General features: G+C 73.6%; 87 protein-coding genes and 1 tRNA gene (1 of these 88 only partly in view). 37 read left to right on the top strand and 51 right to left on the bottom strand.

Translation table 11 applies throughout. From position 1 onward, the window contains the following. Positions 1-154: 154 nt before the first annotated feature. Positions 155-811, bottom strand: coding sequence for a hypothetical protein (locus ACFVVX_RS18995; protein ID WP_387946882.1), 657 nt, complete (start codon positions 809-811; stop codon positions 155-157). A gap of 324 nt (positions 812-1,135) precedes the next feature. Here ACFVVX_RS18995 and ACFVVX_RS18990 point away from each other — a divergent pair, with 324 nt between their 5' ends. From ACFVVX_RS18990 to ACFVVX_RS18980, 3 genes are all read left to right on the top strand, one after another. Then, complete coding sequence (locus tag ACFVVX_RS18990) at positions 1,136-1,480, top strand: rodlet layer protein (protein WP_387946880.1); 345 nt, start codon at positions 1,136-1,138, stop codon at positions 1,478-1,480. Between the two features lie 86 nt (positions 1,481-1,566). Continuing rightward, positions 1,567-1,911 (top strand): rodlet layer protein, encoded by a 345-nt coding sequence (locus tag ACFVVX_RS18985; protein WP_387946878.1) that lies wholly within the window; start codon positions 1,567-1,569, stop codon positions 1,909-1,911. Between the two features lie 184 nt (positions 1,912-2,095). Further along, positions 2,096-2,353 carry a hypothetical protein gene (locus ACFVVX_RS18980; protein ID WP_387946876.1) on the top strand — a complete coding sequence of 86 codons (258 nt, stop codon included), beginning with the start codon at positions 2,096-2,098 and terminating at the stop codon, positions 2,351-2,353. A gap of 72 nt (positions 2,354-2,425) precedes the next feature. Here ACFVVX_RS18980 and hemB read toward each other — a convergent pair whose 3' ends face one another. The 7 genes from hemB to ACFVVX_RS18945 form a co-directional block, all read right to left on the bottom strand. Continuing rightward, positions 2,426-3,406 carry a porphobilinogen synthase gene (gene hemB, locus ACFVVX_RS18975; protein WP_387946874.1) on the bottom strand — a complete coding sequence of 327 codons (981 nt, stop codon included), beginning with the start codon at positions 3,404-3,406 and terminating at the stop codon, positions 2,426-2,428. Between the two features lie 84 nt (positions 3,407-3,490). After that, the gene (locus tag ACFVVX_RS18970) at positions 3,491-5,173 is read right to left on the bottom strand and encodes a uroporphyrinogen-III synthase (protein WP_387946872.1); all 1,683 of its coding nucleotides are present in this window, start codon (positions 5,171-5,173) and stop codon (positions 3,491-3,493) included. Then, on the bottom strand, positions 5,170-6,180 hold the full coding sequence (gene hemC / locus ACFVVX_RS18965) for a hydroxymethylbilane synthase (protein WP_387946870.1): 1,011 nt from the start codon (positions 6,178-6,180) through the stop codon (positions 5,170-5,172). Before hemC ends, ACFVVX_RS18970 begins: the two co-directional genes overlap by 4 nt. A 41-nt stretch (positions 6,181-6,221) precedes the next feature. Next, a complete protein-coding gene (locus ACFVVX_RS18960) occupies positions 6,222-7,574 on the bottom strand; it encodes a glutamyl-tRNA reductase (RefSeq protein WP_387946868.1) in 1,353 nt (450 codons plus the stop codon). A gap of 31 nt (positions 7,575-7,605) precedes the next feature. Then, positions 7,606-8,493 carry a redox-sensing transcriptional repressor Rex gene (locus ACFVVX_RS18955; RefSeq protein ID WP_387946866.1) on the bottom strand — a complete coding sequence of 296 codons (888 nt, stop codon included), beginning with the start codon at positions 8,491-8,493 and terminating at the stop codon, positions 7,606-7,608. 101 nt (positions 8,494-8,594) lie between these two features. Beyond that, entirely contained in the window at positions 8,595-9,338 is a 744-nt protein-coding gene (locus ACFVVX_RS18950) for an exonuclease domain-containing protein (protein ID WP_387946864.1), read from the bottom strand. Between the two features lie 364 nt (positions 9,339-9,702). Continuing rightward, entirely contained in the window at positions 9,703-9,987 is a 285-nt protein-coding gene (locus ACFVVX_RS18945; protein WP_387946862.1) for a glutaredoxin family protein, read from the bottom strand. A 130-nt stretch (positions 9,988-10,117) separates the two neighbouring features. On the opposite strand from ACFVVX_RS18945, the gene ACFVVX_RS18940 reads away from it, so the two are divergent. The 3 genes from ACFVVX_RS18940 to ACFVVX_RS18930 all read left to right on the top strand — a co-directional run bounded on the left by ACFVVX_RS18940 (position 10,118) and on the right by ACFVVX_RS18930 (position 14,134). Next, positions 10,118-11,110: an HAD-IB family hydrolase gene (locus tag ACFVVX_RS18940; protein ID WP_387946860.1), complete on the top strand. Its 993-nt coding sequence runs from the start codon at positions 10,118-10,120 to the stop codon at positions 11,108-11,110. A gap of 680 nt (positions 11,111-11,790) precedes the next feature. Then, positions 11,791-12,564, top strand: coding sequence for an ECF subfamily RNA polymerase sigma factor, BldN family (locus ACFVVX_RS18935; protein WP_387946908.1), 774 nt, complete (start codon positions 11,791-11,793; stop codon positions 12,562-12,564). Positions 12,565-12,832: 268 nt separating this feature from the next. Next, positions 12,833-14,134 carry a DUF5667 domain-containing protein gene (locus ACFVVX_RS18930; RefSeq protein WP_387946858.1) on the top strand — a complete coding sequence of 434 codons (1,302 nt, stop codon included), beginning with the start codon at positions 12,833-12,835 and terminating at the stop codon, positions 14,132-14,134. A gap of 118 nt (positions 14,135-14,252) precedes the next feature. On the opposite strand, the gene ACFVVX_RS18925 is transcribed toward ACFVVX_RS18930, so the two are convergent. The 6 genes from ACFVVX_RS18925 to ACFVVX_RS18900 all read right to left on the bottom strand — a co-directional run bounded on the left by ACFVVX_RS18925 (position 14,253) and on the right by ACFVVX_RS18900 (position 18,929). Beyond that, entirely contained in the window at positions 14,253-15,263 is a 1,011-nt protein-coding gene (locus ACFVVX_RS18925) for a lysophospholipid acyltransferase family protein (RefSeq protein WP_387946856.1), read from the bottom strand. 7 nt (positions 15,264-15,270) lie between these two features. Further along, positions 15,271-16,407, bottom strand: a complete 1,137-nt coding sequence (locus ACFVVX_RS18920) for an NAD-dependent epimerase/dehydratase family protein (protein ID WP_387946906.1) — start codon at positions 16,405-16,407, stop codon at positions 15,271-15,273. 149 nt (positions 16,408-16,556) lie between these two features. After that, entirely contained in the window at positions 16,557-16,655 is a 99-nt protein-coding gene (locus tag ACFVVX_RS18915) for a 30S ribosomal protein bS22 (protein ID WP_003948845.1), read from the bottom strand. A 190-nt stretch (positions 16,656-16,845) separates the two neighbouring features. Beyond that, positions 16,846-17,055: a helix-turn-helix domain-containing protein gene (locus ACFVVX_RS18910; RefSeq protein ID WP_148644250.1), complete on the bottom strand. Its 210-nt coding sequence runs from the start codon at positions 17,053-17,055 to the stop codon at positions 16,846-16,848. A 226-nt stretch (positions 17,056-17,281) separates the two neighbouring features. After that, positions 17,282-18,478: an acetoin utilization protein AcuC gene (locus ACFVVX_RS18905; protein ID WP_387946854.1), complete on the bottom strand. Its 1,197-nt coding sequence runs from the start codon at positions 18,476-18,478 to the stop codon at positions 17,282-17,284. Positions 18,479-18,578: 100 nt separating this feature from the next. Beyond that, entirely contained in the window at positions 18,579-18,929 is a 351-nt protein-coding gene (locus ACFVVX_RS18900; protein WP_387946852.1) for an HGxxPAAW family protein, read from the bottom strand. Between the two features lie 107 nt (positions 18,930-19,036). On the opposite strand from ACFVVX_RS18900, the gene ACFVVX_RS18895 reads away from it, so the two are divergent. After that, entirely contained in the window at positions 19,037-19,516 is a 480-nt protein-coding gene (locus ACFVVX_RS18895) for a MarR family winged helix-turn-helix transcriptional regulator (RefSeq protein ID WP_387946850.1), read from the top strand. A gap of 58 nt (positions 19,517-19,574) precedes the next feature. Here ACFVVX_RS18895 and ACFVVX_RS18890 read toward each other — a convergent pair whose 3' ends face one another. From ACFVVX_RS18890 to proC, 3 genes are all read right to left on the bottom strand, one after another. Then, positions 19,575-20,762, bottom strand: a complete 1,188-nt coding sequence (locus ACFVVX_RS18890) for an MFS transporter (protein WP_387946848.1) — start codon at positions 20,760-20,762, stop codon at positions 19,575-19,577. Between the two features lie 114 nt (positions 20,763-20,876). Then, a complete protein-coding gene (locus ACFVVX_RS18885) occupies positions 20,877-21,530 on the bottom strand; it encodes an HAD family hydrolase (RefSeq protein WP_387946846.1) in 654 nt (217 codons plus the stop codon). 18 nt (positions 21,531-21,548) lie between these two features. Beyond that, on the bottom strand, positions 21,549-22,376 hold the full coding sequence (proC, locus tag ACFVVX_RS18880; RefSeq protein WP_387946844.1) for a pyrroline-5-carboxylate reductase: 828 nt from the start codon (positions 22,374-22,376) through the stop codon (positions 21,549-21,551). 204 nt (positions 22,377-22,580) lie between these two features. Here proC and ACFVVX_RS18875 point away from each other — a divergent pair, with 204 nt between their 5' ends. Continuing rightward, positions 22,581-23,015 carry a hypothetical protein gene (locus tag ACFVVX_RS18875; RefSeq protein ID WP_387946842.1) on the top strand — a complete coding sequence of 145 codons (435 nt, stop codon included), beginning with the start codon at positions 22,581-22,583 and terminating at the stop codon, positions 23,013-23,015. Between the two features lie 123 nt (positions 23,016-23,138). Then, complete coding sequence (locus tag ACFVVX_RS18870; RefSeq protein WP_387946840.1) at positions 23,139-24,488, top strand: hypothetical protein; 1,350 nt, start codon at positions 23,139-23,141, stop codon at positions 24,486-24,488. A gap of 14 nt (positions 24,489-24,502) precedes the next feature. Here the strand turns inward: ACFVVX_RS18870 and ACFVVX_RS18865 are convergent, their stop codons facing one another. The 9 genes from ACFVVX_RS18865 to ACFVVX_RS18825 all read right to left on the bottom strand — a co-directional run bounded on the left by ACFVVX_RS18865 (position 24,503) and on the right by ACFVVX_RS18825 (position 36,422). Continuing rightward, complete coding sequence (locus ACFVVX_RS18865) at positions 24,503-25,030, bottom strand: hypothetical protein (protein ID WP_387946838.1); 528 nt, start codon at positions 25,028-25,030, stop codon at positions 24,503-24,505. An 83-nt stretch (positions 25,031-25,113) separates the two neighbouring features. Continuing rightward, the gene (gene ilvD, locus ACFVVX_RS18860) at positions 25,114-26,958 is read right to left on the bottom strand and encodes a dihydroxy-acid dehydratase (protein WP_387946836.1); all 1,845 of its coding nucleotides are present in this window, start codon (positions 26,956-26,958) and stop codon (positions 25,114-25,116) included. A gap of 118 nt (positions 26,959-27,076) precedes the next feature. Beyond that, complete coding sequence (locus ACFVVX_RS18855; RefSeq protein ID WP_387946834.1) at positions 27,077-27,853, bottom strand: class I SAM-dependent methyltransferase; 777 nt, start codon at positions 27,851-27,853, stop codon at positions 27,077-27,079. 30 nt (positions 27,854-27,883) lie between these two features. Next, complete coding sequence (locus tag ACFVVX_RS18850) at positions 27,884-28,711, bottom strand: sugar phosphate isomerase/epimerase family protein (RefSeq protein WP_387946904.1); 828 nt, start codon at positions 28,709-28,711, stop codon at positions 27,884-27,886. A 619-nt stretch (positions 28,712-29,330) separates the two neighbouring features. Beyond that, the gene (locus ACFVVX_RS18845; protein WP_387946832.1) at positions 29,331-30,290 is read right to left on the bottom strand and encodes a Ppx/GppA family phosphatase; all 960 of its coding nucleotides are present in this window, start codon (positions 30,288-30,290) and stop codon (positions 29,331-29,333) included. Between the two features lie 129 nt (positions 30,291-30,419). Further along, on the bottom strand, positions 30,420-31,280 hold the full coding sequence (locus tag ACFVVX_RS18840) for a glycerophosphodiester phosphodiesterase (RefSeq protein WP_387946830.1): 861 nt from the start codon (positions 31,278-31,280) through the stop codon (positions 30,420-30,422). Positions 31,281-31,516: 236 nt separating this feature from the next. Then, complete coding sequence (locus ACFVVX_RS18835; protein ID WP_387946828.1) at positions 31,517-32,821, bottom strand: SUKH-4 family immunity protein; 1,305 nt, start codon at positions 32,819-32,821, stop codon at positions 31,517-31,519. Between the two features lie 112 nt (positions 32,822-32,933). After that, positions 32,934-35,933, bottom strand: a complete 3,000-nt coding sequence (locus tag ACFVVX_RS18830) for a toxin glutamine deamidase domain-containing protein (RefSeq protein WP_387946826.1) — start codon at positions 35,931-35,933, stop codon at positions 32,934-32,936. A gap of 84 nt (positions 35,934-36,017) precedes the next feature. Beyond that, the gene (locus ACFVVX_RS18825; protein WP_387946824.1) at positions 36,018-36,422 is read right to left on the bottom strand and encodes a hypothetical protein; all 405 of its coding nucleotides are present in this window, start codon (positions 36,420-36,422) and stop codon (positions 36,018-36,020) included. Between the two features lie 257 nt (positions 36,423-36,679). Here ACFVVX_RS18825 and ACFVVX_RS18820 point away from each other — a divergent pair, with 257 nt between their 5' ends. Then, on the top strand, positions 36,680-37,492 hold the full coding sequence (locus ACFVVX_RS18820) for a hypothetical protein (RefSeq protein ID WP_387946902.1): 813 nt from the start codon (positions 36,680-36,682) through the stop codon (positions 37,490-37,492). A 68-nt stretch (positions 37,493-37,560) separates the two neighbouring features. Here the strand turns inward: ACFVVX_RS18820 and ACFVVX_RS18815 are convergent, their stop codons facing one another. Both ACFVVX_RS18815 and ACFVVX_RS18810 read right to left on the bottom strand, forming a co-directional pair. Then, the gene (locus tag ACFVVX_RS18815) at positions 37,561-38,730 is read right to left on the bottom strand and encodes an NADH-quinone oxidoreductase subunit D (RefSeq protein WP_387946822.1); all 1,170 of its coding nucleotides are present in this window, start codon (positions 38,728-38,730) and stop codon (positions 37,561-37,563) included. Beyond that, positions 38,727-39,743, bottom strand: coding sequence for an SAM-dependent methyltransferase (locus ACFVVX_RS18810; RefSeq protein ID WP_387946820.1), 1,017 nt, complete (start codon positions 39,741-39,743; stop codon positions 38,727-38,729). Before ACFVVX_RS18810 ends, ACFVVX_RS18815 begins: the two co-directional genes overlap by 4 nt. A gap of 166 nt (positions 39,744-39,909) precedes the next feature. On the opposite strand from ACFVVX_RS18810, the gene ACFVVX_RS18805 reads away from it, so the two are divergent. The 8 genes from ACFVVX_RS18805 (at position 39,910) to ACFVVX_RS18770 (ending at position 47,947) form a co-directional block, all read left to right on the top strand. Continuing rightward, positions 39,910-41,103: a sensor histidine kinase gene (locus ACFVVX_RS18805; RefSeq protein ID WP_387946900.1), complete on the top strand. Its 1,194-nt coding sequence runs from the start codon at positions 39,910-39,912 to the stop codon at positions 41,101-41,103. A 44-nt stretch (positions 41,104-41,147) separates the two neighbouring features. Further along, positions 41,148-41,837: a response regulator gene (locus tag ACFVVX_RS18800; protein WP_387946818.1), complete on the top strand. Its 690-nt coding sequence runs from the start codon at positions 41,148-41,150 to the stop codon at positions 41,835-41,837. Between the two features lie 264 nt (positions 41,838-42,101). After that, complete coding sequence (locus tag ACFVVX_RS18795) at positions 42,102-42,965, top strand: Rossmann-like and DUF2520 domain-containing protein (RefSeq protein WP_387946898.1); 864 nt, start codon at positions 42,102-42,104, stop codon at positions 42,963-42,965. Beyond that, positions 42,965-43,870: a pantoate--beta-alanine ligase gene (panC, locus tag ACFVVX_RS18790; RefSeq protein WP_387946816.1), complete on the top strand. Its 906-nt coding sequence runs from the start codon at positions 42,965-42,967 to the stop codon at positions 43,868-43,870. The genes ACFVVX_RS18795 and panC overlap by 1 nt, the downstream gene beginning before the upstream one ends. A gap of 142 nt (positions 43,871-44,012) precedes the next feature. Next, complete coding sequence (panD, locus tag ACFVVX_RS18785) at positions 44,013-44,462, top strand: aspartate 1-decarboxylase (protein ID WP_387946814.1); 450 nt, start codon at positions 44,013-44,015, stop codon at positions 44,460-44,462. A gap of 17 nt (positions 44,463-44,479) precedes the next feature. Continuing rightward, positions 44,480-46,153 carry an L-aspartate oxidase gene (locus tag ACFVVX_RS18780; protein ID WP_387946812.1) on the top strand — a complete coding sequence of 558 codons (1,674 nt, stop codon included), beginning with the start codon at positions 44,480-44,482 and terminating at the stop codon, positions 46,151-46,153. Positions 46,154-46,157: 4 nt separating this feature from the next. After that, on the top strand, positions 46,158-47,120 hold the full coding sequence (gene nadC, locus ACFVVX_RS18775) for a carboxylating nicotinate-nucleotide diphosphorylase (RefSeq protein ID WP_387946810.1): 963 nt from the start codon (positions 46,158-46,160) through the stop codon (positions 47,118-47,120). A gap of 35 nt (positions 47,121-47,155) precedes the next feature. Further along, positions 47,156-47,947, top strand: coding sequence for a type III pantothenate kinase (locus ACFVVX_RS18770; protein WP_387946808.1), 792 nt, complete (start codon positions 47,156-47,158; stop codon positions 47,945-47,947). An 87-nt stretch (positions 47,948-48,034) separates the two neighbouring features. Here ACFVVX_RS18770 and ACFVVX_RS18765 read toward each other — a convergent pair whose 3' ends face one another. Together ACFVVX_RS18765 and ACFVVX_RS18760 are read right to left on the bottom strand one after the other, a co-directional pair. Continuing rightward, positions 48,035-48,985 (bottom strand): hypothetical protein, encoded by a 951-nt coding sequence (locus tag ACFVVX_RS18765; RefSeq protein ID WP_387946806.1) that lies wholly within the window; start codon positions 48,983-48,985, stop codon positions 48,035-48,037. A gap of 65 nt (positions 48,986-49,050) precedes the next feature. Beyond that, positions 49,051-49,605 (bottom strand): SigE family RNA polymerase sigma factor, encoded by a 555-nt coding sequence (locus ACFVVX_RS18760; protein ID WP_387946804.1) that lies wholly within the window; start codon positions 49,603-49,605, stop codon positions 49,051-49,053. A gap of 173 nt (positions 49,606-49,778) precedes the next feature. On the opposite strand from ACFVVX_RS18760, the gene ACFVVX_RS18755 reads away from it, so the two are divergent. The 9 genes from ACFVVX_RS18755 to ACFVVX_RS18715 all read left to right on the top strand — a co-directional run bounded on the left by ACFVVX_RS18755 (position 49,779) and on the right by ACFVVX_RS18715 (position 61,976). Continuing rightward, on the top strand, positions 49,779-50,513 hold the full coding sequence (locus ACFVVX_RS18755) for a hypothetical protein (protein WP_387946802.1): 735 nt from the start codon (positions 49,779-49,781) through the stop codon (positions 50,511-50,513). A gap of 273 nt (positions 50,514-50,786) precedes the next feature. Beyond that, positions 50,787-52,715 (top strand): hypothetical protein, encoded by a 1,929-nt coding sequence (locus ACFVVX_RS18750; protein ID WP_387946800.1) that lies wholly within the window; start codon positions 50,787-50,789, stop codon positions 52,713-52,715. A gap of 130 nt (positions 52,716-52,845) precedes the next feature. Then, positions 52,846-54,405 carry a bifunctional lysylphosphatidylglycerol synthetase/lysine--tRNA ligase LysX gene (lysX, locus tag ACFVVX_RS18745; RefSeq protein ID WP_387946798.1) on the top strand — a complete coding sequence of 520 codons (1,560 nt, stop codon included), beginning with the start codon at positions 52,846-52,848 and terminating at the stop codon, positions 54,403-54,405. Positions 54,406-54,409: 4 nt separating this feature from the next. After that, entirely contained in the window at positions 54,410-54,532 is a 123-nt protein-coding gene (locus ACFVVX_RS18740; RefSeq protein ID WP_256463529.1) for a hypothetical protein, read from the top strand. 118 nt (positions 54,533-54,650) lie between these two features. Beyond that, positions 54,651-55,088 (top strand): BlaI/MecI/CopY family transcriptional regulator, encoded by a 438-nt coding sequence (locus tag ACFVVX_RS18735; RefSeq protein ID WP_387946795.1) that lies wholly within the window; start codon positions 54,651-54,653, stop codon positions 55,086-55,088. 9 nt (positions 55,089-55,097) lie between these two features. After that, entirely contained in the window at positions 55,098-55,634 is a 537-nt protein-coding gene (locus ACFVVX_RS18730) for an amino-acid N-acetyltransferase (RefSeq protein WP_387946793.1), read from the top strand. A gap of 92 nt (positions 55,635-55,726) precedes the next feature. Beyond that, the gene (locus tag ACFVVX_RS18725) at positions 55,727-56,077 is read left to right on the top strand and encodes an Lsr2 family protein (protein ID WP_387946791.1); all 351 of its coding nucleotides are present in this window, start codon (positions 55,727-55,729) and stop codon (positions 56,075-56,077) included. A gap of 677 nt (positions 56,078-56,754) precedes the next feature. Continuing rightward, positions 56,755-59,271 carry an ATP-dependent Clp protease ATP-binding subunit gene (locus ACFVVX_RS18720; RefSeq protein WP_387946789.1) on the top strand — a complete coding sequence of 839 codons (2,517 nt, stop codon included), beginning with the start codon at positions 56,755-56,757 and terminating at the stop codon, positions 59,269-59,271. Positions 59,272-59,624: 353 nt separating this feature from the next. Then, complete coding sequence (locus tag ACFVVX_RS18715; RefSeq protein ID WP_387946787.1) at positions 59,625-61,976, top strand: immune inhibitor A domain-containing protein; 2,352 nt, start codon at positions 59,625-59,627, stop codon at positions 61,974-61,976. Between the two features lie 162 nt (positions 61,977-62,138). On the opposite strand, the gene ACFVVX_RS18710 is transcribed toward ACFVVX_RS18715, so the two are convergent. Then, on the bottom strand, positions 62,139-63,305 hold the full coding sequence (locus ACFVVX_RS18710) for a threonine aldolase family protein (RefSeq protein ID WP_387946785.1): 1,167 nt from the start codon (positions 63,303-63,305) through the stop codon (positions 62,139-62,141). A 499-nt stretch (positions 63,306-63,804) separates the two neighbouring features. Here ACFVVX_RS18710 and ACFVVX_RS18705 point away from each other — a divergent pair, with 499 nt between their 5' ends. Then, complete coding sequence (locus ACFVVX_RS18705; protein ID WP_387946783.1) at positions 63,805-64,764, top strand: M23 family metallopeptidase; 960 nt, start codon at positions 63,805-63,807, stop codon at positions 64,762-64,764. Between the two features lie 57 nt (positions 64,765-64,821). On the opposite strand, the gene ACFVVX_RS18700 is transcribed toward ACFVVX_RS18705, so the two are convergent. Next, entirely contained in the window at positions 64,822-65,451 is a 630-nt protein-coding gene (locus ACFVVX_RS18700; protein ID WP_387946781.1) for a TetR/AcrR family transcriptional regulator, read from the bottom strand. A gap of 229 nt (positions 65,452-65,680) precedes the next feature. On the opposite strand from ACFVVX_RS18700, the gene ACFVVX_RS18695 reads away from it, so the two are divergent. Next, the gene (locus tag ACFVVX_RS18695) at positions 65,681-67,297 is read left to right on the top strand and encodes an MDR family MFS transporter (protein WP_387946779.1); all 1,617 of its coding nucleotides are present in this window, start codon (positions 65,681-65,683) and stop codon (positions 67,295-67,297) included. A 55-nt stretch (positions 67,298-67,352) separates the two neighbouring features. Here the strand turns inward: ACFVVX_RS18695 and ACFVVX_RS18690 are convergent, their stop codons facing one another. After that, a complete protein-coding gene (locus tag ACFVVX_RS18690; protein WP_387946777.1) occupies positions 67,353-68,270 on the bottom strand; it encodes an A/G-specific adenine glycosylase in 918 nt (305 codons plus the stop codon). 182 nt (positions 68,271-68,452) lie between these two features. Here ACFVVX_RS18690 and ACFVVX_RS18685 point away from each other — a divergent pair, with 182 nt between their 5' ends. Beyond that, positions 68,453-69,376, top strand: coding sequence for a hypothetical protein (locus ACFVVX_RS18685; RefSeq protein WP_387946775.1), 924 nt, complete (start codon positions 68,453-68,455; stop codon positions 69,374-69,376). A 111-nt stretch (positions 69,377-69,487) separates the two neighbouring features. On the opposite strand, the gene disA is transcribed toward ACFVVX_RS18685, so the two are convergent. Next, entirely contained in the window at positions 69,488-70,594 is a 1,107-nt protein-coding gene (disA, locus tag ACFVVX_RS18680; protein ID WP_387946773.1) for a DNA integrity scanning diadenylate cyclase DisA, read from the bottom strand. 155 nt (positions 70,595-70,749) lie between these two features. After that, positions 70,750-72,279 (bottom strand): DNA repair protein RadA, encoded by a 1,530-nt coding sequence (gene radA / locus ACFVVX_RS18675; protein ID WP_387946771.1) that lies wholly within the window; start codon positions 72,277-72,279, stop codon positions 70,750-70,752. Positions 72,280-72,479: 200 nt separating this feature from the next. Between radA and ACFVVX_RS18670 the strand changes: the two genes are divergently transcribed. Further along, the gene (locus ACFVVX_RS18670) at positions 72,480-74,384 is read left to right on the top strand and encodes a sigma-70 family RNA polymerase sigma factor (RefSeq protein ID WP_387946769.1); all 1,905 of its coding nucleotides are present in this window, start codon (positions 72,480-72,482) and stop codon (positions 74,382-74,384) included. 19 nt (positions 74,385-74,403) lie between these two features. Here ACFVVX_RS18670 and ACFVVX_RS18665 read toward each other — a convergent pair whose 3' ends face one another. The 3 genes from ACFVVX_RS18665 to ACFVVX_RS18655 form a co-directional block, all read right to left on the bottom strand. Further along, on the bottom strand, positions 74,404-75,075 hold the full coding sequence (locus tag ACFVVX_RS18665; protein WP_387946767.1) for a GAP family protein: 672 nt from the start codon (positions 75,073-75,075) through the stop codon (positions 74,404-74,406). Positions 75,076-75,245: 170 nt separating this feature from the next. Further along, the gene (locus tag ACFVVX_RS18660; protein WP_387946765.1) at positions 75,246-76,583 is read right to left on the bottom strand and encodes a DUF1254 domain-containing protein; all 1,338 of its coding nucleotides are present in this window, start codon (positions 76,581-76,583) and stop codon (positions 75,246-75,248) included. A gap of 32 nt (positions 76,584-76,615) precedes the next feature. Then, positions 76,616-77,962, bottom strand: coding sequence for a DUF1254 domain-containing protein (locus ACFVVX_RS18655; protein ID WP_387946763.1), 1,347 nt, complete (start codon positions 77,960-77,962; stop codon positions 76,616-76,618). A gap of 268 nt (positions 77,963-78,230) precedes the next feature. On the opposite strand from ACFVVX_RS18655, the gene ACFVVX_RS18650 reads away from it, so the two are divergent. Then, on the top strand, positions 78,231-79,316 hold the full coding sequence (locus ACFVVX_RS18650; RefSeq protein ID WP_387946761.1) for an NAD-dependent epimerase/dehydratase family protein: 1,086 nt from the start codon (positions 78,231-78,233) through the stop codon (positions 79,314-79,316). 69 nt (positions 79,317-79,385) lie between these two features. Here the strand turns inward: ACFVVX_RS18650 and ACFVVX_RS18645 are convergent, their stop codons facing one another. Then, positions 79,386-80,435 carry a family 2 encapsulin nanocompartment cargo protein polyprenyl transferase gene (locus tag ACFVVX_RS18645; protein WP_387946759.1) on the bottom strand — a complete coding sequence of 350 codons (1,050 nt, stop codon included), beginning with the start codon at positions 80,433-80,435 and terminating at the stop codon, positions 79,386-79,388. Positions 80,436-80,516: 81 nt separating this feature from the next. Beyond that, entirely contained in the window at positions 80,517-81,944 is a 1,428-nt protein-coding gene (locus ACFVVX_RS18640; RefSeq protein ID WP_387946757.1) for a family 2B encapsulin nanocompartment shell protein, read from the bottom strand. A 471-nt stretch (positions 81,945-82,415) separates the two neighbouring features. On the opposite strand from ACFVVX_RS18640, the gene ACFVVX_RS18635 reads away from it, so the two are divergent. Further along, positions 82,416-83,474, top strand: a complete 1,059-nt coding sequence (locus ACFVVX_RS18635) for an ATP-grasp domain-containing protein (protein WP_387946755.1) — start codon at positions 82,416-82,418, stop codon at positions 83,472-83,474. Positions 83,475-83,529: 55 nt separating this feature from the next. Here ACFVVX_RS18635 and ACFVVX_RS18630 read toward each other — a convergent pair whose 3' ends face one another. The 3 genes from ACFVVX_RS18630 to ACFVVX_RS18620 all read right to left on the bottom strand — a co-directional run bounded on the left by ACFVVX_RS18630 (position 83,530) and on the right by ACFVVX_RS18620 (position 86,010). Further along, complete coding sequence (locus ACFVVX_RS18630) at positions 83,530-84,075, bottom strand: methylated-DNA--[protein]-cysteine S-methyltransferase (protein ID WP_387946753.1); 546 nt, start codon at positions 84,073-84,075, stop codon at positions 83,530-83,532. Positions 84,076-84,236: 161 nt separating this feature from the next. Beyond that, on the bottom strand, positions 84,237-84,470 hold the full coding sequence (locus ACFVVX_RS18625; RefSeq protein WP_387946751.1) for a hypothetical protein: 234 nt from the start codon (positions 84,468-84,470) through the stop codon (positions 84,237-84,239). Positions 84,471-84,711: 241 nt separating this feature from the next. After that, positions 84,712-86,010, bottom strand: a complete 1,299-nt coding sequence (locus tag ACFVVX_RS18620) for an MFS transporter (RefSeq protein WP_387946749.1) — start codon at positions 86,008-86,010, stop codon at positions 84,712-84,714. A gap of 204 nt (positions 86,011-86,214) precedes the next feature. Here ACFVVX_RS18620 and ACFVVX_RS18615 point away from each other — a divergent pair, with 204 nt between their 5' ends. Beyond that, positions 86,215-87,054 (top strand): hypothetical protein, encoded by an 840-nt coding sequence (locus tag ACFVVX_RS18615; RefSeq protein WP_387946747.1) that lies wholly within the window; start codon positions 86,215-86,217, stop codon positions 87,052-87,054. 239 nt (positions 87,055-87,293) lie between these two features. Here the strand turns inward: ACFVVX_RS18615 and ACFVVX_RS18610 are convergent. After that, positions 87,294-87,367, bottom strand: a tRNA-Thr gene (locus ACFVVX_RS18610). Between the two features lie 281 nt (positions 87,368-87,648). Between ACFVVX_RS18610 and ACFVVX_RS18605 the strand changes: the two genes are divergently transcribed. The 3 genes from ACFVVX_RS18605 to ACFVVX_RS18595 all read left to right on the top strand — a co-directional run bounded on the left by ACFVVX_RS18605 (position 87,649) and on the right by ACFVVX_RS18595 (position 90,143). Next, positions 87,649-88,740, top strand: coding sequence for an ABC transporter ATP-binding protein (locus ACFVVX_RS18605; protein WP_387946745.1), 1,092 nt, complete (start codon positions 87,649-87,651; stop codon positions 88,738-88,740). Between the two features lie 158 nt (positions 88,741-88,898). After that, complete coding sequence (locus tag ACFVVX_RS18600; protein ID WP_387946743.1) at positions 88,899-89,339, top strand: hypothetical protein; 441 nt, start codon at positions 88,899-88,901, stop codon at positions 89,337-89,339. 36 nt (positions 89,340-89,375) lie between these two features. Next, entirely contained in the window at positions 89,376-90,143 is a 768-nt protein-coding gene (locus ACFVVX_RS18595) for an NDP-sugar synthase (protein WP_387946741.1), read from the top strand. A gap of 221 nt (positions 90,144-90,364) precedes the next feature. Here ACFVVX_RS18595 and ACFVVX_RS18590 read toward each other — a convergent pair whose 3' ends face one another. The 7 genes from ACFVVX_RS18590 to ACFVVX_RS18560 all read right to left on the bottom strand — a co-directional run. Further along, the gene (locus ACFVVX_RS18590; RefSeq protein ID WP_387946739.1) at positions 90,365-92,005 is read right to left on the bottom strand and encodes a DoxX family membrane protein; all 1,641 of its coding nucleotides are present in this window, start codon (positions 92,003-92,005) and stop codon (positions 90,365-90,367) included. Positions 92,006-92,333: 328 nt separating this feature from the next. Further along, the gene (gene rlmB / locus ACFVVX_RS18585) at positions 92,334-93,329 is read right to left on the bottom strand and encodes a 23S rRNA (guanosine(2251)-2'-O)-methyltransferase RlmB (RefSeq protein WP_387946737.1); all 996 of its coding nucleotides are present in this window, start codon (positions 93,327-93,329) and stop codon (positions 92,334-92,336) included. Positions 93,330-93,464: 135 nt separating this feature from the next. Then, positions 93,465-94,859: a cysteine--tRNA ligase gene (gene cysS, locus ACFVVX_RS18580; protein ID WP_387946735.1), complete on the bottom strand. Its 1,395-nt coding sequence runs from the start codon at positions 94,857-94,859 to the stop codon at positions 93,465-93,467. 131 nt (positions 94,860-94,990) lie between these two features. Then, positions 94,991-95,386: a PPOX class F420-dependent oxidoreductase gene (locus ACFVVX_RS18575; RefSeq protein WP_387946733.1), complete on the bottom strand. Its 396-nt coding sequence runs from the start codon at positions 95,384-95,386 to the stop codon at positions 94,991-94,993. 200 nt (positions 95,387-95,586) lie between these two features. Next, on the bottom strand, positions 95,587-96,135 hold the full coding sequence (gene ispF, locus ACFVVX_RS18570; protein WP_387946731.1) for a 2-C-methyl-D-erythritol 2,4-cyclodiphosphate synthase: 549 nt from the start codon (positions 96,133-96,135) through the stop codon (positions 95,587-95,589). Continuing rightward, positions 96,125-96,874 (bottom strand): 2-C-methyl-D-erythritol 4-phosphate cytidylyltransferase, encoded by a 750-nt coding sequence (ispD, locus tag ACFVVX_RS18565; protein ID WP_387946896.1) that lies wholly within the window; start codon positions 96,872-96,874, stop codon positions 96,125-96,127. The genes ispF and ispD overlap by 11 nt, the downstream gene beginning before the upstream one ends. Before the next feature lie 278 nt (positions 96,875-97,152). Further along, positions 97,153-97,612 carry the 3' portion of a CarD family transcriptional regulator gene (locus ACFVVX_RS18560; RefSeq protein WP_030244332.1) on the bottom strand. Its footprint extends 23 nt past the window's final position, so the window shows 460 of its 483 coding nt (coding positions 24-483); its start codon lies beyond the right edge, outside the window — the gene reads right to left on this strand; the stop codon is at positions 97,153-97,155.

Raw genomic sequence — 97,612 nt, 5'->3', positions numbered from 1 at the left:
CCCTGTCTGGTGGGCTGGGTTTTGTTTAAAAGAGACCGGGTGAGCCCCGGTGTCCCGTCCGGACGGGACACCGGGGCTCACGCGTGCCGGAACCCCCGACCCCGGGCGGCGCTCAGCGGCGGCGTACGGCCGGGGAGAGCGGGCCCGGGCCGGGTCAGAGCTGGCCGAGCCCGGTGAGCGCGGCCTGCTGGAGCACGCCGGTGGTGGTGGCGGTCGTGGTGGTGGCCAGGTTGTCCACCGAGTCGGTGACCGAGATCCGCTCGTCCTCCTTGCCGAGGCTGGCGGTGGCCCCGGGAACCACCTGGACGGCCCCGGTGATCAGCCGCGGGTCGAGCTCGTCGACCTTCAGCCGGCCGTCGGCCAGCTGGCCGGTGCCGTCCTGGGCGAGGGACAGCGGCTTGCCGACCCCGATCCCCGGGGTGTCGGCGTGCAGCGGCGTGTTGGGGGCCTCCAGCAGCACCTCGCCGAGGTCCGCGCCCTGGTCGACCAGCGGCAGCGGCAGCTCGGCCTTGGCGGTCGGGCCGACCTTGCCGATGCCGAGCGCCGGGACGATCCGGTCGGGGATCAGCTCGCCGCCGGTGGTGCGGCCGGGGACGGCGGGCATCACCAGCGAGGTCGGGATGCCCGCGGTGACCCGGCTGCCCAGCGGGGTGAGCGGCACCTCGGCCGGCACCTGCTGGGTGGCCAGCGTGTCCTCCAGCGCCCCGACCTGTTCGGGGCCGACCGGGGCGGCCGACGCCGCCCCCTGGGAGGCGAGCACGCCCGCACCGACCGCCAGCAGCATCGCGCCGGCCCGCTTGGAGAACTTCATGCTTTTCACCGTTCTGCCTGTCCGTCTGGAGACCTCTGAGACGGCTGCGGGGAAGCAGCCGAAAGCGGACGGCTGCGGGGAGCAGCCGAAAGCACTCTGCCTCAACGAGCGACCGGGAGCCCCGATTGCGGCGGTTAACCGATTCGGCCTAATAATCCGACCGGAAAGCGTTTCGCCGACGAGCCTCCCGGACTCTTTTCAAAAATCCCCGTAACCTTCCGTGCCGTCGTTCTTTGATCTGAATGTCAGTGACGCAGACCGGGTCTGAGCGTTGAACGCGTTGTCCGCACGGAAACCAAAAGCATTTCAGAGAGGGATCTCCCCATGATCCAGAAGTCCTTCGCCGCTGCCGGCCTCGTCTCGGCCGCGCTGGCCATGGCCGCGGCCCCCGCATCGGCCATCGGCGACTCGGATGGTGCCGCCGCCTCCCTCCAGGGCAACGGCGGCACCAACTTCACCGGCACGGTCGGCGACAACAGCCCGAACTTCCACTTCCTGGACAACGCGAACGTCTGCCTCCCCGAGATCCACAACATCGCCGTGGGCGTGCTCGGTGTGGCCGTCCCGGTCGAGGTCCCGATCGCCAACAGCGGTGGCAAGCAGTACTGCACCCAGGGCCAGGGCACCCAGAGCAAGGGCGACGCGGGCGTCTCCCACCTGGTCGGCTGACCCTCCTGTCCCACCGCTCCACCGCTCCACCCTCCTGAACCACCCTTCGAATCGCTCCCCGATTCACCCCGAGAGGAAAACCGGAAATGATCAAGAAGTCCTTCGCCGCCGCCGGCCTGGCCGTCGCCGCCCTCGCGATGTCCGCGGGCTCCGCCTCCGCCATCGCCGACTCGGACGGCTCCGCCGTCTCGGCCCAGGGCAACGGCGGCACCAACCAGACCGGCACCCACGGCAACGGCAGCCCGAACTTCCACACCCTGGACAACGCCAACGTCTGCCTGCCGGAGGTCCACAACATCGCGGTCGCCGTCGTCGGCGTCGCGGTTCCGGTCGAGGTGCCGATCCTGAACAGCACCCCGAAGCAGATCTGCAACGTCGGCCAGAACACCCAGTCCTCGGGCGACGCGGGTGTCTCGCACCTGATCGGCTGATCAGGGGTCACGGCACGAGCGGAGGGCCCGGGGAGGTTTCCCCGGGCCCTCCGGGCTTGTGCGATCAATCGTCCGGACGATCCGTCCGGGTGACATGCCGTCAGCGCGGCGCGTGCGGGAGCGCCGAGGACGGTCGCGTGTGATCACGTGTAATGACCGAACCCCCCTCAGGAGAGGAAGTTCCATGAAGAGCAAGCTGGGCAAGGCCGCGCTCACCGCCTTCGGCGCGCTGGCGCTGGCGGGCGTCGCCACGCCGGCGTTCGCCCACGTCGGCCTGGCCGGCGGCGGCGAGTTCGTCGCCTCGGCGCACCCGGTGTTCGCGGCCGGCGAGTGGTGGGGCCTCGCGCACACCTCCCACATCCACGCCGGCGCCCACGGCTGGGGTGCCGCCACCTCCACCGACGCGATCGGCGGCGAGGAGGGCTTCGCCCACGTCGGCTGACCCCTCCCGGACAGCCGCGAAGGCCGGGCCCCCGCGCGGGGGCCCGGCCTTCGTCGTGCGGTGCGCCGGACGCTACTTGAGCATCGCGGCGGCCTCCAGCGCCCAGTAGGTGAGGATCTGCTGGGCGCCGGCCCGGCGGATCGAGGTCAGCGTCTCCATGATCATCCGCTCCCGGTCGATCCAGCCGTTGGCCGCGGCCGCCTCGACCATCGCGTACTCGCCGGACACCTGGTACGCCGCCACCGGGACCGGCGAGGCGTCGGCGACCTGCCGCAGGATGTCCAGGTAGGCCATCGCGGGCTTGACCATCACCAGGTCCGCGCCCTCGGCGAGGTCCTGCTCCAGCTCGCGCAGCGACTCCCGGGCGTTCGCCGGGTCCTGCTGGTAGCTCTTGCGGTCGCCCTTCAGGGAGGAGCCGACCGCCTCCCGGAACGGGCCGTAGAAGGCCGAGGCGTACTTGGCGGTGTAGGCGAGGATGCCGGTGTCCTGGTGCCCGGCCTCGTCCAGGGCCCGGCGGACCACCGCGATCTGACCGTCCATCATCCCGGACGGGCCGACCAGGTGGACGCCCGCGTCCGCCTGCACCCGGGCCATCTCGGCGTAGCGCTCCAGCGTCGCGTCGTTGTCCACGCTGCCGTCGGCCGCCAGCACGCCGCAGTGGCCGTGGTCGGTGTACTCGTCCAGGCAGAGGTCGGACATCACCACCAGGGCGTCGCCGGCCTCGGAGACCACGTCACGGATCGCCTGCTGCAGGATGCCGTCCGGGTTGGTGCCCTCGCTGCCGGTCGCGTCCTGCACCTCGGGGACGCCGAACAGCATCACGCCGCCCAGGCCCGCCTCGGCGGCCTCGACCGCGGCCTTGCGCAGGGTGTCGCGGGTGTGCTGGACCACGCCCGGCATCGAGCTCACCGGGACCGGCTCGGACACGCCCTCGCGGACGAACAGCGGCAGGATCAGCTCCGCCGGGTGCAGCCGGGTCTCGGCGACCAGGCGGCGCATCGCCGGCGTCGAGCGCAGTCGGCGGGGGCGTACGAACGGGAATTCAGCGGACACGGCTTCTCTCTCCGAACGGTTGTGCAGGGCCGGGGGCGGCGGGTGGGCCGCCCCCGGCCGCGGACTTCTCGAAACGGCAGGGCCTCAGCGGGCCTTGCGGCGCGAACCGGGCCGGCGCTCGCTGGGCCGGTAGACCGGCTCACCGGCGGCGGTCGCGGCATCGCGGCGCTTGGCCCCGAAGTCTGCCAGGGCCTGGGCCAGCGCGGCCGCCGACGGCGCCGGGGCCATCACGTCGACCCGCAGGCCGTGCTCCTCGGCGGTCTTGGCGGTGGCCGGGCCGATACAGGCGATCACGGTCACGTTGTGCGGCTTGCCGGCGATGCCGACCAGGTTGCGCACGGTCGAGGACGAGGTGAAGAGCACCGCGTCGAAGCCGCCGCCCTTGATCGCCTCGCGGGTCTCGGCCGGCGGCGGCGAGGCGCGCACCGTCCGGTACGCCGTCACGTCGTCGACCTCCCAGCCGAGCTCGACCAGGCCGGCCACCAGGGTCTCGGTGGCGATGTCGGCCCGCGGCAGCAGCACCCGGTCGATCGGGTCGAACACCGGGTCGTAGGGCGGCCAGTCCTCCAGCAGCCCGGCCGCGGACTGCTCGCCGGAGGGCACCAGGTCCGGCTTCACGCCGAAGTCCACCAGGGCCTGCGCGGTGGTCTCGCCGACCGCCGCGACCTTGATCCCGGCGAACGCCCGGGCGTCCAGGCCGTACTCCTCGAACTTCTCCCGCACCGCGCGCACCGCGTTCACCGAGGTGAAGGCGATCCACTCGTAGCGGCCGGTGACCAGGCCCTTGATGGCCCGCTCCATCTGCTGCGGGGTGCGCGGCGGCTCGACCGCGATGGTCGGCACCTCCTGCGGCACCGCGCCGTACGAGCGCAGCTGCTCGGACAGGCCGGTGGCCTGCTCCTTGGTGCGCGGGACCAGCACGTTCCAGCCGAACAGCGGCTTGGTCTCGAACCAGGAGTGCGAGGAGCGGTGCGCGACCTGCTCCCCGACCACGGCTATCACCGAGGTCGCCGGGTCCACCGGGGCGGAGACCGGCGAGGGCAGCACCCGGGCGGCCTTCAGGTCGGCCGCGATGGTGGCCAGCGTGGCGGTGAAGGTGCGCTGACGGGTGGTGGTGCCCGACAGGGTCGCGCTCAGCGCGGACTCGGGCTTGCGGCCGTTGGACACCAGCGCGTTGGCGGTGGCCGGCAGCTGGCCCAGCGTGGTGCGCACCACCAGGGTGGTCTCCGGCGCGCCCAGGTCCACCGGGCTGCCCGCGAGCAGCGCGGCGCCGTCCACGAACCGGACGTCGGTGCCGTTGCCGCCGCGCAGCGGCACACCCGCGTACGCGGGGACGCCGACCGACTGGGCGACGCCCGGGATCACCTCGAACGGGATGCCGCCGCCCGCGCAGCTGAGCATCTCCTCGGCCGCGCAGCCGTCCAGGCCCGGGTCGCCGTCGACGGTCCGCACCACGTGCTTGCCGGACCGGACGGCCTCGGCGACCAGCGCGGCCAGGTCGAACTCCGGGGCCTCGGCACCGGGGGTGTGCACCTGCACACCGGCCGGACAGTGGCTGCGCACGGCCGCGGCGGTGAGCGGGTCCGCGACCAGGATGTCGGCCGAGGACAGCACCTCGACCGCACGCAGGGTCAGCAGGCCCGGGTCCCCGGGGCCCGCGCCCAGGAAGGTGCACCGGCCGGGGGCGGCCCCACCCCGCAGGGAGCCGTCGCCCGGGAAGGGGCTGTCGGCCGGGAACGGAAGGTCGGTGGCAGCGGTGGGGCTCATCGGGCTCGCTCCCCCATGAGGGCGGCCGCGCCCGCGTCGAGCAGCCGGGCGGCGAGGGCGCGGCCGAGGGCCGTCGCCTGCTGCTCGGCGGTCTCGTCGAGGACGATCGGACCGTCGGCGGACATCTTCAGCAGGGTGGCGCCGTCGACGGTGCCGACCACGCCCTCCAGCCGCAGTTCGTACTCGTGGCCCCAGGTGGCCAGGGCGGCGACCGGTGCGGAGCAGCCGGCCTCCAGGGCGGCCAGCAGGGCGCGCTCGGCCGCCACCGCGACCCGGGTGGGGGCGTGGTCGAGGGCGGCCAGTGCGGCGGCAAGTTCGGTGTCGGCGGCGGTGCACTCGATGGCGAGCGCACCCTGGCCGGGGGCCGGGAGCATCAGCTCCGGGTCGAGGTGCCCGGTGACCTCGGCGCTGCGGCCGAGCCGGTTCAGGCCGGCCGCGGCCAGGACCACCGCGTCCAGCTCGCCGGAGGCGACGAAGCCGATCCGGGTGTCCACGTTGCCGCGGATCGCGACGGTCTCCAGCGCGGCGCCGCGGGCCGCGGCCCAGGCGTTCAGCTGGGCCATCCGGCGCGGCGAGCCGGTGCCGATGCGGGCGGTGCGCCCGGCGCCGGCCAGCTTCTCGACCAGCTCGTCCAGGGCCAGGCCCTCGCACGCCACGAGGGCGTCGCGGGCGTCCTCGCGCTGCGGGACGGCCGCCAGCACCAGGCCCTCGGGGGCCGCGGTGGGCAGGTCCTTCAGCGAGTGCACGGCGAAGTCGATCCGGCCTTCCAGCAGGGCGTCCCGCAGGGCGGAGACGAACACGCCGGTGCCGCCGATCTGGGCCAGCGCCTCCCGGGAGGTGTCGCCGTAGGTGGTGATCTCCACCAGCTCGACGGGGCGCCCGGTGAGCCGGGTCACGTCGCGGGCGACCATGCCCGACTGGGCCATGGCGAGCGCGCTGCGCCGGGTGCCGAGCCGCAGGGGCGCGGTGGCGGCCGGGGCCTGGTCGGTGAGTGGTGGACCATTCATGAGGTGATCGTCCCGGTGGTACTCGTGGGATGGCTGACGGTTCATCGGACCCCTCCGACTGCGTGGGGCCCGCCGGCGGGCTGCTGGGCGCCGACCGGGGTGCCGGAGACCGCGTGCACGGCCGCCGGGTCGAGGTCGAACAGCTCGCGCAGCGCGTCCGCGTAGGAGGCTCCGCCGGGCTCGGCGGCAAGCTGCTTGACCCGCACGGTGGGGGCGTGCAGCAGCTTGTCGACGACGCGGCGGACGGTCTGGGTGATCTCGGCACGGGAGCGCTCGTCCAGGCCGGGCAGCCGGGAGTCGAGGCGGCCCAGTTCGGCGGAGACCACGTCGGAGGCCATCGCCCGCAGCGCGACCACGGTCGGCGCGATCCGGGCGGCGCGCTGGGCGGCGCCGAAGGCGGTGACCTCCTCGGCCACGATGCCGGAGACGGCGTCCACGTCCCCGGCGCCGGGGGTGGCGGCGTGGGCGTGCGAGAGGCTCTCCAGGTCGACCAGCAGCGCGCCGGGCAGCTCGTGGACGGCGTGGTCGACGTCGCGCGGCATGGCCAGGTCGAGGAAGGCCAGCGGCGTCCGGGAGTCGCGGGCGGCGACGGCGGCGGCGACGTCCTCGGCCCTGATCACCACGCCGGCCGCGCCGGTACAGGAGATCACCAGGTCGACGTCGGCCAGCACCTCGGGGACCTCGGCCAGCGCGACCGTCCGGGCCGCGCCGGGGCCGAGGATCTCGACCAGCCGCTCGGCGCGCTCGGGCGTCCGGTTGGCGATCATCAGGTCGCCGACGCCGGAGCGGACCAGCGTGGCGGCGGCCAGCGAGCTCATCGAGCCGGCGCCGACCACCAGGGCCCGCTTGCCCGCGATCTCGCCCGCGCCGGCCGCGACCTGCTCCAGGCCGAAGGTCACCAGCGACTGGCCGGCCTTGTCGATGCCGGTCTCGCTGTGCGCGCGCTTGCCGACCCGCAGGGCCTGCTGGAACAGCTCGTTCAGGCCGCGCCCGGCGGTGTGCTCCTCCTGGGCCCTGGCCAGCGCGTCCCGCAGCTGGCCGAGGATCTGGCCCTCGCCGACCACCATCGAGTCCAGGCCGCAGGCCACCGAGAAGAGGTGGTGGACGGCGCGGTCCTCGTAGTGGACGTAGAGGTGGGAGGTCAGCTCCTCCAGGTCCACCCCGCTGTGGTGGGCGAGCAGCAGCGACAGCTCGGCGACGCCGGCGTGGAACTTGTCCACGTCCGCGTACAGCTCGATCCGGTTGCAGGTGTTCAGCAGCGCGGCCTCGCCGACGGTCGCGGTGGCGGCCGCGTCGTGCAGCAGCCGGGTCGGGACCTCGCCGGTCAGCGCGGCCCGCTCCAGCACGCCGACCGGGGCGGTGCGGTGGCTCAGTCCTACGACGAGAAGACTCATGCCCGCCCCCTGGTACCGCGGTTCTCGGTTCTCATGCCGGCATCACCGCGGAGCGGTCGCCCTCGCCGGGGTTGCCCTTGGCCTGGTCGGCGGCGTCCTTGGCCTGCTCGGCGGCCGAGCGGCCCTTGCCGGTGCCGCCGGCGGCACGGCGCAGCTTGGCGGCGGCCGCCCGGACCGGACCGGGGGCGCGGTCCAGCACCGACTCGGCGCGGTCCGGCTCCTCGCCGGCCTTGCGCTGCTCGTGGAAGGCCAGGATCTGCAGCTCGATGGAGAGGTCCACCTTGCGCACGTCCACGCCGTCCGGGACGGTCAGCACGGTCGGGGCGAAGTTGAGGATGCTGGTGACGCCGGCCTCGACCAGGCGGTCGCAGACCTGCTGGGCGGCGCCGGGCGGGGTGGTGATGACCCCGATCGAGACGTGCTGGCTCTCCACGATGGACTCCAGCTCGTCCATGTGGCGCACCGGCAGGCCGGCCGCGCTGCTGCCGACCACGGCCGGGTCGGCGTCCAGCAGGGCGGCGACCCGGAAGCCGCGGGAGGCGAAGCCGCCGTAGTTGGCGAGGGCGTGCCCGAGGTTGCCGATGCCGACGATGACGACCGGCCAGTCCTGGGTCAGGCCCAGCTCGCGGGAGATCTGGTAGACGAGGTACTCGACGTCGTAGCCCACCCCGCGGGTGCCGTACGAGCCGAGGTAGGAGAAGTCCTTGCGCAGCTTCGCGGAGTTCACGCCGGCGGCGGCCGCCAGCTCCTCCGAGGAGACGGTCGGCACCGAGCGCTCGGAGAGCGCGGTGAGTGCCCGCAGGTAGAGGGGAAGGCGGGCGACGGTCGCCTCCGGGATTCCCCGGGCACGCGAGGGTCGGCGCGCGGCGCCCTGGTCGGGCGTCTGCGAACTGCTCTGTGGTGATCGGCCGATTGCCACGGTGCTCCTGTGGGTGAAGCTGGGCTTTGGCAGCCAGGCTATGCGTTTGTGAACGTGTGCACAAAGATGGTGTCCGATTTGTCCCCGCACAGTGATGCGCATCACGCCGACGACCCCATAGCACCGGTCTCTGTCAGTACCACCGCCGGGGGCTGTGCACCACGTGGCCACGGGCCGTACGGCGCCTCCCGCCGAAGCAGCGGGACGGGCTCCCCGGACTGCCTCGACCGCGCCGGGCCCAGCCGCGGCCAGGGCACCCGGGCCGCCTCGCGCAGTGGGCCCGTCCAGTCGTCCGGCGGGCCGGACGCCGCCCGCACGCAGTACCGCAGCAGCTCGGCGGTGACGCGGGCGTCGCCCAGCGCGGTGTGCGCCGGGTACCAGCCGAGGCCGGCCGCCTCCGCGCAGGCCGCCAGACCGAAACCGGGGGCCTGCGGCAGGTGCGCGCGGGCCAGCCGCATGGTGCAGAGCAGCGGGACGGGCGGCAGCGGCACGCCGATCCGGGCGAACTCGCGATCCAGGAACGCCTGGTCACAGGTGACGTGGTGGCCGACCAGCACCCGGCCGGCCAGCAGCTCCAGCAGCGTCGGCGCGATCTCGCGGAAGCGGGGGGCGCCCTCGACGTCCTCCTGCGCTATCCGGTGCACGTGGGTCGGCCCGACCGGGCCCAGTGGGTCGAGCAGGGTGGAGAACTCGGCCTGCGGGTCCAGCCGCTCGTCGAGCAGCACCACGGCCACCTCGACCACCCGGTGGCGCCACGGACTGCGGCCGGTCGCCTCCACGTCCACCACCGCGAAACCCCCGGCCGCCGCGGCGGCGGGCATCCCTGGGGTCGGGCCGGGAAGCATGGCGGCACTCCTCGCGTGCTCAGCCCCCCATGGGCGCAAACGAGTTCGATCGTAAGCCGACGAACACGGCCGCTCCCAGGCCGATACCGGGATTCTTCACAACGATTCGGCGAACCGCCCCCGCCGGTCGGCGGGGGCTGCTGGAGCGCGTTCGGGAAGTCCTAGGGTCCGTCTTCAAGCTCCCGTTGTTCGCCCGGAGGGCGGGCTTGGCGGCGTTCGGGTGCGTGCATCGCAAGGCGGAGGAGGGAGCCACTGCGGTGGGGGCACCTCCCGGCCGAAGGCTGGGGGCCATTGGCGACTGACGACAACGCGGCGAGGTGCGTGCCCGGGCGTCGCCAAGCAGACGGGAGCTTGAAGACGGACCCTAGGCCCCCAGGGCCGCGCGCAGGCGGCGCTCGTCGACCCGCCAGAAGTCGTGCTGGCGGCCGTCGATCAGCGTCACCGGGATCTGCTCCGCGTACTCGCGGTACAGCGCCTCGTCCTGCGTGATGTCCTTCTCCTCGAACGCCGCGCCCAGCTCGGCCGTCACCCGCACGAGCACCTCCCGGGCGTCGTCGCAGAGGTGGCAGCCCGGCTTGCCGACCAGGGTCACGGTGCGGTCGGCCGGCTTCGGGCTCTTGCTCTTGTCACGTCGCAGCAGTGGACTCACCCGGCCATTGTGCGCCTGCCCCGCCCCCGGCCGGACCACCGGACCGGCAGCCCGTCGGCTACGCGCTGTTAACCGTCGGGGCACGCCGCCGTCACGGCCGGTCCCGGCCCGGCTGGCTATGCTCGGTGCCATGGCCGTGCTCCGAAGGCTCACCCAGACAAGGCGTCCCACCACCGAGCGGACCGCCCTGGCCGGCGAGGCCGCGGCCGCGGCCGCCGAGGCCGCCCTGCGCGCCGAGCCGCACCCCGCCCCGGCCCGGCCGGAGCCCCTGTCGGAGTCCCCGCCCGAGCAGCCCAGGCCCGGCAAGGCCCCCAAGGCGCCCGCCGAGAACCACACCCCCGAGCCGGACGACCCGCGCGCCGCCGCCTTCTTCGACTGCGACAACACCATCCTGCGCGGCGCCGCGATCTTCTACCTCGGGGTCGGCCTCTACCGGCGCGGCTTCCTCACCCGCCGCGACATCGCGCGGTTCGCCTGGCAGCAGGCCTGGTTCCGGCTGCACGGCGCCGAGGACCCGGACCACATGGCCGACGCCCAGCACACCGCGCTCGGCCTGGTCGCCGGCAAGCGCACCGCCGACCTCGAAGCCCTCTGCGAGGAGGTCTTCGAGGAGGTCGTCGCCGACAAGATCTGGCCCGGCACCCGCGCCCTGGTCCAGATGCACCTGGACGCCGGGCAGCGGGTCTGGCTGGTCACCGCCGCCCCGCTGGAGGTGGCCCGGGTGATCGCCCGGCGGCTCGGCATGACCGGCGCGCTCGGCACCGTCGCCGAGGCCCAGGGCGGCCTGTACACCGGCCGCCTGGTCGGCGAGCTGCTGCACGGCCCGGCCAAGGCCGCCGCGGTCGGCGCGCTGGCCCGCCGGGAGCGGCTCGACCTGGACCGCTGCGCCGCGTACAGCGACTCGGCCAACGACATCCCGATGCTCTCGCTGGTCGGCCACCCGTACGTGGTGAACCCGGACGGCGCGCTGCGCCGACACGCCCGCACCCAGGGCTGGCGGGTCCGGGACTTCCGGACCGGGCGGAAGGCCGCCCGGGTGGGCCTGCCGGCGGCCGCCGGGCTCGGCGTGCTCGCGGGCGCGGCCGCCGCCGGGGTCGCCCTGCACCGCCGCCACCGCGCCTGACCCGCCCCGGCGGCGGTCCGACGGCGGTCCGACGGTGCTCGGACCGGCTCCGCCGCGGGTCCGCGCCGCCCCCGCACACCCCGAACCGCCGCGCGCCGCGCCCGGGATCACACCCCGGCCCACCTCCCCTGGGAGGGTGACCACCCGTCAATCCCCGCGCTGACCAGGCCGCTCGTACGGGCGAACTCCCGCGCGCCGGAGGCCGGTCCGGACCCGTCGAGCGAACCTGCCAGCCAGTGACCGGTTCTGATCGTTCGCCAGCCCGGGAAAGTCAGGGGTTGCCGGGCCCCGAGACAGGGAAACCGTCCGCCGGACCGCCAAATATGTCACCCGGCGCACCCGTTCGATCACGTTGAGCCGGATGAACGATGACACGTTCGGTCAGTGTCAGCCGAATATGCACGCCATGTGGATCCCAAACGACCACTTCGACCACACGGTGTAGCTGTCATTGCACAAAGCGTTATTCTCTCCTGGATGCACGTCACCCACGCGCCCCTATCCAGCGGGCTGCGGGGCCGTGCTCTCCGCGCAGGCGGAGGTGATCCGTCCACAGTTCTGCCTCTGGGAGTCCCGTGTACCCACCCGTCCGGAACGACGCGCCTGCACCCTCCCGCCCGTCGCCCGCGCCCCTGCGCTCCCGCACCAGCCTCCGCGGCCGCCCGGCCTCCGCCCGGCAGATCTCCACCGGCCTCGACCTGTTGCGCAGCCTGCTCCTCAGCCAGCTCGCCACCTCGCCCCAACTCGTGCCCGCCGGCGCCTCCTTCGGCCAGGCCCACGCCCACCCCGGCGGCCTCGCGCTGCGCACCACCGCGGCCGGCTCCACCGGCACCGGCGCACGCGGCCGGACCGGCACCACCGGCCGCAGCCGGGCGAGGACGACCCCGAGCCCCGGCTACGAGACCGAGCACAACCCGATCATGGAGCTGGTCGAACGGGCCCAGGCCGGCGAGAGCGAGGCCTTCGGCCGTCTCTACGACCACTACTCCGACACCGTCTACCGCTACATCTACTACCGGGTCGGCAGCCGGGCCACCGCCGAGGACCTCACCAGTGAGACGTTCCTGCGCGCGCTGCGCCGGATCGGCACCTTCACCTGGCAGGGCCGGGACTTCGGCGCCTGGCTGGTGACCATCGCCCGCAACCTGGTGGCCGACCACTTCAAGTCCAGCCGGTTCCGACTGGAGGTCACCACCGGCGAGATGCTCGACTCCAACGAGTGCGAGCGCAGCCCGGAGGACTCCGTCCTGGAGTCGCTCTCCAACGCCGCCCTGCTGGACGCGGTGCGCCGGCTCAACCCGCAGCAGCAGGAGTGCGTCACGCTCCGCTTCCTGCAGGGGCTCTCGGTGGCCGAGACGGCCCGGATCATGGGCAAGAACGAGGGCGCCATCAAGACCCTCCAGTACCGCGCGGTCCGGACGCTGGCACGACTGCTGCCGCCCGACGCCCGGTGAGCGGCGCACCAACCGGGGACGCCGGCGGGGAGATATCCGCCGGACCGTCACCGTCGGTGCCGGTCCGACACGTCCGGGTGAACGGTCGGTCCGATGATCAGCCGTGCGTAACCGACCGCCCGCACCGCTCGTTGGCCAGCGTGCAAGCCTCCACCAGGCGTACGGTCAAGTCGAATTGCGACCTCTCACCCGATGGAGTGGCTTTGGCCCGCCGAGGCAACCGTCCGGCGGACCGGGGTGTCGACAACGACGAAGGGAGGTGTGGCCCGTGACGGCAAACGTGCTGGAGCACCGGCGCGCGAAGGCCTTCGCCGAGGCGCTGGAGGCCCACCAGACAGAGCAACGCGGCGCCGCCAACGCCGGATCGGCCAACACCGCTTCCACCGGCGCGGGTTCGGCCACGATGGCGGAGCTGATCGGCATGGTCGGCGCACTCGGTGCGCTGCCCGGTCCGGGGTTGGACCCGGAGGTCCGTACGGTCCAACGCGCCCAGCTGATGGCCGCGTTCGAGCAGGCCTTCGCCGGGGGGCCGGGCGCCGTCGTGCCCCGGCAGCGCCGCCACCGGGCGGTCCGGATGGCCCCCCGCGGCCGCTGGAGCCGCCGGTTCGCGATCGGCGGGCTGGTCGCCGGGCTCGCCGTCGGCAGCCTCGCGGGCGCTGCCGCCGCCAGTACCAACGCCCTCCCCGGGGACACGCTGTACGGCATGAAGCGCGGTCTCGAAGGGCTCCGGCTGGACCTCGCGGACTCCGACAGCGAGCGCGGCGAGCTGCTGCTCGACCACGCCTCCACCCGGCTCAACGAGGCCAACAGCCTGATCGGGCGGGTGGACACCGGCACGTCGCTCAGCCCGGGCACGGTCGACCAGGTCCGCCGCGCGCTCGACGACATGCACGCCGACGCCATCAAGGGCCGGGAGCTGCTGCGTTCGGTCTACCGCAGCAACGGCTCGCTCGACCCGATGCGCACGCTGGCCGGCTTCGCCCACGACGAGGACGGACGCTGGGCCGACCTGCAGAGCAGGCTGCCCGTCCAGCTGACTCCGCAGGCCCACCTGGTGGACCAGCTCTTCGACGACATAAGCGAGGACGTCGCGCCCCTGCGCCTGGTCCAGCCGCCCGCCAAGGGCAGCGGTCCGAGCGGCGGCGGGGCGGGCGACGCCGACAGCCCGGTGTCCGGCGGCAAGGCCGACACCCCGGTCGGTGGCGGCAGCGTCGCACCCGGCTCCGGGCCGGCCCCGGGCGGAACGGGTCCGGCGGCCGGTGGCGGCAAGGCCGGCACCGCCGAGCGGGCGCCGAGCGCCGGGGCGAGCACGCCCACCGGCGGCGGCGGGAGCGGCGGCCCCGCGCCCAGCAGCGCGCCGAGCAACCCCGCGGACGCGGTCGGCGGGCTGGTCGACAACCTCACCAGCGGGCTGACCGGCCCCAAGCCGTCTCCGAGCGCCGACCCGGCCCCGGAGCAGGCCCCGCAGCCGTCGGGCTCGCCCAGCGCCGCCACGGGGGCCCAGCCGGGCGTGGAGGTGCCACCGCTGATCCCGGGCCTGCTGCCCGGACTGCGGATCCTGGGAAGCTGACGCACTGACGCACGGCGGCCGCCGCACAGCGCGGCCGGCCCGCAACGGCCGAGGGCCCGGCGTACGGACGCCGGGCCCTCGGCCGTTCACCGCGCGGTGCGGCGGGGCCCGGCAGGGCTCAGAAGAACACCGAGCGCCGCTGCACCAGCAGCTTGTAGAGGGTGTGCTGGATGGTCTCCCGCACCTGGTCGGTCAGTTCGAAGACCAGCATCGGGTCGTCCGCCGCCTCCGCCGGGTGGCGGTCGGTCGGGATCGGCTCGCCGAACTGGATCGTCCACTTGGTCGGCAGCGGCACCGCGCCGAGCGGGCCCAGCCACGGGAAGGTCGGCGTGATCGGCACGTACGGCAGGCCCAGCAGCCGGGCCAGCGTCTTGAAGTTGCCGATCATCGGGTAGGTCTCCTCGGCCCCGACGATCGAGCAGGGCACGATCGGCACCCCGGCCCGCAGCGCCGAGGCGACGAACCCGCCCCGCCCGAACCGCTGGAGCTTGTACCGCTCGGAGAACGGCTTGCCGATGCCCTTGAAGCCCTCCGGCCAGACCCCGACCACCTCGCCGCGCTCCAGCAGCGCCTGGGCGTCCTCGTTGCAGGCCAGGGTGTGGCCGGCCTTGCGGGCCAGCTCGTTGATGCCCGGCAGCACGAACACCAGGTCGGCGGCGAGCATCCGCAGGTGCCGGTGCTCCGGGTGGTGGTCGTGGATCGCGACCTGCGTCATCAGGGCGTCCAGCGGGACCGTCCCGGAGTGGTTGGCGACGATCAGCGCGCCGCCCTCGGCCGGGATGTTCTCGATCCCGCGCACCTCGACCCGGAAGTACCTGTCGGCGAGCGGGCGAAGCAGCGAGAGCAGCACCTCCTCGGTGAGCTCCCGGTCGAAGCCGAACTCGTCCACCTCGTAGTCGCCGGTGATCCGGCGGCGCAGGAAGGCCAGCCCGTCGGCGGCCCGGCCCTCCCAGCCCTTGCCGAGCAGCCGGGTGGCGGCCGGTCCGAGCCGGCCGGCCAGTGCCCCGCCGACGGCGTCGGCCAGCTGGTCGGCCAGGCCGGCGGACCGGTCCGGCTCGCTCCAGCTGGGCGCGGACTCGATCGGGATGACCTTGGCCTCGCCCGTCGCGTTCACGGCTGCGGCACTCATCGCGGGTTCAGCTCCTGGGTCGGTTCGGACGGGTGGGCGGCGCGGGGTGCCCGGCGGGCCCGGGGTGGCCGCTCTGCCCGGTGTGCCGGGCGTGCTCGGGGCCGAGCAGCGCCGCCAGCCGGTCGGTGACGGCGGTGAGCCGCTCCGGCGGCAGCAGGCCGGCGGACTGCGCGGCGGCGAAGTCGGCGAAGGCCTCCGGGGTGGTGAACCGCGGCTGGTAGCCGAAGGTCTCGCGCAGCAGCGTGGTGTCCACCACCCGGCCGTGGGTCAGCAGCCGCAGCTGCTCGGGCGAGAAGTCGACCATCCTGGTCTGCCGGGCCACCGACGCCATCCAGCTGATCGCGGGCAGCAGCAGCGGCAGGGTCGGCCGGCCGAGCCGGCGGGCGCACTGGGAGAGCAGCAGCACGCCCTCCCCCGCCACGTTGACGGTGCCGGTGTTCACGGTGCCGGGCCGGGCGGCGACGGCCGCGCGGCAGAGCACCTCGACCGCGTCGTCCTCGTGGACGAACTGCAGCCGGGGGTCGTAGCCGAGGACGGTGGGCAGCACCGGCAGCGCGAAGTACTCGCCGAGCGGGGTGTCCGCGCCCGGTCCGACGATGTTGGCGAAGCGCAGCACGCTCACCGCGACGTCGGGGCGGCGGCGGGCGAAGCCCCGGACGTAGCCCTCGACCTCGACCGCGTCCTTGGCGAAGCCGCCGCCGGGGAGGTTCTTGGGCTGCGTCCGCTCGGAGAACACCGCCGGGTCGCGCGGGGCCGAGCCGTACACACCGGTGGTCGACTTCACCACCAGCCGGCCCACCCCGGGCGCCTTCTGGCAGGCGCCGAGCAGCTGCATGGTGCCGATGACGTTGGACTCCTTGACCGACGAGCGGTTGGTGGAGCCCAGGCCGGTGGCGCTGACGCTGAGGTGGACGACGGTGTCGACCTGGTACTCGGCGATCACCCGGGCCACCGCCGGGCGGCGCAGGTCGAGCTGGTGGAAGCGGTACGCGGCGGCCGGCCCGTCCGGCTCCGCGAGCGGCTGCCGGGGCGGCTGCACATCGACGCCGACCACCAGGTCCACGCCCGGGCGGCGGCGGATCTCATCGGCGAAACGGGCACCGAGACGACGGGCCACGCCGGTGACGAGCACGACCATGCCCACGGTGCTGCACCCCATTCCTCGGCCTCCGCGGCCTGCGTGCACCGTACCGCGCCGCCCTGTTCGGCCGTGAAACGACACCGCCCGCCCAGGCCACGAGGGCCTGGACGGGCAGTGGAAGCGCTTGGCGCGCGAGGCGCGGCCGGGGACGCTTACTTCTTGTTGCGACGCTGAACGCGAGTCCTCTTCAGAAGCTTGCGGTGCTTCTTCTTGGCCATACGCTTGCGACGCTTCTTGATGACAGAGCCCACGGAACAACCCTCGCTCACTGAGACTCTCGTCCGTGAGAGACGGAGTCCATACGACTGACGGAGGGCCTAGCCTACCGTCCACGCGGCCAGGGCCGTAATCGTGGTCCCCGTGACCGGGAAACTCGCGGGAAATCCACGGCAAACGGGTGCGGGGCCCACCGGCTGTGAGCCCCGCCCCGCCGACCGCGTCCTACGCGCTTTCGAGCCGCACGTAGGACTCCTTGAGGTACTCGTGCACCGCCTGCTGGGGCACCCGGAAGGACCGTCCGACCCGGATGGCCGGCAGCTCTCCGCTGTGCACCAGGCGGTACACCGTCATCTTCGACACCCGCATGACCGCGGCCACCTCTGCCACGGTCAGGAAGACGACTTCCTGCAGAGGGCGTTCGCCGGAACTCATGACCATCACCCGACCCTTACCCGTGTGCAAGGCACCGGCTTCCCCTCCGGTGACTCCACCGGCACACGTGTATCCCCAGAGTAGTTATGGGTGGTACCAGTGGGAAGAGGGAGAAGCGCAGTCCTCGTACGGTGAGAGATAGTCCTGTTGCAGTACGTAGCCGCTCACCGGTCTGTCGCAGGGGACGTGCGCATCTCCCGGCACCTCCACAACCGGGGGCCCGGGTTCAGGCCAGCAGGCCGTGGTGCGGGAAGGCGGCCCGGCGGGCGGAGAGGATCGCCTGGTCCAGCCGGTCGGCCGGATCGTACCCGTCCTCGAAGTCCCGCCAGGCCGGGCGGGCGCCGTCGGTCATCCGCAGCGGTGCCGGGCGGCGGGAGCGCCGGTAGACCTCGGCGCGCCAGGCCTCCGGGGTCTCGGTGGCCGGATCGACGGGGCGCCCGGCGGCGGTGGCGACCAGGTGGGTCCAGCTCCGGGGGACGACGTCCACGACGGCGTAGCCGCCCCCGCCGAGGGCGATCCAGCGGCCGTCGGCGAGGCGGTGGGCCTGGTCGTGCAGCTCCTCGGCGATCAGCCGCTGGGCGTCCACGGTGACGGCGAGGTGGGCGAGCGGGTCCTCCAGGTGGGTGTCCGCGCCGTGCTGGGTGACCAGGACCTGGGGGCGGAAGGCGGCCAGCAGGTCGGGGACGAAGGCGTGGAAGGCGCGCAGCCAGCCGGAGTCGCCGGTGCCGGCGGGCAGCGGCAGGTTGGCGGCGGAGCCGGGGGCGCCGGGGCCGCCGGTCTCGGTGGGCCAGCCGGTCTGCGGGAAGAGCGTCGCGGGGTGCTCGTGCAGTGAGACGGTGAGCACCCGCGGGTCGTCCCAGAACGCCTGCTGGACGCCGTCGCCGTGGTGGACGTCCACGTCGACGTAGGCGACCCGCTCGGCACCGAGTTCGAGCAGCCGGGCGATGGCGAGCGCGGGGTCGTTGTAGATGCAGAAGCCGGACGCCTTGCCGGGCATCGCGTGGTGCAGGCCGCCGGCGAAGTTCACGGCGTGCGGGGTCTCGCCGCGCCAGACCGCCTCGGCGGCGGCGACGGACTGCCCGGCGATCAGCGCGGAGGCCGAATGCAGGGCGGGGAAGGCCCAGTTGTCGTCGGTGCCGAGCCCGTGTCGGTGGTCCTGCTGGTCGGGGTGGGCGGCGGCGTGCTTGACGGCCGCCACGTACTCGCGGGTGTGCACCAGGCGCAGCGTGGACTCCCCGGCGGGGGGCGCGGCCCGGACCGTCACTCCGGGCCCGGAGTCCAGCCCGAGGGACTCCACCAGGCGCATGGTGAGCGCCAGCCGGGTCGGGTCCATCGGGTGGCCGGGGCCGAAGTCGTAGGTCGTGACGGCCTCGTCCCAGAAGAGGTGCAGGCCGCAGGGGGTGTCACGCTCGGCTTCGGGCATGGCCTCCACGGTAGTGCGTCGGCGGGGCGCGGTGGCCGCCAGGGCGCGCCCTGGCCGACCCCTGTCGCGGGCCGGTCCGACGCGACTTCGCGGACACGTCCTACGCCGGGAGCCGGCCGGGCGCGACCTGCGCGGGAGCGGCCACCGTGCCCGTGCGGCCCGCCAGTCGGCAGCCGAGGCAGTCGGGGTGGCCGCCCGGGGCGGCGGCGTCGCGGACGCGCCAGTGCCGGCGGCCGGGCGGGCGCGGTCCGGTGGCCTTGCCCCAGCCGGCCAGGTGCAGCAGCCAGGCGGCGAGCGCCGCGAGGAGGACGAGGGCGGAGCCGAGCCAGAGCCCGGCGGCCGAGCCCGCGATGAACGCCGCGCCCGCCACGGCGGACCCGAGGACCGCCACTGCGACCCCCGTCCAGCCCGCGACGGTGTGGCCCATGTCGTGATCGCCGTGTGCGCCCATGTCTCCTCATTTGGTCTGATGGGTGGGTCGCGGACGGATGGGCTCCGAGCCGCGCGGAGCAGATTCATCTCACGAGCTAAGTAACTTAGATGCTAAGGAGAATCCCTGTGGAGGGCAAGCCGCGCCCCCGGGCGACGGCCGAGCAGGCGCTGTACGCGATGGACCGGATGATCGCGCTCGCGCAGTTCGGCCAACAGGACATCGCCGCGCGGCTCGGGCTCAACGTCACGGACCTGACCTGCCTCGGCTTCGTCATCGAGGCCGCGATGGCCGACCGGCCGCTCGCCGCCGGCGACCTGGCCGAGCAGGCGCACCTGACCACCGGAGCGGTGACCGGGGTGCTCAACCGGCTGGAGAAGGCCGGGTACGCCCGTCGCGAGGCCGACCCCGCCGACCGCCGCCGGGTCCGGGTGGTGATGGAGGAGACCGCGCAGGCGCGCGTCATGGAGGTCTACGGCCCGTTCTACGGGCGCGTCGGCGCCCTGTTCGCCGACTACTCCCCCGACGAGGTCGCCGTGCTCGCCGACTGGTTCACCCGCGCGAAGGGCCTCCTCCAGGAGTCGCTGGACGAGATCCGGGAGCCCTGAGGCCCGGCGCGGTCGGACGGGGCGGCGGGGTCAGGCGGGGTCGGCAGGCCGGGCGGGGTCAGGCGACGGCCGGTTCGAGCGCGGGCGCCGGGGCGAAGCGGTCGGCGAGCGGGAGCACGGCGAGCACCAGCACCATCGGGGCGAGCAGCGCCCAGCGGTACGAGCTCGCGTCGGCGATCGCGCCGACCAGCGGCGAACCGACCAGGAAGCCCACGTAGTTGAACAGGTTGAGCCGGGCGACCGCGGCGTCCGAATCGGCCGGGAAGAGCCGTCCGCCGGCCGCGAAGACCTGCGGGATGATCGCGCAGATCCCGAAGCCGAGCACGGTGAACGCGGCGATGCCCGCCCAGGTGCCGGGCGCGGCGGCGGCCAGCGCGAAGCCCAGGGCCGCCAGCGCCGCGCCGACGCGGACCACACGGACGGCGCCCCAGCGCTGCACCGCGCGGTCGCCCAGCGCCCGGCCGAGCAGCATCGCGACCATGTAGCCGAGGTAGGAGAGCTTGGCGAGGTCCTCCGGGCTGCCGAGGCCGTCGGTGAGGTACTTGACGCTGTAGTTGGAGACCGAGGCGTCGGCGATGTACGCGAAGGCCATCGCCAGGCAGAGCGGCAGCAGCGGGCGCCAGGGGATGGACCGGGCGGCGGCCTCGGCGGCCTCCCGGACGGCGTCGCCGAGTTCGGCCGGCCCGGCGAACCTGGCGCCGGCCAGGACGGCCAGCGGCGCGATCACGGCGGCCGCCGTGCCGAACAGCAGGGGCAGGCCCAGGCCGTAGTGCGAGCCGAGGCCCGCGAGGGCGGCGCCGAGGATCCCGCCGAGGCTGAACGCGGCGTGGAACCCGAGCATGATCGAGCGCCCGTAGCGGTGCTGGAGGCCCACTCCGAGCATGTTCATACTCGCGTCCAGCGCCCCGACCAGCAGCCCGAAGGCGCCGAGCGCGAGCCCGAGCTGCCAGAGCGCGTCGCCGAGCCCGGCGCCCGCCAGGCTGAGGCAGACGGCGGGCTGGACGACCCGCAGCACCGCCCGGGCGCCGGTCCGCTGCACCAGCCGCTCGGAGGCGACCGACCCCACCCCGGCGAGGATCGGCACCGCGGCCAGGAAGACGGGCAGCAGCGCGTCGCTCAGCCCGTACCGGTCCTGGAGCTCGGGGATGCAGGTGACCAGCAGGGCGAAGGTGACGCCCTGGAGCAGGAAGGCCGCGGCGAGCGCGGCCCTGCCCGCCCGCAGCCGCGGCGGTATCCCGATACTCACGCACACCTCGCTACTGGCCGGTACGACGATGTTGGCGAGAGCGTAGGGGGTGCCGCGGTATTTGGGGAGGGGGTGCGCGCGATCGGCCGGGGCCGGCCTCGCCCTGGCCTCGCCCTAGCCGAGCAGGGCGCCGACCTCGGCCAGTCCCCCGATCAGACCGGTGGCCCCGGCGGCGGTGAGCCCCGCCGGGTCGGTGAGCGCGGTGTAGCCGTACACGTCCATGCCGGCGGCCCGGGCGGCCAGCACGCCGTTGACGCTGTCCTCCAGCACCAGGCAGCGGGCCGGGTCGACGCCGAGCGTCCGGGCGGCGTGCAGGAACAGGTCGGGCGCGGGCTTGCCGATGCCGACGTCCTGGGCGCTGAAGATCCGCTCCTCGGCGAAGTGGCCGCGCAGGCCGGTGACGTCGAGCGCGGTGCGGATCCACTCGTGGTGCGCCGAGGAGGCCAGGCAGTAGGGCACGGAGCGCTGCCGGAGCTCCTTCAGCAGCGTCTCCGCGCCCTGCACGGCGGTCAGTTCGGTGTCGAACGCGGCGAACACCCGGGCGTGGAACAGCTCGTCGAAGCCCTCCGGCAGCCTCGCACCGTCGTACCGCTCGGCGATCACGTCGTGGACCCGGTGCGCGGCGGTGCCCATGAAGTCCCGGTACGAGTCCTCGACGGTGGTGGGGTAGCCGAGTTCGGTCAGGTACTCCGCCAGCAGCCGGTTGGAGAGCGGCTCGCTGTCCACCAGGACGCCGTCGTTGTCGAAGATCACCAAGTCATAGGACATACGCCCGAGCCTACTGTCCTACTTACCGCCGGACGCCAGCTCCCGCGAACGGTCCCGGGCCGCCTCCAGGGCGCTCAACAGGGCGGCCCGCACCCCGTGGTTCTCCAGCTCCCGGATGGCCGAGATGGTGGTGCCGGCCGGCGAGGTGACGGCCTCGCGCAGCTTCACCGGGTGCTCGCCGGAGTCCCGCAGCATCACCGAGGCACCGATCGCCGACTGCACGATCAGGTCGTGCGCCACCTGCCGGGGCAGGCCGAGCAGGATCCCCGCGTCCGTCATCGCCTCGACCAGGAAGTAGAAGTACGCCGGACCGGAGCCGGAGAGCGCGGTCGCCGCGTCCTGCTGGGACTCGGGCAGCCGCAGCGCCTTGCCGACCGAGCGGAAGATCTCCTCCGCCCGCTCCAGGTGCGCCTCGGTGGCGTGCGAGCCGCCGGAGATCACGCTCATCCCCTCGTCGACCAGGACGGGCGTGTTGGGCATCACCCGGACCACCGGGGTGCCGGCCGCCAGCCGGGCCTCGAACCACGCGGTCGGGACGCCGGCCGCCGCCGAGATCACCAGCCGGTCGGGGCTGACGTGCGGCGCCAACTCCTCCAGCAGGGTGCCCATGTCCTGCGGCTTCACCGCCAGGATCAGGGTGTCGGCGAGCTTGGCGGCCTCGCCGTTGGTGGCGGTCGCGACGCCGTACTTCGCGGCCAGCTCGGCGGCGCGCTCCGGGCGGCGGGCGGTCACCAGGACGTCCGCCGGGTCCTTGCCGGCCCGCAGCAGACCGGAGAGCAGGGCCTCGCCGATCTTGCCGGTGCCCAGGAAGGCGATCTTCTGTCCGTGTGCTGCGCTGCCGCTCATGGCCGCTCCCTAACGTCCGGTACTGCGGCCATCCTCGCACCGCACCCGCGCCCCGGGCGGAAGCGTCCACCCTGCGGGAAGGCCTCGTGCGACCCGCGGAGGCCCGGCGGAGGCGCGTCCGGGACCCTAGGGAGAAACTCGGGGTTCTCCCCTATGGCCCCGCGCGGCTCCCGGGCGCACCGTGGAGGTATGGCACACGGAGACATGTCCCGACGTGAGAACCGGCAACTGGCCGTCGCCTCCGCGACGGTGGGCCCCTGGCGGACGGCCGCGGGAGTCGGTGCGGTGGTGGGGGCGACGGCCCTGGGGATCGATCTGATCACCGGGGACTGGTCGCTGAGCATGCTGGCCGGCCCGGCCGGCTGGGCGCTGTTCTTCTTCTTCCTGGTCGGCACGGTGGGCGGCCGGCTACGGCGCGACACCGGCGACCGGCGGCTGCAACGGTGGGCGGCCGAGCACCCCTGGCAGGCGGCACTGCCGGCGGCCGGCGGACTGCTCGTCCTGAACACGCTGGCCCAGGCGTTCCTCGGCGACGCGAGCCTGTTCGGCGCGTTCTTCCTCTCGCTGCTGCCGGCCGGCATCCTGCTGGCGGTCGCGGGGGTGGTGGGCTCGGTGAAGCAGGCCCGGGGGAAGGACTGACGCAGCGCCACGGTGCCGCGCGGTCCGGACAAACCGGGGTGATCCCCGCGGACCGCGCGGGCGTTCACCCGTTGGTGTGCCCCCGATCGGCCGACCGTCACTCCCCGTCGGCATACTGGCGCGATGCCGATAGCCGAAGATCCAGAACCGCGCCCCTCCGAGGGCCGGCAGCCGGCGGGGTCCGACCCCGCCGGGGCGGGCGGGAAGGACCCGTTCGCAGACCTCGTCCTCGACGAGGAGTTCGTCAGGGGCGCGGCGGTGAAGGAGCAGTCGGGCCGCACCCGGATGCTCGCCGCCCAGTGGAAGCACAGCCCGCCGGTCGACCCGGGCGGCCGCCGCTCGGTCAACGACGGCCCGGCGAAGGCCCGGCGGTTCGGCCGCCGGCCGAAGCCGACCGACGCCTGGGGCACCTCCCGCCCGCGCCGCAGGCTGGAGTGGCGGGCGCCGCTGTACGTGCTGCTGACCATCGCCGTGCTGCTCGCCGCCCTGAACATCGACGGGCTGCGGTCCTGGCACTCGACGCACTTCGGCTCCGCCTCCGCGCACCCGGCCACCGGTGGCGCGGCGCCCACCGTGGCCCCCGAGACGGCCAGGCCGACGGCCGCCCCGCCACCGGTCGACGAGAAGCAGCCGACCGTCGACCACCCCTGGGCCGGCTCCCCCGCCGAGGGCTGGCCGACCGGGACGGAGGCGTTCGTCCTGCCGCAGGCCCAGGCCACCGGCGCGTTCGGCGCCGACCAGGTCGCCGCCCAGCTGGCCCTGGTGAAGGACTACCTGACGGCGGCCAACCTGGACCCGAAGGTGGTCGCGGGCGGCCGGCCGGAGGCGGCGCTCGCGCTGCTGGACCGCGAGGAGCGGGACGCCGCCGAGGCCGCGCTCGCCAAGCCCTCGGAGCAGGCCGATCCGACCGCCTGGTTCAGCCGCTTCGACGCGCACGACGCGATCCCGGCGACCAGCACCGTCAAGGTGCAGGGCAGCATGAGCATCGAGGGCGACGGGGAGCGCGGCGTGCTGGTGCACACCGACTTCACCTACGTGTACGCGCTGCGCCCGGGCCCGGACGCCGGCAAGCGCCCCGCCTCGTCGAAGCCGACCGCCCCCGCGGCCCCGGCGCGGCCCGAGCCGGGCGGCAGCGGGGCCCCGAAGCCGGTGGGCCTGGTGGTGCCGGCCGCCGACGTGGCCGGGGACACCTGGACCGCCCGGACCATCGTGCGGCGGGCGGTGACCTTCCGCTTCCTCGACCCGGGGAAGTACCGGTCGGACCCGAAGAAGCTCGTCCTCGCGAAGTCGCGGACCCGGTCCGGCAACTCCGAGTGCGGCGTCGCCGACGGGTTCCTCCACCCGCAGTTCGAACAGTTCGCCCAGCAGCCGAACCCCGGGCAGACCGGGCCGACCGGGCCGGCCCGGGACCCGTACGACCACACCAAGGACCTGCCCGAGCGGGAGGCCTGCGGCACGGTCAGCCGCAGCTGACCGGCCGCGCCGGCTCAGCGCCTGCGCTTGGCCCGGCCCGGCGCCTTGGTGCCGGGCCGGCCGCTGCGGCCGGACTGGCGGCGCTCGTACTGGGCGGCGGCCCGCTCGTAGTGGGCCCGCTTGACGGCCTCGCCGGGCGCCTCGACCAGGCTCCGGGCGAAGTAGGCCGCCAGCGCGCCGACCCCGCCGATGATCCAGACCACGCCGAGCGACTTGTCCTCGGCCATCCAGCCGGTGAGCTGGTCCCTGCCCTCGCTGAGCAGCTTCCAGGTGCGCAGCGCGGCCAGGAAGGAGCAGATCCCGATGGCGCCGATCAGCAGCGTGTCGACGAAGCCGCCGTTGTCGGAGAGCTGGACCCCCTCGACGGCGAAGCGCAGGACGACGGCCCCGGCGGCGGTGGCCAGCAGCGCGCCGAGCGGCACGGCGACGCGGCGCAGCCGGTAGTCGCTGCCGCGGCCGACCCAGCTGGTGCCGAACCAGCGGATCGGTTCCGGCTCGGGGGCGCCGGCGGTCTTGGGGGCGGGGGTGAGGTCCTCGGTCACACGGCCGATTATCACCCGGCGCCCGGAAACGGCGGAGGAGCCGTCCCGGCAGGCGGGACGGCTCCTCACGGTGGGGCGCGGTGTCAGCCGAGCTTGGTGACGTCGCGGACGGCGCCCTTGTCGGCGGAGGTGGCCATCGCGGCGTAGGCGCGCAGCGCCTGGCTGACGTGGCGCTCGCGGTTCTTCGGCCGGTAGCCGCCCTCGGCCTCCAGCTTCAGCCGGCGCTCGTGCAGCTCCTCGAAGGAGACCTCCAGGGAGACCGTCCGGCCGGGGATGTCGATGGCGATGATGTCGCCGTCCTCGACCAGGGCGATGGCGCCGCCGGAGGCGGCCTCCGGGGAGGCGTGGCCGATGGACAGGCCCGAGGTGCCGCCGGAGAAGCGGCCGTCGGTGATCAGGGCGCAGACCTTGCCGAGGCCGCGGCCCTTGAGGAAGGAGGTCGGGTAGAGCATCTCCTGCATGCCGGGGCCGCCCTTGGGGCCCTCGTAGCGGATGACGACGACGTCGCCCGCCTTGATCCGCTTGGTGAGGATGGCGTCGACGGCGTCGTCCTGGGACTCGACGACGACGGCGGGGCCGCTGAAGGTCCAGATGGACTCGTCGACGCCGGCGGTCTTCACGATGCAGCCGTCCTCGGCGAGGTTGCCGTACAGCACGGCGAGGCCGCCCTCGACGGAGTAGGCGTGCTCGACGCTGCGGATGCAGCCCTTGGCGGAGTCGGTGTCCAGCGACTCCCAGCGCTCGGACTGCGAGAAGGCCTCGGCGGAGCGGACGCAGCCGGGGGCGGCGTGCCAGAGCTCGACGGCCTCGGCGGACGGGGAGCCGCCGCGCACGTCCCAGGTCTTCAGCCACTCGTCGATGGAGGCGGAGTGGACGGTGTGGACGTCCTCGTTGAGCAGTCCGCCGCGGTAGAGCTCGCCGAGGATGGCGGGGATGCCGCCGGCCCGGTGGACGTCCTCCATGTAGTACGAGCCGTTGGGCGCGACCTTGGAGAGGCAGGGGACCCTGCGGGAGATCGCGTCGATGTCCCGCATGTCGAAGTCCAGCTCGGCCTCCTGGGCGGCGGCGAGCAGGTGCAGGATCGTGTTGGTGGAGCCGCCCATGGCGATGTCGAGGGCCATGGCGTTCTCGAAGGCGGCGCGGGTGGCGATGGCGCGCGGCAGGAGCGAGTAGTCGTCCTGCTGGTAGTGCCGGTTGGTGATCTCGACGATGGTGCGGCCGGCGGCCTCGTAGAGCTCCTTGCGCGCGGTGTGGGTGGCGAGCAGCGAGCCGTTGCCGGGCAGCGAGAGGCCGATCGCCTCGGTGAGGCAGTTCATCGAGTTGGCGGTGAACATGCCCGAGCAGGAGCCGCAGGTCGGACAGGCGTTCTCCTCGATGATCGCGATGTCCTCGTCGGAGACGTTCTCGTTCACCGCCTGGGAGATCGCGTCGACCAGGTCGAGCTTGCGCACGGTGCCGTCGACCAGGGTGGCCTTGCCGGCCTCCATCGGGCCGCCGGAGACGAAGACGGTCGGGATGTCGAGGCGCAGCGCGGCCATCAGCATGCCGGGGGTGATCTTGTCGCAGTTGGAGATGCAGATCAGCGCGTCGGCGCAGTGGGCGTTGACCATGTACTCGACCGAGTCGGCGATCAGGTCGCGCGAGGGCAGCGAGTAGAGCATGCCGCTGTGGCCCATGGCGATGCCGTCGTCGACCGCGATGGTGTTGAACTCGCGCGGGATGCCGCCCGCCTGCTTGATCGCCTCGGAGACGATCCGGCCGACCGGCTGGAGGTGCGTGTGGCCCGGGACGAACTCGGTGAAGGAGTTGGCCACCGCGATGATCGGCTTGCCGAAGTCCTCGCGGGCTACGCCGGCGGCCCGGAGAAGCGCCCGGGCGCCTGCCATGTTGCGACCGTGGGTGACCGTACGGGACTTCAGCTCGGGCACTGTGCTCCACTCCTTCGGAGGCTGCTGGCGGCCCCGCCGGGAGGGAGGGTGCGCGGCCGCTGTGTCTTTCGAGCCTACGCCCGCCGTCCGGCCGGCGGACACCGCGTCCGCCATGCGGTCAGGCCGCGCCGCCCGGGGTCCGCGCGACGGTGAGGTCCAGGACGTAGGGCTCGATCACCCAGCCGTCCGGGAACTCGGCCAGCAGGGCCTCGCGTTCGACGGCGAGCAGCGGCGCGCGCTCCTCGGGTGCGAGGGAGGCGAGGTAGGAGCGCGAGGTGAGGTCGGTGATCACGTGGTCGACGGTGACCCGGCGCTCCCAGCGCAGCACGGCGGTGCCGACGCGCAGGTCGTAACCGGCGAGCTGGCCGGCGATCTCGTTCACCGCGCCGTAGCCGTGGTAGGTGGACAGCGCGGCGGAGAGCCGCTCGCCCATCGCCCGGACCCAGCCGACGCTGCCGTCCTTCACGTTCCACCAGGTGGCCAGGGCGCCGCCGGGCCGCAGCACGCGGATCGCCTCGGGGACGGACTTCTCGGCGCGGGTCCAGTGGAAGGCCTGGGCGTAGGTGACGAGGTCGGCGCTGTGGTCGTGGAACGGCAGCTCGTCGCCGGTGCCCCTGACCAGCGGCAGGCCCGGCGAGGAGGCCAGGTACTGGGCGCCCATGCCGGGGCTGGGCTCGACGCCGACGACCTCGGCGCCCCGGGCGGCCAGCAGCCGGGTGGCGATGCCGGTACCGGCGCCGACGTCCAGCACCCGGGCGCCCTTGAGGGTCCGGCCGGCCAGGCGCTCCAGTTCGTCGAAGAGCTCGTCGGGGTAGGTGGGGCGGCCCTGCTCGTACTCGGCGGCCACTCCGCCGAAGGACGTGGCGAGCTCCCGATAGTCCCTGCTCTCCGTCATGTCTCCCCCTCGGTGCGGCAGTTCGTCCGCTCAGCGTACGCGCGCGGGGGTCGCCAGGTGGAGGCGGGTGAAGGCGAGCGCCTCGGCGAGATCGGCCTCGCGTTCGGCGGGGGACACCGCGCGCCGGGTGTTGACCTCCAGCACCACGTGGCCGTCGAAGCCGGTCCGGGCGAGGTGTTCCAGCAGCTCCGCGCAGGGCTGCTTGCCGCGGCCGGGGATCAGGTGCTCGTCCTTGCCGGAGCCGCTGCCGTCGGCGAGGTGGATGTGGGCGAGCCGGTCGCCCATCCGGTCGACCATGGCGAGGGCGTCGATCCGGGAGGTGGCGGCGTGCGAGAGGTCGATGGTGAAGTGCCGGTACTCCTCCTCGGTGACGTCCCAGCCGGGGGCGTAGGCGAGCATCTCGCGGTCGCGGTAGCGCCAGGGGTACATGTTCTCGACGGCGAAGCGGACGTCGGTCTCGCCTGCCATCCGGTTGATGCCCTCGACGAACTCGCGGGCGTACTGGCGCTGCCAGCGGAACGGCGGGTGGACGACGACGGCGTCGGCGCCGAGCTTCTCGGCGGCGGCGCGGGCCCGGACGAGCTTGGTCCACGGGTCGGTGGTCCAGACCCGCTGGGTGATCAGCAGGCAGGGCGCGTGCACGGCCAGGATCGGCATCCGGTGGGTGTCGGAGAGGCGGCGCAGGGCCTCGATGTCCTGGCTGACGGGGTCGTTCCAGACCATCACCTCGACGCCGTCGTAGCCGAGCCTGGCGGCGAGTTCGAAGGCGATGGCGGTGTTGGCCGGGTACACCGAGGCGGTGGAGAGGGCGACCTTGGTGTCGGGGATGTGCAGGGCCGGGTGCGGGGGCAGCACCAGGCGGTCGGTGGTGCGCAGCAGGGGGGCGGTGCGGGTGGCGGCCTGGCGGGCGGCCTTGACGGACTTCACGGACTGGACGGCGGCCTTGGCTGCGCCGGCGGCGCGGGCGGTCCTGGTCTCGCGGGGGGCCCGGGTCTCGCGGGCGGTCCGGGCGGCAGGGGTCCTGGCCGTCTTGGCGGGCTTGGCGGTCTTGGCGGGCTTGGCGCCGGGCGCCTTGGCCGCGGGGGTCTTCGCGGCGGCCTTCTTCGCCGCCTTCTTCGCGGCCTTCTTCGTCGTCTTGGCCGGCTGCGCGGCCTTCGCCGCCTTGGCGCCCTTCACGGCCTTGCCGAGCTTGCGGGCCCGTCCGGCGGCTCCCGGTTCGCCGTCCTCGGCGCCGCCGGCGGGGCGCCGACGGCGCGGGGCGTCCGGCCGCGGCTGCCCGTCCCCGGGCGCGCGGCCCTCCCGCGTCCCGTCCTCGTCCGCTGGTTGCGCCACGGGAGACAGCGTAAGCGGACCGCGCCCGGAACGGGACCGGGCCCCGGGGGCCGGCGGCGCGGATGTCGCCGGATCGGCGCCCGGCCGGGCGTGTCGGCGGCGCCCTCGGGGCGTCAGGCCCCCAGCGCGTCAGGCCCCCAGCGCGTCAGGGCCTCAGGGCCGGGCTGCGGTCGGCGGGGCTGTTTATGGCGTCCAGGCGGCGCAGGATGATGCCCTCCCGCAGGGCCCAGGGACAGACGTCCAGCTCGTCCAGACCGAACAGGTCCATCGCGGCGTCGGCGACCAGGGCGCCGGCCAGCAGTTGCTTGGCCCGGCCCTCGGAGACCCCGGGGATCTGCGCCCGCTCGGCGACCGTCATCGCGGACAGCCGGGGCACCCAGGCGGCGAGCCCGCTGCGGGTGAGCCGGCGGTCGGTGTACGGGCCGGCGTCGGCGGGGGCGGCGCCGGTCATCCGGGCGAGCTGCTTGAAGGTCTTGGAGGTGGCGACGGCGTGGTCGGGGGCGCCGAGCCGGGAGATCTCGCCGACCACGGTGGCGATCTCGGCCCGGACGTGGCGTCTGAGCTCGCGCAGCGCGTCCGGGTCGGCGATGTCACCGGGCAGCCAGCGCGCGGTGAGCCGGCCGGCCCCGAGCGGCAGCGAGCAGGCGACGTCGGGCTGCTCGTCCAGGCCGCAGGCGATCTCCAGCGAGCCGCCGCCGATGTCGAGGTTGAGCAGCCGCCCGGAGGACCAGCCGAACCAGCGGCGCACGGCGAGGAAGGTGAGCCGCGCCTCGTCCTGGCCGGAGAGCACCTGCAGTTCGACGCCGGTCTCCTCGGCGACCCGGCGCAGCACGTCCTCGCCGTTGGCGGCCTCCCGGACGGCGGAGGTGGCGAACGGCAGGATGTCGACGACGCCCTTGTCCTCGGCGACCCGGATCGACGAGGCGATCATGCCGACCAGCCGGTCCACCCCGTCCGCGCTTATCGCCCCCTGTTCGTCGAGGAGTTCGGCGAGCCGCAGCTCGGCCTTGTGGGAGTAGGCGGGCAGCGGGGCGGCACCGGGATGGGCGTCCACCACAAGGAAGTGGACCGTGTTGGAACCTACGTCGAGCACACCGAGTCGCATAACTCTCCACGCTACGCGATCCGTCCCCGCGGGAGGCCCGAGGTGGCGGTATCCGTGCTGGTCCGGGCGGTTGGTACGAACCAGCGCGAAGCGGGCGCGGGTGCGCGGCCGGTGCGCACCGGTCCGCGGTCAGTGCGTGCGGCTGCCGCGCGGCGCGACCGGGCCCGCGCCGCGGCAGTCGGCGTCGGCCCAGCGGCGGGCCCGGCCGGGGGTGTCGGTGATCAGGCCGTCCGCCCCGCGTTCGGTCATCAGCTGCCAGGAGTCCTCGTCGTCCAGGGTCCAGACGTAGACCTCGCGGCCGGCCCCGCGCTCGGCGGCGATCCGGGAGGCGGTGGCGAGGGTGGTGTCCAGCGCGATGCCGTGGAGGGGCAGGTCGCCCGGGTCCTCGGCGATCGCGCCGCCCTGGATGAGGACGACCGGCAGGGCGGGCGCGACGGCGTGGGCCTGCCGCAGGTGTTCGGCGGAGAACGAGTAGAGGAAGACCCGGGCGCCGCTTCCGGCCGCGATCCGGGCGATCCGCTGCACGTCCTCGGCGCGCTGCCACTTGAGCTCCATGAGCAGCGTGACGCTGCTGCCGGCCAGCCGTCCGAGCAGCTGGTCGAGGGTGGCGACGGGTTCGGCCGGCCCCGGTCCGACGGTCACCCGGAGGTCGGCGATCTGGGCCGCCGTCAGGTCGGCGACGGCGCCCCTGCCGTTGGTGGTGCGGTCCACGGTGGCGTCGTGCATCAGCACCGGCACGCCGTCCCGGGTGGTCTGGACGTCGGTCTCCAGCCAGTCGGCGCCCTGGGTGAGGGCGGTCTCGAAGGAGGCCATGGTGTTCTCGGGGGCGCTGAGCGGCGAGCCCCGGTGGCCGATCACCGCCGGTGCGCCGCAGGCCGGCGGGGCGGCGGCGGTCCTGGCGCGCAGGCCGGGTGAGCCGGCGCAGCCGGCGGCCAGGACCGCGAGGGCGGCCAGGACTGCCGTGTGGGCGGCACGGGGCGAGGCGGTCACGGCTCGGGCTCCAGCTCTGGTTCGGACGCCGGGTGCGGGCGCTCGGGGAATCCTCGACGGATCAGTGGAGGATCATCAAATCGATCTGACAACCCGACAGTGCTGTCGGTTCCCTTCAGCCTGCGCCCGCGGTGCGGGACATCCGGGCCGCGCCGCACCGCGGTTCACCCGGACGCCCCCGGGAGCCCGTACCGGCACCCGGGACGCGCGCCGCCCGGCCGCGCGGCGGGACGGCCTCACAGCAGGCCGTCCCAGAGCTGCTCGACGATGACGGCCCACCAGTTCTCGGGGTCGTCGAAGACCGTCGGGTCGATCGCGGCCAGGCCCCATTGCAGGGCGGCGACGGCGGGCCCGGCGGCGTGCGGGTGCAGTCCGCGCAGGCCGGGCAGCTGCTCGGCGAACAGCGCCAGGCACCGGACGAAGGCCGCCGGGCCGGCGTTGCAGTGCCGGGCGGTGGCGTAGTCGGGGTCGACCGCGCGGACGGCGCCGCAGGCGGTGTCCAGGGTGACCAGCGCCCAGCCGTCGGTGCCGAGCAGCAGCTGCGGCGCGAGCGCCCGGAGCTCGCGCTCGGCCGACCGGGTGCCGCGGCCGGCCTCCGCCAGGTGGGCGGCCAGCGGGGGCAGCACCGGGCCGGACCGGGTGCCGTCGGCGATGGCGTCCGGCCCGGGGTGGTGCAGCGCGAAGAAGCCCTCGACGGCGACCGGCACGCCGACCGTCAGGAGGAACCGGGCGGTGTCCTCCGGCAGGTCGGCCCGGGTGAGGTCCTGCGGGTCGAAGCGCCGGACGCCGCCGGCCCCGAACCGCTCGGTGAGCCGGGCGGCGAGCAGCCGGTCCGGCTCGGCGGGCAGCGGCGGGACGGCGCGCGGGAACGGCACGCGGTTGCGGCGCGGCTCGCCGGGCTCGGGCGGCAGCGCGCGGACGGCGGCCGCCCGGTGGTCGAAGCGCGGCCCGTACGCCAGCTCGGAGTCCACCCGGACGGCGGGCAGCTCGGCGGCCAGGGCGTGCGCCCAGTAGCCGCCGGGCAGGGCGCCCATCCGCAGGTCGGTGCGGACGGCGAGGACGTCCTCGGGCCGCACGCCCTGCTCGCGCAGCCGCCACCAGGCTCGCAGCGCGGGGTGCGGCCGTCCGGGCTCCGAGCGCAGGGCGAGCGAGCACGGCTCGCCCTGGGCGTCCCGGTAGGTCAGCTCGGCCCTGGCGCCCCGGCCGGTGACCGGCGGCAGGGCGGGGTCGTGGCTTCCCGCGCCGAGGAAGTCCCGGTAGAGCGTGACCACCTGGTCCACCGGTACGGACGGCCAGACGGTGAACCGGCCGGTCGCCCGGTCCACCACCGCGCAGGCCGCGCCGACCTCCTCGGGGGCCCGCCGCTCCCCGGTCAGCGGGTCGATCCGGACCGGCGGGGGCTCGGCCCAGACCACCCAGCCGAGGTCGAACTCGTGCGAGTGCACCGGGCGGCTGCCGGTCGCCCCGTCGGCCGAGGCCCTGGGCAGGTCGCCGTTGATCCAGCGATGCGCGGCCTCGATCGCCTGCGCGCGGGTGGTCACGGGGTGGTGCTCCTTGCATCGGCGCGGTGGAGGGCGGGGGGTCCGCCCGGGCGGGGTGCGGCGCCGGGCGGGCCCGCCGGACGGGTGGCGGCCCGCGCGGTGCGGCGGGCGGTCACGAGGCGGCGCCCACCGCGTGGGCGGCGGCGCCGGTGGCGGCGAGGTCCAGCGGGCGGCCCTCCGGGTCCAGGGCGATGGCCCAGAGGCCGTGGCCGCCGTCGTGCAGCGGCGCCGCGCCCCGGCGGCCGACCTGGTGGTCCAGGTAGGTCACGGTGTCCTGGTGGTTGACCGCGTTCCAGGCGTGCGGGCGGCCGAAGCCGTCCAGGGTGAGCAGGACGGCCTGGGAGCCGTGGCCGGCCCGGCGCAGCTCGCCGGCCAGCCGCCCGAAGGCCGGGTCGCCGTCGCCGAGGTCGCGGAAGGGGGCGCCGAGCTCGCGCTCGGCGCGGTCGCGGCCGCCGCGCTCGCCCGCGTCGCCCTCGGTGGGGATCCGCGGGGCCGCGCAGGTGGGCCGGCCGGTGAAGGTGTCGACGGCGGAGAGCGCGATCTCCAGGCTGTTGTTGGCCCGGCCCGGCTCGCCGTACCCGCCGTCGTTGACCACCTCGGCCCAGCCGCCGGCCGCCGGGTCGGGGTGGCGCACCGGCACGCCGTCGCCGTCCCGGGGTGCCCGGCGCTCCACCTCGCGCTGGTGCTCCGGGTCGACCGGGCCGAGCCCGCCCGGGAGCCCGTACGGGCGGCTGTCGGCGATGGTGCGCAGCCGGACCGCCGGGCCGTCCTCGGCGCCGCCGCCCTTGCGCAGGGCGCGCATGGCCAGCTGGAGGGCCATCGCGTGGGCGGTGGCGACGGGGACGACGGCCCAGCCGAGGCCGGTCTGGCCCTCGGCCGGCGCGCCGTCCGGGCGGCGGCGGGTGTCGCCGGAGTGGAACTCCGGGCGGCCCGCGCCGGGGCCGACGACCGGCGGGGCGACCGGGGGCGGCGGGACCGGCAGCGGGCCGGGGGCGGTGACGGGGTGCGGGGTGCCGGTGGCCGCCCGGGGCGCGCCCACGGCGGCGCCCGGCCGGGCCTCGGCGGCCGCGTGCTGGCCGGGGGCGGCCGTACCGGACGCACCCGCGCCGGGGGTGGCGGAGCCGGGGGCAGCCGCCCCCGGGAGGGCGACCAGGCCGGCCGGGCCCGCAGGGCCCGCCGGTGTGCCGTGGACCGCGCCCGCACCCACGGCACCGGCCGGGGTGGCCGGGCCGGTGCCGCCGCCGAACGGCGCCGGGCCGTGCCCGACCGCACCGGAGCCGGCCACCGGGCCGCCGCCCGCGTAAGGGCCGGGGCCGACCGCTCCGACGCTCACCGGGCCGGCACTGACCGGCCCGGCGCTCACCGGGCCGCCGAACGGGCCGCCGTACGGGGCGCTGTACCCGCTGCCGCCCGAGCCCGTGGTCCGCCCGGGGTGGACCTCCTCCGGGCCCGGGGCGTAGCCCGGGGTGGACGAGGGCGGTGCGGGCGGTGCGAGCACCGAGTCGGTCCGCACGGTGACGGGCGCACCGGCCCCGCCACCACCACCGCCGTTGCTGCTGCCGTTGCTGCTGCTGTGCGAGGGCGTCGGCAGCGGGCCCGCGGAGGGCGCGTCGCCGCCCCCGCCGCCGGAGGGCGCCGAGCCGCCGCCCTGGTGGGCCGGGGCGGCGGGGCGCACCGGCGGGGACCAGTCACCGCCGCCACCGCCCGCGCTGACCGGCCCGGTCCGGACCTGTACCGGGCCGTCGTCGCCGCCGTGGGAGCCGCCGCCGGAGCCGCCGTGCGCGCCGCCCACGCGGACGGACGCGTCCGGGCCCGCCGCCAGGACCACGCCGTCCGGACCCGCTGCCACCACTACGGCGCCGGTCGCGCCCGGCTGCACCGCGCCCGGACCACCCGGACCGCCCGGACCACCGGGGCCGCCCGGGGTGGTGCCGGGGCCGCCCGGGACGCCGTCCAGCACCGTCTCCCGCCCCGGCTTGGCGTGCGTCTGCCCGAGGTCGGCCAGCGGCACGCCGAGGACCTCCTGGCCGTCCTGGCCGGTCAGCACCGGTCGGCCGTCCTTGCCCAGCACCGGCCGGCCGTGCTCGTCCACCTTCACGGCCAGGTTCTCCACCCCGACCACCGGCTTGCCGTCCGCGCCCTGGACCACCAGCAGCCCGCTCGCGTCCGCGACCGGGGTGCCGTCCGCCCGGACGATGACCGGGTTGCCCTCCTCGTCCAGCACCGGCTTGCCCGCCGCGTCGAGCTTGACGGTCAGCCCGGGCACGCCGACCACCGGCTTGCCGTCCTGGCCGACCACCACCGCCAGGCCCGCGCCGCCGGCGCCCAGCACCCCGGGCTCGCCGAGCACGGCGGGCAGTCCGGCCGCCACCGGGTCGAAGACGGCGCCCGGGCCGGTCACGGACGCCGTCCGCACCACGGCGGAGCCGCCCGGGCCGGTCGCCAGGCGCAGCAGCGCGACCACGGCCGGCTCCTTGAGCGTGGTGGTCAGCCCGTCCTTCATGGCCCGGCCGAGCTCGTCCAGCAGCCCGCCGATCTTCAGCTTGGCGGTCTCGACGGCGACCGCCGCCATCGTCTCGGCGACCTTCTCGGTGGCCGTGTTCCGCACACCCGAGGCGATCGCGCCGACGCTCTGCCGCAGCCCGCCGAACACCCCGCCGGGCGCGTCCCCGCCCCCGTTCTGCGCCGCCGCGGCGACCTTGGCGGCGGCCTCCTTGGCCTGGGCCGCCTGCTCCTCGGCCTTCTTCAGCTCGGCGGCCAGCTCGTTGAGGGTGGCGACGATGTCGGCCTTGCAGCCGTCGACGGCCCGGGCGGCCGTGTCGAAGGCCCCGGCGACCAGCCCGGTCGCGGAGTGCGCGTCGTCGAGGTGGCCCTTGCCGCCGCCGCTGAAGGCCCGCCAGTACTCGCCGAAGGCCTCCACCGCGAGGCCGGAGTTCTCCCCGGTGACGCGCTTGGCGGAGTCCCCGCCGCGCTTGGCGAGGCGTTCGGCCTCCGTCCCGAACTCGCGCCAGTGCCCGGCCGCCTTGCGCAGCCCGTCCTCGTCGGCCTGCGGCCACTGGTGGCCGGTCCTGGCCAGTACGGGTACCAGTTCCTCGGGCAGCTTCCGGGACACGCGCATCTCCCCCTTCGACGTACGCACTTCAGCGGATCTCTGCGGTCGGCGGCCGTCGGGCCGGCGCCGCGGACGGTTCGGGCGTCAGGCCGACCTGTCCTTGGGGACGGTCCCGGGGGCCCGCGGGGTTGCCACCGGTCCCGCGGCGGAGCCCGGGCCGAAGGCGGCCGCGGCCGTGCCGTCGGCGGCGGCGGTGCGCTCGGCCATGGTGTGCAGGCCGGTCCCGACCTGGCCCAGCCGCCCGGCCAGCCCGCGCAGCCCGCCGAGCAGCGGGCCCTGAGCCTCCTGGTAGGCGGCGGCGAACCCGCTGCCCGGCCGGTCCAGGCCCCAGGGGCTGCCGAGCGCGGTGAGGCTCTGCTCCAGAGCCGCCGCGGCCTTCCCGAAGTCCTGCGAGATCTTCTCGAACTCCCGCCCCTCGCCGTGCAGTTCCCACGGCTTGATGACGAGCTTCCCACCCCCGGACGCGCCGGTACTGCTGCCGCTGGCCATCCCCGTACCTCCCCGTAGCGGACCGGCCGCCATCCTAGGGGTGCGGCCGGTGCGGGCCGCAGCGCACAGGCGACCTCTTCACCCCGCCTTCACCACCCCCGGCCGGGCCGCCGCGGCCGTCCGGCCGGTGAAATCACCGCAAATGCCCCGGCCACGGGCGGTTCGCACCCCCGCGGAGGCTCTACCCTTGCCGGGTGGCAGCAGCAGACACGTCCAAGAAGAAGTCCAAGGCCGGCTCGACCCCGGTCGATCTCGCCATGCCCACCCTGGGCCCCGGGGTCCCCGAGGTCCCGCTCGACTTCCCCCGCGCCTGGGTCGAGTTCGCCGACCCGGACGACGAGGAGCAGGTGTTCCGCTGCGACCTCACCTGGCTGACCTCCCGCTGGACCTGCATCTTCGGCAGGGGCTGCCACGGCATCCGCGAGGGCCGGGGCGAGTCGGACGGCTGCTGCACGCTCGGCGCGCACTACTCGGACGAGGACGACGAGAAGCGGGTGTCCGGCCACGCAGCCCGGCTGACGCCCGAGATCTGGGAGAACTTCGAGCACGGCACCGACGCCAAGGGCCGGATCAGGCTCGACGGCGGCATCACCATGTTCGACGAGGACGGCGACCGCCAGACCCGCCGGATCAACGGCGCCTGCCTCTTCCTGAACAGCCCCGGCTTCCCCGGCGGCGCCGGCTGCGCGCTGCACACCCTCGCCCTCAAGGAGGGCAAGGAGCCGCTGGAGACCAAGCCCGACGTCTGCTGGCAGCTTCCGGTGCGCCGCACCTACGACTGGATCGACCGCCCGGACGACACCCGCTACCTCCAGGTCACCATCGGCGAGTACGACCGCCGCGGCTGGGGCCCGGGCGGCCACGACCTGCACTGGTGGTGCACCGGCAGCCCGGAGGCGCACGATGGCCCGGACCCGGTGTACGTCAGCTACCGCCCCGAGCTCACCGAGCTGATGGGCCGGGCCGGGTACGAGGTGCTGGCCGGCCTGTGCGAGCAGCGGATCGCCACCAAGGGCGACCGCAAGGTGGCCCCGCACCCGGCCGACCCGGTGAAGAAGGCCAGGAAGTAGGGGCCGAGAAGGCCGGGGAGCACGGACCGGGGAGCAACGGCCGCGAAGCGAGGGCCGGGGAGTAGCGGCTACTTGTCGATGTCCCCGACGACGAAGAACATCGAGCCCAGGATCGCCACCATGTCGGCGACCAGGGTGCCGGGCAGCAGCTCGGTCAGCGCCTGGATGTTGTTGAAGGACGCCGAGCGGAGCTTGAGCCGCCACGGCGTCTTGTCGCCGCGCGAGACCAGGTAGTAGCCGTTGACGCCGAGCGGGTTCTCGGTCCAGGCGTAGGTGCTGCCCTCGGGGGCCTTGAGCACCTTGGGCAGCCGCAGGTTGACCGGGCCGGGCGCCAGCGTGGCCAGCTTGTCCAGGCAGGCGTCCGCCAGGTCCAGCGAGTTGACCGTCTGCTCCAGCAGGCACTCGAAGCGGGCCAGGCAGTCGCCCTCCTCGCGGGTGACCACGGTCAGCACCTGCCGCAGCTCCTCGGAGCCGTACGCCAGGTAGGGCTCGTCGCGGCGCAGGTCGAAGTCCAGGCCGCTGGCGCGCGCGATCGGGCCGCTGACCCCGTACGCCTCGGCGTGCGCCCGGCTGAGCACCCCGACGCCGGCCGTCCGGGCGCGGAAGATCTCGTTGCCGAGCACCAGCTCCTCGAAGACCGGCAGCTGGGAGCGGACGACGGCGACGGCCGCCCGGACCCGGCCGAGCCAGCCGGCCGGCAGGTCCTCCTTGAGGCCGCCGACCCGGTTGAACATGTAGTGCATCCGGCCGCCGGAGGCCTCCTCCAGCACGTGCTGGAGGTCCTCGCGGCCGGTGAAGGCGTGGAAGATCGGGGTGATCCCGCCCAGCTCCAGCGGGTAGGAGCCGAGGAACATCAGGTGGTTGAGCACCCGGTTCAGCTCGGCGAGCAGGGTGCGGATCCACACCGCGCGCTCGGGGACCTCCATGCCGAGCATCCGCTCGACACCCAGCACCACGCCGAGCTCGTTGGCGAAGGCGGAGAGCCAGTCGTGCCGGTTGGCCAGCATGATGATCTGCCGGTAGTCCCGGGCCTCGAAGAGCTTCTCCGCGCCGCGGTGCATGTAGCCGATGACCGGCTCGGCGGACACGATCCGCTCGCCGTCCAGCACCAGCTTCAGGCGCAGCACGCCGTGGGTCGCGGGGTGCTGCGGGCCGATGTTGAGCACCATGTCGGTGCTGCCCGCGCCGCCCGTGAAGTTCTCGGCTCCCGCCCCGATGCCGACCGTGGTCTCCCTCATGACTGGAGAGTCTGCCATCCCTCCAGGCCGGCGAGGCTCTCCGGTACCGGCATGCGGACGGTCTGCGCCAGCCAGCCGAAGCCGCCCAGCCCGGCCGGATCGGTCAGCTCGGCGCCCTCCCCCGCGCCCCCGAGTGCCCGCAGGTAGGCCACCGGGTCGGTGGACGCCAGGGCCAGCGCCGGGCGGGCCCCGCTCACCCCGAGGGCCCGCAGGGCGTCGCGCTGCGTTGTCCACAGGCTGTGGAGGGCGGGGGCGGCCACCGCGTCCAGCGCCACGTGCGCGGTGATGTCGCAGGAGCCGTCCGGCACCGGCGGGACCTCACGGCCGGCCCGGAAGCCGGTCCGGGTGGAGAACGGCGGGCGGGTGGCGAGGGTGTGCCCGTAGTCCACGGCCACCGCCAGGCCGCGCTCCAGTGTGTCGACCGCCGAGGCCCAGGCCGCGTCGCGCGGGGCGCCCAGCTCGACGAAGTCACCCGGCGCCCGGGCCGGCCACCAGCGCTCGGACCAGGCGGCGTCGGCCGCCGCCACCGGCTCGCCGAGCCGCTCCGCGCCGGTCGCGACCTCCACCTCGGCGTAGCGCAGCACGCCGTCCCCGTCGGCCTCGGCGAAGTCCAGCGGCACGTTGTCCAGCCACTCGTTCGCGAACAGCAGCCCGGTGACGCCCGGCGGCGGCGTGTCCGTCCACAGGGCTGTGGACGGCAGGCCCGGCGGGCGGGCGGCGATCTCCACCCCGTACGGCCGGAGCCTGGCCCGGACGCGATCCGGCAGCTCGGCCAGGACGCCGGACAGCAGCTCGCCGCGGCCCGCCCCGACATCCACGAAGGCCAGCTCCTCCGGACGGCCGAGGGCCGCGTCCACCTCCAGCAGCAGCCGGGCCACCGCCCGGGCGAACAGCGGGGAGGCGTGCACCGAGGTGCGGAAGTGCCCGGCCGGGCCCTCCGGCCTGCGGTAGAAGCCGCCGTCCGGGGCGTACAGGGCCTCTTCCATGGCGGGCCGCCACCGCATCCAGCTCATGCCGCCGGACGCTACCGGCAGACCGGGCGACCCTCCCAACCGAAGCCGGGGCTTCTCCGACCTAGGGAGTAGGACGGATCGCCCTCCCGGCGGACCTGGGCACGCTCCGCGACTGCCTAGGCTTAACAACGTGCAACGACTCAACGCCTGGATCCGCCGTCACCCCATGGTGGTCGACTCCGCATGGGCGGCGATCGTGCTCTTCCTCGGCGTCCTCCCGGACGGCGGGAACGCCAACACGGGCTGGCGGGCGGGCGTGGAGTTCGCCGTCGCCCTGATCATCCCGGTGCTGATGGTCTTCCGGCGCCGCTACCCCGACATCACGGTGGCCGCCGCCACCGCGGTCGGCGTCGGCCAGATCGTGCTGGGCGTCCTGCCCGCCGCCTCCAGCATCGGGTACCTGGTCTTCGCCTACACCGGCGCCGCCTTCGGCTCCCGCTGGACCTCCCGGCTGGCCCTGACCGCCGGGCTGGTGGCCGGGCCCCTGGTCTTCTGGCAGATCCACCCCACCAAGGTGCTGCGCGACGAGGACGGCGTCGTCCTGCAGCGCCCGTACCAGCTGGGCGAGTCCCTCCTGATCACCGCGCTGATGAGCACCCCGTTCATCCTGTGCTGGGCGTGGGGCAGGCTCACCCGGGTCCGGCGGGCGTACCTGGTCGAACTGGAGGACCGCGCCGCCCGGCTGGAGCGCGAGCGCGACGCCCAGGCCAAGGTGGCGGTCGCGGCCGAGCGCGCCCGGATCGCCCGCGAGCTGCACGACGTGGTCGCGCACAACGTCTCGGTCATGATCGTCCAGGCCGACGGCGCCGCCTACGTCCTGGACAACTCTCCGCAGCAGGCCAAGGAGGCGCTGAGCACCATCGCCTCCACCGGCCGCCAGGCCCTGGTCGAGATGCGCCGCCTGCTGGGCGTGCTGCGCACCGCCGACACCGCCGAGGAGTACGTGCCGCAGCCGGGCGTCGAGGAGCTGCCCGAGCTGCTGGACCAGGTCCGCACGGCCGGTCTGCAGGTCGAGTTCGCCACCTCCGGGGACCCTCGCGAGCTGCCCCGCGGCGTCGAGCTGACCGTCTACCGGATCGTCCAGGAGGCGCTGACCAACGTCCGCAAGCACGGCGGCCCCGACGTGCACGCCCGGGTCGCGGTGGACTTCGGCGAGCGCGAGCTGGCCGTGCTGATCGAGGACGACGGCCGCGGCACCACCGACGAGCAGCTGGCCTCCGGCGGCGCGGACGGCCAGGGGCATGGTCTGATCGGCATGCGTGAGCGGGTCGGCATGGTCAGCGGCAGCCTCGACGTGGGCCCGCGGCCCGGCGGAGGCTTCCGGATCCGAGCAGTCCTGCCGCTCAAGACCGCCCACTGAACCGCGCCGCCGCCCCCTGCGCCGCCCCCGACCTAGGAGCCACCTTGACCATCCGCGTGATGCTCGTCGACGACCAGGAGCTGCTGCGCACCGGGTTCCGGATGATCCTGCAGTCCCAGGGCGACATCGAGATCGCCGCCGAGGCCGGTGACGGCGCGCAGGCCCTGGAGCGGCTCAGGCACACGTCGGTGGACGTGATCCTGATGGACGTCCGGATGCCCCGTCTGGACGGCGTGCAGGCCACCCGCCGGATCTGCCTCGCCGAGGACGGCAGCCCGCTGCCGGACGCCCCGCACGTCCTGATCCTCACCACCTTCGACCTGGACGAGTACGCCTTCGCCGCGCTCAAGGCCGGCGCCAGCGGCTTCCTGCTCAAGGACGTGCCGCCGACCGAGCTGGTGGCCGCGATCCGCGCGGTGCACGGCGGGGACGCGGTGGTCGCCCCGACCACCACCCGCCGCATGATCGACCGCTTCGCCGAGGTGCTCCCCACCGCGGCGAGCACCGCCGGACCGGACACCCTCGCCCCGCTGACCGAGCGCGAGCGGGAGGTGTTCCTGCTGGTCGCCCAGGGCCTGTCGAACGGCGAGATCGCCGCCCGGCTGGTGCTGTCCGAGGCCACCGTGAAGACCCACGTCGGCCGGATCCTGGCCAAGCTCGGCCTGCGCGACCGGGTCCAGGCCGTGGTGCTCGCCTACGAGGCGGGCCTGATCCGGGCCGGCGCCGCGGACTGAGCCGTCGCCACGGCCCGAACCGGGGCGCGGGTTTGAGCCAGGCGCGGCCGTCCGGGCGGCCCCCGGCGGAGGAACACGCCCCGGCGTCCGGCCCGTAGAATGGGCCGGTACGTCCGGTACCCGAAGAGGACCGGAACGGAGAGTGAGGACGAGGGCCGAGCCGTGAGCACGTCCGACAGCGCCGACTTCACCTGGTCCGGCGGGTTCGCCCCGCTCGACGACGGCTTCGCCGACCCGGCCGACCCGGGCAACCGCCCGGCCCGACTGGCCGTCGGCGTGGTCGGCACCGGCCGGGTGGGCCCCGCCCTCGGCGCCGCCCTGCAGCTCGCCGGACACCGGGTCGTCGCCGCCTCCGGGGTCTCCGCCGCCTCCCGCCGCCGGGCCGACGCCCTGCTGCCCGGCGTGCGGATCGTCACCCCGCCGCAGGTGCTCGCCGCCGCCGACCTGGTGCTGCTGACCGTCCCCGACGACGCCCTGGCCGACCTGGTCGCCGGGCTCGCCGCGACCGGCGCCGTCCGCCCCGGGCAGCTGGTCGTGCACACCTCGGGCGCGCACGGCGTCGCCGTCCTGGAGCCCGCCACCCGGGCCGGGGCGCTGCCGCTCGCGCTGCACCCCGCGATGACCTTCACCGGCACCTCCGTCGACCTGGCCCGGCTGGCCGGCTGCCCGTTCGGGGTGACCGCCCCCGAGGAGCTCCGCCCGGTCGCCGAGGCCCTGGTGGTCGAGATGGGCGGAGAGCCCGAGTGGGTGCCGGAAGGCGTCCGCCCGCTCTACCACACGGCCCTCGCGCACGGCGCCAACCACCTGGTCACCCTGGTCGCGCAGGCGCTGGAGCTGCTGCGCACCGCCGGTGTCGCCGAGCCCGGCCGACTGCTCGGCCCGCTGCTCGGCGCCGCCCTGGACAACAGCCTGCGCTCCGGCGACGCGGCCCTCACCGGCCCGGTCGCCCGGGGCGACGCCGGCACCGTGCGGCGCCACCTGGCGCAGCTCAGTACGGTGTCCCCGGACATCCCCGCGGCCTACCGGGCGATGGCCAGGGCCACCGCGCAGCGGGCGCTCGCCAACGGGACCATCGACGAAGCGTCGGCGGCGGCGCTGCTGGACGTACTGAACGAGGAGAGCAACTGATGGCACGCGGCAAGCAGCCGGGCAAGGCGCACCGGGCACCCAAGGTCCACCGGGCCGTTGTGACGTACACCGTCGCCGACTTCGAGTCCGCCTTCTGGCCGGACGAGCAGCCGGTGGACAACGCGGTCGTGATGACCATGGGCGCGCTGCACGCGGGCCACTCCGCCCTGATCCGGGCCGCCCGCAAGCAGGTCGGCCCCGAGGGCCGGGTGGCCGTCACGGTCTTCGTCAACCCGCTGCAGTTCGGCGCGGGCGAGGACCTGGAGCGCTACCCGCGCAGCCTGGACGAGGACGTGCGGCTGGCCGAGGAGGCCGGCGCCGACGTGGTCTTCGCCCCGACCGTGGACGAGGTCTACCCCAACGGCGAGCCGCAGGTGCGCCTGGCGGCCGGCCCGATGGGCGAGCGCTTCGAGGGCGCCACCCGGCCCGGCCACTTCGACGGGGTGCTGACCGTCGTCGCCAAGCTGCTGCACATCACCGACCCGGACTTCGCCTTCTTCGGCGAGAAGGACGCCCAGCAGCTGGCGGTCATCCAGCGGATGACCGCCGACCTGGACTTCGACGTCGAGATCATCGGCGTGCCGACCGTCCGCGAGGAGGACGGGCTGGCCCTGTCCTCGCGCAACCGCTACCTCTCGGAGGAGGACCGCGCACACGCGCTCGCCCTCTCCAAGGCGCTGTTCGCCGGCCGCGACGCGGCCGCGCAGGGTCCCAAGGCCGTCCGTGAGGCCGCCGCGGCCGTCATCGACACCGCCGAAGGTGTCACCCTTGACTACCTCGCCCTGATCGATCCCCACGACTTCGTCGAAGCCGCGGACGACTTCCAGGGCGAGGCCGTGCTGGCCGTCGCCGCGAAGGTGGGCTCCACCCGCCTGATCGACAACGTCCGCCTCATCTGCCGCTAGGCGACCGGGGCGCCGGTACGGAATCCGCCGCCATGCGGCGGACGGGCACCACGCACGAATCCGCACCCGCGGACGAGCACCACGCAGAACCGTTCGGTAACCGAAGCACCCTCAGGCATGCACTCACAGGAGGCGTGACCCCATGCTCCGCACCATGCTCAAGTCCAAGATCCACCGGGCCACCGTGACCCAGGCCGACCTGCACTACGTCGGCTCGGTCACGGTGGACGAGGACCTGCTCGACGCCGCCGACCTGCTCCCCGGCGAGCTGGTCCACATCGTCGACATCAACAACGGCGCCCGGCTGGAGACGTACACCATCGCCGGCCCGCGCGGCACCGGCGTGATCGGCATCAACGGCGCCGCCGCCCGTCTGGTCCACCCCGGCGACCTGGTCATACTCATCGCCTACGGGCAGATGGAGACCGCGGAGGCCAAGGGCTACCTCCCGAAGGTGGTCTTCGTGGACGCGGAGAACCGGATCACCGGCACGGGCGGCGACCCGGCCGAGGCCGGGGAGGGCACCGGTCTGATCCGCGGCGACGAAGCGTACGGTAGCCCGAACGGCGCGGCCACGACCGCCGCGCGCTGAAGGAGCAACTGAACGCCATGCCCGCCACGCACCGCCTCACCGCCCCCGCCCCCGGCTGGACGACCACCACCGACGTCGTCGTGGTCGGCTCCGGGGTGGCCGGTCTCACCGTCGCCCTCAACGTCCGCCAGGCCGGCCTGCGGGCCGTGGTGGTCACCAAGGCGATGCTGGACGACGGCTCCACCCGCTGGGCCCAGGGCGGTATCGCCGCCGCCCTGGGCGAGGGCGACACCCCCGAGCAGCACCTGGCCGACACCCTGGTGGCCGGTGCCGGGCTCTGCGAGGAGGACGCCGTCCGGACCCTGGTGACCGAGGGTCCGGAGGCCGTCCGCCACCTGATCGCGACCGGCGCCGCCTTCGACCGCGGCGAGGACGGCGAGATCCTGCTCACCCGCGAGGGCGGCCACCACCGCCGCCGGATCGCGCACGCCGGCGGGGACGCCACCGGCGCCGAGATATCGCGCGCCCTGGTCTCCGCCGTCCGCTCCGACCCGGGCCTGGAGCTGATCGAGCACGCGCTCGTGCTCGACCTGCTCACCGACGCCGACGGACACGCCGCCGGACTCACCCTGCACGTGATGGGCGAGGGCCAGCGCGACGGCGTCGGCGCGATCCGGGCCCGCGCGGTGGTGCTCGCCACCGGCGGCATGGGCCAGGTCTTCTCCGCCACCACCAACCCGGCGGTCTCCACCGGCGACGGCGTGGCACTCGCGCTGCGGGCCGGCGCCGAGGCCACCGACCTGGAGTTCGTCCAGTTCCACCCGACCGTGCTCTGGCTCGGCCCGGAGGCCGAGGGCCAGCAGCCGCTGGTCTCCGAGGCCGTCCGCGGCGAGGGCGCCCACCTGGTGGACGCCGACGGCACCCGCTTCATGCTCGGGCAGCACGAGCTGGCCGAGCTCGCCCCGCGCGACATCGTCGCCAAGGCGATCACCCGGCGGATGCAGCTCCAGGGCGCCGAGCACATGTACCTGGACGGGCGGCACTTCGGCGCCGAGATGTGGGAGCAGCGCTTCCCGACCATCCTCGCCTCCTGCCGCTCGCACGGCATCGACCCGGTCACCGAGCCGATCCCGGTCGCCCCGGCCGCGCACTACGCCTCCGGCGGCGTGCGGACCGACCTGTCCGGCCGCACCACCGTCCCCGGCCTGTACGCCTGCGGCGAGGTGGCCTGCACCGGTGTGCACGGCGCCAACCGGCTGGCCTCCAACTCCCTGCTGGAGGGCCTGGTCTTCGCCGAGCGGATCGCCGCCGACCTGGTCGCCCGGCACCGGGCGGACGACCTGCCCGAGCGCTCGGTGGACGTCGCCGCCGCCCGCGCCGCGCACCCCGTGCCGCTGCCCGCGCCCGAGGCCCGCGCCGAGATCCAGCGGCTGATGTCGCGCGGCGCCGGCGTGCTGCGCTCGGCCGCCTCGATGGCCGACGCGGCCGCCGGGCTGGCGCTGCTCTCCGAGCAGGCCTACTCGCACATCGCCGAGGAGAAGCCGGCCGACCCCCGGGTGGAGACCTGGGAGGCCGCCAACCTGCTGCTGGTCGCCACCGCCCTGGTCGAGGCCGCCTCCCAGCGCGCGGAGACCCGCGGCTGCCACTGGCGCGAGGACTTCCCCGAGCGGGACGACGACCGCTGGCAGCGCCACCTGATCACCACCCTCACCGCCTCCGGCAACCTAGTCAGCACCCCTGAGGAGCAGTAGAACCATGACCCACTCGCACGAGGAACTCCCGATGGCCGGCGGCTGCGGCGACGGCTGCGCCTGCGGGGACGCCGAGGGCTACGAGACCGGCCTGGACCCGCAGCTCGCCGCGCTGCTGGAGGAGGCCGGGCTGGACCCGGTCGAGGTCGAGGACATCGCCACCCTGGCGCTGGCCGAGGACCTGGCCGGCGGCGAGGACGTCACCTCGGTGGCCACCGTGCCGGCCGACGCCGTCGCCACCGCCGACTTCACCGCCCGCGAGGCGGGCGTGGTGGCCGGTCTGCGGATCGCCGAGGCCGTCGTCTCGCTGGTCTGCGAGGAGGAGTTCGAGGTCGAGCGGCACGTCGAGGACGGCGACCGGGTCGAGGCCGGCCAGGTGCTGCTCTCGGTGCGCAGCCGCACCCGCGACCTGCTGACCGCCGAGCGCAGCGCGCTCAACCTGCTCTGCCACCTCTCCGGCATCGCCACCGCCACCCGGGCCTGGGCGGACGCCCTGGACGGCACCGGCGCGGTGGTCCGCGACACCCGCAAGACCAGCCCGGGCCTGCGGGCGCTGCAGAAGTTCGCGGTGCGCTGCGGCGGCGGCGCCAACCACCGGATGGCGCTCTCCGACGCGGCCCTGGTCAAGGACAACCACGTGGTCGCGGCCGGCGGCGTCGCCGAGGCGTTCCGGGCCGTCAGGGCCGCCTACCCCGACCTGCCGGTCGAGGTCGAGGTGGACACCCTGGAGCAGATCCCGCCGGTGCTGGAGGCCGGGGCCGACCTGATCCTGCTGGACAACTTCACCGTCCCGCAGCTGAAGGCGGCCGTCGAGCTGGTCGCCGGACGGGCCCGGCTGGAGGCCTCCGGCGGACTCACCCTGGCCACCGCGCGCGAGGTCGCCCAGACTGGTGTCGACTACCTGGCCGTGGGTGCGCTCACGCACTCCTCGCCGATCCTGGACATCGGCCTCGACCTGCGCGCCTGATCGGACCTGATCTCCCCTCACGCAGAAAGCGCCCCATGCTCCTCACCATCGACGTCGGAAACACCCAGACCACGCTCGGCCTGTTCGACGGCGAGGAAGTGGCCGAGCACTGGCGGATCTCCACCGATCCGCGCCGCACGGCCGACGAGCTGGCGGTGCTGCTGCAGGGCCTGATGGGCTCGCACACCGCGGTCGCCGAGGCCGCGGTGGACGGCCTCGCGATCTGCTCGTCCGTCCCCGCCGTGCTCCACGAGCTCCGCGAGGTCGCCCGCCGCTACTACGGCGACGTCCCCGCGGTGATCGTGGAGCCGGGGGTGAAGACGGGCGTGCACGTCCTCATGGACCACCCCAAGGAGGTCGGCGCCGACCGGATCGTCAACGCGCTGGCCGCCAGCCACCTCTACGGCGGCCCGTGCATCGTGGTCGACTTCGGCACCGCCACCACCTTCGACGCGATCAACGCCCGCGGCGACTACGTCGGCGGGGCGATCGCCCCCGGGATCGAGATCTCGGTGGAGGCGCTCGGGGTGCGCGGCGCCCAGCTGCGCAAGATCGAGCTGGCCCGCCCGCGCAACGTGATCGGCAAGAACACCGTCGAGGGCATGCAGTCCGGCATCCTCTACGGCTTCGCCGGCCAGGTCGACGGCCTGGTCGACCGGATGGCCCGTGAGCTCGCCAAGGACCCGGACGACGTCCAGGTCATCGCGACCGGCGGGCTCGCCCCGCTCGTCCTCGGCGAGGCCACCACCATCGACGTCCACGAGCCCTGGCTCACCCTGATCGGCCTACGGCTGGTCTACGAGCGCAACCGGCCCGCCGCCGCCTGAGCAGGCCCCGGCACCAACCGCCCGCCACGTGCCGATGGCGCGTCCGTCCTGCGGACGCGCCATCGGCACGTGGGCGGGTGGGCCGGATCAGCGGCCCGCCTCCGCGGTCGGCGAGGGGAGCGGCCCCGGGGAACGCCCGACGACCACCTTCGTGTAGCCGTCCGCGAAGGTCGCCTCTCCCTGCCCGGCCGCCAGGGAGGCCAACGCGGAGGCCACCACCTCCGAAGGCGCGGACGGAGCCTGGCCGCCGGGGCTGGCGGGGGGAGCGCTGGGCTTCGGTCCGGCTGGCGCCAGGGATGCGGCGACCTGCCGCCAGCGCGCGTCGGTGGCCACCGCGGCGAGCTGCCCGGTGTTCAGCAGCGGGTCGGTACGGGTGATCGGGGTGCCCCGCTCCAGCGGCCTGCGGTTCCACTCCTGGATCATCAGCGTGTAGCCGTTCGCGCTGTACAGCGACGCGGCCCAGGTCTTGGAGCCGGCCGGCTCGCCCGCCCGGGTCCCGGCTTGGTAGACCACCAGGTCGGAGCCGTCCGACAGGGTCGTCGCGGTGCAGGCGTCCCCGGCGATCGGCGGATTCGGGCAGGTGTGGTCGGGGCCCACCGCAGTCGGGGTGATCCAGAACAACAGCTGGCCCGCGCCGTTGCCGTCGTCGTGGACCATCCGGATCTGGGTGGTGTCGGTCTCCGTCCCGCGGGCCTCGCCGACCTCCGTCGTCCCGGCCGGCAGCAGCTCGGTCAGCAGGGCGAGGACCTGCTCGCCGGAGAGCTTCGGTGCTGCGGTGCCGCCCTCCGACGCCGCGCCGACCACGGACGGGGAGCCAGCTCCGGAGCCCAGGGCCACCCCGCCGACCCCGATCAGCGCCAGGGCGGCGGCGCCGGCCGCCATCGACGCCCGCCGGCGACGGCGCAGCCGGCGGCCCACCACCCAGGCGGAGTCGATCAGCGCGGTGGGCTCGGTGTGGAAGGTCTCGCCGGCCCGGGCGAGCTCCCGGGCGAAGTCTTGCGTGTACTGCTCGTCGATCGGGTTCGGGTCTGCGGACATGACGGATCTCCCTGTCGGGCCTGAGGAACGGGTGAAGGTGTGGTGACGGGTGCCGGGCGGCCTGTTCAGCGCTCCGCGAGCTCGCCGAGGCTGTCGCCGAGCAGGGCCCGGATCCGGCCGAGCGCGCGCACCGTCCGGGTGCGGACCGCGCCGGAGGTGCTGCGCAGGACGTCGGCGGTCTCCCCGACGCTGCGGTCCTCCCAGTAGCGCAGGACCAGGACCGCCCGGTCCTGGGGCGACAGCCGGCCGAGCGCGTCGACCAGGGTCAGCCGCAGCGTGGTGTCGCCCTCGCGCGCAACGCCGTCCGGGACTTCGTCCACCGGCTGCTCGGTGGAGCTGCGCCGGCCGCGGTGCGAGAGGAACGCGCGGACCAGCACCGTGTGCGCGTAGCCCGCCGGGTTCTCGATCCGGGCCCGCGGGGTGAACCACGCGGTGCGGTGCCATTGGGCGTAGATCCGCCCGAGCGCCTCCTGGACGAGGTCCTCCGCGAGGTGGGTGTCGCCGCCGGTGAGCAGGCACGCCGTCCGGTACAGGTGCCCCGTACGGGCCACCGCGAAGGCCTTGAACGCCTCGTCCCGCGCCCCGCCGCCCCCGGGGCCGGCCTCACTGTTTCGCGCCATCTCTGCCTGGGCTCCCCCGGATTGATTTCCCTTACATATGGATGACCGGGGTCGCGGCGGGGATGTTACAGCGGCGCCGGAAACTCTTCCGGAGGGAGTTCGTGTCCGGCCGAACGTGGGGCGTCGGCGCGACGTTACCGACAAATCGGATATTCCTCACGTAGTGTCAACCCATGCCTACGCCACACGGATCGCGCGGCGGCATGGCCTTCAGCGCCGACGAAGTCCGCGTGCTGCGCCGCGCCCTCGCCCAAGCCCTGCACCCCGCCGTACCCGTCCACCTCCAGGTCTCCGACCGCCTGCCGTTCGCCGGTGCCGGCGCCGAGCTGTGGGCGGAGGACGTCCAGGACGCGCTGCGTCTGACCGAGGCGATCGACGAGGCCGTCCAGGAGGGCGGCCGACTGCGCGCCTTCCTGCTCGCCGACCTCGCCCGCTACCGGGCGGCCCTGCCCGGCAGCGCGAGCGGCTACCTGGAACGTCTGGAGGAGGCCGTGACCGACGGCTACCTGCCCGGCCCCGAGGACCTCACCGCGCTGCGCGGGCTGACCCGCCAGCCGTGCGGCCAGGGCGAACGCTCCCGCCGCTCCCGGCTGGCCGGCCGCTGCCACGCGCTGGCCGAGGCCGCCGTCCGCGAACGGCTCGCCCTCACCACCGGGCAGCGCCACCTCATGGCCGTACCGAGTCCTGCCGCACCCCCGCGCAGTCTCCCCATCCCTGTTGGAGGACGGATCCCGATGAGCAGCACCGACTCCCCCGCCGAGAAGCCCGCCACTCCCAAGGGCCAGCCCCGGCCGCACCGGATGCCCACCCCCGCCGAGCTCTTCGGCCGCCGCCCCAAGCCCGCCCCCCACCCGGCCCCGCCCACCACGGACCCGGAGGAGCTGGAACTCGCCACCGGCACCGGCTGACCCCGGAGCGGTCGGAGGGGCGGCGGGCCATCGGCCCGCCGCCCCTCCCGGGTTTTTGCCGAACGGTGATCATCGGGGGGCAGCCGGAACGATCACCGTGCTGGTATGACTGTGGGGTGCCGGAGCGCCCCTCCGGCGGGGGCGGGCTTTGCAGGGGCATCCTCATTCCTTTTCGCCGGACACCGCACCGGCCGCGATCGGCGCGGCCGCACCGCGGGCGGCCATCCATCGTTCGCTCCCCCGATCTGCCGACCCACGATCTCTGGAGCACGGATGGACTCGTCCACCTCCCACCCGCCGCGGCCCCGGGCCTGGGCACCGCCGCGCGCACTGCTGCGCGCCGCCGTCGCGGGCACCGCCCTCGCCCTGGCGACCGCCGCCGTGCCGGCCTCGGCCGCACCGGCCGCCGCCGGCGACCCGGTCCCCCCGGCCGCCGTCCAGCCTGGCCGGTTCGTCCAGACCGACCTCACCCGGCTGCTGGACACCCGCAACGCCATCGGCGTCCCGACCAGGAGCCCGCTCGGCGGCGACAGCTCGCTGCGCTTCTCCGTCGGCCAACTCGCCCCCGGCGCCACGGCGGTGGTCCTGAACGTCACCGCGACGGACACCACCGAGGAGAGCTACGTCACCGTCCACCCCGACGGGAAGCCGCGGCCCCGGACGTCCAACCTCAACTTCACCCCCGGCCAGACCGTCGCCAACCTGGTCACCGTGCCGGTGACCAACGGCTACATCGACATCTACAACCACCTCGGCTCGGTCGACCTGGTGGCCGACATCTTCGGCTACTACACCGACGACCTCGCGGCGACCGCGTCCACCTTCCAGCCGGTGACCCCGTCCAGGGCCCTGGACACCCGGAGCAGCGGCCCCGGCGGCAGCGCCCAGTCGGTCGGCACCGACGGCACGGTCAACCTCAAGCTCGCCGGGAAGAACCGCGTCCCGGCCGCCGGGGCGACCGCCGTGGTGCTCAACGTGACCGCGACCGACACCGCGGACTCCAGCTTCCTCACGGTCTACCCGCACGGCACTCCCCGGCCGTCGACGTCGAACCTCAACTTCACCGCCGACCAGACGGTGCCCAACCTTGTCACCGTCCCGCTCGGCGCCGACGGCAGCATCGACCTCTACAACCACATCGGCACGGCCGACCTGGTCGTGGACGTGTTCGGCTTCTACACCGGCGCCCCGAGCGGCTCCGGCTTCACCGCCACCGGTCCGACCCGGGTGCTGGACACCCGTGACCCGGGCCGCCAGAAGGTCGGCCCGGGCGGCGTGCTCACCTGGTCCGTCGGCGAGGGCTCCGGGCTCGGCGACGCCAAGCCGAGCGCCGTCGTGCTCAACGTGACCGCGACCGGTCCGACCGCCCCCGGCCACCTCGACGTCTACCCGGGCGGCAGCCCCCGCCCGAGCAGCTCGAACCTCAACTACACCGCGGACCAGACCGTGGCCAACACGGTGATCGTCCCGGTGGACGCCTCCGGGAACGTGAACTTCTACAACAACGCCGGCTCGGTCGACGTGGTGGTCGACCTCTTCGGCTACTTCACCGCCCCCCAGGGCGGCCCGACCGGCCTGTCGATGGACTGGGAGTACCCGGTCGCCTGCGACGTCCCCAGCCCCGGCCGCTGGCTCCACCCGGGCCTGTACTCGACCGGCTTCAGCGCCGTCGGCAGCCCGGTGCCCGGCGCCACCGGCCCGGTCTGGACGCAGTACGTCATCACCGGCCCGGACGGCACCAGGAGCTACGCGGGCCCCCAGGCCGCCCCCGGCACCAAGTCCACCTTCGGCGTCCCCCTGGCGGACCTCAGGACCGGCAGCGCCTACAGCTGGTACGCCTACGGCACCGACGGCGTCCACACCACCGCGGCCAGCCGGCCGTGCAGCTTCCGCTACGGGAACGACCCCGGCTTCCGGATGACGGTCTCCGACCCCGGGAAGCTCTACTCCGGACAGACCGCGCGGTTCACCCTCACCGCCGCCACCGACGAGATCGAGCCGGGCTTCCAGGCCGCGACGTTCCGCTACGGCCTGGACGACAACTCCTCCCTGCGCTCCAGCGTCGCCGCCACCGGCGGTACCGCGACGGTCGACCTCCCGGTGAACCAGTGGGGCACCCACACCCTGTACGTCGAGGCCGTCAGTGCCGACGGCACCCGGACCTCCAGGACGAACACGTCCTTCTACGTGATCTCGCGCTGACCCGACCGGACCGACCGGACCGGGAGGGGGAGGGCGCCCGGGCGCCCTCCCCCTCCCGCCGTACGGCACGGCCGGTGCGGCGGGGATATCCCGTGGCGGAGCACCGTGTGTGGCTGGCTACCCTTGTGGGGTGAGCGATCAGAGCCCCATCACCGCGACCGACGACCTTCCCGAGCAGATGCGCGTCCGGCGCGAGAAGCTGGACCGGCTCCGGGCGGCCGGCGTCGACCCGTACCCGGTCGGCTTCCCCCGGACCAGCACCATCGCGGACCTGCGCGCCAAGCACCCGGACCTGGCGCCGGACACCGCGACCGGTGAGCGGGTCGGCATCACCGGCCGGGTGATCCTCTCCCGGACCGGCGGCAAGCTCTGCTTCGCCACCCTGCGCGACGGCAGCGGCGACCTCCAGGTGATGTTCTCCCTGGACAAGCTCGGCGAGGAGCGGCTGGCGGCCTGGAAGGCCGACATCGACCTCGGCGACCAGGTCGGCGTCGAGGGCGAGGTGATCACCTCCCGCCGCGGCGAGCTGTCGGTGATGGTGGACAGCTGGGCGCTCACCGCCAAGTGCCTGCGCCCGCTGCCGGACAAGCACAAGGGCCTGACCGACCCGGAGGCCCGGGTCCGCCAGCGGTACGTCGACCTGATCGTCAACCCCGAGGCCCGCGAGATCCTGCACCTGCGCAGCAAGGTGGTCCGCTCGATCCGCCGCACCTACGAGGAGCGCGGCTACATCGAGGTCGAGACCCCGATGCTGCAGCCGGTGCACGGCGGCGCCAACGCGCGTCCGTTCAAGACGCACATCAACGCGTACGACATCGACCTGTTCATGCGGATCGCCCCCGAGCTGTACCTCAAGCGGCTGGTGGTCGGCGGCGCGGAGAAGGTCTTCGAGATCAACCGCAACTTCCGCAACGAGGGCGCGGACTCCACCCACAACCCCGAGTTCACCTCGCTGGAGTCGTACGAGGCCTACGGCGACTACGACACCCAGGCCGAGCTGATCCGGGCGACGATCATCAACGCCGCCCGCGACGCGCTGGGCACCACGGTGATCCGGGGCCTCGACCCGCACGGCGTGGAGCACGAGATCGACCTGGCCGAGCCGTGGGCGGAGGTCGGCGTCTACCCGGGCATCTCGAAGCACCTGGGCACCGAGGTGACCCCGGAGACGGGCGTGGAGGAGCTGCGCAGGCTCGCCACCGAGCACGGCATCCCGTTCGAGAAGGACTGGGGCCACGGTCAGATCGTGCTGGAGATGGTCGAGCGCCTGCTGGAGGAGAACGCGATCGCGCCGACCTTCATCAAGGACTACCCGACCGAGGTCTCCCCGCTGACCCGCCAGCACCGCTCGGTCGCGGGCGTGGCGGAGAAGTGGGACCTGGTGATCTTCGGTACCGAGATCGGCACCGCCTACTCCGAGCTGGTCGACCCGGTCGAGCAGCGCGCCCGCCTGACCGCGCAGTCCCTGCTCGCGGCCGGCGGCGACGTCGAGGCGATGCAGGTGGACGAGGACTTCCTGCGGGCCCTGGAGTACGCGATGCCGCCCACCGGCGGGCTCGGCCTCGGGGTGGACCGCCTGATCATGCTGCTCACCGGCAAGAACATCCGCGAGACGGTGCTCTTCCCGCTGGTGAAGCCCGAGCCCAAGGCGTCCGCCGCACCGGCGGCGGAGAAGACCGAGGAGGAGTGACCTGATGGACTACGTCAGCGCGATCGTCCCGCCGCTGGTCATGGCGATCGGCTTCGGATTCCTGGTGCGGGCCATCATCCGCAGCCAGGGCGGGGCCCAGAAGGCCAAGGAGGACCTGGTCGACTGACGCCGTCAGCCGCCCGTCCACCGGCGCGCCGCCATTCCCGATTCCCGGGGGTGGCGGCGCGCCGGTTTGGCGGCACTTCACAAGATTTGCCCCATTCACTCCCTATCCTGGCCGCACTATGGTCCGGCAACTCGGCGAACTTGAGAACGCCATCATGACCCGGGTGTGGCAGTGGAACCGACCGGTCACGGTTCGCGAGGTTCTCCTGGATCTGCAGTCGGAACGCGAAATCGCGTACACCACGGTGATGACCGTCCTGGACAAGCTCCACAGAAAGGGCTGGTTGCGCCGGGACCGGGCCGGGCGGGCCTATCGATATGAACCGGTCTCGTCCCGCGAGGCGTACACGGCGGCACTGATGAACGACGCGTGGGCCACGAGTGACAATCCCGCGGCCGCCCTGGTGCACTTCTTCGGCCTGATGTCACCCGAGCAGCGGGAGGCACTGCGCGATGCACTGCGGGTCGCCGCTCTGTTCCCGTCCGATCCGACCGGCCCTGATTCCGGGGGCAACGGGCCCGATACCGGGGAGACCGCGCCGGGTCCGACACGATAACGTCCCGCCATGGAGGTCACCATCCGCCGGGCGCGGACCACGGACGTGCGGGCCGTACGCGGGCTCATCGACGCCTACTCGCGCGACGGCATTCTGCTCGACAAGCCCACCGTCACCCTGTTCGAATCCGTCCAGGAGTTCTGGGTGGCGGAACGCGACGACAACGGCGCGGTGGTGGCCTGCGGCGCACTGCACGTGATGTGGGAAGACCTGGCCGAGGTCCGCACCCTCGCGGTCGATCCGTCCTGCCGCGGACACGGCGTCGGACACGTACTGCTGGACAAGCTGCTGCAGACCGCGCGCTGGCTCGGCGTCCGTCGGATTTTCTGCTTGACGTTCGAGGTGGCCTTCTTCGCGAAACACGGTTTCGTCGAGATCGGCGAGCTGCAGGAAACCGATGATGGTACGACAGACCCGGCGGCGATCGCTACGGATGTCTATGAAGAACTTCTCCGCTCGTACGATGAAGGTGTCGCGGAGTTCCTGGACCTGGAGCGGGTGAAGCCCAACACACTGGGCAACTCGCGCATGCTGCTGCACCTGTGAGGCGCTCCCGACCGGGGCAGGGGTTTGTGTTTTCCGGTGAAAGGCGCTTTCCTTTCCTTAGGCAATGGGTCGTTTAGCGGAAAGGGAAGCCCGTGGCACAGAGGGTGCAGGTCATTCTTGAAGACGATCTCGACGGCGGTTCGGCGGACGAGACGGTGACGTTCGCGCTCGACGGCGTTGCCTACGAGATCGATCTGAAGAGCGCCAACGCGGACAAGCTCCGCGGTCTGCTGGCGCCGTACGTGGACAAGGGCCGCAAGCAGAGCGGCCGGCTCGTCGGCGCCCGGCGCCCGGGCCGGGGCACCGCCCCGCGTCCGTCCGGAAGCGCCCCGGACACCGCCAAGATCCGCGCGTGGGCCAAGGAGCAGGGCCTGGAGGTCAACGACCGCGGCCGGGTGCCGAGCAACGTGCGCGAGGCGTACGAGAAGGCCAACGCGGCCTGACGCCGGCTGCGCCGGACAGGGTGCAGGGCCCGGTCCTGCCGGACCGCCGGAGCGGGTGCGGGGCCCCGGCGGCCGCCCACGGCGTCCGTGGCACACGCGCGGGGCGCGGAGGGGTCTCCTCCGCGCCCCGCGGTGCACGCACGGGCATCGCGGGCCCCGGCGACGGGGGCTCGCACGACGCGGGCTCGGGCGGCGGAACATTCACGGGCTGTGCAACGCTGTAGAGGCGAAGCGGTAACGCCGGTACCACCGGGACGGCCTACGGGACCAGGGCATCCGCTGCTGAAGCACCGTCACCGCCGGCCGACTTCTCGCCAGGCGAACACCGCCACCGCGGAAACTGCGCGAGAAGCTCCCCGTAACCGGGTATGAATGCAGGTGGACGGGGTCACAGACCCCGACCGGGGCAGTATGCACGACCGGCCGGAAGCCATCCCGCTCCGCCGAGGCGGCTGTTGTTCGCCGATGGCGTAGCGGTATCTGGTGCATCGGGCCCACCTGTGGGAACACCGTCTCCCAGCATCAGGTTGGGATTGGTGTCGGCTGGTCGCGCAGCATCTCGCTCCCGATACCGGGGAGTGAATCCGTGGGCCGCGCCGCTGAGCGGGACTAGCATGCGGAAGGACAGGGCGGGGACCGACCCCGAACTGCCCGACCGCTCTGAGGAGCGATAAACGATGTTCGAGAGGTTCACCGACCGCGCGCGGCGGGTTGTCGTCCTGGCTCAGGAAGAAGCCCGGATGCTCAACCACAACTACATCGGCACCGAGCACATCCTCCTGGGTCTGATCCACGAGGGTGAGGGTGTCGCCGCTAAGGCCCTGGAGAGCCTCGGGATTTCTCTAGAGGCCGTTCGCCAGCAGGTCGAGGAGATCATCGGCCAGGGCCAGCAGGCCCCGTCCGGTCACATTCCCTTCACCCCCCGGGCGAAGAAGGTCCTGGAGCTGTCGCTGCGGGAGGCCCTGCAGCTCGGCCACAACTACATCGGCACCGAGCACATCCTGCTCGGCCTGATCCGCGAGGGCGAGGGCGTCGCCGCCCAGGTCCTGGTGAAGCTGGGCGCCGACCTGAACCGGGTGCGCCAGCAGGTCATCCAGCTGCTCTCCGGCTACCAGACCGGCAGCAAGGAGTCGGCCACGGCCGGCGGGCCCGCCGAGGGCACCCCGTCGACGTCGCTGGTCCTGGACCAGTTCGGCCGCAACCTCACCCAGGCCGCCCGCGAGGCCAAGCTCGACCCGGTGATCGGGCGCGAGAAGGAGATCGAGCGGGTCATGCAGGTGCTGTCCCGCCGCACCAAGAACAACCCCGTGCTGATCGGTGAGCCCGGCGTCGGCAAGACCGCCGTGGTCGAGGGCCTGGCCCAGGCGATCGTCAAGGGCGAGGTCCCGGAGACGCTGAAGGACAAGCAGCTCTACACGCTGGACCTCGGCGCCCTGGTGGCCGGCTCGCGCTACCGCGGTGACTTCGAGGAGCGCCTGAAGAAGGTGCTCAAGGAGATCCGCACCCGCGGCGACATCATCCTGTTCATCGACGAGCTGCACACCCTGGTCGGCGCGGGCGCCGCCGAGGGTGCCATCGACGCCGCCAGCATCCTCAAGCCGATGCTGGCCCGCGGCGAGCTGCAGACCATCGGTGCCACCACCCTGGACGAGTACCGCAAGCACCTGGAGAAGGACGCCGCGCTGGAGCGCCGCTTCCAGCCGATCCAGGTCGCCGAGCCGTCGCTGCCGCACACCATCGAGATCCTCAAGGGCCTGCGCGACCGCTACGAGGCCCACCACCGGGTCTCGATCACGGATGCCGCCCTGGTCGCCGCCGCCACCCTGGCCGACCGCTACATCTCGGACCGCTTCCTGCCGGACAAGGCCATCGACCTGATCGACGAGGCCGGCTCGCGAATGCGCATCCGCCGGATGACCGCGCCGCCGGACCTGCGCGAGTTCGACGAGAAGATCGCCGACGTCCGCCGCGAGAAGGAGAGCGCGATCGACGCGCAGGACTTCGAGAAGGCCGCGTCCCTGCGCGACGACGAGAAGCAGCTCCTGCAGGCCAAGGCCAAGCGCGAGAAGGAGTGGAAGGCCGGCGACATGGACGTCGTCGCGGAGGTGGACGAGGAGCTCATCGCCGAGGTCCTGGCCACCGCCACCGGCATCCCGGTCTTCAAGCTCACCGAGGAGGAGTCCTCCCGGCTGCTGCGCATGGAGGACGAGCTGCACAAGCGCGTCATCGGCCAGAAGGACGCCATCAAGGCGCTCTCCCAGGCCATCCGGCGCACCCGTGCGGGCCTCAAGGACCCGAAGCGCCCCGGCGGCTCGTTCATCTTCGCCGGCCCGTCCGGAGTCGGTAAGACCGAGCTGTCCAAGACGCTCGCCGAGTTCCTCTTCGGCGACGAGGACGCGCTGATCTCGCTCGACATGTCCGAGTTCTCGGAGAAGCACACCGTCTCCCGGCTCTTCGGCTCGCCTCCCGGCTACGTGGGCTACGAGGAGGGCGGCCAGCTGACCGAGAAGGTCCGCCGCAAGCCGTTCTCCGTCGTCCTCTTCGACGAGGTCGAGAAGGCCCACCCGGACATCTTCAACTCGCTGCTGCAGATCCTGGAGGACGGTCGCCTGACCGACTCCCAGGGCCGCGTGGTCGACTTCAAGAACACCGTCATCATCATGACGACCAACCTCGGCACCCGGGACATCTCCAAGGGCTTCAACCTGGGCTTCGCGGCCACGGGTGACTCCGCCACCGGGTACGAGCGGATGAAGGCGAAGGTCGGCGAGGAGCTCAAGCAGCACTTCCGCCCCGAGTTCCTGAACCGTGTCGACGACATCGTGGTGTTCCACCAGCTGTCCGAGGAAGACATCATCCAGATCGTCGACCTCATGATCGACAAGGTGGACGGCCGGCTGAAGGACCGCGACATGGGCCTGGAGCTCAGCGTCGAGGCCAAGAAGCTGCTGGCCAAGCGCGGCTACGACCCGCTGCTCGGCGCCCGTCCGCTGCGCCGCACGATCCAGCGCGAGATCGAGGACCACCTCTCCGAGAAGATCCTCTTCGGCGAGCTGCGGGCCGGTCACATCGTGGTCGTCGGCGTCGAGGGCGAGGGCAAGGAAGCGAAGTTCACCTTCCGCGGCGAGGAGAAGTCCGCGGTTGCGGACACTCCGGCGGCTGTCGCTTCCTCGGGTCCCGACCTGACGAAGTAGAAACAGTTAACAGATAACAGCACACCGTCTGGGCCCCCGGCGTTCACGCCGGGGGCCCAGACCGTTTTACACGGCGTCACAGAAGCTGTGATCAAGCCCACGAATCCGCAGCTCGGAGGCCTGATCGGGGGCCTGTGCGGGTGCGATCGGTTCCGCCTCCCGCTTTTATTACCAATACTGTTGACGGACCGTCAGCTGATAGGAAGTTGCGGAGCATAGCGCTGTGGCCATGTAACGGTCAAGGTCTATCTTTTCGGTCCACGCTTGGATCAAATGACGTCCACCTGTCTTTCATTGGTTTACCGGGAGGCCAAGAGCCAGACCGGTTTGGGGAGGACGTCACAACGTTGAAGATGACCAGGAAAGCCGCTGCGGCCGCCACGGCCGGGGCTGTCATAGCCGCGCTCGGCGCGGGGCTGTTCCCGAGCGTGGCCCTCGCGGCCGGCTCGGCGCCCGTGCCGAACGACCCGGCTGACGCCGTTCAGTCGGTCAAGACCGATCACAACCTGCCGGGCCCGCTGACCGAGAAGGTCGAGGCCGAGCAGAAGGCCGCCACCGAGCAGCTGCTCGCCGGCACCGCCCAGGTCGAGCAGCACGGCGGTAGCTCCAGCATCAAGCTGGGCAAGGACAAGTACGTCGAGCTGGCCCGTGAGCGCACGGACAAGATCTTCACCATCCTGGTCGACTTCAGCGACCAGGTGGACAACACCACCAAGACGCCGGACGGCAAGATCAAGTACGGCGGCACCCCTGGTCCGCAGCACAACCAGATCGCCAAGCCGGACGCTGCGACCAACAACTCCACGCTCTGGCAGGCTGACTACAACCAGCAGCACTACCAGGACATGTACTTCAGCAAGACCCAGGACTCGCTGAAGACCTTCTACGAGAAGCAGTCCTCGGGCCGCTACTCGGTCGACGGTCAGGTCACCGACTGGGTGAAGGTCCCGTGGAACGAGGCCCGCTACGGCTCGGACTACTGCGGCCAGCACGTCTGCAACAACGCGCAGGACCTGATCCGCGACGGCGTCAACGCCTGGGTCGCCGACCAGAAGGCCAAGGGCCAGACGGACGCTCAGATCAAGGCCGTCATCGCGCAGTACGACCAGTGGGACCGGTACGACTTCGACCACGACGGCAACTTCAACGAGCCCGACGGTTACATCGACCACTTCCAGATCGTGCACTCCGGCGAGGACCAGTCGGCCGGCGGCGGCAAGCAGGGCACCGACGCGCTCTGGGCCCACCGCTCGTACGCCTACGGCACCCAGGCCGGCTCCACCGGCCCCGCCAACAACCTGCTCGGCGGCACCCCGGTCGGCTCGACCGGTGTCTGGATCGGCGACTACACCATGCAGCCCGAGAACGGCGGCCTCGGTGTCTTCGCCCACGAGTACGGCCACGACCTCGGTCTGCCGGACCTCTACGACACCTCGGGCAGCGGGATCGACAACTCGGTCGGCTTCTGGTCGCTGATGTCGTCCGGTTCCTGGCTCGGCGAGGGCAAGAACTCGATCGGTGACATGCCGAACGACCTCGACGCCTGGAGCAAGCTGCAGCTCGGCTGGCTGAACTACGACAAGGCCAAGGCCGGCACCGAGTCGACCCACCACATCGGCCCGGTCGAGTTCAACACCAAGCTGAAGCAGGCGCTCGTCGTCGACCTGCCGAAGAAGACCGTCACCACCACGATCAACACCCCGTTCGCGGGTGCCAACGAGTGGTGGAGCGGCAGCGCGGACGACCTGAACGTCTCGCTGACCCGTGACGTCGACCTGACCGGCAAGACCTCCGGTGCGCTGACGGCCAAGGCCTGGTACGACATCGAGCAGGACTTCGACTACGGCTACGCCGAGGTCTCCACCGACGGTGGCGCCAACTGGACCGCCCTGAACGGCACCTTCAACGGGGTCGCGATCCCGAAGAACGCCGCCGACAAGGCCGGCCTGACCGGCAACTCGGGCAACAAGTGGGGCGACCTGTCGTTCCCGCTGGACGCCTACGCGGGTAAGGCCGTCAAGGTCCGCTTCCACTACACCACCGATGGCGGTCTGCACCTCAAGGGCCTGGCCCTGGACGACATCGCCATCACCGCCAACGGCGCCACCGTCTTCACCGACGGCGCCGAGAACGGCGACAACGGCTGGGCCCCCAAGGGCTTCTCGCGGATCACGGGCTCGTTCTCGAACGACTACGCCCAGTACTACATCGCCGAGAACCGCCAGTACATCTCGTACGACCGGACCCTCAAGACCGGCCCGTACAACTTCGGCTTCGCCAGCAAGCCGGGCTGGGTTGAGCACTACCCCTACCAGGCCGGTCTGCTGATCTGGCTGTGGGACACCTCCCAGAGCGACAACAACGTCACCAACCACCCGGGTTCGGGTCTGGTCCTCCCGATCGACTCGCACCCGGCACCGCTGAAGTGGGCCGACGGCAGCCTCCTGCGTCCGCGCATCCAGGGCTACGACTCCACCTTCGGCTCGCGCAAGACCGACGGTCTGACCCTGCACAAGGCCGACGTCGAGACGGTCATCCCGAAGGCCAAGGGCGTCGACGAGTTCAGCGACCTCAAGTCGTACTGGTCGAAGGACAACCCGTACAGCAGCGTCATCGTCCCGAAGACCGGCACCAGCATCGAGGTCGAGAACGAGTCCTCGAACTACCTCGAGACCTGGATCCGCGTTCGCCCGGTCGACAACTGATCGAACTGAGCAGTGACGATCAGCCTGTGACCAGGCAGCACTGATACACCCCGTCCGGCCCGTCCCCGCACTGCGCGGGGGCGGGCCGGATGCTTTTCCGGGGCCTGTGCCCGGGCCGGTCGGGCCCGGGCACGCCGGCCGGGGCCGGTCGGGAGAGAGCCGTCAGGACAGCAGGGCGAGGAAGGCGTCGACCGCCTCGGCGATGTCCTTGGCCGTCCAGTCCAGGGCCTCGGCGGCGACCGTGACCTCGGTCATCGACAGGCCGGGGAGGCGCGGCTCGCGCCAGCCGCCGAACAGCGCCGTCCCGGACCGCTCGGCGAGCAGGAGGCCGGCCTCCTCCAGGCGGGCGGCCGGGTAGGGCAGCCAGAGCTGGAACTGGTGGGTGTGCGGCGGGTCGGGGTGCACCCGGGCGGCGGGGACGGCCGCGAAGGCCTCGGTGAGAGCCGCCGCCACGGTGGCGGCGTGCGCCACGTAGGCCTCCAGCCGGGGCAGCTCACGGTCCAGCCCGGCCAGGGCCGCGAGGGCGGCCGGCCACTGCTGGAAGAGCTGGCCGCCGTAGCGGTGGCGCCACGCCTTGGCCGTGCGGACGAACGACGCGGGGCCGGCGAGCGCGGCGCCGCTGATCCCGCCGAGGGTCTTGTAGAAGGAGACGTAGACCGAGTCGGCGAGCTCCGCGATCTCCGGCAGCGGACGGCCGAGGTGGACGGTCGACTCCCAGATCCGGGCGCCGTCCAGATGCAGGGCGGCGCCGTGCTCGTCCCGGACCACGGCGGCGACGGCCGCCAGCTCCGCCCAGGGCGGCAGGACGAAGCCGGCCTCGCGCAGCGGCAGCTCCAGGAGCATGGCCGCGTACGGCTCGTCGAAGGCGCGGAGCTCGGCCACGGTCGGGATGCGCGGCGCGGTGGTCGGCCAGACGCTGCGCAGTCCACCGAGGACGGTGAGGGCCTGCCGCTCGAACAGCTCGGTGTGGCCGAGCGGGTGGGTCGCGACGGTGCGCAGGCCGGCCGCCTCGGCGTGGATCCGCAGCGCGACCTGCTGGGCCATCGTGCCGGTGGGGAAGAAGGCCGCGTCCTCGGTGCCGAGCAGCCCGGCGACCCGGTGTTCCAGGGTGCGGACCACGCCGTCGCCGTACATGTCCGGCCGGCCGTCCAGGTCGTACCCGTTCGCGCCCTCCTCCGTGAGCGCGGCGAGCCGTTCGCGCAGGCTCTGCGGCCGGGTGCCCGAGAGCAGCCGCTCGCAGCCGCGCAGGGCGGCGAAGCGGCGGTCCTGGCTGCTCCGGCCGCCGCTGTCCGCGGCGCCTTCGGTGTCTTCGCTCCTGATGGCATACATGCCTCGATGGTCCCGCAGCACGGCCGTCCGGTCAGCGGTGCGGACACCGTGAATACCCGGGACGGGCGGTGGTGGAGCGGGAGTGGGCCGGGAGTGGAGCGGAGCTGCGGCAGGGGTGCGGCGGGCGTTTGGTGGGCGTCCGGCGGGCGCGCAGCGGGGTGGTGGCAGGAGCCCCGGCCGGGCGGCCGCGGGAGCACGCCCGGGCGGCGGCCAAACCCGGGCGGCGGGTGGTTCTGGTCACAGGGGCCACCACCGGTACGACCGGCGGTAGTAGACCGCCCGGGGGACCTCCGACGGCTCCGATCCCATGAGCGGACGATCGGATCTCATGATCGTTACTCCGTCAGCTTGAATCTCCGGCGCAACGCTGACTACACGCCGTAGTACGTCACACCGTTTGGGACTCCGCTCGGTGACGGTTACACCTGAGTGGTCCCCGCTCAGCACGCCCAGACGGGCTCTGTGCTGCCCCCGTACGTCCGTGAGGTTGAGCTTCCCGATGTCCTCCGTCCCGCCCATGGGGCCGGCCCTCCGCCGCCTCGCCGCCCGCGCGGCGACCCACGCGGCGGACTGGCAGCCCCGACTCGGCCACGCCATCCGCACCCACGCCACACCGCTGCGCACGCTCACCGCACCGCGGCACACCCTGCCCGGCACCCGGCTCCGGGCCGACCGCCACCGCGCCGCCACCGCGGCCGGCGCGGCCGCGGTCATACTGTCCGGCGCCCTGCTGGTCGCCGCCCCGGGCAGCGCCTCGGCGCAGACCGTCGCCCCCACGACCCCCGGCAGCTCGGCGTTCACCTCGCCGCAGAGCGCGGCGCCGGCGACCGGCCTGGTCCAGGTGGCCGGCCCGAGCACGTACCAGCTGCCGCACGAGCACGACTCGGCGCAGGAGTACGTGGCGGTCGCGGCGAACCTGCAGGCCCCCGAGCCGGCTCCGGCACCCGCGCCCTCCTCGGACCAGGCTCCGGCGGCCCCCGAGCCGGCTCCTGAGCCCGCTCCCGCGCCCGCACCGGCCCCCGCACCGGCTCCTGCTCCTGCTCCCGCTCCGGAGTGGTCCGCGCCGGTGCCGGGCGCGCCGACCAGCAACCCGTACGGCGTGGCCAACCCCGAGTACGCGGCCGGGTACCACACCGGGGTGGACTTCGCGGTCGCCCCGGGCACCCCGCTCCTCGCGGTCGGGAACGCCACCGTGGTGTCGGCCGGCTGGGACGGCGCCTACGGCAAGGAGGTCGTCCTGCGACTGGCGGACGGGCGCTACGCGCAGTACGCGCACATGTCGGCGCTCGCGGTCTCCGCGGGCGAGCGGGTGTCGGCCGGCGAGCAGATCGGCCGCTCCGGGAACACCGGCAACTCGACCGGCCCCCACCTGCACTTCGAGATCCGTTCCAGCAACCACTACGGCGCCGTGATCAACCCGATCGCGTACCTCTCCGGGCACGGCGTCACCGGGTTCTGACCCCCCGGCGGTGACGGAGGCGGACGGCCCGGCCGTCCGCCTCCACGCGTTCGGCGGTCAGACCTGGGCCGGCGGGTGGAGGATCAGGCCGCCGATCTCCAGCGCCACCCGCTGGGCGGCCGACATCGCCTCCTCCAGGGTGGCCACCCGCGCCTCGACCGCGCAGTGCTCCCCGGAGTCCTCGTGGTCCGAGGTGTCCTGCTTGAGCATGAACAGCGCCGAGTTGATGGTGAACAGCGACATCGCCGCCCGCAGCCGGTCCTCGAAGCCCGCGTTGGGACCGTGCACCAGCCGGATCATCGCGATCATGCGCTCCTTGAACTCCAGCCCGGCCGGAGACTCGCGCAGCGCGGGCTGGTTCTCGTGGAAGAACCGCAGCAGCGGCGCCCGCTCGGACATGCCGGCCGCGAACCGCCGGATCAGCTCGTCCCGCAGCTCCGGACTCCACTCCTGCTCACTGCCCCAGGCGATGGTGTCGTCGATCGGCGCGGCCATGCTCTGCACGATGCCGTGGACGATGTCGTCCTTGGTCTTGAAGTGGTAGTAGAGCGCCGCCTTGGTCACACCGAGCCGGTCGGCGATCTCCCGCAGCGAGGTCTGCTCGTACCCCTGCTCGGCGAAGAGCTCCAGTGCGACCGCGACGATGCGGGCCCGGGTGTCGCTGCGGGGGCTGTGCGTCGTACCCATGGCCTGCCTCATGACTGCTCGGTGACTGCTGCTGCGCTCGGTGGGCGCCGTCGGACGCTCCCCGTGGGCTCATTCTCCCCGCCCAGGGAGTCGGCGGGAAAACTGGCTTGACGCCCGACTAGTGGACAACTTACCGTGCCCACGGTCCAAGAAACTAGCCGGGCGACAAGTAAGTAAGCCACCGAAGGCCTGACGGTCGTCCCACATCCAGTCCGGGAGACACCACCCCATGTCACAACCGCAGGCCGACACCCCGGCGCCGGAACAGAAGACGGCCGAGGAGGAGGCGCCCCGGTCGCCGCGCGAGATCCGCCTGGTGATGACCGGTCTGGTCGTCACCATGCTGCTGGCCATGCTCGACAACCTGATCATCGGCACCGCGATGCCGACGATCGTCGGCGACCTCGGCGGCGCCGAGCACCTGTCCTGGGTCGTCACCGCGTACACCCTGGCCACCGCCGCCTCCACCCCGATCTGGGGCAAGCTCGGCGACCTCTACGGCCGCAAGGGCACCTTCCTCACCGCCATCGTGATCTTCCTGGCGGGCTCGGCGCTCTCCGGTCTCTCGCAGAACATGAACGAGCTGATCGGCTTCCGCGCCCTCCAGGGCCTGGGCGCCGGCGGTCTGATGGTCGGCGTGATGTCGATCATGGGCGCGCTCATCCCGCCGCGCGACCGCGGCAAGTACCAGGGCATGTTCGCCGCGGTGATGGCGCTCGCGACCATCGGCGGCCCGCTGATCGGCGGCTTCATCACCGATCACCTCAACTGGCACTGGACCTTCTACATCAACCTGCCGCTCGGCGTGGTCGCCCTCGCCGTCGTCATGGTCACCCTGAAGCTGCCGAAGGTCCGCTCCACGGCCCGGATCGACTACCTCGGCGCCCTGCTGCTCACCACCGGCATCACCGCGCTGACCCTGATCACCACCTGGGGCGGCCAGGAGTACGCCTGGGGCTCCAAGCAGATCCTCGGTCTGGCCGCGCTGGCCGCCGCCTCGCTGATCGCGTTCTGTTACGTCGAGCAGCGGGTCGAGGAGCCGATGCTCCCGCTCGACCTGTTCAAGAACCTGAACTTCACCCTGGTCTCGGTGATCGGCTTCGTCGTCGGCTTCGTGATGTTCGGCTCGACCGTCTTCCTGCCGCTCTACCAGCAGACCGTCCAGGGCGCCTCGGCCACCAACTCCGGCCTGCTGCTGATGCCGATGATGTTCGGCATGCTGGTCGTCTCGCTGGCCGTCGGCCAGGCGGTGACCAAGACCGGCAAGTACCGGATCTTCCCGATCATCGGCACGGTCGTGATGGCCGGCGGCTCGCTGCTGCTGTCCACGCTGTCCACCGACACCAGCACCCTCACCTCGGCCTGCTTCATGGTGGTGCTCGGCGCCGGCATGGGCTTCCTGATGCAGATCACCATGCTGGTCGCGCAGAACAGCGTCGAGCTCAAGGACATGGGCGTGGCCAGCTCCACCGCCACCCTGTTCCGCACCATCGGCGGTTCCTTCGGTGTGGCCCTGTTCGGCGCGCTGTTCAACAGCCGCGTCACCGAGACCATGAAGGACCGGCTCGGCGGGGCCGCCACCGGCGGCGTGCAGGGTGACCCGGGCCAGATGAGCCCGGCCGCGCTCAAGGCGCTGCCCGCACCGGTCCAGGACGCGTACCACCACGCCGTGGCCAACGGGATGCACACCGTCTTCCTCTGGGGCGCGGCGGTCGCCGTGATCGCGATCGCCGCGGCGGTCTTCATGCGCGAGGTGCCGCTGCGCGGCTCCGGCACCCCGGCGGCGGACGAGAAGGGCGAGGGCGGCAAGGCCACCGAGCCCAACGTCGAGGCCGTCGCGATCTGACGCCGGGACTCCCCTTGAATCCCCTCTCCCCGCCCGGGGAGGGGGGATTCCGCCGTTACTGCGGCAGTCGGTAGACCCCTTGCTCGACCGGCTCGACCAGGCCGTCGGCGACCAGGCCGTCCAGCGCCCGGGCCCGCTGTACCGCGTCCGGCCAGACGGCGTCCAGCCGGGCCTGCTCCACCGTGCCGTACGCGTCGCGCAGCACCGCCAGCAACTTGCCGCGCACCTGGCGGTCCGTCCCCTCGTAGGACTGGCCGCGCCGGGCCGGGCCCTCGTAGGGCGGGCAGCCGGCCCGCTGCCAGGCGCAGTGGCTGAACAGCGGGCAGCCGCCGCACTCCGGGCTGCGCGCGGTGCAGACCAGCGCGCCCAGTTCCATCACGCCGACCGCCCAGGTCGCCGCGGTCTCGGCCGGCTCCGGCAGCAGCGCCGTCGCCGTCCGGCGCTCGGCCGCCGTGGTGGCCTGCGCCGGGTACTCCACGCCCGTCACCGCGCGGGCGAACACCCGGCGCACATTGGTGTCCAGCACCACGTGCCGCTGGCGGAAGGCGAACGAGGCCACCGCCGCGGCCGTGTACTCCCCCACCCCGGGCAGCCCGAGCAGCGTCGCGTGGTCGTCCGGCACCTGGCCGCCGTGTTCCTCGGTGATCGCCACCGCGGCCGCGTGCAACCGCAGGGCCCGTCGGGGGTAGCCCAGCCGGCCCCACATCCGAACGGCCTCGCCGGGGGCGTCGGCCGCCAGGTCGGCGGGGGTCGGCCAGCGCTCCAGCCACGCCGCGTAGGCGGGCAGCACCCGCTTCACCGGGGTCTGCTGGAGCATGAACTCGCTCACCATCACCGCCCAGGGCGAGGCCTCCGGCGTCCGCCAGGGCAGATCGCGCGCGTTGGCCTCGTACCAGCCGAGGACGGTCGAGTGCAGTACCGGCAGCGGAAGGGCGACGGGACCGGGGGCGGGGGTGACGGTGATGGCAGCCATGGCCCTTCGATCCTCCCACGCCCGCGGCGCCGGACCGAAGCGGATCAGTGGATTCCGAATTCCCTCGAAAGAGGTCCACCCGGCCTCCCCCGAACGGCGCAAATGGCGGATCATGTGAAGGAAGGGGCGACAGTGCGGTGTTGGTGAGTCAAAGGGCACACACAGTCTCGTAGAGTTTGGGCGTGCCCTCTCTGCGTCAACCCGTGGGACCGCTGCCGGCTTCGATCTACTGGCGTCGGCGCGTCGTCATGCTCGCCGCCGTCGTCGCGGTCATCGCCCTGATTCTCTGGCTGATGTCCGATCAGGGCGACGGCGGTGGACAGGGCAAGGCCGCGCAAGCCGTGCCGTCCCAGTCCCAGACCCCCGCCCAGGCGATCACGCCGGGCGCCTCCCCGAGCGGTCCCGCCAACACCCTGCGCCCCGGTGGGGGCGGCAGTGGCGGGGGCGGCAGCGGCGGTCCCGGTGGTGGCACCGGCGGCGGCGCGGTGTCCGGCTCCGGGGGCGGCGATGTCAGCCTCAGCACGGGCGGGACGGGCGGCGGCGCCGCGCCCAACCCGGCTCCGGCCACCGGCGGCGCGGCCGCGGGCGGAACGGCGGCCGGCGGGGCTGCCGGGGGCGGAGCGGCCGGGGGTACCGGCGGCGGAACGGCCGGCGGTACCGGCGCACCCGCGGTGAACACCGCCGAGGTCATGGCGCTGCCGGTCTGCGCCTCCTCCGCGGTGACGCTGGAGCTGTCCAGCGCCCAGAACTCCTACCAGCCCAAGGACAAGCCCCGCCTGGCGCTGACCGTCCACAACGCCTCCGGCGCCAACTGCCGGGTGGACCTGGGCCGGACGGCCTCCGCGATCACGGTGACGGCCAGCAGCGGCGAGCGGATCTGGTCCTCCGGCGACTGCCCCTCGGACCGGGGCGGCAGCTGGGTGCAGATCCCGGCGAACAACGGCCTGACCGAGACCTTCACCTGGGACCGCAGCCGCAGCAAGCCCCAGTGCGCCACCGCCGACCCGGCGGCCGCGCCGGCCGGCAACTACCTGGTGGTCGCCGACCTCACCGGCCTGTCCGGCGGTCAGGTGTCGGCGCGCTCCTCGATCCGCCTGGAGAGCTGACCCGCGCTCAGCCCCCCTTCAGCACGCGAGCCCCGGCCCGAAGGCCGGGGCTTCGCCGTGTCCGGGCTGCCCGCCGGGTCTGCCCCGGCGCACCGCCCTGGTGGGCCGAGGTCAGACGTAGCGCTCCAGGATGGACGATTCGGCAAGTCGCGACAGGCCCTCGCGCACCGAGCGGGCGCGGGTCTCGCCGACGCCCTCGACCGTCTGCAGATCGTCGATGCTGGCCGCGAGCAGCTTCTGCAGACCGCCGAAGTGCTCGACCAGCCGCTCTATCACCGTGTTCGGCAGCCGCGGGATCTTGGCCAGCAGCCGGTAGCCGCGCGGCGACACCGCCGAGTCCAGGGACTCCGGCGAGCCCGAGTAGCCGAGCGCCTTGGCGACGGTCTGCAGGTCGAGCAGCTCGGCGTGGGTCAGCGCCTCCAGGTCGGCCAGCACCTCGGTGACCGTCCGGCCCTTCTTGGCGGCCCGCTCCGGGAAGTAGTCCCGGGCGACCAGCTCGCGCTCCGGCTCCACGCCCGCGATCAGCTCGTCCAGCTGGAGCGAGAGCAGACGGCCGTCCGTTCCGAGCTCCAGCACGTAGCCGGCGATCTCGGTGGCGATCAGCCGGACCATCTCCAGCCGCTGGGCGACGGCGGTGACATCCCGGACCGTCACCAGGTCCTCGATCTCCAGGGCGGAGAGCGTGCCGGCCACCTCGTCCAACCGGAGCTTGTACCGCTCCAGGGTGGCCAGCGCCTGGTTGGCCCGGGAGAGCACGGTGGTGGAGTCCTCCAGCACCCGGCGGGTGCCGTTGACGTACATCGCGATCAGCCGCATCGAGTGCGAGACCGCGACCACCGGGAACCCGGTCTGCCGGTTGACCCGCTCCGCGGTGCGGTGGCGGGTACCCGTCTCGTCGGTGGGGATGGTGGAGTCCGGCATCAGGTGCACCCCGGCCCGGACGATCTTGGTGATGTCCTTGTCCAGCACCACGGCGCCGTCGAGCTTGCACAGCTCGCGCAGCCGGGTGGCGGTGAACTCGACGTCCAGGACGAACCCGCCGGTACAGATCGACTCGACCGTCTTGTCGAATCCGAGCACGATCAACCCGCCGGTGTTCGCCCGCAGCACCCGCTCCAGGCCGTCACGCAGCCCCGTGCCGGGCGCGATGGCGCTGAGGGAGGCCCGTAGCAGGGCCTCCTCACGGGAGGACTTGTCCGCCCGGTCGCTGGCTGCCACGTGACTCCTCCGGTCGACCCCGTACCGCGCGCCTCGCGCCGTGCGCCGGCCTACGGTCTGTTGCTCTGTCGCTTATTACTGCCTTATCGGCAATTAGACAGGGGAAAGTCTAACTGCGTGCGGCAATAACAGAGCCTGGGTCAGCGCGGTTCGTCTCAGTCCAGGGGTTCCCACCCCTCCATGAGCTCCTCCGGGTAGGCGGTGACGGGGGCTTCGCGCCGGGCCCCGCGGGGAGCCGGCGGGGTCTCGCGCGGTGCCGCGGACCCCTCGCGCGGCGCCGACGACGCCTCACCCCGCGGCTTGGCGGCGGCCCGGCGGCGGCCGGGAATGGCCCGCAGCGCCTCGCCGATGTCGGCCACCTCGACCACCTTCATCCCCGCCGGCACCTTGCCCGGATCCGGCGGGACCAGCGCGTGGGTGAAGCCCAGCCGGTGCGCCTCGGCCAGGCGCCGCTGCACACCCGTCACCCGCCGCACCTCGCCCGCGAGACCGACCTCGCCGATCGCCACCAGGTTGCTCGGGAGCGGGGTGTCGGAGGAGGAGCTGGCCACCGCGAGGGCGATCGCGAGGTCGGCGGAGGGCTCGCTCAGCTTCACCCCGCCGACCGTCGCGGTGTAGATGTCCTGCTTGCCGAGCTTGACCCCGCCGTGCCGCTCGACCACGGCCAGGATCATCGCGATCCGGGGCGACTCCAGGCCGGAGGTCGTCCGGCGCGGGGACGGGATCTGCGAATCCACCATCAGCGCCTGCACCTCCGCCACCAGCGGGCGGCGGCCCTCCAGGGTGACGGTCAGGCAGGTGCCGGGAACGGGCTTGTCGCGCCTGGTCAGGAAGAGCCCGGACGGATCGGCCAGGCCCACGATGCCCTCGTCGTGCAGCTCGAAGCAGCCGACCTCGTCGGTGGCGCCGTACCGGTTCTTGATCCCGCGGATGATGCGCAGCCGGGCGTGGCGGTCCCCCTCGAAGCTCAGCACGACGTCCACCAGGTGCTCCAGCAGGCGGGGGCCGGCGATCTGGCCGTCCTTGGTGACGTGGCCGACCAGCAGGGTGGCCATGCCGCGGTCCTTGGAGGCCCGGATCAGCGCGCCGGCCACCTCGCGGACCTGGGCCGGCCCGCCGGGTGCGCCGTCCAGCTCGGCGGAGGCGATGGTCTGCACCGAGTCCAGGATCAGCAGGCCCGGGTTCACCGCGTCGATGTGCCCGAGGACGGCGCCGAGGTCGGACTCGGCGGCCAGGTAGAGGTGGTCGGAGAGCGCGTTGATCCGGTCCGCCCGCAGCCGGACCTGGCCGGCCGACTCCTCGCCGGTGACGTAGAGCGTGCGGTGCTGGGCGCTGGCCGCCTTGGCCGCGACGTCCAGCAGCAGGGTGGACTTGCCGACGCCGGGCTCGCCGGCCAGCAGCACCACGGCGCCGGGGACGATGCCGCCGCCGAGCACCCGGTCCAGCTCGGGCACGCCGGTCGAGCGGGCGGTGGCCACCTGCCCGTCGACCTGGGCGATCGGCCGGGCGGGCGCGCTGACCGGTCCGGCGGCCGTCGTCCTGATCGGCACCGCGCCGTACTCCTCGACCGTGCCCCAGGCGTTGCACTCCGGGCACCGGCCGACCCACTTGGGCAGCTGGTTGCCGCACTCGGTGCAGCGGTACGCCGGGCGCGGCTTGGCGGTGGTCTTGGTGCGGGCAGCCATGCGGCCACCGTAGCGGCTGGGTCCGACAACGGGCCGCGGGCGGGGGCGCGGACCGGGGGCTCGGACCGGGGCGCGGGGGCGCGGGCCGGTGCTCGCAGGGCGCGTACCGGGTCCACGAATGGGCGATGTTGTTACCCGAAAGAAGTACAACAGGAGGGAAACGCCCGGGCGCGGGCCCGTGCCTCTCTACCGTCGGTCGGGTGACGACGAGTACTGACAGGTCCACCGGCGCCGTGCTCGCGGCCTACGACCGGCAGGTGGACGCCCTGTTCACCTACTGCCTCTCGGTGCTGTGCGAGCACGACGCGGCCGCCGCCGCGCTCCGGGAGGTGCGCGAGCTGGCGCTGCGGCACGGCGCGCGGCTGGCCGAGCCCGGGCTGGTGCGGCCCTGGCTGTACTCGCTGGCGCGGTACTGCTGTCTGCGCCGGCTGGAGGCCGGTCCCGGGCCGGTGGCCGGGCCCGGTCCCTCGGCCGCCGAGGCGGCCCGGCGGCGGCGCGAGCTGGCCTCGCTCGCCTGGCCCGAGGCCGCGGGCACCGGTCCCGAACAGCGGGAGGCGCTGGAGCTGTCGGTCCGCCACCGGCTGAGCCCGATCGAGGTGGCGGCCGTCCTCGGCGTCCCGTTCGACACCGCCCGCGCGCTGCTGGCCTCGGCGGAGGCGGAGGTCGGCCGGACCAGGGCGGCGCTGCTGGTGCTCGGCGTCGGCAGCTGCCCCGAGCTGGACCGGCTCGGCGGGGCCGGGGCGGAGAGCTGGCGGGACTGGGTGCTCGGGCCGGCGCTGCGCCGGGAGCTGGTGCAGCACGTGGTGGACTGCCCGACCTGCCGGGGGACGGCGGAGCGGGTGGCCGGGGAGGTGGCCCAGGGGGTCTCCGGGATGTCCGGGCTGCCGGTGCTGTCGGCTCCGGCGGCCGCGCCGGAGCGGGCGGGCGGGGTGGTGTTCCTGCCGGGGGCGGGTACGGCGGGTGTGCCCGGGCGGCGGGCGGCCGGGCCGGTGCCGGTGACCGAGCCGGGCCTGCGGTTCGACCAGGGCGGGTTCCCGCGGCACCGGCTGCCGGACGCGGGCCGGAGCCTGGCGGTGCGCCGCCGGGTGGTGACCACCGGGGTGCTGGCGGCCGTGCTGGCCGCGCCCGTGGTGGCGCTCTGGGCCGGTCACCGGGGCGGGGCCGGTGCCTCGGCGGCCGCCTCGGTCTCCTCGGTCCGGGTCGAGGACGACGGGCGCGCCGCCGGTCACCGGCCGCCGGGCCCGGCGGCCGGGTCCGCGCTGGTCCAGCAAGGTCCGGCCGAGCAGGCCCGCGGAGGCTCCCCGGCCGTGGCCGGTCTGGAGCTGGCGGGGGCCGGCCCGGCACCTGCAGAAACGTTGCTTCCTGGATTCCTGGGCCCCGCCGTCCCGGTACCGGGCCACGGTGCGACCCCGCTCGGCAGTCCCACCCTGATCGCCACCCCGGCCCCGCCCGCCGCTCCGGGCCCCGCCCAGCAGCCCGCCCCCGTCGGGCTGCTCACCGTCGAGGCGGGCGGGTACGGCAACCGGACGGTGCTCACCCTGACCAACTCCGGCGGCACCGAGATCCGCTGGCACGCCGTCGTGGACGCGGCCTGGCTCCGGCTCAGCCGGGACTCCGGGACGCTCGCGCCGGGCCAGCGGATCACGGTGATCGTCTCGGTGGACGAGGACCTCGCCCCGGGCGCGCACTGGACGGCCCGGATCGCGCTGCCCCCCTCGCAGGCGGTGGTCACCCTGGAGGGCGGCCCGCACAACCGGGGCGGCAGCACCCCCGTCCCGGGCGAGCCGACATCGACGGCGGCGCCGACGGACACCCCGACCGACACCCGGACCGACACCCCGGCGGCCACGCCGTCCCCGACCGCGAGCGCGACGGGGCACCCCTCCCCCGGGACGCCGTCGGGGACCGCCACCCCGAACGGGCCGTCGCCGTCCTCCTCACCCGGGGGGCCGTCCACCTCCGGGCCCTCCACCTCCGGGCCCTCCGCACCGCCGTCCACACCGCCGTCCTCGCCCGCACCGACGGCCTCCGGCACCGCCACCCCGGGTCTGTCCTCCCCCGGGACGGCCTCCCCGGCACCGACGGCCGCCGCCACCCCGCACTGAGCCGGCCGCGGCAAGGGCCTCAGGAGGTCAGGCCGGCGATCGCGTCACCGATGTACTTCGCCCCGAGGACGACCAGGACCACCATCATGATCGCCGCGTTGTGGGTGGCCATCCACGCCTTCCACTCCCCCAGCACCCGCACCGACCGGTCCCCGCCGAACAGGTAGACCGACAGCGGCAGCAGGGTGCAGAGCGAGCCGATCAGCACCATCAGCGCGGCGGCCACCGCCTTGCCGCCGCCGGACGCGTCGCTGGTGGCGATCGAGACGGCGCCGCCGACCGCGAGCACCAGGTTCTTCGGGTTGGCCGCCACCAGGGCGGCGGCGAGTCCGGCCGCCTTGCCCGGGGTGAAGCGGTCGACGGCCTGCATCCACTTCGGCGGCGCCTGCACCCGGCCCGCGCGCGGGCGGCCCCGCCACTGCTTGAGGCCGAGCAGCACGAACAGCGTGCCGAAGGCCAGCTTCAGCCACCAGGCCCAGGTCGGCTCGGCGGTCCCGGTGTCCAGGCCCGAGCCGACCAGCACCACCACCGTGACCAGTGCCGTCAGCGCCACCACCCAGCCGGCCGTGAACGCCAGGCCGTTGGACCTCCCCTTCGGGGTGGCCAGCATCAGGATCACCGCGATCAGCGGCATCGGGCTGATCGCGATGCCCACGGCCGAGGCCAGCATCTGGCCGACGGCGTCACCCATGCCTGCGTCCCTTCGTCGCTGCGGGCCCTCGCGAGTCGGCTGCGCGGACCGGGGGCCGGCGGTCCGGCCTCACCGGTCCGGCCTCACCGTTTCGGCGGGGACCGGTCCAGCCCTGCGGATCCGCGGGCTCGGCCCAGCCGGTTCAGGTCCCCCGGCGCTGGTCCGCCGGTTCAGGTCCGCCGGATCGGTGGCACCCGGTACGTGCCGTCCAGCGCGGCCGGCTTCGGCTGGTAGATCCGGATGATCGGCCGGAACCCGCCCTCCGGGGTCGGCAGCCAGTTCGCCGCCGCGGCCTGGTCCGCGGGCCGCTCGTGCTGGAGCAGCAGCGTCAGCGAGCCGTCCTCGCCGTACACCAGGCCGGGCGTGCGGTCGCCGATCGAGTAGCGCCCGATCGGGTTCGCCACCAGGTAGTAGTCCGGCAGGGCGTACATGGTGACGGACCAGAAGGCGTCGGCCGGCGGAGGCTCGTCGAAGCGCAGGGTGTACGCGTGGGCGCCGCTCAGCGGGCGGCCGTCGGCGTCGTCGTACGTCATCGCGTACACCGCCTCGTAGGCGTGGTTGCCCCAGAGCCCGGCGCGGGCGGCGGCGGCCCGGCTCAGATAGGCGGCGCGGCGGTCGGGGATGCGCCACTCGGGGTCGTCGAGGGTGCCCGGGCCAAGGAAGTCGACGTTGTAGTCGAACAGGTGCAGCGCCGAGCGCCACTCGCCGGCCGGGTGGTCCTCCGGCGGCCGGGTGGCATCCTCGACCCGTTCGCGGCCCGCCGCCAGGCCCTTGAGCAGGGCGAGCGTCCACTCCGGGGCGGCGGCGCGGTACGGCGAGGGGCCGGCGTCGAGCAGGCCGAGCGGGGCGAACCGCTGCTGGTACTCGATGTCGGGCCCGGCGGGTGGGAAGGCCGCCATCCAGACCCGCAGCCGTTCGAAGAAGGCCAGCCGCTCGGGCACCTCGGCGTCCGGCTCGGGCAGCCCGGCGGCCAGTCCGCCCGGCTCCAGCGGGCTGAGCACCAGCCCGGCCTGGAGCGCCCGGACCCGCGGCAGGTCGTCGGGGCCGGTGCAGGCGAAGCGGCCGACGATCGTCGCGACCGCGGTCGGGGAGACGATGACGTTCTCCCCGCTCCCGCTCGGGGTGCCGTGCCAGCCGGGCGGGACGATCAGCCAGGTCCGCTCGCCGGTACCGGTGGCCCGGCGGCCGAGGTAGGCGAAGTTGTCGGTCCAGGCGCCGACGAACTGCAGCACGTAGTAGGCCCCGGCGGTGTCCGGGACGTGCAGCACCTGCGGGCCCTCGGAGAGGTCGAGCTGGGCGATCGAGTACACGGTGTCGTTGTTGACGGAGACGAAGGTGTCGTCCGGCTGCGCCAGGCGGGTCGCGTGGCTGAACCCGTTGAACGGAGCCGCGGGCAGGACGCCCAGACCGCCCTGGGTGAAGCGCTCGACCATGGTGAGGGAGGACACCAGCGGGTAGCCGTACACGTAGGCGTCGGCGGCCAGGGCCTCCAGCTCGGGCTGGGTCATTCGGGAGTCCTTGTCAGGTCCGGTGGGGTGGCTCACGCGAGGTCGCCGCCGGGGGTGCGCACGGTCAGCGGCGGGAGCACCCAGCGGCCGTCGAGGGCCGACTCGTCCGGGCCGTAGAGCCGGACGACCACCGTGAACGGGCCGTCGGGGGCGGGCAGCCAGTTGGCCGAGTGCTGGGCGTCGGCGGGGCGCTTGTGCCGGATGTGGAGGGTGAGGCCGCCGTCCGGGTCGTGAACCAGCCCGGGTGTGCGGTCGCCGATCGAGTAGCGGTCCAGGGTGTTGTCGACCAGCAGGCGGTCCGGGAGGGAGTACATGGTCGCGGACCAGAAGAACCGGACGGGCGGTGTCCCGCCGGGCCCGAACCGCAGCACGAAGTCGTGGTCGCTCCCGTTCGGCGGACGGTTCCCGTCGCTGTCGGCCTCCCAGCCGCCGTACCAGGCCTCCTCGGTCGGCAGCCCGTACAGGCCCTTCAGCGCGGCGACGGCCCGGGTCAGGTACCTCGTGCCGAGCTGCTCGCGGGTGCCGAAGGCGCCGGCCGAGGAGGTGAGCTCCCCGGCGGCCCGGTCGAGCTCCGCGCGGGCGTCGGTGATGCCGCGCTCGATCTCGGCCCGGACCTCGATCGGCAGGGCGGCGGGCTCGAACTCGCCCCGGCCGTCGATGCCCAGATCGGTCAGCCGGCCGCGCAGGTCGGCGTCGGCCGGCAGGACGGGGAAGAAGCCCAGCAGGAAGTCGAGGAAGCTGAAGAACTCGATGCCGCCCAGCACCTCCTCCCGCCAGACCGGCCAGACCGGGGTGGGTGCGGGCGGCGGGGCCGGGGTGCCCGCGTACGCGTGCAGCGGGCGCAGCCGGTACTGCTGCTGGATCTCCTTCAGCTCCTCGACCGCCTCGGGTGAGGTCCCGCCGAGGTAGGTCCGCCCGACGATGCCGATCAGCTCGGTGGCGGTGCGGATCACGCCCCTGACGCCGTCCGGTGCCGTGCCCTGCCAGCCGGGGCCGGCCACCAGGTAGTCACCGGCCTCCTGACCGGTGGTGCGGGCGCCGATGAACCCGGCGTAGACGGTGTCGAGTTCGTGCAGCGGGATCACGTAGTAGCGGTCCTCGGCGGGCACCGAGACCACCCACGGCTCGGCACGCAGATCGAGCCAGGCCCAGGAGTACGGCGTGTCGTTGTTGGGCGTGACGACATCGGTGTTGGCCGGGGTGGAGGGCTGCGGATAGTGCCGGAAGACCCCGAAGCCGCCGACGTGGCGCGGGTCCGCGTCGTCGACCGCCTGCGGGTAGAGCGTCCGGTAGTTCTGCAGGAGGGGGAACCCCCAGATCCACGCCTCTGCGGCGGTTGCGCGGACGGTGGCCGGATCCACGAGTGCCGGGTTGCCCATGCTGTCGATCTCCCCTGCGGCGGAGCATGCCTGATTCTGGACATCTAGGTACAAACGGATCCTAGGTGTCGCCCAGTCGGTCAGCACCTCGACGGCGGGGCGCGGGTGGCGGGTGGCGGGTGCTCGCGTTCGGTGGCGTCGGGCGCGGCCGGGCCGCAGCGTCCGTCCGGCAGGTTCGCCCTGCGGATTCGCCTGCGGGTCCGACCCGTTCGTCTGCCCAGCGCGAAACGAGGGTCCGCGAACGACCCGACTGGGGGAGGCTTCCGACATGAAGATCCTCCTGCTCGGCGGTTCGTCCTTTCTGGGACGGGCCTTCGCATCCGAAGCCCTCACCCGGGGCCACCAGGTCACCACCTTCAACCGCGGCCTCTCCGGCACCGACCTGCCCGGGGTGCAGGCCGTCCTGGGCGAACGCGACCGTGCCGAGGACCTGGCCGCACTGGTCGAGGGGCAGCACTGGGACGCCGTCGTCGACACCTCGGCGCAGCAGCCCGCCCAGGCCGCGCTCTCCGCCCGGCTGCTGCGCGACCACGCCGACCACTACACCTTCGTCTCCTCGGTGCACGCCTTCGCCGACTGGCCCGCCCAGGTGGTCGACGAGACCTCCGCGCTGCACCCCTGTCCCGCCGACACCCCGCCCGGCCAGCCGGTCGGCAATGTCCTCAAGGCGGGCTGCGAACGCGCGGTGCAGGAACACTTCGGCGCGGAGCGCACGCTGATCCTCAACAGCGGGCTGCTGATCGGCCCGTACGAGAACGGGGGCCGCCTGCCCTGGTGGCTGGAGCGGATGGCCCGCGGCGGACCGGTCCTGGCGCCGGGCGACCCGAACCGGGCGATGCAGGTCATCGACGTCCGTGACTTCGCGGTGTTCGGCCTCGACCTGCTGACGGCGGGCGACACCGGGCGCTACATCACCACCGCCCCGACCGGGCGGACCACCTTCGGGGAGTTCCTGCGGACCTGCGCCGAGGTGGTCGGCGCGGCGGCGGACGGTGCGGGTGGCCGCCTCACCGGCCCGCCCGTCGAGCTGGTCTGGGTCGAGGACGGCCCCCTGCTCGCCGAAGGTCCGGACAGCGTCCAGCCATGGACGGAGCTCCCGCTCTGGGCACCCGACGTGCCGGAGATGGCGGGAGTCTGGCTCGCCGACACCGCCCGGGCGCAGGCGGCCGGACTGTGCTGCCGGCCGTTCGCCGAGACCGCACGCGACACCTGGACCTGGCTTCAACAGCGCGGGCCGGCCCAGGACACCGACGTCGACGGCCTCAAGGGCCGCAAGGGCGCCGCGACTCAGCAAGGCATCGTCCCGGCGAAGGAGCAGCGCCTGCTCGAAGCCCTGGGGAAGCGGCTGGGGTAGCGGGTCGGGGGTAGCAGGTCGAGGGCGGGGGCGGGGCGGGCCGATGCGGTGCCCCACCCCCGGGTGGGCTCAGTGCGTCCGGCGGGTGACCAGCTCGGCCAGGGCGAGGAGTTCGTCGGCCGCGGCGGGCTCGGGCACTGCGATGGCCAGCTGTGCCAGCGCCGCGGCCATCCGCTCACACGACTCCCCCTGGGCCCAGCCCCGCCCGCCGGCGCCCTCGACGGCGGCCGCGCACTGCGCCAGCTCCTCCTGGGTCAGCTGCCGATCGAGTGCGTACAGCTCCGCCAGCCGGGCTCCCTCCGCGGTACCGGAGCTCAGCGCCGCCACCACGGGCAGGGATTTCTTGCGCGCGACCAAGTCCGCTCCGACCGGTTTGCCGGTGACGGCGGGATCGCCCCAGATCCCGATCAGGTCGTCGATCAGCTGGAAGGCCAGGCCGATCTCACGGCCGAAGCCGTCCATCGCCTGCGCGGCCTCCTCCCCCGCGCCTGCGTACTGGGCGCCGATCGCACAGGCGGCCCCGAGCAGGGCGCCCGTCTTGGCCTCCGCCATCGCCAGGCACTCGGTGAGCGAAACGTCACTGCGCTGCTCGAACGCGCAGTCGATCTGCTGGCCCTCGCACAGCTCGACCACGCAGTCGGCGAGTCGGCGCACCGCGGGCCGGGCGGCCGGGTGGGCGTCCTCGGCGAGGATGCGCAGCGCCAGCGAGTGCATGGCATCCCCCGCCAGGATGGCCTCGGTGGTACCGAACACCCGCCAGGCGGTCGGCCGGTGCCGGCGGGTCTCGTCACGGTCGATGACGTCGTCGTGGAGCAGGGTGAAGTTGTGGACCAGCTCGGCGGCGGCCGCCGCCGCGGTGGCCGAGGCCGGCGTGCCGCCGAGCGCCTGGGTCGCGGCCAGGACCAGGGCCGGCCTGATCGCCTTGCCGGACGGCGCGACGGAGAGCGTCCCGTCGGCCTCCCACCAGCCGAAGTGGTAGCCGGCGACCTTGCGCATCGAACCGGGCAGCGAGTCCACGGCGGCCCGCAGTACCGGGTCGACCAGGCTGCGCGCCCGGGCGAGCACGTCCTCCGCCTCGTGCCCCTCCCGGTGGTCCCGCTCCAGCGTGAAGATTCCCATGGTCCTCCCCCTTGTGTTCAGTGGGCGCCGCCCGGCCGGATGTGGGACTCCGGCCGGGTGGCGCGATTCCGACCGGCTCGGTCAGGAAGTGCGATGTGCGATGTCGACGTTTTCGAGGACGCCGACGGCATCGGGCACCAGAATGGCCGCGGAATAGTAGGTGCTGACGAGGTAGGAAATGATGGCCTTCTCGCTGATCCCCATGAAACGGACCGAGAGGCCCGGCTGGTATTCATCGGGAATTCCGGTCTGGTGCAGACCGATGACGCCCTGGTTGTCCTCACCGACCCGCAGCGCGAGGATCGAGCTGGTGTGCCCGCCGACGACCGGGATCTTGTTGCACGGGAAGATCGGCACCCCTCGCCAGGTCGAGACGTGCCTCCCCTGGACCTCGACGGTGCCCGGGTAGAGGCCGCGGCTGTTGCACTCCCGGCCGAAGGCGGCGATGGCCTTCGGGTGGGCGAGGAACATCTTGGTGCTGCGGCGCCGGCTGAGCAGCTCGTCCATGTCGTCCGGGGTGGGCGGACCGCCATGGGTCTGGATCCGCTGGTCGTACGCGGCGTTGCCGAGCAGCCCGAACTCCGGGTTGTTGATCAGCTCGTCCTCCTGGCGCTCGCGCAGCGCCTCGATGGTGAGCCGGAGCTGGTGCTCGGTCTGGTTCATCGGCTGGTTGTAGAGGTCGGCGACCCGGGTGTGCACCTTGAGCACCGTCTGCGCGACGCTCAGCTCGTACTCGCGCGGCTTCAGCTCGTAGTCCACGAAGGCGCCGGGCAGCTCGTACTCGCCGTGGTGGCCGGCGGACAGCCCGATCGCCGCCTCGCCGTGCTTGTTCTGCGCCTGCTGGAACCCGGCCAGGTACTCCATGATCTGCAGCTGCAGCGCGTCGGAGCGGTCCGCGAGCTCCTGGAAGGCCGACCAGCCCAGGACCATCACGGTGCCCGCGGTGGCGGCCTTCACGGTGTACGGCCAGGTGCCGTCCTCCTGCTGAAGGGCCTCGTCGCCCAGGTGGTCGCCGTCGGCGAGGGAGCCGACCACCGCCTCCTCGCCGTACTTGCCGGTGCCGATCCGGTCGAGCTTGCCGTGCGCGATGACGAGGACCTCGTCGATCGGCGCCCCCGAGCGGACCAGCACATCGCCCACGGCGAAGTCCCGCTGGACGAACCGGCCCGCGAGCTCCTCCAGGACCGCGTCGTCCTCGAAACCGCGCAGCACCGGCACCTCGCGCAGCGTGGGCGGCACGATCCGCACCTCGGGACCCGTCTTGACGCAGCTCACCCGGCCCCGGCCGACCGAGTACCGCAGGCGGCGGTTCACCCGGTACGTACCGCCGGACACCTCGACCCACGGCAGCATCCTGAGCAGCCAGCGCGGGCTGATCCCCTGCATCTGCGGCGCGGACTTGGTGGTCGTCGCGAGATTCCGCGCGCCCGCCGTGCCGAGACTCTGCTGCTCACCGGCTTGTGGCTGCCCACCCGGCGCAGGAATACCGACGTTGGTTTCGGTCGACATAGGGAGCCTTTCGCATACCCGATGAGGTGTCGCCTTGCAACAATCATGGTGGGCCCATTCAGGGGGCATCCGCAATCACTCTTTCGAGTGGTCGGAATAACCGAACAAATAGGACGAGTAGATCACCTGATCGATATGCGTTCGGTCGCTATTCGAACGGATTGCACCCGGACGCCCCGTCCCGCGGAGGGCCGGCACGGCACCGTCCCGGCGGACGGCCGACGGGCGCTCGACGGGGGCCGGCGGACGCTCGACGGGCGGTCGATCCTCGGTTCTCCGGGCGGCCCCCGGGTGGCCCCCGGACCTCCGCCCGGCCGGGCGCCACCGCGGGTCGCACAGCCGACCACCCGCCGTTCACGCCTGCGCAACGGACCGCTAAGGTGCCACCTCAAAGGGCCACGGGGCCAGTTGACGAGTGTGGCCGGACCGGATGCCCTCCCCCCTCGTTCACCCCTGCCCTGGGAGGCCGTCATGAGCGCCCCCGTACGTGTCTGGCTCAACCGCACCTATGCGGAGAACATCTTCTTCATCGAACAGCTGCACGCCGCCCCGCGCCCGGTCGAGGTCCACGCGACCCACGTCGACCTCGACTCGCCCGTCCTCGCCGCCGCCGACCACGGCGCCCTGGAACCCGGCGACCTCACGCCCGACGCCTACGTCGCCTTCGCCCTCGACTTCTGCGCCCGCCACGCCATCGACGTCTTCGTGCCGCGGCTCAACCAGCTCGCGATATCCCTGCACCACCAGGAGTTCGAGGCGATCGGCACCGCCCTCGCCTGCCCGCCCGCCACCGCGATCGCCGCCTTCGACAGCAAGGCGGACGGCTACGCCGCCATCGCCGACGCCGGACTGCCCACCCCGCCCTGGTGGCAGGTCCGGACCGCCGAGGAGCTGCTCACCGCCGTCGAGCGGATCGAGGGCGCCGGACTCACCGCCTGCCTCAAGCCCTCCTCCGGCGCCGGCGGCGAGGGCTTCCGGGTGCTCACCCGCGAGCCGTTCGGACTGCACCGGCTGGCCGGCTGGGACAGCCGCGTCCAGGTCGACCAGGTCGCCGCTGCCCTGCGCGCCGCCGAGGAGCCGGCCGACCTGATGGTGATGCCCTACCTGGAGGGGCCCGAGGTCTCGGTGGACTGCCTGGCCGACCGGGACGGCACCCTGCTCGCCGCCGTCGGCCGCAACAAGCACCGGCGCCGTCGCAGCTTCACCACCGAGCCGCGCTACCTGGAGCCCGCCCGGCGGTTGGTCGAGGCCACCGGCATGGCGTTCCTCTCCAATGTGCAGTTCCGCCACCTGGCCGGCGAGCCCGTCGTCATCGACGTCAACACCCGGCCCTCGGGCGGCCTGCACCAGCTGAGCCTGTGCGGCCTCAACCTCCCTTGGAACGCCGTGCAGTTGGCGCTCGGGGAGCGGCCCGACACCGGCCCGGCCGGGGACCTGGCGGGCGTCGAGTACACCCTGGTCTCCGGCATCCAGCCCGTCCTGCCGCGCCAGACGCCGTTCGACCTCGTCACCGCCGAACTCGCCTACTGACCGGGCCGACCGGCCCGCGGATCCCGTCCCGCCGGGATCCGGGGCGACTCCCGCTCTAGAGCGGGCCGTTCCAGTCCAGCGTCGGCTCCAGCACACCCTCCAGGGTGAGCAGCCAGCGCTTCACCTCGATCCCGACCCGGCCGCCGCCGAAGCCGCCGATCCCGTCCGCCGCCACCACCCGGTGGCACGGCACCAGCAGCGCGACGGGGTTGGCGGCCATCATCTGCCCGACCGTCCGGGCCGCCAGCCCGGGCTCCGCCACGTCCTCGAACACCCCGCTGCGGGCGGCCAGTTCACCGTAGGTGATGGTCCGCCCGTACGGCACGTCGCGCCACAGCGTCTGCAGGACCGCCCGATGCGGACCGCTGCTCAGGCTCCAGTCGATCGGCAGCCCCAACTCGCGCCGCCGGCCCGCCAGATAGTCGGCCATCCGCCCGGTGACCGCGGCGATCTTCGACTCGTCCGTGCAGCGCGGCAGCTCGTCGAGGTGCTCCAGGTACCCCGCCGACGCCACACCCAGCGGCGTCACCGCGACATGCATCGGTCCGCTCGGCAGCGGGGTCGGCACGGTCAGCCAGGACAACGACCGGGACTGCGACACGCTCGGGCCCCCACCCTCCACCGGACCGGCCGCCGCCGTCCACGGCGGCACCCGGGAGGCGCGCGAGGACCACCCGCCCCGCGCGCCATCGTACGGCGGCACCGTCCCGCCCGGCGGCCCGTCCGGTGGGGCCGACGGCGGGAGGCGCCTCAGGGCATCCGTCAGAGCCGTCCCTTCAGCTCCCCGGCGAGCGCCCGCGACCAGCGCGAGAGTTCCGCCCGGTCCGGCGCCCGGCCCTCGCACAGCGCGTCCAGCTGCGCGTCGTTGATCCGGTTCGGCCCCGGGATCTCCAGCAGGTAGGCGAGCTCCTCCAGTACGGTCGCGAGCCGCTTGGCATCCATGTGGTCGAGGGCGACCGTCGCCTCGTGATGGCTGATGGTAGAAGAACCGGGCATGGCCAACCTCCTTCGTTCGCCCCCGCACTCCCTCCACCGTACGACCGCCCTGGCCGCCGCGCCTTCCCCGGCCGACCGGGAGGCGCGGCGGCCGGCCCGGACCCGGTTCCGGTGACCGATCCGGACCGACCGCACGCGGAGCGCAGCGCATCGCAGCGCTGGCGACGGCAGGCCCGATCCGACGGCCGCCGCGCCTCCCCGGCCGGGCGGGGAGCACGGCGGCCGATCACCTTGGCAACGGTCAGCGCTCCGGCGCCGGGCGCGGTGCGGGCGCGGCCTCCCGCTCCCCGCCCCAGCGCCGCGCACTCACCGCCGGTATCGCCAACACCACCGCACCGGCGGCCAGTTGCCAGATCGCACCGGACAACAGCACGGCGTGCGCGCCGATCCGGTCGGACAGCGGGCCGGCCACCGCCAGGCCGACCGGCCCGAGGACGAACGCCCCCAGTCCGCCGAACGCACTGATCCGGGCCAGGACCTCGGCCGGCACCCAGCTCTGCATGGTGGTCGCGTACAGCGTCCCGCAGACCGCCGACCCGACGCCCGCGAGCAGCGCCGCCGCAGCCGTCCAGGGCAGCGACGCACCGGCCGCGAGCGCCGCCGAGGGCAGCGCCCAGCCGAGCGTCGCCACCGTCGCCACCGCGAGCGGCCGCCCCGGCCTGCGGCCCAGCATCAGCAGGCCGCCCACCACCGCCCCGGCGCCGTACACCGCCATCACCAGCCCCCAGCCGCCGGCTCCGCCCAGCCCGTGCTGCGCGGTGAGCGGGCCGAGGACCAGGAACGGTGCCCACACCAGCAGGTTGAACAGCCCCATGTGCACCGTGGTGATCCAGAGCCAGGGCCGCGAGCGGAACTCCGACCAGCCGTCCCGCAGATCCGCCGACAGTGAACCGGGCCGCTGCGCCGCGACGGGCGCGGACGCCGGGAGCCGGGTCAGGGCGAACGCCCCGATCCCGTACGTGACGGCGTCGACCGCCAGCACCGCGGCCGGACCGTGCACCGCCGTCACCACCCCCGCCACCGCCGGACCGGCCACCGTGGCCACCGAACGGGCCAGCCCCAGCAGCGTGTTGGCGTCCGACAGGCGTTCCTCCCGCCGCAGCAGACCGGGGACCAGGGCGCCGAGCGCGGGCATGAACAGGCCCTCGCCGAGGCCCCAGACGGCGACCAGCGCGACCATCACCCAGATCGACGGACGCCCCGCCAGCAGCACCGCGGCGAACACCGCCTGCACGACGCAGCGCAGCACGTCCGCGGCCCACATCACCCGTCGGCTGCCCACCCGGTCGGCGATCACCCCGCCGACCGGCATCACCAGGACGATCGGCAGGATCCGGGCCGCCATCACCCAGCCCAGCTCCGTCCCGCCACCCCCGCCCGTAGTAGCGCCCCCGTCGTCGAGCACCGCGAAGGCCAACGCCACCGGCGCCATCGAGGAGCCGATCAGCGAGGTCGCGTAGCCGATGAAGAACCACCTGAAGTCACGTTCGCCCAGCACGGCCAGTCGGCCCGTGCGGCGGGTCTGCACATCCACTGCCATGGGCGGCAAGTCTGCTTCCGGACGCGGGGCCGCACAAGGCTTTCCCGTGGAAAACTTGAGTCGACAGGCATCAATTTTCCGCAAGCCTCCATCTGCCGCAGTAAACACCTCCAATAACCCGTCACCACCTGCTCTTTACTGCGCTAACCTGCTGTCATCCGATGACCGTCCGGCATCGTGTTTACTGCGGAAAGAGAGCGATCGATGCCCCAGCTCCCACCCGTCGAGTACGCAGTCGCCGTCGAGCGCTACCTGACCGCCTCCGGGCTCGGCGCCGGCTCCCGCCGCATCTACCGGATCGCCCTCGACACCTGGGCCTGGGCGCTGGCCGACCGCCCCGTCCCGGTCGGCCCCGAACGCCGCCGCGCGAAGCCGCCCGTCCTCCCGCTCGCGCTGCTCGACCACCCGGACTCCGCCGGCCGCCTCCGGGCGGCCGTCACCGACCGCGCCGCCGGCACCGACCCGCGCACCCTCAACCGCGAGCTCTCCACCCTGCGTGCCGCCGTCACCTGGTGGCGCGCCCAGGGCTGGATCGACACCGACCCCGCCGCCGCCCTGCGCCCGCAGCCCCTCCCCGAGGCCGGTCCGCCCGCGCTCGGCCCCGACGACCTGCGCGCCCTCTTCGCCCTGCGCGCACCCCTGCGCGAACAGACCCTCTGGCACCTGCTCCACGAGAGCGGCGCCCCCATCGAGGCCGTCCTCGCCCTCGACGCCGACCACCTCGACCTCCCCGGCCGCCGCACCCGCCCCCCGGCCGCCCCCCTCCGGTGGCAGAGCGGGACGGCGCGCCTGCTCCCCCTCCTCCTCGCCGGCCGCACCACCGGCCCGCTCTTCCTCACCGACCGCCGCGCCCCGGCCGCCACCCCCGCCGCCGACCGCTGCCCGCACACCGGCCGCGCCCGCCTCTCCTACCGCCGCGCCGCCGAACTCTTCACCGCCCTCACCCTCCCGCTCGCGCCCACCACCCCCTGGACCCTCCGCCGGCTCCGCCCCACCACCCCCGGAAACGCCACCGGCCCCGGGCATCGAACCCAGGGCCGGTGATCACACGTCAGGCCGCACCGCTCAGGCGGTGAAGCCCTGCGGATCGACAACCACATCGCTCGAACCGGTGTTGTCGTGGACCTCGATGTCGCCGTTGCGGCAGCCGGCCCCGACAACCCGATCGGCCGGGCAGCACCACCGCGTCCGCCCACGCGAACGGCCCCGGACGAAGCCGTCCGAGGCCGGTGACGAAGCCCCCAGTAAGCCAGGGCTTCAACTCATTCCAAGGTGGTGCACGGAGCCCCCTGTCGGGTTCGAACCGACGACCCCCGCTTTACAAGAGCGGTGCTCTGGCCAACTGAGCTAAGGAGGCATGGTGGCCGTCCGCGATGGATCACGGCGGCACCGGGGGCAGTCTACCGGGCCGGGGTGGGGCGGTGGTGGCATATCCGGTGGGTCGGCGGGCGGGCGGGCGTGATGGAACCGATGCCGAAATCAGGTGGACCGGGGGCTGACAAGCGGCGGAAGCGCAGGTAGCGTCGCCGGGAGTCGGCTCGGGCGGTGGTTCAGACCATCGGACGGGCCCGGCGAACGACAATCCACCCTTTACTCGGATCGTCCGGCACGTTCCTGCCGGTGAAGGAGAGCACAGCCATGGCTTCTGTGACGTACGACAAGGCGACCCGTGTCTACCCCGGCGCCGACAAGCCCTCGGTCGACGGGCTGGACCTGCACATCGAGGACGGCGAGTTCCTCGTCCTGGTCGGCCCCTCGGGCTGCGGCAAGTCGACCAGCCTCCGCATGCTGGCCGGTCTGGAGGACGTCAACGGCGGCGCGATCCGCATCGGCGACCGCGACGTGACGCACCTTCCGCCGAAGGACCGGGACATCGCGATGGTGTTCCAGAACTACGCGCTGTACCCGCACATGACCGTCGCCGAGAACATGGGCTTCGCGCTGAAGATCGCGGGCGTCAACAAGACCGAGATCCGCGCCAAGGTCGAGGAGGCCGGCCGGATCCTCGACCTCACCGAGTACCTGGACCGCAAGCCGAAGGCGCTCTCCGGCGGTCAGCGCCAGCGTGTCGCGATGGGCCGCGCGATCGTCCGCGAGCCGCAGGTCTTCCTGATGGACGAGCCGCTGTCGAACCTGGACGCCAAGCTCCGTGTCTCGACCCGCACCCAGATCGCCGGGCTGCAGCGCCGCCTCGGCATCACCACCGTGTACGTCACCCACGACCAGACCGAGGCGCTCACCATGGGCGACCGGGTCGCGGTGCTCAAGGGCGGCGTGCTGCAGCAGGTCGACACCCCCCGCAACATGTACGACCGGCCCGCCAACCTCTTCGTGGCCGGCTTCATCGGCTCGCCCGCGATGAACCTGGTCGAGGTGCCGCTGGTCGACGGCGGGGTGAAGTTCGGCGGCTCGGTGATCAACATCTCCCGCGAGGACCTGGCCGGCGCCGGCACCGACAAGACCGTGACCGTCGGCATCCGCCCGGAGCACTTCCAGATCGTCCCGGAGGGCGGCATCGAGGGTGTCGCCGTGACCGTGAACGTGGTCGAGGAGCTCGGCTCGGACGGCTTCGTCTACGGCACCACCAAGATCGGCGGCGAGGACAAGGACCTGGTCGTGCGCGTGCACGGCCGCCAGATCCCGGCCCGCGGCGAGAACATCCACGTCGTGCCGATCGCCGACGAGACCCACGTGTTCTCCACCAGCAGCGGCGCCCGCCTCAGCAGCTGAGCGAGCACCCGAAGCGCACGGCGGAGCCCCGTCGGACCCGAGGAGGGTCCGGCGGGGCTCCGCGCGTCAACACGCTGAAGGGACGAACCCGGACACGGTGTCACTCGATGGTGTAACGGAGGGCGATCCCAGGCCCACCCAGCGCTACTCTCCTGAGCGTGAAGCAGCTTGTTCGCCGCATCGGCCAGACCATCGCCCTCACCCTGCCCGTGGTCCTGGTGACCACCGGCACCCTCGCCGTGACCAGGGTCCCGTGGGCCCCTCCGACCGCGCTCGATCAGCAGGTGGTGGCGGCGTCCAGCGGGGACGGCGCCGGGATCGGCCGCGCCGGCGCGGGCAAGGCCCCGGACGGGCTCGCCCCGCAGGACTCGCTGCGCGTCGCCCTGCTGGACGAGCTGCGCGCGCACAACCCGGGCAGCGCACTGGACCTGCTGGAGCGCTCGATGCTCGAGCAGCCCGCGCTGACCCCGTACTGCTCCTCGCTCGCGACCGAGCTGGGCAAGGCGGCGGTGCGCAAGTACCAGGGCGACGTCCAGCGGGCCCGCACCTTCGCCCGGCCGGTCTGCGACGGCTCCTTCGCCTCCGGTCTCGCCGGCTGACAGCCCCGACGGGGGGCGCCCGCCTATTGTTCAGGCATGACCGCTGAGAGCACGCCCCCGCAGTCCCCGAGGCCCCAACCGACCGTCGTCACCCAGGCGGTGATCCTGGCCGGCGGCCAGGGCAGTCGGCTGCGGCCCTACACGGACGACCGCCCGAAGGCCCTGGTCGAGATCCCGGGGACGGGCATCCCGATCCTCGGGCACCAGCTGGCCTGGCTCGCCTCCGAGGGCGTCACCGACGTGGTCATCTCCTGCGGGCACCTGGCCGAGGTGCTGGAGGAGTGGCTCGACAAGGCCGACCTGCCGCTGAGCGTGCGGACCGTCGTGGAGGCCGAGCCGCTCGGGCGCGGCGGCGGGCTGAAGTACGCCGCCAAGGCGCTGCCCCGCCCCGAGGAGCCCTGGTACGCCACCAACGGCGACATCTGGACCCGCTTCAGCCTGCGCGACATGGCCGCCTTCCACCACGAGCGGGACGCCGTCGCGACGCTCGCGCTGGCCCGGCCGCGGATCCCCTGGGGGGCCGTGGAGACGGACCAGTTCGGCAACGTGCTGGACTTCATCGAGGCCCCGCCCTCGCCGTTCCTGATCAACGCCGGCCTCTACGTGTTCAGCCCGGACTTCGCCGAGCTGCTGCCGGACGTCGGCGACCACGAGCGCACCACCTTCCCGCAGTTGGCCCGGAGCAAGCGCCTGGCGGGCTACCAGCTGCCGCAGGGCGTCTACTGGCGGGCCATCGACACCGCGAAGGACCTCACCGAGGCGGCCAAGGAACTCGCCGCCGGGGCCGGCCGCACCCCGCAGTAGCCGAGCCGGCCGAGCACCGACCGGAGCCGTCCGACCGGAGCTGCCCGCACCCCGCACTGCGGCCGAGCCGCAGGAACCAGCAGCACAGGAGCCAGCAGCAGGAGAAACGATCGGCCGGGTGCTCCCCCACGGAGCACCCGGCCGACTCGTCCGCCCGGCTGGGCGGTGGGACCGCAGGACCGCCCAACCGGGCGGCCACCACGGTCAGGTGGACGTCACGGTCAGGTGGACGTCGCCGCCCCCGGCCGCGAGGCCCGGCCGCCGCCGCCCAGCTCGGCCAGCGGTCCGCTGCCCAGCACCCCGCCCAACAGGCCTGAGCCGGACCCGGATCCGGCCCCGCTGCTCGGGCTCGGTTTGGGCGCCGTCCCCGAACTGCCGCCCGGCGCCGGAGTGCTGCGCTGCGCGGGCGCCGAACCGGCCGGGGCCGCCGCCGTCGGAGCCGCCGGAGCCGGGCTCGCGCCGGCCTCCGGCTTGGTCGAGCGGGCCTTGCCGCTCGGGGTGGCCGTCGCCGCCTTCGGCGAGGCCGGCGCGGTGGACGCCGGACCGGTCGGCGCGCTGGGCGCGGGCGAGGCCGGACGCGATGCCGTCGGCGAGGGCGAGGGCGAGGTGGTGGACGTGCCCTGGCCGCCGCCGGCGGGCGCGGACGGGCCGCCGGACGGCCAGACCGGGGTGCCGTAGTCGGTGGCGGGCCTGGCCGGCGCGGGGTGCGGCCGACTGCCGGTCCGGACCGCCGCACCCAGCATCGAGCCGAGCAGCAGGGTCAGGCCGACCACCACCGCGGTGACCACCGCGCCCCGGCGCAGCACCCGGCGGCGCTGCGCCGCCGGAGCGCCGGAGCCGTGCCGCCGCCAGGCCTCCAGGTTGAGCCGCCCGTCCAGCGAGGCGAACGGCGCACCGGCGATCAGCAGCGGGCTCCACGCCGCCAGGAAGATCAGGTCGGGGGTGTCGTAGACCGGTACCGACCGCCAGCTGACGGTGAACAGCAGCGCAGCGGAGAGCAGCATCGCCGCCCCGGCCGCGAGCCGCTGCCAGAGGCCGAGGATGGTCAGCACGCCGACCACGATCTCGGTGAACGACACCACCAGGCCGGAGCCGACCGGGTGCGCCATGGCGAAGGCCAGCAGCGGATCGGCGACCTTCCACGGGTGCAGCGAGGAGAGCCAGCGCATCATCGAACCGCGCTCGCCGCCGTCGAAGTACACCGGGTCGCAGAGCTTGCTGAACCCGGCGTAGACGGACAGCGAGCCGAGCACGACCCGCAGCGGCAGCAGCACCAGGCCAAGGTCGACCCGGCGACCGGGATACCACGGCTGCTTTGCGTCGCCCGCCGCGGCGGAGACCTCGGGCAGCTCACCGCTCGGGGTCCAGCCCTGGGGTGCGCCGACCGGACCGATGCCGGCCTCGGTCGCGCTGCCGGTGCCCTCGCGGGGCTGGCGGGGGACGGTCCGCGCGCCCGCGTACGGCGCGATCACCTGCGTGTCGTCGTCCACCGGGACGCCGCCCGCGCCGACCCGCGCGCCCACCCCGACCGGCGTCGGCACGGTGGACAGCCGGACGGCCTCCAGCAGCTGGGTGGCCGCCAGGTCCCCGGGGGGCGCCTGCCCTGTCCAGGTGACGGCGGTGACCCGGCCCTTGCGGCGCGGTGCGCCCGCCCCGCCGAGCGCGGGCACGGTGGAGGCGGGCACGATCACCTGCGGGGTGACCAGCGGACGGCGGATCAGGCCCTGGGTGTTGTACGGGTCGCCGAACGCGGCGCCGGGGGACAGCAGTCCGGCCGGAGCCTCGATCAGCGGCGCCACCGGTGCCGCGAGCCGGAGCCGGAAGCTCGCCTGGGTGCTGCTGAGCCGAGCGGGGTCGGACATCACCTTGACGGTGTTGAGGCCGGGGCCCGCGTCTATCCCGGTACTGCCGCCGCCCAGCAGGGGGCGCCGAGGTGTTCTGGTGTCCACACCCGTCTAACCGGGTGACACCCGGTTAGGACACTCTCCCGGGTGGATTCCCGGCGCCCCCTTGAAGTGATCATGAGAAAAGCGATCGGGCCCGGTCGAGCCCGATCGCTTCCCACCCGGATTGCGGAGAATTCAGAAGATCTCCCGCGCGCCGGCCCTCTGCTGTGATCGGCCTCGACCGACCTGTCCGTGCCGGTCTCAGCCGTCCGTGCCGGTCTCGGCCGGCCCGTCCCTACCGGTCTCAGCCGACCTTGCTGCGCATCCGCGCGGCCTCGTACAGGACGATGCCCGCCGCGACACCGGCATTCAGCGACTCGGTGGCGCCCGGCATCGGGATCCGGACCCGGATGTCGCAGGTCTCCGCGACCAGCCGGGACAGGCCCTTGCCCTCGCTGCCGGCCACGATCACGACCGGGCCGGTCAGCGCCTCGAGGTCGCCGATCTCGGCCTCGCCGTCGGCGGCCAGGCCGACCACCAGCAGGCCGGCCTTCTGGTAGGCCTCCAGGGCCCGGGTCAGGTTGGTGGCACGGGCCACGGGCAGCCGCGCCGCCGCACCGGAGGAGGTCTTCCAGGCACCGGCGGTCATCCCGGCCGCGCGACGCTCGGGGATGACCACGCCGTGCGCACCGAAGGCGGCGGCCGAGCGGACCACGGCGCCGAGGTTGCGCGAGTCAGTGACGCCGTCCAGCGCCATGATCAGCGCGTCCTCGCCGGCGTCCGAGGCCCCGTTCAGCAGGTCCTCCGGGTGCGCGTACTCGTACGGCGGGACCTGGAGCACCAGACCCTGGTGGTTGAGGCCGCCGGTCATCTGGTCCAGCTGCGGGCGCGGGGCCTCCATCAGCGGGATGCCCCGGTCGTTGGCCGCCTGGAAGGCGTCGCGGACCCGGTCGTCGGTGTCGATGAACTGCATGACGTACAGCGCGGTGGCCGGCACGCCGCCCTGCAGCGCCTCGACCACCGAGTTGCGCCCCACGACCAGCTCGGCGGCACCGGCGCCGCCGCGGCCGCCCCGGCCGCCACCGCCGGCCCGGCGCATGCCGGCCCGGGCTTTGGCGTCCCGCTCGCGCTTCAGCGCGGCGTTCGCCTGGCGCTGCTTGGGGTGCCCCTTGCGCTCCGCGCCGGGCGGGGTCGGGCCCTTGCCCTGGAGTGCCTTCCGGCTGTGGCCGCCGGTACCGACACTCGCGCCCTTCTTCGATCCGGGGTTGCGGCGGTTCCTGCGTGCACTGTTGCCGGCCATGGCTGTACTTCCTGTCTGTCCGGCATGCCCGGCCGCACCGGTGAACCCGGTGGCGGCCGACGGCATGCGCTACGTCATGCGGGAGGGCCGCACCGGTCCGGTACGGCCCACCCTCACCCCTGTCGTCAGATGGGGTTACTGGTTGTTGATCGTCCAGCGCGGGCCGGACGGGGTGTCCTCGATCGCCAGCCCGGCCAGGCCGAGCTGGTCGCGGATGGCATCCGCGGTGGCGAAGTCCTTGCGCACCCGGGCCGCCTGCCGCTGGTCCAGGACCAGGCGAACCAGCGAATCGACCACGCCGTGCAGGTCCTCACCGCGCTCCGCCCCGGCCCACTGCGGGTCGAGCGGGTCAAGACCCAGCACTCCGAGCATCGCACGGACCTCGGCCAGACGCGCCACCGCGTTCTCCTTGTCGTCCGCGGTGAGGGCGCTGTTGCCCTGGCGGACGGCGGTGTGCACGATGGCCAGCGCCTGCGGGACGCCCAGGTCGTCGTCCATCGCCTCGGCGAAGGCCGGCGGCACCTCGGGTGCGGCGTCGACCGCGCCGCAGCGCTCGACCACGCGCTGGATGAAGCCCTCGATCCGGCCGAAACCGGCCTCGGCCTCGCGCAGCGACTCCTCGCTGTACTCGATCATCGAGCGGTAGTGCGGGGCGGCGAGGTAGTAGCGCAGGACGATCGGACGCCAGCGCTCGACCATCTCGGAGACCAGCACCGAGTTGCCGAGCGACTTGCTCATCTTCTCGCCGCTCATGGTGACCCAGGCGTTGTGCACCCAGAAGTTGGCGAAATCGTCGCCGTACGCCTTGGACTGGGCGATCTCGTTCTCGTGGTGCGGGAAGATCAGGTCGATCCCGCCGCCGTGGATGTCGAACGCCCGACCCAGGTACTTGTGCGCCATCGCGGAGCACTCCAGGTGCCAGCCGGGACGGCCGCAGCCCCACGGGGTGTTCCAGCTCGGCTCGCCCGGCTTGGCGGACTTCCACATCGCGAAGTCGCGCGGGTCCCGCTTGCCCGTCTCGCCCTCGCCCTCGGGCTGGCGCAGGTTCTCCAGCTTCTGGTTGGAGAGTTGGAGGTAGCCGGGGTGGGACTTCACGTCGAAGTAGACGTTGCCGTCGGCGGCGTAGGCGTGCCCCTTGGCGATGAGCGCCTGCATCATCTCGATCATCTCGGGGATGTGCCCGGTCGCCCGCGGCTCCACGGTCGGCGGCAGGCAGCCGAGCGCCGCGTAGCCGTCGTTGAAGGCCCGCTCGTTGGCGTAGGCGATCTGCCACCAGGGCGTGCCCAGCTCGCGTTCCTTGGCGATGACCTTGTCGTCGATGTCGGTGACGTTCCGGGCGAAGGTCACCTGGTAGCCGCGGTAGGCGAACCACCGCTGCATGACGTCGAAGTTGAGCCCGGACCGGATGTGCCCGATATGAGGCGCCGACTGGACGGTAGCGCCACACAGGTAGATCGAGACACAACCCGGTACAAGCGGGACGAAGTCGCGTACCTGGCGGGTGCTGGTGTCGTACAGGCGAATGCTCACAGCGTCAAGCGTAGTGGGCAGCAGGGGGTGCCCCGCGACATTCTGAAATGTCAATACCGCGGCAGCGCCGTTTCACGTACGTGACTTTGCGGAGGCACCCCCTCCGGGACGCCTCCGCCGCCCCGCTCGGGTCAGAGGTTCCCGATCACCTTGCGCGGGCTGAGCCGGACCACGACCCGCACGTCGTCCGGGCCGTCGTAGCCGTAGGAGTCGTCGCCGCGGTACTTGCGCGCCAGCTCGTCGATCAGCTCCCGGCCACCCTCCCGGGTGAAGGTCGCCTCGCCGCGCAGCTCCACGTAGGTGTAGGGGCTCTCCGGCGGATTGAGCACCAGCGAGATCCTCGGGTCCTTCACCAGATTGAGGTGCTTGCGGCGGCCCTCCACGGTGGAGAACAGGACGTCGTCGCCGTCCCGCTTCACCCAGACCACCGAGGACTGGGGACTGCCGTCGGGCTGGATCGTGGAGACCACGGCGAAGCTCTTGCCGTCGATCAGGGCCTTGGCCCGGTCGGAGAGGTGTGCGGCCATCGGGGGACCTCGTCTCGTCAAGCGGCGTCAGGAGGGGGCCTGCCGAGGGGCCCGCACCGAACGGTAGCGACTCCCAACCCCGCACGGTCTCCTGAACACCCGTCAATGCCCGGGTATTCCCCGATCGGCCACCCGGACCGGCCCGCCGGCCTCTGCGCCGCCCGGACCGGCCCGGAGAGGCCCCCGTGAGGGGCCCGGGCTCAGCGGCGCTCGTAGACCAGGGCGGTCGCGATCGCCGCGAGGCCCTCGGCCCGGCCGGTCAGCCCGAGGCCGTCCGTGGTCGTGCCGGAGACGGAGACCGGGGCGCCGACGGCGGCCGAGAGCGCGGCCTGCGCCTCGTCCCGGCGCTTGCCGATCTTCGGCCGGACACCGATCACCTGGACCGAGACGTTGCCGATCTCGAAGCCCGCCGCCCGGACCAGCCGGGCCGCCTCGCCGAGCAGCGTCGCCCCGGAGGCGCCGGACCACTCGGGCCGGTCGGTGCCGAAGTGCGCGCCCAGGTCGCCGATCCCGGCGGCCGAGAACAGCGCGTCACAGGCCGCGTGGGCGGCCACGTCGGCGTCCGAGTGCCCGGCCAGGCCGTACTCGGCACCGGGCCACTCCAGTCCGGCCACCCAGAGCGGGCGGCCGGCCTCGAAGGCGTGCACGTCGGTGCCGACGCCCACCCGCGGCAGGACGGGCGGCGCGGCCGGCGGCGCCGCGGACGGCGTGGCGGACTGCGTGGCGGACGGCGTGGGATCAGAAGCCATCGGAGGCCCTCCGGCGGGCGAGTACGGCCTCGGCGAGCACGAGGTCCAGCGGACGGGTCACCTTGAACGCCTCCTCGTGACCGGGCACCACGACCACCCGGCCGCCGAAGCGCTCGACCAGGCCGGCGTCGTCGGTGACCGGCGGCAGGCCGCCCTCGGCCTCCTCGGTCAGCGCCTTGGCGTGCACCTCGGCCAGCGTGGCGCGGCGGAAGCCCTGCGGGGTCTGCACTGCGCGCAGGGTGGCCCGGTCGGGCGTGTCGAGCACCGGCTCGGGCCCGCCCGGGTTCGGCTCGACCCGCTTGACGGTGTCGGCCAGCGGTACCGCGGGGACCACCGCCTCGGCCCCGGCGCGGACGGCGGCGGCGACCGCGTCCACCACCTCGACCGGCACGAGCGGGCGGGCCGCGTCGTGCACCAGGACGATCTCCACCTCGGCCGGGATCGCGGCCAGCCCGAGGCGCACCGACTCCTGCCGGGTCTCGCCGCCGGCCACCACCCGGATGTCCTTGCCGTCCAGGCCGTGGCTGTCCAGCAGGGCGACCACCTCGGCGACGCCGGCCGCCGGGGCGGCGACCACCACCAGGCCGACCGCCCGGCTGCGGGCCAGCGCCCGGACGGCGTGCACCAGGAGCGGCACCCCGCCCAGTTCCCGCAGGGCCTTCGGGGCCCCGGGCCCCAGCCGCTCGCCGCGTCCGGCGGCGGGCACCACTGCTGCTGCGACTGCTGCTGTGGCGTTCAGGTTTCACTCCTTCGGCGAAGTGGGTATGGCCTTGGCGTGCACGACGGGCGCGGACCCCTTCCGAAGCAGCACGGTCCTCCGCCCGCAGAAACGGTCTTTCAGATGTGAACGGGGGAACGGTTCACCGGCGCGGGGTGCGGCCGCCTTCCGGACACGCCTCAGCGCCCGAGGTGCCACTGCACCACTCCAGGACGGTTCATCCTGTGAGCGGCGCGCGGACATCGGGCGCTGTGAGCGTAACGGGCGCTTGAGCGGGGTGGGGCGCGAGCCCGACCGCGCTACGAGGCGAGGACCTCGTCGAGCAGCGTCTCCGCCTTGTCCTCGTTGGTGTTCTCGGCCAGCGCGAGCTCGCTGACGAGGATCTGGCGGGCCTTGGCGAGCATGCGCTTCTCGCCGGCCGACAGACCGCGCTCGCGCTCGCGACGCCAAAGATCGCGCACAACCTCGGCGACCTTGATAACGTCACCCGAGGCGAGCTTCTCGAGGTTTGCCTTGTAGCGACGGGACCAGTTGGTCGGCTCTTCGGTGTACGGTGCGCGAAGCACCTCGAAGACCCGGTCCAGACCCTCCTGGCCGACTACATCGCGCACGCCGACGAACTCCGCGTTCTCGGCGGGCACGCGGAGCGTCAGGTCTCCCTGCTGCACCTTGAGCACCAGGTAGGTCTTGTCCACACCTTTGATCTGGCGAATTTCGATGGCCTCGATCAGCGCGGCCCCGTGATGGGGGTAGACCACC

Origin of the sequence: Kitasatospora sp. NPDC058170, assembly GCF_042883905.1 — a bacterium.
Taxonomy (GTDB): domain Bacteria; phylum Actinomycetota; class Actinomycetes; order Streptomycetales; family Streptomycetaceae; genus Kitasatospora.
Note: the sequence above shows the minus strand (reverse complement) of the source record. Positions and strands in the feature narration are given on the sequence as shown.

Bases quoted from the DNA above. Each gene is read 5' to 3' on its own strand.
- ACFVVX_RS18760 (WP_387946804.1), bottom strand. From the start codon at position 49,605: ATGGCGCGAAACAGTGAGGCCGGCCCCGGGGGCGGCGGGGCGCGGGAC.
- ACFVVX_RS18990 (WP_387946880.1), top strand. From the start codon at position 1,136: ATGATCCAGAAGTCCTTCGCCGCTGCCGGCCTCGTCTCGGCCGCGCTG.
- ACFVVX_RS18755 (WP_387946802.1), top strand. From the start codon at position 49,779: ATGCCTACGCCACACGGATCGCGCGGCGGCATGGCCTTCAGCGCCGAC.
- ACFVVX_RS18665 (WP_387946767.1), bottom strand. From the start codon at position 75,075: ATGGGTGACGCCGTCGGCCAGATGCTGGCCTCGGCCGTGGGCATCGCG.
- ACFVVX_RS18590 (WP_387946739.1), bottom strand. From the start codon at position 92,005: ATGTCCGACCCCGCTCGGCTCAGCAGCACCCAGGCGAGCTTCCGGCTC.
- ACFVVX_RS18595 (WP_387946741.1), top strand. From the start codon at position 89,376: ATGACCGCTGAGAGCACGCCCCCGCAGTCCCCGAGGCCCCAACCGACC.
- ACFVVX_RS18885 (WP_387946846.1), bottom strand. From the start codon at position 21,530: ATGTCCTATGACTTGGTGATCTTCGACAACGACGGCGTCCTGGTGGAC.
- ACFVVX_RS18615 (WP_387946747.1), top strand. From the start codon at position 86,215: ATGCCCCAGCTCCCACCCGTCGAGTACGCAGTCGCCGTCGAGCGCTAC.
- ACFVVX_RS18575 (WP_387946733.1), bottom strand. From the start codon at position 95,386: ATGGCCGCACACCTCTCCGACCGGGCCAAGGCCCTGATCGACGGCAAG.
- ACFVVX_RS18900 (WP_387946852.1), bottom strand. From the start codon at position 18,929: ATGGGCGCACACGGCGATCACGACATGGGCCACACCGTCGCGGGCTGG.
- ACFVVX_RS18730 (WP_387946793.1), top strand. From the start codon at position 55,098: ATGGAGGTCACCATCCGCCGGGCGCGGACCACGGACGTGCGGGCCGTA.
- ACFVVX_RS18700 (WP_387946781.1), bottom strand. From the start codon at position 65,451: ATGGGTACGACGCACAGCCCCCGCAGCGACACCCGGGCCCGCATCGTC.
- ACFVVX_RS18815 (WP_387946822.1), bottom strand. From the start codon at position 38,730: ATGAGGGAGACCACGGTCGGCATCGGGGCGGGAGCCGAGAACTTCACG.
- ACFVVX_RS18660 (WP_387946765.1), bottom strand. From the start codon at position 76,583: ATGACCCAGCCCGAGCTGGAGGCCCTGGCCGCCGACGCCTACGTGTAC.
- ACFVVX_RS18825 (WP_387946824.1), bottom strand. From the start codon at position 36,422: ATGGCCAGCGGCAGCAGTACCGGCGCGTCCGGGGGTGGGAAGCTCGTC.
- panC (WP_387946816.1), top strand. From the start codon at position 42,965: ATGGCACGCGGCAAGCAGCCGGGCAAGGCGCACCGGGCACCCAAGGTC.
- ACFVVX_RS18765 (WP_387946806.1), bottom strand. From the start codon at position 48,985: ATGTCCGCAGACCCGAACCCGATCGACGAGCAGTACACGCAAGACTTC.
- ACFVVX_RS18715 (WP_387946787.1), top strand. From the start codon at position 59,625: ATGACCAGGAAAGCCGCTGCGGCCGCCACGGCCGGGGCTGTCATAGCC.
- ACFVVX_RS18695 (WP_387946779.1), top strand. From the start codon at position 65,681: ATGTCACAACCGCAGGCCGACACCCCGGCGCCGGAACAGAAGACGGCC.
- ACFVVX_RS18705 (WP_387946783.1), top strand. From the start codon at position 63,805: ATGTCCTCCGTCCCGCCCATGGGGCCGGCCCTCCGCCGCCTCGCCGCC.
- panD (WP_387946814.1), top strand. From the start codon at position 44,013: ATGCTCCGCACCATGCTCAAGTCCAAGATCCACCGGGCCACCGTGACC.
- ACFVVX_RS18875 (WP_387946842.1), top strand. From the start codon at position 22,581: ATGTCCCGACGTGAGAACCGGCAACTGGCCGTCGCCTCCGCGACGGTG.
- ACFVVX_RS18905 (WP_387946854.1), bottom strand. From the start codon at position 18,478: ATGCCCGAAGCCGAGCGTGACACCCCCTGCGGCCTGCACCTCTTCTGG.
- proC (WP_387946844.1), bottom strand. From the start codon at position 22,376: ATGAGCGGCAGCGCAGCACACGGACAGAAGATCGCCTTCCTGGGCACC.
- radA (WP_387946771.1), bottom strand. From the start codon at position 72,279: ATGGCTGCCCGCACCAAGACCACCGCCAAGCCGCGCCCGGCGTACCGC.
- ACFVVX_RS18625 (WP_387946751.1), bottom strand. From the start codon at position 84,470: ATGCCCGGTTCTTCTACCATCAGCCATCACGAGGCGACGGTCGCCCTC.
- ACFVVX_RS18690 (WP_387946777.1), bottom strand. From the start codon at position 68,270: ATGGCTGCCATCACCGTCACCCCCGCCCCCGGTCCCGTCGCCCTTCCG.
- ACFVVX_RS18925 (WP_387946856.1), bottom strand. From the start codon at position 15,263: ATGAGTGCCGCAGCCGTGAACGCGACGGGCGAGGCCAAGGTCATCCCG.
- ACFVVX_RS18635 (WP_387946755.1), top strand. From the start codon at position 82,416: ATGAGCGCCCCCGTACGTGTCTGGCTCAACCGCACCTATGCGGAGAAC.
- nadC (WP_387946810.1), top strand. From the start codon at position 46,158: ATGACCCACTCGCACGAGGAACTCCCGATGGCCGGCGGCTGCGGCGAC.
- ACFVVX_RS18655 (WP_387946763.1), bottom strand. From the start codon at position 77,962: ATGGGCAACCCGGCACTCGTGGATCCGGCCACCGTCCGCGCAACCGCC.
- ACFVVX_RS18750 (WP_387946800.1), top strand. From the start codon at position 50,787: ATGGACTCGTCCACCTCCCACCCGCCGCGGCCCCGGGCCTGGGCACCG.
- ACFVVX_RS18605 (WP_387946745.1), top strand. From the start codon at position 87,649: ATGGCTTCTGTGACGTACGACAAGGCGACCCGTGTCTACCCCGGCGCC.
- ACFVVX_RS18950 (WP_387946864.1), bottom strand. From the start codon at position 9,338: ATGCTTCCCGGCCCGACCCCAGGGATGCCCGCCGCCGCGGCGGCCGGG.
- ACFVVX_RS18780 (WP_387946812.1), top strand. From the start codon at position 44,480: ATGCCCGCCACGCACCGCCTCACCGCCCCCGCCCCCGGCTGGACGACC.
- ACFVVX_RS18650 (WP_387946761.1), top strand. From the start codon at position 78,231: ATGAAGATCCTCCTGCTCGGCGGTTCGTCCTTTCTGGGACGGGCCTTC.
- ACFVVX_RS18770 (WP_387946808.1), top strand. From the start codon at position 47,156: ATGCTCCTCACCATCGACGTCGGAAACACCCAGACCACGCTCGGCCTG.
- ACFVVX_RS18940 (WP_387946860.1), top strand. From the start codon at position 10,118: ATGGCCGTGCTCCGAAGGCTCACCCAGACAAGGCGTCCCACCACCGAG.
- ACFVVX_RS18620 (WP_387946749.1), bottom strand. From the start codon at position 86,010: ATGGCAGTGGATGTGCAGACCCGCCGCACGGGCCGACTGGCCGTGCTG.
- ACFVVX_RS18985 (WP_387946878.1), top strand. From the start codon at position 1,567: ATGATCAAGAAGTCCTTCGCCGCCGCCGGCCTGGCCGTCGCCGCCCTC.
- ACFVVX_RS18845 (WP_387946832.1), bottom strand. From the start codon at position 30,290: ATGCGACTCGGTGTGCTCGACGTAGGTTCCAACACGGTCCACTTCCTT.
- ACFVVX_RS18710 (WP_387946785.1), bottom strand. From the start codon at position 63,305: ATGTATGCCATCAGGAGCGAAGACACCGAAGGCGCCGCGGACAGCGGC.
- ACFVVX_RS18645 (WP_387946759.1), bottom strand. From the start codon at position 80,435: ATGGGAATCTTCACGCTGGAGCGGGACCACCGGGAGGGGCACGAGGCG.
- ACFVVX_RS18995 (WP_387946882.1), bottom strand. From the start codon at position 811: ATGAAGTTCTCCAAGCGGGCCGGCGCGATGCTGCTGGCGGTCGGTGCG.
- ACFVVX_RS18980 (WP_387946876.1), top strand. From the start codon at position 2,096: ATGAAGAGCAAGCTGGGCAAGGCCGCGCTCACCGCCTTCGGCGCGCTG.
- ACFVVX_RS18820 (WP_387946902.1), top strand. From the start codon at position 36,680: ATGCCCACCCTGGGCCCCGGGGTCCCCGAGGTCCCGCTCGACTTCCCC.
- ACFVVX_RS18960 (WP_387946868.1), bottom strand. From the start codon at position 7,574: ATGAGTCTTCTCGTCGTAGGACTGAGCCACCGCACCGCCCCGGTCGGC.
- ACFVVX_RS18735 (WP_387946795.1), top strand. From the start codon at position 54,651: ATGGTCCGGCAACTCGGCGAACTTGAGAACGCCATCATGACCCGGGTG.
- ACFVVX_RS18855 (WP_387946834.1), bottom strand. From the start codon at position 27,853: ATGACGGAGAGCAGGGACTATCGGGAGCTCGCCACGTCCTTCGGCGGA.
- ACFVVX_RS18740 (WP_256463529.1), top strand. From the start codon at position 54,410: ATGGACTACGTCAGCGCGATCGTCCCGCCGCTGGTCATGGCGATCGGC.
- ACFVVX_RS18720 (WP_387946789.1), top strand. From the start codon at position 56,755: ATGTTCGAGAGGTTCACCGACCGCGCGCGGCGGGTTGTCGTCCTGGCT.
- hemC (WP_387946870.1), bottom strand. From the start codon at position 6,180: ATGAATGGTCCACCACTCACCGACCAGGCCCCGGCCGCCACCGCGCCC.
- ACFVVX_RS18640 (WP_387946757.1), bottom strand. From the start codon at position 81,944: ATGTCGACCGAAACCAACGTCGGTATTCCTGCGCCGGGTGGGCAGCCA.
- rlmB (WP_387946737.1), bottom strand. From the start codon at position 93,329: ATGGCCGGCAACAGTGCACGCAGGAACCGCCGCAACCCCGGATCGAAG.
- ACFVVX_RS18970 (WP_387946872.1), bottom strand. From the start codon at position 5,173: ATGAGCCCCACCGCTGCCACCGACCTTCCGTTCCCGGCCGACAGCCCC.
- ACFVVX_RS18810 (WP_387946820.1), bottom strand. From the start codon at position 39,743: ATGAGCTGGATGCGGTGGCGGCCCGCCATGGAAGAGGCCCTGTACGCC.
- ACFVVX_RS18870 (WP_387946840.1), top strand. From the start codon at position 23,139: ATGCCGATAGCCGAAGATCCAGAACCGCGCCCCTCCGAGGGCCGGCAG.
- ACFVVX_RS18805 (WP_387946900.1), top strand. From the start codon at position 39,910: ATGGTGGTCGACTCCGCATGGGCGGCGATCGTGCTCTTCCTCGGCGTC.
- ACFVVX_RS18910 (WP_148644250.1), bottom strand. From the start codon at position 17,055: ATGAGTTCCGGCGAACGCCCTCTGCAGGAAGTCGTCTTCCTGACCGTG.
- ispF (WP_387946731.1), bottom strand. From the start codon at position 96,135: ATGGCTTCTGATCCCACGCCGTCCGCCACGCAGTCCGCCACGCCGTCC.